The 115,343-nt window shown below is 49.9% G+C and carries 112 protein-coding genes, 2 tRNA genes, 1 other RNA gene, 1 pseudogene and 1 other annotated feature (2 of these 117 running past the window's edge); of the genes and pseudogenes, 52 read left to right on the top strand and 64 right to left on the bottom strand.

Annotated elements, in window-relative coordinates; all coding sequences use genetic code 11:
• Positions 1-1,218 carry the 3' end of an ATP-dependent helicase gene (locus D9741_RS05790; RefSeq protein ID WP_130218973.1) on the top strand. It extends 3,399 nt beyond the left edge of the window, so the window shows 1,218 of its 4,617 coding nt (coding positions 3,400-4,617); its start codon lies off the left edge, out of view; it ends in the stop codon at positions 1,216-1,218.
• A gap of 48 nt (positions 1,219-1,266) precedes the next feature.
• Here D9741_RS05790 and grxD read toward each other — a convergent pair whose 3' ends face one another.
• Positions 1,267-1,614 carry a monothiol glutaredoxin 4 gene (gene grxD / locus D9741_RS05785; protein ID WP_028119959.1) on the bottom strand — a complete coding sequence of 116 codons (348 nt, stop codon included), beginning with the start codon at positions 1,612-1,614 and terminating at the stop codon, positions 1,267-1,269.
• A gap of 334 nt (positions 1,615-1,948) precedes the next feature.
• Here grxD and mepH point away from each other — a divergent pair, with 334 nt between their 5' ends.
• Both mepH and sodB read left to right on the top strand, forming a co-directional pair.
• Positions 1,949-2,779 (top strand): peptidoglycan DD-endopeptidase MepH, encoded by an 831-nt coding sequence (gene mepH, locus D9741_RS05780; protein WP_130218971.1) that lies wholly within the window; start codon positions 1,949-1,951, stop codon positions 2,777-2,779.
• A gap of 127 nt (positions 2,780-2,906) precedes the next feature.
• Positions 2,907-3,488 carry a superoxide dismutase [Fe] gene (sodB, locus tag D9741_RS05775; RefSeq protein WP_130208196.1) on the top strand — a complete coding sequence of 194 codons (582 nt, stop codon included), beginning with the start codon at positions 2,907-2,909 and terminating at the stop codon, positions 3,486-3,488.
• 155 nt (positions 3,489-3,643) lie between these two features.
• Here sodB and D9741_RS05770 read toward each other — a convergent pair whose 3' ends face one another.
• Both D9741_RS05770 and cydH read right to left on the bottom strand, forming a co-directional pair.
• Positions 3,644-4,813, bottom strand: a complete 1,170-nt coding sequence (locus D9741_RS05770; RefSeq protein ID WP_130218969.1) for an MFS transporter — start codon at positions 4,811-4,813, stop codon at positions 3,644-3,646.
• 171 nt (positions 4,814-4,984) lie between these two features.
• Positions 4,985-5,074 carry a cytochrome bd-I accessory subunit CydH gene (cydH, locus tag D9741_RS05765; protein WP_000102278.1) on the bottom strand — a complete coding sequence of 30 codons (90 nt, stop codon included), beginning with the start codon at positions 5,072-5,074 and terminating at the stop codon, positions 4,985-4,987.
• Positions 5,075-5,372: 298 nt separating this feature from the next.
• Between cydH and purR the strand changes: the two genes are divergently transcribed.
• On the top strand, positions 5,373-6,398 hold the full coding sequence (gene purR, locus D9741_RS05760; RefSeq protein ID WP_000190978.1) for an HTH-type transcriptional repressor PurR: 1,026 nt from the start codon (positions 5,373-5,375) through the stop codon (positions 6,396-6,398).
• On the opposite strand, the gene punR is transcribed toward purR, so the two are convergent.
• Positions 6,395-7,327: a DNA-binding transcriptional activator PunR gene (gene punR / locus D9741_RS05755; protein WP_130218967.1), complete on the bottom strand. Its 933-nt coding sequence runs from the start codon at positions 7,325-7,327 to the stop codon at positions 6,395-6,397. The genes purR and punR overlap by 4 nt on opposite strands.
• Before the next feature lie 112 nt (positions 7,328-7,439).
• Between punR and punC the strand changes: the two genes are divergently transcribed.
• A complete protein-coding gene (gene punC, locus D9741_RS05750) occupies positions 7,440-8,651 on the top strand; it encodes a purine nucleoside transporter PunC (RefSeq protein WP_130218965.1) in 1,212 nt (403 codons plus the stop codon).
• A gap of 288 nt (positions 8,652-8,939) precedes the next feature.
• Positions 8,940-10,088: a cyclopropane fatty acyl phospholipid synthase gene (cfa, locus tag D9741_RS05745; protein ID WP_130208204.1), complete on the top strand. Its 1,149-nt coding sequence runs from the start codon at positions 8,940-8,942 to the stop codon at positions 10,086-10,088.
• Between the two features lie 51 nt (positions 10,089-10,139).
• Here cfa and D9741_RS05740 read toward each other — a convergent pair whose 3' ends face one another.
• On the bottom strand, positions 10,140-10,757 hold the full coding sequence (locus tag D9741_RS05740; RefSeq protein ID WP_064530047.1) for a riboflavin synthase: 618 nt from the start codon (positions 10,755-10,757) through the stop codon (positions 10,140-10,142).
• Between the two features lie 215 nt (positions 10,758-10,972).
• Between D9741_RS05740 and mdtK the strand changes: the two genes are divergently transcribed.
• A complete protein-coding gene (mdtK, locus tag D9741_RS05735; RefSeq protein ID WP_130218963.1) occupies positions 10,973-12,346 on the top strand; it encodes a multidrug efflux MATE transporter MdtK in 1,374 nt (457 codons plus the stop codon).
• Between the two features lie 37 nt (positions 12,347-12,383).
• Here the strand turns inward: mdtK and D9741_RS05730 are convergent, their stop codons facing one another.
• Positions 12,384-13,640, bottom strand: a complete 1,257-nt coding sequence (locus D9741_RS05730) for an AIDA repeat-containing protein (protein ID WP_130218961.1) — start codon at positions 13,638-13,640, stop codon at positions 12,384-12,386.
• Between the two features lie 308 nt (positions 13,641-13,948).
• On the opposite strand from D9741_RS05730, the gene D9741_RS05725 reads away from it, so the two are divergent.
• The 4 genes from D9741_RS05725 to D9741_RS05710 all read left to right on the top strand — a co-directional run bounded on the left by D9741_RS05725 (position 13,949) and on the right by D9741_RS05710 (position 16,255).
• A tRNA-Val gene (locus D9741_RS05725) sits at positions 13,949-14,025 on the top strand.
• 4 nt (positions 14,026-14,029) lie between these two features.
• Positions 14,030-14,106 (top strand) — tRNA-Val (locus tag D9741_RS05720).
• 113 nt (positions 14,107-14,219) lie between these two features.
• Entirely contained in the window at positions 14,220-14,525 is a 306-nt protein-coding gene (locus tag D9741_RS05715; RefSeq protein WP_130218959.1) for a monooxygenase, read from the top strand.
• Positions 14,526-14,650: 125 nt separating this feature from the next.
• Positions 14,651-16,255, top strand: coding sequence for an FAD-NAD(P)-binding protein (locus D9741_RS05710; protein WP_130218957.1), 1,605 nt, complete (start codon positions 14,651-14,653; stop codon positions 16,253-16,255).
• A 10-nt stretch (positions 16,256-16,265) separates the two neighbouring features.
• Here the strand turns inward: D9741_RS05710 and ydhT are convergent, their stop codons facing one another.
• The 7 genes from ydhT to fumD all read right to left on the bottom strand — a co-directional run bounded on the left by ydhT (position 16,266) and on the right by fumD (position 22,677).
• Positions 16,266-17,078: a protein YdhT gene (gene ydhT, locus D9741_RS05705; RefSeq protein WP_130218955.1), complete on the bottom strand. Its 813-nt coding sequence runs from the start codon at positions 17,076-17,078 to the stop codon at positions 16,266-16,268.
• 3 nt (positions 17,079-17,081) lie between these two features.
• A complete protein-coding gene (gene phsC / locus D9741_RS05700) occupies positions 17,082-17,867 on the bottom strand; it encodes a thiosulfate reductase cytochrome B subunit (protein WP_130218953.1) in 786 nt (261 codons plus the stop codon).
• Entirely contained in the window at positions 17,864-18,532 is a 669-nt protein-coding gene (locus D9741_RS05695) for a 4Fe-4S dicluster domain-containing protein (RefSeq protein ID WP_130208218.1), read from the bottom strand. Before D9741_RS05695 ends, phsC begins: the two co-directional genes overlap by 4 nt.
• A gap of 63 nt (positions 18,533-18,595) precedes the next feature.
• Positions 18,596-19,246: a YdhW family putative oxidoreductase system protein gene (locus D9741_RS05690; RefSeq protein WP_130218951.1), complete on the bottom strand. Its 651-nt coding sequence runs from the start codon at positions 19,244-19,246 to the stop codon at positions 18,596-18,598.
• Positions 19,247-19,258: 12 nt separating this feature from the next.
• Positions 19,259-21,361 carry an aldehyde ferredoxin oxidoreductase gene (locus tag D9741_RS05685; RefSeq protein WP_130218949.1) on the bottom strand — a complete coding sequence of 701 codons (2,103 nt, stop codon included), beginning with the start codon at positions 21,359-21,361 and terminating at the stop codon, positions 19,259-19,261.
• Positions 21,362-21,381: 20 nt separating this feature from the next.
• Complete coding sequence (locus tag D9741_RS05680) at positions 21,382-22,008, bottom strand: ferredoxin-like protein (protein ID WP_130218947.1); 627 nt, start codon at positions 22,006-22,008, stop codon at positions 21,382-21,384.
• Positions 22,009-22,467: 459 nt separating this feature from the next.
• Entirely contained in the window at positions 22,468-22,677 is a 210-nt protein-coding gene (fumD, locus tag D9741_RS05675; RefSeq protein ID WP_000528337.1) for a fumarate hydratase FumD, read from the bottom strand.
• Positions 22,678-23,027: 350 nt separating this feature from the next.
• On the opposite strand from fumD, the gene D9741_RS23760 reads away from it, so the two are divergent.
• The 3 genes from D9741_RS23760 (at position 23,028) to lpp (ending at position 25,189) form a co-directional block, all read left to right on the top strand.
• A complete protein-coding gene (locus D9741_RS23760; protein ID WP_242664678.1) occupies positions 23,028-23,222 on the top strand; it encodes a hypothetical protein in 195 nt (64 codons plus the stop codon).
• A gap of 7 nt (positions 23,223-23,229) precedes the next feature.
• On the top strand, positions 23,230-24,642 hold the full coding sequence (pykF, locus tag D9741_RS05670; RefSeq protein ID WP_064530058.1) for a pyruvate kinase PykF: 1,413 nt from the start codon (positions 23,230-23,232) through the stop codon (positions 24,640-24,642).
• Between the two features lie 310 nt (positions 24,643-24,952).
• Entirely contained in the window at positions 24,953-25,189 is a 237-nt protein-coding gene (gene lpp / locus D9741_RS05665; RefSeq protein ID WP_000648420.1) for a murein lipoprotein Lpp, read from the top strand.
• 63 nt (positions 25,190-25,252) lie between these two features.
• Here the strand turns inward: lpp and ldtE are convergent, their stop codons facing one another.
• The 10 genes from ldtE to D9741_RS05615 form a co-directional block, all read right to left on the bottom strand.
• Positions 25,253-26,257, bottom strand: coding sequence for a L,D-transpeptidase LdtE (ldtE, locus tag D9741_RS05660; RefSeq protein ID WP_130208226.1), 1,005 nt, complete (start codon positions 26,255-26,257; stop codon positions 25,253-25,255).
• A gap of 148 nt (positions 26,258-26,405) precedes the next feature.
• Positions 26,406-26,822, bottom strand: coding sequence for a cysteine desulfuration protein SufE (sufE, locus tag D9741_RS05655; RefSeq protein WP_130218945.1), 417 nt, complete (start codon positions 26,820-26,822; stop codon positions 26,406-26,408).
• Positions 26,823-26,834: 12 nt separating this feature from the next.
• Positions 26,835-28,055, bottom strand: a complete 1,221-nt coding sequence (sufS, locus tag D9741_RS05650; RefSeq protein WP_130218943.1) for a cysteine desulfurase SufS — start codon at positions 28,053-28,055, stop codon at positions 26,835-26,837.
• Positions 28,052-29,323: a Fe-S cluster assembly protein SufD gene (sufD, locus tag D9741_RS05645; protein ID WP_130218941.1), complete on the bottom strand. Its 1,272-nt coding sequence runs from the start codon at positions 29,321-29,323 to the stop codon at positions 28,052-28,054. Before sufD ends, sufS begins: the two co-directional genes overlap by 4 nt.
• Positions 29,298-30,044 (bottom strand): Fe-S cluster assembly ATPase SufC, encoded by a 747-nt coding sequence (gene sufC / locus D9741_RS05640; protein WP_000948872.1) that lies wholly within the window; start codon positions 30,042-30,044, stop codon positions 29,298-29,300. Before sufC ends, sufD begins: the two co-directional genes overlap by 26 nt.
• 9 nt (positions 30,045-30,053) lie before the next feature.
• Positions 30,054-31,541: a Fe-S cluster assembly protein SufB gene (gene sufB / locus D9741_RS05635; protein WP_001308677.1), complete on the bottom strand. Its 1,488-nt coding sequence runs from the start codon at positions 31,539-31,541 to the stop codon at positions 30,054-30,056.
• An 8-nt stretch (positions 31,542-31,549) separates the two neighbouring features.
• Positions 31,550-31,918 (bottom strand): Fe-S cluster assembly scaffold SufA, encoded by a 369-nt coding sequence (sufA, locus tag D9741_RS05630; RefSeq protein WP_130218939.1) that lies wholly within the window; start codon positions 31,916-31,918, stop codon positions 31,550-31,552.
• A gap of 553 nt (positions 31,919-32,471) precedes the next feature.
• Complete coding sequence (locus tag D9741_RS05625) at positions 32,472-32,660, bottom strand: YdiH family protein (protein WP_088376204.1); 189 nt, start codon at positions 32,658-32,660, stop codon at positions 32,472-32,474.
• A 98-nt stretch (positions 32,661-32,758) separates the two neighbouring features.
• Entirely contained in the window at positions 32,759-33,169 is a 411-nt protein-coding gene (gene menI / locus D9741_RS05620; protein WP_130218937.1) for a 1,4-dihydroxy-2-naphthoyl-CoA hydrolase, read from the bottom strand.
• Positions 33,166-36,222 (bottom strand): FAD-binding and (Fe-S)-binding domain-containing protein, encoded by a 3,057-nt coding sequence (locus tag D9741_RS05615; protein WP_130218935.1) that lies wholly within the window; start codon positions 36,220-36,222, stop codon positions 33,166-33,168. The genes menI and D9741_RS05615 overlap by 4 nt, the downstream gene beginning before the upstream one ends.
• A 388-nt stretch (positions 36,223-36,610) precedes the next feature.
• Here D9741_RS05615 and ydiK point away from each other — a divergent pair, with 388 nt between their 5' ends.
• The 9 genes and pseudogenes from ydiK (at position 36,611) to D9741_RS05570 (ending at position 45,886) form a co-directional block, all read left to right on the top strand.
• A complete protein-coding gene (gene ydiK, locus D9741_RS05610) occupies positions 36,611-37,723 on the top strand; it encodes an AI-2E family transporter YdiK (RefSeq protein WP_000248636.1) in 1,113 nt (370 codons plus the stop codon).
• A 185-nt stretch (positions 37,724-37,908) separates the two neighbouring features.
• Positions 37,909-38,016: antisense sRNA RprA (gene rprA / locus D9741_RS05605), an RNA gene on the top strand.
• A gap of 134 nt (positions 38,017-38,150) precedes the next feature.
• Entirely contained in the window at positions 38,151-38,507 is a 357-nt protein-coding gene (locus D9741_RS05600; RefSeq protein WP_130218933.1) for a YdiL family protein, read from the top strand.
• 97 nt (positions 38,508-38,604) lie between these two features.
• A complete protein-coding gene (locus D9741_RS05595) occupies positions 38,605-39,819 on the top strand; it encodes an MFS transporter (RefSeq protein WP_130218931.1) in 1,215 nt (404 codons plus the stop codon).
• Between the two features lie 226 nt (positions 39,820-40,045).
• Positions 40,046-41,312 (top strand): annotated as a pseudogene (locus D9741_RS05590) (MFS transporter).
• An 11-nt stretch (positions 41,313-41,323) separates the two neighbouring features.
• Entirely contained in the window at positions 41,324-42,190 is an 867-nt protein-coding gene (gene ydiB / locus D9741_RS05585) for a quinate/shikimate dehydrogenase (protein ID WP_130218929.1), read from the top strand.
• Between the two features lie 30 nt (positions 42,191-42,220).
• Positions 42,221-42,979 (top strand): type I 3-dehydroquinate dehydratase, encoded by a 759-nt coding sequence (aroD, locus tag D9741_RS05580; protein WP_130218927.1) that lies wholly within the window; start codon positions 42,221-42,223, stop codon positions 42,977-42,979.
• Between the two features lie 146 nt (positions 42,980-43,125).
• On the top strand, positions 43,126-44,721 hold the full coding sequence (locus D9741_RS05575) for an acyl CoA:acetate/3-ketoacid CoA transferase (RefSeq protein ID WP_130218925.1): 1,596 nt from the start codon (positions 43,126-43,128) through the stop codon (positions 44,719-44,721).
• A 13-nt stretch (positions 44,722-44,734) separates the two neighbouring features.
• Positions 44,735-45,886 carry an acyl-CoA dehydrogenase gene (locus D9741_RS05570; RefSeq protein WP_000347861.1) on the top strand — a complete coding sequence of 384 codons (1,152 nt, stop codon included), beginning with the start codon at positions 44,735-44,737 and terminating at the stop codon, positions 45,884-45,886.
• 43 nt (positions 45,887-45,929) lie between these two features.
• Here D9741_RS05570 and D9741_RS05565 read toward each other — a convergent pair whose 3' ends face one another.
• Positions 45,930-46,841 (bottom strand): AraC family transcriptional regulator, encoded by a 912-nt coding sequence (locus D9741_RS05565; protein ID WP_130218923.1) that lies wholly within the window; start codon positions 46,839-46,841, stop codon positions 45,930-45,932.
• A 315-nt stretch (positions 46,842-47,156) separates the two neighbouring features.
• Here D9741_RS05565 and D9741_RS05560 point away from each other — a divergent pair, with 315 nt between their 5' ends.
• Genes D9741_RS05560 through fadK form a run of 5 tightly spaced genes read left to right on the top strand, consistent with a single transcriptional unit; the run spans position 47,157 to position 52,210 of the window.
• Complete coding sequence (locus D9741_RS05560) at positions 47,157-47,921, top strand: electron transfer flavoprotein (protein WP_130218921.1); 765 nt, start codon at positions 47,157-47,159, stop codon at positions 47,919-47,921.
• Between the two features lie 19 nt (positions 47,922-47,940).
• The gene (locus tag D9741_RS05555; RefSeq protein ID WP_130218919.1) at positions 47,941-48,879 is read left to right on the top strand and encodes an electron transfer flavoprotein subunit alpha; all 939 of its coding nucleotides are present in this window, start codon (positions 47,941-47,943) and stop codon (positions 48,877-48,879) included.
• 54 nt (positions 48,880-48,933) lie between these two features.
• Positions 48,934-50,223 (top strand): FAD-dependent oxidoreductase, encoded by a 1,290-nt coding sequence (locus D9741_RS05550; RefSeq protein ID WP_130218917.1) that lies wholly within the window; start codon positions 48,934-48,936, stop codon positions 50,221-50,223.
• Entirely contained in the window at positions 50,220-50,513 is a 294-nt protein-coding gene (locus tag D9741_RS05545) for a ferredoxin family protein (protein ID WP_000081086.1), read from the top strand. The genes D9741_RS05550 and D9741_RS05545 overlap by 4 nt, the downstream gene beginning before the upstream one ends.
• A gap of 56 nt (positions 50,514-50,569) precedes the next feature.
• On the top strand, positions 50,570-52,210 hold the full coding sequence (fadK, locus tag D9741_RS05540) for a medium-chain fatty-acid--CoA ligase (protein WP_130218915.1): 1,641 nt from the start codon (positions 50,570-50,572) through the stop codon (positions 52,208-52,210).
• A 50-nt stretch (positions 52,211-52,260) separates the two neighbouring features.
• Here the strand turns inward: fadK and D9741_RS05535 are convergent, their stop codons facing one another.
• The 5 genes from D9741_RS05535 to ppsA form a co-directional block, all read right to left on the bottom strand.
• On the bottom strand, positions 52,261-53,004 hold the full coding sequence (locus tag D9741_RS05535) for an SDR family oxidoreductase (protein WP_130218913.1): 744 nt from the start codon (positions 53,002-53,004) through the stop codon (positions 52,261-52,263).
• Between the two features lie 12 nt (positions 53,005-53,016).
• Positions 53,017-53,496 (bottom strand): YhcH/YjgK/YiaL family protein, encoded by a 480-nt coding sequence (locus D9741_RS05530; protein WP_130218911.1) that lies wholly within the window; start codon positions 53,494-53,496, stop codon positions 53,017-53,019.
• A gap of 10 nt (positions 53,497-53,506) precedes the next feature.
• Complete coding sequence (locus D9741_RS05525; RefSeq protein WP_130218909.1) at positions 53,507-54,466, bottom strand: 2-hydroxyacid dehydrogenase; 960 nt, start codon at positions 54,464-54,466, stop codon at positions 53,507-53,509.
• Positions 54,467-54,501: 35 nt separating this feature from the next.
• Positions 54,502-55,902: an anion permease gene (locus tag D9741_RS05520; protein ID WP_130218907.1), complete on the bottom strand. Its 1,401-nt coding sequence runs from the start codon at positions 55,900-55,902 to the stop codon at positions 54,502-54,504.
• Between the two features lie 489 nt (positions 55,903-56,391).
• Complete coding sequence (ppsA, locus tag D9741_RS05515; protein ID WP_130218905.1) at positions 56,392-58,770, bottom strand: phosphoenolpyruvate synthase; 2,379 nt, start codon at positions 58,768-58,770, stop codon at positions 56,392-56,394.
• A 332-nt stretch (positions 58,771-59,102) separates the two neighbouring features.
• Between ppsA and ppsR the strand changes: the two genes are divergently transcribed.
• From ppsR to hemP, 3 genes are all read left to right on the top strand, one after another.
• Positions 59,103-59,936 (top strand): posphoenolpyruvate synthetase regulatory kinase/phosphorylase PpsR, encoded by an 834-nt coding sequence (ppsR, locus tag D9741_RS05510; RefSeq protein WP_000368046.1) that lies wholly within the window; start codon positions 59,103-59,105, stop codon positions 59,934-59,936.
• Between the two features lie 156 nt (positions 59,937-60,092).
• The gene (gene aroH, locus D9741_RS05505; protein WP_130218903.1) at positions 60,093-61,139 is read left to right on the top strand and encodes a 3-deoxy-7-phosphoheptulonate synthase AroH; all 1,047 of its coding nucleotides are present in this window, start codon (positions 60,093-60,095) and stop codon (positions 61,137-61,139) included.
• A gap of 131 nt (positions 61,140-61,270) precedes the next feature.
• Positions 61,271-61,462 (top strand): hemin uptake protein HemP, encoded by a 192-nt coding sequence (hemP, locus tag D9741_RS05500; protein ID WP_001270810.1) that lies wholly within the window; start codon positions 61,271-61,273, stop codon positions 61,460-61,462.
• Positions 61,463-61,465: 3 nt separating this feature from the next.
• Here hemP and selO read toward each other — a convergent pair whose 3' ends face one another.
• The 14 genes from selO to thrS form a co-directional block, all read right to left on the bottom strand.
• Positions 61,466-62,902 carry a protein adenylyltransferase SelO gene (gene selO / locus D9741_RS05495; protein WP_130218901.1) on the bottom strand — a complete coding sequence of 479 codons (1,437 nt, stop codon included), beginning with the start codon at positions 62,900-62,902 and terminating at the stop codon, positions 61,466-61,468.
• 62 nt (positions 62,903-62,964) lie between these two features.
• Positions 62,965-63,678, bottom strand: a complete 714-nt coding sequence (locus tag D9741_RS05490) for an EAL domain-containing protein (RefSeq protein WP_130218899.1) — start codon at positions 63,676-63,678, stop codon at positions 62,965-62,967.
• A gap of 246 nt (positions 63,679-63,924) precedes the next feature.
• Entirely contained in the window at positions 63,925-64,389 is a 465-nt protein-coding gene (locus D9741_RS05485) for an NlpC/P60 family protein (RefSeq protein ID WP_130208276.1), read from the bottom strand.
• A 77-nt stretch (positions 64,390-64,466) separates the two neighbouring features.
• Positions 64,467-65,216, bottom strand: a complete 750-nt coding sequence (gene btuD / locus D9741_RS05480; RefSeq protein ID WP_130218897.1) for a vitamin B12 ABC transporter ATP-binding protein BtuD — start codon at positions 65,214-65,216, stop codon at positions 64,467-64,469.
• On the bottom strand, positions 65,216-65,767 hold the full coding sequence (btuE, locus tag D9741_RS05475; RefSeq protein ID WP_130208280.1) for a bifunctional thioredoxin/glutathione peroxidase: 552 nt from the start codon (positions 65,765-65,767) through the stop codon (positions 65,216-65,218). Before btuE ends, btuD begins: the two co-directional genes overlap by 1 nt.
• A 62-nt stretch (positions 65,768-65,829) precedes the next feature.
• Entirely contained in the window at positions 65,830-66,810 is a 981-nt protein-coding gene (gene btuC, locus D9741_RS05470) for a vitamin B12 ABC transporter permease BtuC (RefSeq protein ID WP_130218895.1), read from the bottom strand.
• A 100-nt stretch (positions 66,811-66,910) separates the two neighbouring features.
• A complete protein-coding gene (gene ihfA / locus D9741_RS05465; protein ID WP_002440155.1) occupies positions 66,911-67,210 on the bottom strand; it encodes an integration host factor subunit alpha in 300 nt (99 codons plus the stop codon).
• Positions 67,211-67,214: 4 nt separating this feature from the next.
• Complete coding sequence (pheT, locus tag D9741_RS05460) at positions 67,215-69,602, bottom strand: phenylalanine--tRNA ligase subunit beta (RefSeq protein WP_130218893.1); 2,388 nt, start codon at positions 69,600-69,602, stop codon at positions 67,215-67,217.
• A gap of 14 nt (positions 69,603-69,616) precedes the next feature.
• Positions 69,617-70,600: a phenylalanine--tRNA ligase subunit alpha gene (gene pheS, locus D9741_RS05455; protein ID WP_000018588.1), complete on the bottom strand. Its 984-nt coding sequence runs from the start codon at positions 70,598-70,600 to the stop codon at positions 69,617-69,619.
• 209 nt (positions 70,601-70,809) lie between these two features.
• Positions 70,810-70,934, bottom strand: a sequence feature (Phe leader region).
• On the bottom strand, positions 70,884-70,928 hold the full coding sequence (gene pheM / locus D9741_RS23335) for a pheST operon leader peptide PheM (RefSeq protein WP_001386830.1): 45 nt from the start codon (positions 70,926-70,928) through the stop codon (positions 70,884-70,886). It overlaps the preceding feature by 45 nt.
• Positions 70,935-71,050: 116 nt before the next feature.
• Positions 71,051-71,407 carry a 50S ribosomal protein L20 gene (rplT, locus tag D9741_RS05445; RefSeq protein WP_000124850.1) on the bottom strand — a complete coding sequence of 119 codons (357 nt, stop codon included), beginning with the start codon at positions 71,405-71,407 and terminating at the stop codon, positions 71,051-71,053.
• A 53-nt stretch (positions 71,408-71,460) separates the two neighbouring features.
• The gene (rpmI, locus tag D9741_RS05440; RefSeq protein ID WP_001124225.1) at positions 71,461-71,658 is read right to left on the bottom strand and encodes a 50S ribosomal protein L35; all 198 of its coding nucleotides are present in this window, start codon (positions 71,656-71,658) and stop codon (positions 71,461-71,463) included.
• A gap of 92 nt (positions 71,659-71,750) precedes the next feature.
• Complete coding sequence (infC, locus tag D9741_RS05435; RefSeq protein ID WP_001700733.1) at positions 71,751-72,293, bottom strand: translation initiation factor IF-3; 543 nt, start codon at positions 72,291-72,293, stop codon at positions 71,751-71,753.
• A gap of 3 nt (positions 72,294-72,296) precedes the next feature.
• The gene (thrS, locus tag D9741_RS05430) at positions 72,297-74,225 is read right to left on the bottom strand and encodes a threonine--tRNA ligase (protein ID WP_130208286.1); all 1,929 of its coding nucleotides are present in this window, start codon (positions 74,223-74,225) and stop codon (positions 72,297-72,299) included.
• A 301-nt stretch (positions 74,226-74,526) separates the two neighbouring features.
• On the opposite strand from thrS, the gene yniD reads away from it, so the two are divergent.
• Positions 74,527-74,634, top strand: a complete 108-nt coding sequence (gene yniD / locus D9741_RS05425; protein ID WP_064529152.1) for a small membrane protein YniD — start codon at positions 74,527-74,529, stop codon at positions 74,632-74,634.
• A 60-nt stretch (positions 74,635-74,694) separates the two neighbouring features.
• On the opposite strand, the gene D9741_RS05420 is transcribed toward yniD, so the two are convergent.
• On the bottom strand, positions 74,695-75,453 hold the full coding sequence (locus D9741_RS05420; protein ID WP_130218891.1) for a YdiY family protein: 759 nt from the start codon (positions 75,451-75,453) through the stop codon (positions 74,695-74,697).
• A 286-nt stretch (positions 75,454-75,739) separates the two neighbouring features.
• Between D9741_RS05420 and pfkB the strand changes: the two genes are divergently transcribed.
• The 3 genes from pfkB to D9741_RS05405 all read left to right on the top strand — a co-directional run bounded on the left by pfkB (position 75,740) and on the right by D9741_RS05405 (position 78,023).
• Positions 75,740-76,669: a 6-phosphofructokinase II gene (pfkB, locus tag D9741_RS05415; RefSeq protein ID WP_130219020.1), complete on the top strand. Its 930-nt coding sequence runs from the start codon at positions 75,740-75,742 to the stop codon at positions 76,667-76,669.
• A gap of 101 nt (positions 76,670-76,770) precedes the next feature.
• Entirely contained in the window at positions 76,771-77,058 is a 288-nt protein-coding gene (gene ghoS / locus D9741_RS05410) for a type V toxin-antitoxin system endoribonuclease antitoxin GhoS (RefSeq protein ID WP_130218889.1), read from the top strand.
• Between the two features lie 104 nt (positions 77,059-77,162).
• Positions 77,163-78,023 carry a fructosamine kinase family protein gene (locus D9741_RS05405; protein WP_130218887.1) on the top strand — a complete coding sequence of 287 codons (861 nt, stop codon included), beginning with the start codon at positions 77,163-77,165 and terminating at the stop codon, positions 78,021-78,023.
• A gap of 40 nt (positions 78,024-78,063) precedes the next feature.
• On the opposite strand, the gene D9741_RS05400 is transcribed toward D9741_RS05405, so the two are convergent.
• Positions 78,064-78,600 (bottom strand): YniB family protein, encoded by a 537-nt coding sequence (locus tag D9741_RS05400; protein WP_130218885.1) that lies wholly within the window; start codon positions 78,598-78,600, stop codon positions 78,064-78,066.
• A 146-nt stretch (positions 78,601-78,746) separates the two neighbouring features.
• Between D9741_RS05400 and hxpB the strand changes: the two genes are divergently transcribed.
• The 3 genes from hxpB to tcyP all read left to right on the top strand — a co-directional run bounded on the left by hxpB (position 78,747) and on the right by tcyP (position 81,691).
• Positions 78,747-79,415 (top strand): hexitol phosphatase HxpB, encoded by a 669-nt coding sequence (hxpB, locus tag D9741_RS05395; protein WP_130218883.1) that lies wholly within the window; start codon positions 78,747-78,749, stop codon positions 79,413-79,415.
• A gap of 161 nt (positions 79,416-79,576) precedes the next feature.
• Positions 79,577-80,167: a metal-dependent hydrolase gene (locus tag D9741_RS05390; protein ID WP_064529159.1), complete on the top strand. Its 591-nt coding sequence runs from the start codon at positions 79,577-79,579 to the stop codon at positions 80,165-80,167.
• Between the two features lie 132 nt (positions 80,168-80,299).
• Positions 80,300-81,691 carry a cystine/sulfocysteine:cation symporter gene (tcyP, locus tag D9741_RS05385; RefSeq protein ID WP_130218881.1) on the top strand — a complete coding sequence of 464 codons (1,392 nt, stop codon included), beginning with the start codon at positions 80,300-80,302 and terminating at the stop codon, positions 81,689-81,691.
• A 46-nt stretch (positions 81,692-81,737) separates the two neighbouring features.
• Here tcyP and cedA read toward each other — a convergent pair whose 3' ends face one another.
• On the bottom strand, positions 81,738-82,001 hold the full coding sequence (cedA, locus tag D9741_RS05380; protein WP_130218879.1) for a cell division activator CedA: 264 nt from the start codon (positions 81,999-82,001) through the stop codon (positions 81,738-81,740).
• A 182-nt stretch (positions 82,002-82,183) separates the two neighbouring features.
• On the opposite strand from cedA, the gene katE reads away from it, so the two are divergent.
• Positions 82,184-84,445, top strand: coding sequence for a catalase HPII (katE, locus tag D9741_RS05375; RefSeq protein WP_130218877.1), 2,262 nt, complete (start codon positions 82,184-82,186; stop codon positions 84,443-84,445).
• Positions 84,446-84,584: 139 nt separating this feature from the next.
• Here the strand turns inward: katE and chbG are convergent, their stop codons facing one another.
• From chbG to osmE, 7 genes are all read right to left on the bottom strand, one after another.
• The gene (chbG, locus tag D9741_RS05370; protein ID WP_130218875.1) at positions 84,585-85,343 is read right to left on the bottom strand and encodes a chitin disaccharide deacetylase; all 759 of its coding nucleotides are present in this window, start codon (positions 85,341-85,343) and stop codon (positions 84,585-84,587) included.
• Positions 85,344-85,355: 12 nt separating this feature from the next.
• Positions 85,356-86,708 carry a 6-phospho-beta-glucosidase gene (celF, locus tag D9741_RS05365; RefSeq protein ID WP_130218873.1) on the bottom strand — a complete coding sequence of 451 codons (1,353 nt, stop codon included), beginning with the start codon at positions 86,706-86,708 and terminating at the stop codon, positions 85,356-85,358.
• Between the two features lie 119 nt (positions 86,709-86,827).
• Positions 86,828-87,670: a transcriptional regulator ChbR gene (chbR, locus tag D9741_RS05360; RefSeq protein ID WP_171020845.1), complete on the bottom strand. Its 843-nt coding sequence runs from the start codon at positions 87,668-87,670 to the stop codon at positions 86,828-86,830.
• A 7-nt stretch (positions 87,671-87,677) separates the two neighbouring features.
• Entirely contained in the window at positions 87,678-88,028 is a 351-nt protein-coding gene (gene chbA / locus D9741_RS05355) for a PTS N,N'-diacetylchitobiose transporter subunit IIA (protein WP_064529165.1), read from the bottom strand.
• Positions 88,029-88,081: 53 nt separating this feature from the next.
• Complete coding sequence (gene chbC, locus D9741_RS05350; RefSeq protein WP_130208308.1) at positions 88,082-89,440, bottom strand: PTS N,N'-diacetylchitobiose transporter subunit IIC; 1,359 nt, start codon at positions 89,438-89,440, stop codon at positions 88,082-88,084.
• A gap of 81 nt (positions 89,441-89,521) precedes the next feature.
• Positions 89,522-89,842, bottom strand: a complete 321-nt coding sequence (gene chbB / locus D9741_RS05345; RefSeq protein WP_000412160.1) for a PTS N,N'-diacetylchitobiose transporter subunit IIB — start codon at positions 89,840-89,842, stop codon at positions 89,522-89,524.
• 299 nt (positions 89,843-90,141) lie between these two features.
• A complete protein-coding gene (gene osmE, locus D9741_RS05335; RefSeq protein ID WP_064529167.1) occupies positions 90,142-90,480 on the bottom strand; it encodes an osmotically-inducible lipoprotein OsmE in 339 nt (112 codons plus the stop codon).
• Between the two features lie 200 nt (positions 90,481-90,680).
• Here osmE and nadE point away from each other — a divergent pair, with 200 nt between their 5' ends.
• Entirely contained in the window at positions 90,681-91,508 is an 828-nt protein-coding gene (gene nadE / locus D9741_RS05330) for an ammonia-dependent NAD(+) synthetase (RefSeq protein WP_130218871.1), read from the top strand.
• 235 nt (positions 91,509-91,743) lie between these two features.
• Positions 91,744-92,631 (top strand): excinuclease Cho, encoded by an 888-nt coding sequence (gene cho / locus D9741_RS05325; protein ID WP_130218869.1) that lies wholly within the window; start codon positions 91,744-91,746, stop codon positions 92,629-92,631.
• Here the strand turns inward: cho and ves are convergent.
• From ves to astC, 7 genes are all read right to left on the bottom strand, one after another.
• Positions 92,591-93,166, bottom strand: a complete 576-nt coding sequence (gene ves, locus D9741_RS05320) for an environmental stress-induced protein Ves (RefSeq protein WP_130218867.1) — start codon at positions 93,164-93,166, stop codon at positions 92,591-92,593. The two genes, cho and ves, sit on opposite strands and share 41 nt — an antisense overlap.
• A 197-nt stretch (positions 93,167-93,363) precedes the next feature.
• Positions 93,364-93,849, bottom strand: coding sequence for an ATP-independent periplasmic protein-refolding chaperone Spy (spy, locus tag D9741_RS05315; protein WP_130208314.1), 486 nt, complete (start codon positions 93,847-93,849; stop codon positions 93,364-93,366).
• 328 nt (positions 93,850-94,177) lie between these two features.
• Positions 94,178-95,146 (bottom strand): succinylglutamate desuccinylase, encoded by a 969-nt coding sequence (gene astE, locus D9741_RS05310; protein WP_130218865.1) that lies wholly within the window; start codon positions 95,144-95,146, stop codon positions 94,178-94,180.
• Entirely contained in the window at positions 95,139-96,482 is a 1,344-nt protein-coding gene (gene astB, locus D9741_RS05305) for an N-succinylarginine dihydrolase (protein ID WP_130218863.1), read from the bottom strand. Before astB ends, astE begins: the two co-directional genes overlap by 8 nt.
• On the bottom strand, positions 96,479-97,957 hold the full coding sequence (gene astD, locus D9741_RS05300) for a succinylglutamate-semialdehyde dehydrogenase (protein WP_130218861.1): 1,479 nt from the start codon (positions 97,955-97,957) through the stop codon (positions 96,479-96,481). The genes astB and astD overlap by 4 nt, the downstream gene beginning before the upstream one ends.
• Positions 97,954-98,988, bottom strand: coding sequence for an arginine N-succinyltransferase (gene astA / locus D9741_RS05295; RefSeq protein ID WP_130218859.1), 1,035 nt, complete (start codon positions 98,986-98,988; stop codon positions 97,954-97,956). Before astA ends, astD begins: the two co-directional genes overlap by 4 nt.
• A complete protein-coding gene (gene astC, locus D9741_RS05290; protein ID WP_130218857.1) occupies positions 98,985-100,205 on the bottom strand; it encodes a succinylornithine/acetylornithine transaminase in 1,221 nt (406 codons plus the stop codon). Before astC ends, astA begins: the two co-directional genes overlap by 4 nt.
• Positions 100,206-100,650: 445 nt before the next feature.
• Between astC and xthA the strand changes: the two genes are divergently transcribed.
• From xthA to ynjE, 9 genes are all read left to right on the top strand, one after another.
• Positions 100,651-101,457, top strand: coding sequence for an exodeoxyribonuclease III (gene xthA / locus D9741_RS05280; RefSeq protein ID WP_130218853.1), 807 nt, complete (start codon positions 100,651-100,653; stop codon positions 101,455-101,457).
• A gap of 167 nt (positions 101,458-101,624) precedes the next feature.
• Positions 101,625-102,335 (top strand): TVP38/TMEM64 family protein, encoded by a 711-nt coding sequence (locus D9741_RS05275; protein ID WP_130218851.1) that lies wholly within the window; start codon positions 101,625-101,627, stop codon positions 102,333-102,335.
• Between the two features lie 4 nt (positions 102,336-102,339).
• Positions 102,340-103,017 carry a lipoprotein YdjY gene (gene ydjY / locus D9741_RS05270; protein ID WP_130218849.1) on the top strand — a complete coding sequence of 226 codons (678 nt, stop codon included), beginning with the start codon at positions 102,340-102,342 and terminating at the stop codon, positions 103,015-103,017.
• A 14-nt stretch (positions 103,018-103,031) separates the two neighbouring features.
• A complete protein-coding gene (locus D9741_RS05265) occupies positions 103,032-103,739 on the top strand; it encodes a TVP38/TMEM64 family protein (protein WP_000977139.1) in 708 nt (235 codons plus the stop codon).
• The gene (locus tag D9741_RS05260; protein ID WP_130218847.1) at positions 103,739-104,287 is read left to right on the top strand and encodes a carboxymuconolactone decarboxylase family protein; all 549 of its coding nucleotides are present in this window, start codon (positions 103,739-103,741) and stop codon (positions 104,285-104,287) included. Before D9741_RS05265 ends, D9741_RS05260 begins: the two co-directional genes overlap by 1 nt.
• A 9-nt stretch (positions 104,288-104,296) precedes the next feature.
• A complete protein-coding gene (locus tag D9741_RS05255; protein ID WP_130219016.1) occupies positions 104,297-105,463 on the top strand; it encodes an ABC transporter substrate-binding protein in 1,167 nt (388 codons plus the stop codon).
• Complete coding sequence (locus D9741_RS05250) at positions 105,436-106,971, top strand: thiamine ABC transporter permease (RefSeq protein ID WP_130218845.1); 1,536 nt, start codon at positions 105,436-105,438, stop codon at positions 106,969-106,971. Before D9741_RS05255 ends, D9741_RS05250 begins: the two co-directional genes overlap by 28 nt.
• On the top strand, positions 106,971-107,624 hold the full coding sequence (locus D9741_RS05245; RefSeq protein WP_130218843.1) for an ATP-binding cassette domain-containing protein: 654 nt from the start codon (positions 106,971-106,973) through the stop codon (positions 107,622-107,624). The genes D9741_RS05250 and D9741_RS05245 overlap by 1 nt, the downstream gene beginning before the upstream one ends.
• A gap of 66 nt (positions 107,625-107,690) precedes the next feature.
• On the top strand, positions 107,691-108,998 hold the full coding sequence (gene ynjE / locus D9741_RS05240; protein ID WP_130218841.1) for a thiosulfate sulfurtransferase YnjE: 1,308 nt from the start codon (positions 107,691-107,693) through the stop codon (positions 108,996-108,998).
• 8 nt (positions 108,999-109,006) lie between these two features.
• Here the strand turns inward: ynjE and D9741_RS05235 are convergent, their stop codons facing one another.
• On the bottom strand, positions 109,007-109,627 hold the full coding sequence (locus D9741_RS05235; protein ID WP_130218839.1) for a CDP-alcohol phosphatidyltransferase family protein: 621 nt from the start codon (positions 109,625-109,627) through the stop codon (positions 109,007-109,009).
• Positions 109,628-109,714: 87 nt separating this feature from the next.
• On the opposite strand from D9741_RS05235, the gene D9741_RS05230 reads away from it, so the two are divergent.
• Positions 109,715-110,128: a pyrimidine (deoxy)nucleoside triphosphate diphosphatase gene (locus tag D9741_RS05230; RefSeq protein ID WP_130218837.1), complete on the top strand. Its 414-nt coding sequence runs from the start codon at positions 109,715-109,717 to the stop codon at positions 110,126-110,128.
• Here the strand turns inward: D9741_RS05230 and D9741_RS05225 are convergent.
• Positions 110,088-110,360 (bottom strand): YnjH family protein, encoded by a 273-nt coding sequence (locus D9741_RS05225; RefSeq protein ID WP_130218835.1) that lies wholly within the window; start codon positions 110,358-110,360, stop codon positions 110,088-110,090. The genes D9741_RS05230 and D9741_RS05225 overlap by 41 nt on opposite strands.
• A 296-nt stretch (positions 110,361-110,656) precedes the next feature.
• Between D9741_RS05225 and gdhA the strand changes: the two genes are divergently transcribed.
• Positions 110,657-112,000 carry an NADP-specific glutamate dehydrogenase gene (gene gdhA, locus D9741_RS05220; RefSeq protein ID WP_000373044.1) on the top strand — a complete coding sequence of 448 codons (1,344 nt, stop codon included), beginning with the start codon at positions 110,657-110,659 and terminating at the stop codon, positions 111,998-112,000.
• A 55-nt stretch (positions 112,001-112,055) separates the two neighbouring features.
• Here gdhA and D9741_RS05215 read toward each other — a convergent pair whose 3' ends face one another.
• Both D9741_RS05215 and D9741_RS05210 read right to left on the bottom strand, forming a co-directional pair.
• Positions 112,056-114,014 (bottom strand): SEL1-like repeat protein, encoded by a 1,959-nt coding sequence (locus D9741_RS05215; RefSeq protein WP_130218833.1) that lies wholly within the window; start codon positions 114,012-114,014, stop codon positions 112,056-112,058.
• On the bottom strand, positions 114,011-115,343 hold the 3' portion of the coding sequence (locus D9741_RS05210) for a molecular chaperone HscC (RefSeq protein WP_130218831.1). 368 nt of this gene lie beyond the right edge of the window; 1,333 of the gene's 1,701 nt are visible here — the last part of the coding sequence; its start codon lies off the right edge, out of view; it ends in the stop codon at positions 114,011-114,013. Before D9741_RS05210 ends, D9741_RS05215 begins: the two co-directional genes overlap by 4 nt.

The following is a 115,343-nucleotide window of genomic DNA, read 5'->3' as shown; positions in this document are numbered from 1 at the left end:
GAAGGCGTGGATGGCGTCATGCGGGTTATCGAACAGCTTGCTGGTGTCGGTTTACCCGCCTCACTCTGGGAAAGCCAGATCCTGCCCGCCCGTGTACGCGATTACTCGCCAGAAATGCTCGATGAACTGCTGGCAACCGGTACGGTTATCTGGTCGGGGCAAAAAAAGCTCGGCGAGGATGACGGTCTGGTGGCACTGCATTTACAGGAATATGCCGCCGAATCGTATATTCCTGCAGAAAATGATCACGCGAAACGTTCAGCGCTTCAGCAAGCAATTATCGCGGTTCTGACTGACGGGGGCGCCTGGTTTGCGCAACAAATCAGCCAACGAACAGGCGAGAAAATCGGCGAGCCAGTAGATCCTTCAGCCCTGCAAGAGGCGCTTTGGGAACTGGTCTGGCAAGGCGTCATCACCTGTGATATTTGGGCACCGTTGCGCGCCCTTACCCGCAGTAGTACCAGCGCACGCCCTTCAACTCGCCGCAGTAGTCGGGCTCGTCGTGGACGTCCGGTTTATGCACCGTCAGCTATGCCGTTGGTATCTTACAACACACCAAAGCTGGCTGGACGCTGGTCGTTATTGCAGGTGGAGCCACTAAACGATACCGAAAGGATGCTGGCGCTGGCGGAAAATATGCTCGACCGCTACGGAATCATCAGCCGTCAGGCGGTGATTGCTGAAAATATTCCTGGCGGATTTCCGTCGATGCAAACGCTTTGCCGCAGTATGGAAGATTCCGGGCGAATTATGCGGGGTCGATTTGTTGAAGGTTTGGGTGGTGCACAATTTGCTGATCACCAGACCATTGACCGTCTGCGCGACCTGGCGCCCCATGCCACGCAGACGCGACAATATATGCCCGTGGCCCTTAGTGCCAACGATCCAGCCAATTTGTGGGGGAATCTGCTACCCTGGCCTGCACATCCGGCGACGCTGGTTCCGACTCGTCGGGCAGGCGCGCTGGTGGTCATTTCTGGCGGCAAATTATTGATTTATCTGGCGCAAGGTGGCAAAAAAATTCTGGTCTGGCAGGAAAAAGATGAATTATTACCACCGGAGGTTTTCCTGGCGCTAACCACCGCGTTACGGCGAGAACCACGGCTACGGTTTACGTTGACAGAAGTGAATGACCAACCGGTCCGGCAAACGCCGATGTTTACGCTGCTGCGTGAGGCGGGATTTTCAAGTTCGCCACAAGGGCTGGATTGGGGATAAAAAGCACTGACGGATGCCGGTTAGCATCCGTCAGTATTGCGAAACGGATTATTCAGCATCCGGCTCTTCAGACTTGTATTTAGCAGCAGTTTCTTTGAGCAGCTGCTGCAGTTCGCCACGCTGATACATTTCAATCACGATATCACAACCGCCTACCAGCTCGCCGTCAACCCACAGTTGCGGGAAAGTCGGCCAGTTCGCATATTTCGGCAGTTCCGCACGAATGTCCGGGTTCTGCAGGATATCAACGTAGGCAAAACGTTCGCCACAAGCGGCAAGCGCCTGGACTGCCTGGGCAGAGAAACCGCAGCTCGGCAGTTTCGGTGAACCTTTCATGTACAGCAGGATCGGGTTTTCAGCAATCTGGCGTTGGATTTTTTCGATAGTGGTGCTCATTGTCTTGCTTCCTCAAACTTCTTTACGGCAGTAATCTGACATTGTAGCGGGTCAGTGCGGCATCGGAAAATAACATTTTCATCATGCTTTTGCTATTTTATCCCTTTGCTCTATTTGTTGCATTTCAAATATTCGTTTCTTCTCTGCCACGCTGCAAGCTGGCGTATTTGTGACCATTTTTAGCTTTCACTGCTGCTTTTTTTTGCGCTCGCCAACGAAACGTATTTTTTAACAATAAAAGCTATTAACTTTCTCTTCTTCTATGCATTAGAATCATCAAGTTTTGTAAATCAGACGCAGGCATGATAGACCTGCCTTAACAGAGGGACGCTCAGTGGCGCGGATAAACCGTATTTCGATCACGCTCTGTGCTTTACTTTTTACCACCCTGCCTTTAACGCCTATGGCCCATGCTTCAAAGCAAGCCAGGGAGAGTTCTGCTACCACTCATATCACCAAAAAAGCAGATAAAAAGAAAAGCACGGCAACCACCAAAAAGACCAATAATAAAGCCAGTCAGAAAACCGCCAAAAAAGTCGCCAGTAAAAGTACGACCAAAAGCAAAACAGCTTCTTCCGTTAAAAAATCCTCCATTACCGCTTCTAAAAACGCGAAAACTCGCAGCAAAAATGTTGTCACTAAAACGGCGTCTGCCAGCTTTACGGAAAAGTGCACCAAACGTAAGGGCAATAAGTCACATTGCGTGAAAGTCAAAAATGCCGCCCCTGGCACTATTGCCGACGCGCACAAAGCCAAAGTTCAGAAAGCCACTAAAGTGGCGATGAATAAACTGATGCAGCAAATTGGCAAGCCATATCGTTGGGGCGGGAGTTCACCGCGTACCGGTTTTGATTGCAGTGGACTGGTTTATTACGCTTATAAAGACCTGGTTAAGATCCGTATTCCGCGCACGGCAAACGAAATGTATCACCTGCGCGATGCGGCACCTATCGATCGCAGTGAACTGAAAAACGGCGACCTGGTCTTTTTCCGCACGCAAGGGCGTGGGACTGCCGATCACGTAGGCGTGTACGTTGGCAATGGTAAATTTATTCAGTCACCGCGCAGTGGCCAGGAAATTCAAATCACGTCATTAAGTGAAGATTACTGGCAACGTCACTATGTTGGCGCTCGTCGGGTAATGACCCCAAAAACACTTCGCTAAAACTTTACCCTGTTGTTACGGCAACAGGGTAAGTTCATCTTTTGTATCACCTTTTAATTTGCTACCCTATCCGTACTCACAATAAGGCTATTGTGCGTATACCAATGAATAATAAAGGAGAGTAGCAATGTCATTCGAATTACCTGCACTACCATATGCTAAAGACGCTCTGGTCCCGCACATTTCTGCGGAAACTATCGAGTATCACTACGGCAAACATCATCAGACTTATGTCACTAACCTGAACAACCTGATTAAAGGCACCGAGTTTGAAGGTAAATCACTGGAAGAGATTATTCGCAGCTCTGAAGGTGGCGTATTCAACAACGCAGCTCAGGTCTGGAACCACACTTTCTACTGGAACTGCCTGGCACCAAACGCTGGTGGCGAACCGACTGGCAAAGTCGCTGAAGCTATCGCCGCATCTTTCGGTAGCTTTGCCGATTTCAAAGCACAGTTTACTGACGCTGCGATCAAAAACTTTGGTTCTGGCTGGACCTGGCTGGTGAAAAACAGCGATGGCAAACTGGCTATCGTTTCTACCTCTAATGCAGGTACTCCGCTGACCACCGATGCGACCCCGCTGCTGACCGTTGATGTCTGGGAACACGCTTATTACATCGACTATCGCAATGCGCGTCCTGGTTACCTGGAGCATTTCTGGGCGCTGGTGAACTGGGAATTCGTAGCGAAAAATCTCGCTGCATAATAACTGATGGCAAATGCAACATTGCCTGATGCGCTACGCTTATCTGGCCTACGCGGATCATCAATGTAGGTCGGTTAAGGCGCTTGCGGCAAGATAAAACGTAATTTGCTTGCAAACTGTAACGCAGAAGGTATCCCTTCTGCGTTTTTGTTTTATTAGCTGTTGGCAACGCAAACTGCTTCAGGTTGTTTTCTGGCTGACATAAACACCAGCAACAATGCCAGTCCTGCGACAATTGCCCCCATCACCGGCACAAAACTGTACCCCAGACCACCCGAAATCACTGCGCCACCTGCCGCGGCACCCAGAGCATTACCCAGGTTAAAGGCACCGATATTCACTGAGGAAGACAGCCCCGGCGCTTCGCTGGCAACTCGCATCACACGCATCTGTAATGGTGGTACCACTGCAAAGGTTGCTGCGCCCCACACCACCATGCTGATAGCCGCACCAAACTCATTACGCGCCAGGAACGGGATCGCCAGCATAATCACCATCAGCAGCAGCAAAAAGCCTTTCAGCGTGCCGTTGACCGAACGATCTGCCAGTTTACCGCCTAAATAGTTACCGATAGAAAACCCGACGCCAATCAGCACCAGCATGGCTGTTACGAACACCGGCGTTGCATGGGTGATACTTTGCAGTACTGGTGAAATATAGGTGTAGAGGGTAAACATTGCGCCAGCCCCCAGTACCGTCGTCAGCAAGGCTGATAACACCTGCGGACGCATCAATACCGCCAGCTCTTTTTTCACTTCCGGTCGCGCTCCTGCGCCGCCTTTCGGTAACGAGAAGAACAGGCTAACCATTGAAATCACGCCCAGCCCCGCCGTTGCCAGAAACGACATCCGCCAGCCAATAGTTTCGCCAAGCCAGGTCGCCGCAGGAACACCGCCAATATTTGCCAGAGTTAAGCCCATAAACATAGTGGCGACGGCGCTGGCCTGTTTGTGTTTAGGCACAACGCTTGCGGCCACGACTGAACCCAAACCAAAGAATGCCCCGTGATTCAGACTGGTCAGAATGCGTGAAAGCATCAACGTCATATAATCCGGCGCGATGGCGGAAAGCACGTTGCCAAGAGTGAAAATGGCCATCAGGAAAATAAGCGCACTGCGCCTGGCGCGATGAGACAGCAGTAATGTCATCAGCGGCGCGCCAACCATCACGCCAACCGCATAGGCGCTGATTAACATGCCCGCAACAGGAATCGAGACATCCACACCGCGCGCAATGACGGGTAACAGGCCCATTGGCGAGAACTCCGTTGTCCCGATACCAAACGCGCCAACGGCCAGCGCCAACAACGGATAGTTAATTTTCATGCCTAATCTCCACTTCTTCGCGTCATTACACGATCACGATATTCATCAAAGTGGCGAAAGCATGACAGCAATCACAAAAAATTGAAAATAACAAAAAGAGAAAACACTTTTGCCATTTTGCTAACAAAAGGGAAGAGAGTGCGAGGGAGGATGCGCTCCCTCGAAGGGAAATCAGTGCAGCGCGGCAGTCAAACCTACGGCCACGATCAAACCGAGGACAATAATGGTTGTTACCAGTGAAAATTTAAGGTCGGTACTCATCAAGTTTTCTCCTTTTTTATTACCCTACAAAAAGTGATATTACGCATTTTTACACACTGTGAAGAAAAAATCTCCCGCCATTTATAATGATAAGTGTTTTTACCACTTCCCCTTTTCATCAAGATCGGCCAAAATTCCACGCTTACACTATTTGCGTACTGGCCATTGACCCCTTCCTGACGCTCTGTGTCGTTTTTCCGGCGTACCGCAACACTTTTGTTGCGCGTAAGGTGTGTAAAGGCAAACGTTTACCTTGCGATTTTGCAGGAGCTGAAGTTAGGGTCTGGAGTGAAATGGAATGGCAACAATAAAAGATGTAGCGAAGCGAGCAAACGTTTCCACTACAACTGTGTCACACGTTATAAACAAAACTCGTTTCGTCGCTGAAGAAACGCGCAACGCCGTGTGGGCAGCGATTAAAGAATTACACTACTCCCCTAGCGCGGTAGCGCGTAGCCTGAAGGTTAACCATACCAAGTCTATCGGCTTGCTGGCGACCAGCAGCGAAGCAGCCTATTTCGCGGAGATCATCGAAGCGGTTGAAAAAAATTGCTTCCAGAAAGGTTACACGCTGATCCTCGGCAACGCGTGGAACAATCTGGAGAAACAGAGAGCCTATCTGTCGATGATGGCGCAAAAACGCGTCGATGGCCTGTTGGTCATGTGTTCTGAGTATCCGGAACCGTTGCTGGCGATGCTGGAAGAGTATCGCCATATCCCGATGGTGGTAATGGACTGGGGCGAAGCAAAAGCCGACTTTACCGATGCGGTCATCGATAACGCGTTTGAAGGCGGCTACATGGCCGGACGCTATCTGATTGAACGCGGTCATCGCGAAATCGGCGTTATCCCAGGCCCTCTGGAACGTAATACCGGCGCGGGTCGTCTGGCAGGGTTTATGAAGGCGATGGAAGAAGCGATGATCAAGGTGCCGGAAAACTGGATTGTGCAGGGTGACTTTGAACCTGAATCGGGTTATCGCGCCATGCAACAAATCCTGTCGCAGCCACACCGCCCTACTGCGGTCTTCTGTGGTGGCGATATCATGGCAATGGGCGCACTTTGCGCTGCCGATGAAATGGGTCTGCGCGTACCGCAGGATGTTTCGCTGATCGGTTATGATAATGTGCGCAACGCCCGCTACTTTACCCCGGCGCTGACCACTATCCATCAGCCAAAAGATTCGCTGGGCGAAACGGCGTTCAACATGTTGTTGGACCGTATCGTCAACAAACGCGAAGAACCGCAGTCTATCGAAGTTCATCCGCGGCTTATTGAACGCCGCTCCGTGGCTGACGGTCCGTTCCGCGACTATCGTCGTTAATCATCCGTTGCGGGAGTCTCTTCCGGCTCCCGCAGCCACTCCTTATTCAGCGTCTCACTATCACCGAGATACTCCAGCAACCAGGTTAACGCTGGCGACATATCATTCTGCTGCCAGGTCAGACAACATGCCGAATCAGGGAATGGATTTTCCAGTTCTAACGCCACCCATTTTCCCTCATTAAGCCACGGTTTGGCGAAATGCGTAGGCACCATGCCAATGCATAAACCGGCCGAGATACAGGTTGCCGATGATTCCCAGTCAGGTACGACAAGCCTTTTTTGGTTATCCAGCAGCCAGGTAATTCGTTTGGGTAACGTCCGCGACGTGTCTTCGCGCACCAGCGACGGCCAGTTGCGCAACGTGTCATCGCTGAGCGGACCATTCATCGACGCAAGCGGATGGTGGCGGGCAACAACACAACTCCAGCTCAACATCCCCATATCACGGAAGGCGTAACGGCCACCGACCGGAATCGCTCGTGTCGCGCCAATCGCCAGTTCCACGCGCCCATCGGAAAGCGCATCCCAGACGCCGTTGAACACTTCCTGAAAAACCAGAAGTTCGACATCATCAAAATGGCGATAGAAATCAACAATCATCTGACGCGTGCGTTCTGGCCTGACAATATTATCTACCGCGATAGCTAATTGACCGCGCCAGCCGTTCGCTATCTGCTGACATTGTTGGCGAGTGATCTGCATTTTTTTGACAACAGATCGTCCTTCTTTGAGAAACCACGCCCCGGCAGCGGTCAGTTCCACGTCACGATGACGCCGTTCAAAAAGCGGCACCGCCAGCCACTCTTCCAGCTGACGCACGGTATAGCTGACCGCAGAAGGAACTCGATGCAACTCCTGGGCTGCAGCGCTAAAGCTGCCATTTCGCGCCACTGCATCAACCACTTCGAGAGAATACTCAGACCACATAGTTTGCCTGCAAAATTTTTGAAACCAGTCATCAAATATTACCGTTTCACAACAGGAATTTCACTCCCTACACTTTGCGACGGTGTTTAATTGAGGAATTTAGAGAATATACATGCAACCTGGGAAAAGATTTTTAGTCTGGCTGGCGGGTTTGAGCGTACTCGGTTTTCTGGCAACCGATATGTATCTGCCCGCTTTCGCCGCCATTCAGGCCGACCTGCAAACGCCTGCGTCTGCTGTCAGTGCCAGCCTTAGTCTGTTCCTTGCCGGTTTTGCCGCTGCCCAGCTCCTGTGGGGGCCGCTCTCCGATCGTTATGGTCGTAAACCTGTGTTATTGATCGGCCTGACAATTTTTGCGCTGGGTAGTCTGGGGATGTTATGGGTGGAAAACGCTGCCACGCTGCTGGTATTGCGTTTTGTGCAAGCTGTTGGTGTCTGTGCCGCGGCCGTTATCTGGCAGGCATTGGTGACGGATTACTATCCTTCACAAAAAGTTAACCGTATTTTCGCGACCATTATGCCTTTAGTGGGGCTTTCTCCGGCGCTTGCTCCGCTGTTAGGTAGCTGGCTGCTGGTCCATTTTTCCTGGCAGGCGATTTTCGCCACTCTGTTTGCCATTGCCGTAGTGCTGATTCTGCCCATTTTCTGGCTTAAACCCACCACGAAAGCACGCAATGATAGTCAGGATGGACTGTCCTTTACCGATCTGCTGCGTTCAAAAACCTATCGCGGGAATGTGCTGATTTATGCGGCCTGTTCAGCCAGTTTCTTTGCCTGGCTAACCGGTTCACCGTTTATCCTCAGCGAAATGGGCTACAGTCCGGCAGTAATCGGATTAAGTTATGTTCCGCAAACCATCGCATTTCTTATTGGTGGTTACGGCTGTCGCGCTGCATTGCAGAAATGGCAGGGTAAGCAGTTGTTACCGTGGCTGCTGGCGCTGTTTGCCGTCAGCGTGGTAGCAACCTGGGCTGCGGGCTTCATTAGCCATGTGTCGCTGGCCGAAATTCTGATCCCATTCTGTGTGATGGCCATTGCCAACGGGGCAATCTACCCGATTGTGGTCGCCCAGGCGCTACGCCCCTTCCCGCATGCGACTGGCCGCGCTGCTGCATTGCAGAATACCCTGCAATTGGGTCTGTGCTTCCTCGCAAGCCTGGGGGTTTCCTGGCTCATCAGCGTCAGTACGCCGCTGTTCACCACCACCAGCGTGATGTTATCGACCGTGGTGCTGGTTGCCATCGGCTATAAGATGCAACATCAACCTGAATCTCACTGCCAGAATCATGGCGAGACGGAAGTCGCACATAGTGAATCACATTGATCTATAGCGATATCGTTATACTTAGGCTGCTAACAAAATTTTGTTGTATGATTGAGATTAGCAGCCTATACTGAGTTCCAGTTGTTAATATTACGATAAATATTATGTTTTTACGGGGACAGGAGCGTTCCCGGGTCACTATGGATGGTCATTTCGGCAAGGGTTCCTCCTTTCCTCTGTTCTACGTCGGATTATAGACTCGCGGTTTTCCTGCGAGATTTCTCACAAAGCCCAAAAAGCGTCTACGCTGTTTTAAGGTTCTGATCACCGACCAGTGATGGAGAAACTATGAGTTCATCGTGTATAGAAGAAGTCAGCGTACCGGATGACAACTGGTACCGTATCGCCAATGAATTACTTAGCCGTGCAGGCATCGCCATTAATGGCTCTGCCCCGGCAGATATTCGAGTTAAAAACCCCGATTTTTTTAAACGCGTTCTACAGGAAGGATCGTTGGGGTTAGGCGAAAGTTATATGGATGGCTGGTGGGAATGTGACCGACTGGATATGTTTTTTAGCAAAGTCTTACGCGCTGGGCTTGAAAACCAACTCCCCCATCATTTCAAAGACACACTACGCATTGCTGGAGCACGGCTCTTCAATCTGCAAAGTAAAAAGCGTGCCTGGATAGTAGGTAAAGAGCATTACGACCTTGGTAATGACCTGTTCAGCCGTATGCTGGATCCCTTCATGCAGTATTCCTGCGCTTACTGGAAAGATGCCTATAATCTGGAATCTGCCCAACAAGCGAAGCTCAAAATGATTTGTGAAAAATTGCAGTTAAAACCAGGCATGCGGGTTCTGGATATCGGCTGCGGTTGGGGCGGACTGGCGCATTACATGGCGTCTAATTATGACGTAAGTGTGGTTGGTGTCACGATTTCTGCAGAACAACAGAAAATGGCCCAGGAACGCTGCGCAGGTCTGGATGTCACCATTTTGCTACAGGATTACCGTGACCTGAACGACCAGTTTGACCGTATTGTTTCGGTTGGTATGTTCGAGCACGTCGGACCGAAAAATTACGATACCTATTTTGAGGTGGTGGATCGTAATCTGAAGCCAGAAGGGATTTTCCTGCTACATACTATCGGCTCGAAAAAAACCGATCTGAATGTTGACCCGTGGATTAACAAATATATTTTCCCGAATGGTTGCCTGCCTTCTGTACGCCAGATTGCGCAGTCCAGCGAACCACACTTTGTGATGGAAGACTGGCATAACTTTGGCGCTGACTATGACACGACGTTGATGGCCTGGTATGAGCGATTCCTCGCCGCCTGGCCGGAAATTGCCGATAACTACAGTGAACGCTTTAAACGGATGTTTACGTATTATCTGAATGCTTGCGCTGGTGCCTTCCGCGCCCGTGATATCCAGCTCTGGCAAGTGGTGTTCTCACGTGGGGTCGAAAGCGGCCTTCGCGTGGCGCGTTAAGTGTTATTTCATCGCCCCCATTTTGGGGGCGATGTCATTTCAAATGCAGCTTTATTTCTTTTCCCGTGCCGCCAACACACGTTCAACAGTATCTACCACGGCCTGAGTTTGCGGATCGATTTCGATATTGACGCGTGCACCGAGTTTTTTCTTACCGAGAGTGGTACGTTCCAGCGTTTCCGGAATTAAATGCACACAAAAGCGGGTCGCTGTCACTTCACCAACCGTCAGACTGATGCCATCAATACCAATAAACCCTTTATACAGGATATATTTCATTAACTGCTCATCCTGTACTTTGAACCAGATCTGGTGGTTATTTTCTGATGTTATTATTTTCGATACTTCTGCGGTGGTCATAATATGACCTGACATTAAATGTCCGCCGATTTCATCGCTGAATTTAGCAGCTCGTTCTACGTTTACCCAATCCCCAACGTTTAAATCGCCAAGGTTTGTTATTCGTAACGTTTCTTTCATCAGATCAAAGCTGATACGGTTGCCGTTAATTTCCGTTACAGTCAGGCAGCAACCGTTATGCGCGACAGAAGCGCCTGTCTCCAGACCATCCAACATGTAATCAGGTAATTCCACTACATGGGTTCGAAAATTTGCTTTCTCGTCAATCGACACCAACTTCGCGGTGCCCTGCACTATCCCCGTAAACATACTTACAACTCCTGAAATCAGTTAGGACATTCTGTTCAGCACAATAGCAGGTGGGAAACGTCCTTACCAGTAAAGGGGGTTGAGTGGTTATTTTTTCACTGGAGAATTAATAAATCCTCGCTACAATAGACTGAATTTCCCCTGCTTCTTCTTTTTGCTGCCCATTCAGGCGGTTTTTTAGTCTCTCATATAACAACAATATAAAAGGTGTTCACGTGCAGAAATACATTAGTGAAGCGCGTCTGTTATTAGCATTAGCAATCCCGGTGATTCTCGCGCAAATCGCCCAAACAGCGATGGGTTTTGTCGATACCGTCATGGCGGGCGGCTATAGCGCCACCGACATGGCGGCAGTCGCCATTGGTACTTCTATCTGGCTCCCGGCGATTCTTTTCGGTCACGGACTGCTGCTGGCAATGACGCCAGTCATCGCGCAATTGAATGGTTCCGGTCGCCGTGAACGTATTGCGCATCAGGTGCGACAAGGTTTCTGGCTGGCCGGTTTCGTCTCCGTGCTTATTATGCTGGTGCTGTGGAATGCGGGTTATATCATCCGCTCCATGCAAAATATCGATCCGGCCCTCGCCGATAAAGCAGTGGGTTATCTGCGTGCACTATTGTGGGGGGCTCCGGGCTATCTGTTCTTCCAGGTCGCTCGTAACCAGTGCGAAGGTTTGGCAAAAACCAAGCCCGGCATGGTAATGGGCTTTATTGGCCTGCTGGTGAACATTCCGGTTAACTATATCTTTATTTATGGTCACTTCGGTATGCCTGAACTCGGTGGCGTCGGCTGTGGTGTGGCGACTGCGGCGGTGTACTGGGTAATGTTCTTTGCTATGGTTTCTTATATTAAACATGCCCGTTCTATGCGCGATATCCGCAACGAAAAAGGCACCGCGAAACCAGACCCGGCAGTAATGAAAAGACTTGTGCAACTGGGGTTACCTATCGCGCTGGCACTGTTCTTTGAAGTAACACTGTTTGCGGTGGTTGCGCTGTTGGTATCTCCGCTCGGTATTGTCGATGTGGCAGGCCACCAGATTGCCCTGAACTTTAGTTCGCTAATGTTCGTTCTTCCGATGTCACTGGCAGCGGCTGTGACTATCCGTGTGGGTTATCGTCTGGGTCAGGGGTCCACGCTGGATGCGCAAACTGCCGCACGAACCGGGCTTATGGTTGGCGTCTGTATGGCCACGATGACGGCAATTTTTACAATCTCACTGCGGGAACAGATCGCTCTTCTGTATAACGATAATCCAGAAGTTGTGACACTGGCTGCACACCTGATGTTGCTGGCGGCGGTGTATCAGATTTCTGACTCGATACAGGTAATCGGTAGCGGGATTTTGCGTGGTTATAAAGATACGCGATCTATTTTTTATATTACCTTTATCGCGTATTGGGTGTTGGGTTTACCAAGTGGTTATATCCTGGCATTGACCAATCTGGTGGTTGAGCCGATGGGGCCGGCAGGTTTCTGGATAGGCTTTATTATCGGTCTGACTTCTGCTGCCATTATGATGATGCTACGTATGCGTTTCTTGCAACGTCTACCATCGGCTATCATTTTGCAACGAGCATCTCGATAAAAAATGAGGCGCAATCCGCAAAGATTGCGCCTTAATTTTAGGCTGACTGGAGCGTTGCGCCAATGCCATCTTCGTCCGGCTGCAATTTAAGTGTGCTGCAAATAGGCTGCCGACTGGCATCCGTTATCTCAACGTGAATATCACCGCTGACTTCCCCTTTCACACTGATGAATTCTGGAGAAATTTCTTTCGCACTGGTTTGCAGGCAAATCGTTCCTTCTCCTCGCAGACGTTTCACCTTCAACTGCACAGACGTTGCTGTTGAGGTTATCAGCCACACTTTTCCACCATCGAGATTCAGGTTGCCAACATAGAAAGTGACATTGTCACCTTTAACCGTGCTGCCATCGAGGATCAACACGCCTTCCTGCTGGACCGTAATCGTTGATTGTTTCAGATCAGCGCCATAGCCAACAATCATAGAAGCGCCGTCCTGTAAGGCAACGCTCCCCGTAAGTTCAACCGGTGCGCAGTCTTCTTCTACGACAAATTTTTCGTCCGCACTGGTGGGAGACATCACAATCACTGTCCCACTTTGTACCACTGCGTTTTCCAGCGTACCGGCATGCACTTCAGCCCGCCCACCGGTTTTAACTGTCAGGTTTTTAGTCTTACCAGAACTGTAGAGTTGCAGACCGTCTGTCCCCAAGCGATAAACGGCGCCATTCTCAACGATGGTATGAATGTCTTCGCCGCCGAGATTATTCATGGTGCCACCCGCAATCAGCGTATCACTGGCTTTACCTGCCAGCATAAAAACGCCGCCGTGGTTTATCTCACCATTGATGGCTTCTCCACCAGGGTAAACCAACAGTTCACCACCTTGATCTACAACAACTGCTGATGCTGTTCCGTTGACCAACAAACCACCATCCTGATCCAGAATGATTTTTTCCGCGCGATGGCCCTCCAGTACCCGCAGATTACCGCCATTCTCCAGCAATAAACCGCAGGCATAGCCCTGATCAACGCTAAATTCACCTTCGGGATGGCGGCCATTAACAGTCGCGAGCGTTGAGAGGCTAATCGCTCCACCGTCTGACTGAACAATGTCAGTGGCTATTGCGCCGTCACCGACTGATAACGTGCCATTGTTGCTGTAGTGTGTACATTTGGCGATTCCACCAGTTTCAACTTTCAGCCAGCCAGCGTCTGTGACCACGGTATTTTCTGCTCTTCCGCCTGCCTCAACAATCAACTCGCCATCAGTAAGTTGAGTCGCGCCGATAACGTCTCCAGCATGAACAATTTGCACTTTCCCGTCGCTAATCAAGTTTTTTGCATCAGATCCCATGACTTATTCCTTTGCTGCATCTGTGTGCCTTTATCGCTACCTAAGTGTAAAGGCTACGAAGGATTTATCCACGATAGAATTGATATGGTGGCAAAGTCTCTGTTTTACATTGTGAGTCGAAGGATAATCGGCTGTATCAGATCTGAATATGATCTCTGGCCAAAAATCGCCCTTGCAAATCAACAAAATATCGCCAATTTGCTTAAAAGCTCTGCAAACGATAGAAATACCGCAGAAAATTACGATTTGCCTCTTGCCACCTTCACGCTCTGCCGCTAATATTCGTCCCCGTTGTCACCTACAACGTTGCGTTCATAGCTCAGTTGGTTAGAGCACCACCTTGACATGGTGGGGGTCGTTGGTTCGAGTCCAATTGAACGCACCATCCTGCGTCCGTAGCTCAGTTGGTTAGAGCACCACCTTGACATGGTGGGGGTCGGTGGTTCGAGTCCACTCGGACGCACCAGATTTTCTTAATCTGGTCTTCTCTTCCCTTTTGTTTCTCCTGCTTATTCTCTGTATCCAATACGTTAAAAGATTTACACTATCCTCGTATGCGTTATCAGAAGGAGAATAGCTATGGCAACTTTATTACAACTTCATTTTGCTTTTAATGGCCCCTTTGGCGACGAAATGGCTGAGCAACTTAAACCGCTTGCCGAGTCGATTAATCAGGAACCCGGTTTTCTGTGGAAGGTGTGGACAGAAAGTGAAAAGAACCATGAAGCCGGTGGGATCTACCTTTTTACCGATGAAAAAAGCGCCCTGGCTTATCTGGACAAACATACGGCCCGCCTGAAAAATCTTGGTGTCGCAGAAGTTATTGCCAAAGTTTTCGATGTCAATGAGCCACTGAGTCAAATCAATCAGGCAAAACTCGCCTGACAGAATTTAATCAAGGGCGGTTAGCGCCCTTTTCATCCCTGTCTGAAATTTCTCAAATTCTAAATATTTCAACCAAACTTATCTGATAACACCAAATTCAAAAAAATGCATACAGGTAAGTAACAATGAAAAAAATTGCCATTGTGGGTGCCGGACCAACAGGGATCTACACTTTCCTCTCGCTTTTGCAGCAACAAACGCCACTCTCCATTTCTCTCTTCGAGCAAGCCGACGAAGCGGGTGTCGGTATGCCGTACAATGATGAAGAAAACTCTAAAATGATGCTGGCAAATATTGCCAGCATTGAAATACCGCCGATTTATTGTACTTATCTGGAATGGTTGCAAGAGCAAGAGGCCAGCCATCTGCAACGTTATGGCGTTAAAAAGGAAAGCTTGCACGATCGCCAGTTTTTGCCGAGGATTTTGTTAGGAGAATATTTCCGTGATCGCTTTTTACGGTTGGTAGAGCAAGCACGGCTGCAGCAATTTGAAATCAACGTTTATGAATCTTGTCAGGTGACTGATCTGCAAGTCACAGACTCTGGCGTGCTTATCTTCACAGATCGGGATTTGCCAGTTGAGACGTTTGATTTAGCCGTAATAGCCACCGGTCACGTCTGGCCTGACGAAGAACAGGCAAGCCGAACATATTTCCCCAGCCCGTGGTCAGGGTTAATGGAAGCGAAAATTGAAGCCTGTAGCGTGGGCATTATGGGAACATCCTTGAGCGGACTGGATGCCGCAATGGCGGTTGCTATCCAGCATGGTTCCTTTATTGAAAAAGATAATCAACGCATTCTGTTTCAGCGCGATAGCAACAGTGAAAAACTCAGTATTACATTGATGTCACGCACAGGTATTTTGCCAGAAGCCGATTTCTATTGCCTAATTCCCTACGAACCTCTATGCATTGTCACTGAACAGGCCCTGAATGCGGAAATTGAAAAAGGTGCACAGGGACTTCTGGAACGGGTATTTAAACTTATAGTGCGAGAGATTACTTCGGCTGATCCTGACTGGAGCCGACATATTGCGATAGAGAACCTGAATGTCGATACCTTCGCGCAAGCCTGGTTTGCCGACCGTAAACAGCATGATCCATTTGCCTGGGCAGAAAAAAACCTGGCAGAAGTCGAGCGAAATAAACGTGAAAAACATACCGTTCCCTGGCGTTATGTCATTCTTCGCCTGCATGAAGCCGTACAGGAGATTGTTCCGCATCTGAATGAGCACGACCATAAACGGTTCAGTAAAGGCCTTGCCAGAGTATTTATCGACAATTATGCAGCTATTCCTTCTGAATCTATAAAGCGATTACTGGCTTTGCGCGAGGCGGGAATTATCCATATTCTCGCTCTCGGTGAGGAATACGATATGGAAATCGACAAAACGCACACAATGCTGAAAACAGCGGACAACAGCTACTCGTTTGACGTTTTTATTGATGCTCGTGGGCAACGCCCGCTCAAAGTGAAAGACATTCCTTTCCCTGGACTACGTGCACAACTACAGAAAACAGGCGATGAAATCCCTGATGTCGGTGAAGATTATACGCTACAGCAACCGGAAGACGTTCGTGGTCGCGTGGCGTTCGGCGCGTTGCCCTGGCTAATGCACGATCGGCCTTTCGTTCAGGGGCTTACGGCTTGTGCTGAAATTGGTGAGGCTATGGCGCAGGCCGTCGTGAAGCCAGCATCCCGCGCACGCCGACGTCTGTCGTTTGATTAAGGTAAAAGAGTCAGCATTCCACAAATTGATGTTGCTCATTCAGACGATAGCGAACTCCGGCGCGAATATTATTTTCACCTTCAACGGCTACGGCAAAGCGCACTCTTTCGCCGTCATGATACGCCAGCGCGGCGCTGCCTCCTGGCCCGAGAATAATTGAATCCACCATGCCCGTACTCACTACCGTTGAATTTTCACCGCTGGCGATGATATGAACGTTATCGCCGCTGTTGGCAATCCTGGCGTTTGCGCCAAAGCTGACGATTTGCACCAGATCGCCATTACTGGCGACATGACACCGTTCACCCAATGTACAAACGCGTACTCGCATTCCGGTATTCGCAATACGACTGCTGTCTCCGGCGCTGCTTATCCGCGAGGAATTACCGGTTACAGCAACACGAGCACGTTCACCAGAGCTACCGATATGGCTGTTAAAGCCGACACTGCCAATCCGCACGCTATAACCCATGCTGGCAATTTGCGCAGCATACCCCACGGTGGCGATTCTGGCGTTATCCTTACAACAGCCGACGCGTGCGTGATCGTCGGCCCGGGCGAACTGACTGCAAACGGGTATCTCTACGGGGTCCCTGGCCAGTTTTTGCATTGAGGAAACTTCCTGACGGGCGAAATTTTCGTCTGCCAGCCATTTTTTCCAGGCGTACTCAACCAGACTTTCCGCCCAGTCAGTAAATCCTTCGCCAATCAGGGCGTGGTGAATATCGGCATAAATTCCACCTTGCGGAAAACGGCGCAGAAACCAGCGGTACATAACCGCACCTACACGCCACTCTCGCAGGTCAGTTCGTGTAATGATCATTCGTTAATGCCGGTGATAGCCATCGACCATACATTTAAAGGTTTCGTGCGGAGTACGCCCCGTGGTGCAAAGATAGAGATGGCCGAAGATAAAAAAGAGGCTTATAGCTGCCAGAGCAAAATGCGCCTGCAATAACCAGTATCTTACACCAGGGAACACGTCCCCCACGGTTTGCGGGTAAAGGCATAGCAGCCCCGTCAACAATAACAGCGGCAGCAATCCATACATCACACCAACATAAGCTGCCTGCTGCAATGGATTGAATTTAGACTGTGTTGTTGCAGGAAATGGATGATCTTCCCCTTGCATAATTCCAAGCAGATAAAACCGCGTTTGTTTAGCCGCTCGCCCCAGCCAGCCCTGACGACGGATAATGTAGTGATGACCATTACCCCCAACGGCATTAATGAGAATAAAGCCAAGCCAGCATGCCAGTAGCAGGAATCCACAAACTTCATGTACGGCAACCAGACTTTTGACTGCAGCAACGCCCACCAGCGCAAAGTGATTGATTAGCCCACTTGCCAGCAACAAGACAAAGAGTAACGCATTCGACCAGTGCCATAATCTCACCGCCCTGCTGTAGAGATAAACCTTCTCGCCATGACCAGTGGAGGATTTCTTTTTACCACGAGCGCGAAGTAAGGCGTGAAGCCCCAACACTAACCACATCCCGACCAGCAGCAGCCCGGCAATGACCAACCACACAGGCCAAAATTCGGGAGAAAACTGCGGTACATAGTTTGCCAACTGGTTATGAAATTGTTCAGCATTTTGCGACGGGTTCATACATTTTCCTTTTTAATCAAATGTTGACCGAACCGGCGATACAGATGCGGTTTCCCGGCACCAGGCAGCTGATATTGATAGTATTTATTTTCCTGTAACCACGCCTGAATTTCTGGGCTATCTTCGCGACCAAAGATCAACGCATGTTCCGGACAGGCGCTAACGCAGATGGGCGGAAAACCTTTTGCCAGCCGAGACTCGGCACAGAAATCACATTTATCCGCCACTTTGGTCAGTGGATTAAGGTAACGAACCTGATACGGGCATGCGCCGATGCAGTAGCTACAGCCAATGCATTGTGATTTTTCTACCCGCACGATCCCCTGTTCATCACGCCACGATGCCCCTGTGGGGCAAACGTCGATGCAAGGAGCATCTTCACAGTGCTGGCATGACTGGCGAAAAAAGTGATACAGCGTTTCGTTATTGTTATCGGTGACCGGGATATGCGCGATAGACAAACGACTTCCCTGTGCCGGTACATGGTTAGTTTTACGGCATGCTCTGGCGCAAATATTACAGCCATTGCACCGTGATTCATCGTGAATCATGGCATATCGAACTTCCTTTCCTTGTCTGGTGTTCGCTAACAAAGAAGGTGCTGAACCGGTAAAAAAGATTACCGTTCCCATCCCCAGAACAAATTTGCGTCGAGTGAAGGACATCTTATTATCCTCTAATGCTGTGGCTGCGACTGTCCACCCTATCCATGATATCTCCCTGAAACTTCAGGGATTCTGAAACTGCTCAACCTCGAACCATTCACATAAGCCATAAGCTTTGCCATAGCTCATAAAACGCTCGCTAAACAGGTACAACACAGCCGTCGATGACGTCACCTGGCGTATATCGGCATACTCAGGAGCGATATCCATCGCGGCGAGCGCGGCTTCAATCTGCGCTTCCTGGTAGTAATATGGCGCTTGCGTCAGCATGGCGACCTTATAAGGCCGGGGATACGTCTGGCATTCGAAGCGAACGGCGTGTGCAATGGCCCGACAGATGTCCTGCTCAACAACCTGCAAAGACATAGCGGCATAGTTTTCGCTCATGGTTTGCGTTGAGTAGTAATAATCATCTTTACTGCCCGTCATACAGGCGATATCTGCGAAATCTGAACTCTGCCGTATGCTTTCCAGCAATGCAGAAAGATCCTCTTCAGCAACCGAATATGGCGGCGACAGGAACACGGCGCGTGCAACCAGTTGACCCGCCGTCGAATGCTGGCGGATAAACTCCGCCAGAATTTCAGCCGGTTCAGGCCCTGTAACCGCATCGTTCGCAGTGTCATCGGGCTGACGCATACTGTGCAACCATTGACGCTTAGTCACGTCAATATCAGGTGCTTCCAGTTGTGTCATTTCCTCCTGCTGGCTCATTACGCCGGTTCCTTATACTGGTAGCAGGTTATGTGTCGCCAGATCGGCGGCAATATCTTCCAGCCCGAGTCGATGAAGCGTTTCTCGCGTTGGACAACCAAGCTGTGGGTCCCAGCCTATTTCCTTGTAGAAAAGCGTGAGTGACTGGTGCATATCATCGCGGTCCATTTTGTCAGTACCTTCACTGAAGACCGGAATCTGCGGATCTTTATCAAATACCCAGGAACAGATCAGGTCATGCTCATTACGCATATCTTTGGTTTGCATCAGTTTTACCGTGTAGGCACGATGTAACGTAAAGATACGCTCAGCAGCTAAATCTAATTTTTCCTGCGTCATATCTTCGCCAGTGATTGCTTTAAAGAATTTGGCTTCTAGCGCAAGGTCGCCACGATAATTGCGGTTTTTCAGTGGCGAAACGGTCATTGGCCAGACCCAGTTGCACAGGGTGACGGCGTTATGCAAACAAACCCGCAACAGCGACCATTTGGCATATTTAATTTTTGCGTCATTGATCGGCGTGTAGTTTTTGGTTTCATCGTAAGCATCTTCAGAGCCAAAAAGTTCTTTTGCCACTTCACGCTGCAGTTTCAACGGCAAACCGGAGCCGATAAAGTTGATATGCGTATGCGTCATACAGTCACGGTTGAACATGCAGTTAACGATAGAGCCGACCTGTGCCGACGCTTCATTGGCATGGTGAACCGGATAACCAAACGGCGACCAGAGTTTATTTTTTGCGTAGCCCCAGTACTCTTCACCCAAATTCCAGCGTTCAGCAATGGCATACGAGCCATCAGCCAGATGACTCAACTCACCCACGCGGTGCGCCAGACGGTAGTAAAAATCTTTAATGAAATTAACGTCACCAGCTTCCAGTTGATCCCAACGAATTTCCGCATACTCTTCAGCAGGCAGAACGCGCTTAAACACACCTTTGCTGTAACAATAGGTAAAGTCGCGATGCAACTGCCCGTAGTTACACCACAGCCCGTAGTCATCGAACAGATTCAGACCAACCAGATTACCAATCACCCGGCCATCATCTTTATCTTCAAAATCTTTCGGCCCGTTCGGGAAGATGGTGGTATGGACAAAGTTAGCGACACAGGTGTTACCACCTGTACTGGGTACACCAAACTCTTTAACCCGAGGAATGTTCATCTGGGTCATACAACGAATTGGGCATGAGTGGCAGCCACTCATTTTGACGGTGTATTTTTCTGCTGCCGGACCTAAGTCAAAGACGGATTTATAGGTGCGGAAACCGACCGTGTTCTGATTGCCCGGCGGGATTTCTCCTGTTTCAATCGGGCCGCCTTCCGCTGCGCCCCAAAACAGCCCTTTACGAGCTGTCCAGCGCGACTTGGGATCAGAGTACTCTGCCCACGATTGCGGCGTACTTGGCACGACATGATTGTTATTAGCGCCAATAAGTTCGGTCATCATATAGTCATTGAGCCGTTTCATCTCCTGGCGATCGGCAATGTTGACTCCTTTTGTCCCTTCAACCGCAATCGCTTTCAGGTTTTTGGAGCCCATTATTGCGCCAGTTCCCGCGCCGCCACTGTGGTTACGACTATTCAGCATGCCAGAGAGAGGCACAAGATTTTCACCCGCCTGACCAATAGCCGCTACACAGGTTTCAGGGCTGGTTAAACGGCAAATTTCTTCCGTGGTTGCACGCGTCCCTTTTCCCCACAAGAAATCGGCTTTCTCCAGGCTAACTTTGTCATCTTTTATATTTAGCCAGACCGGTGATTTCGCTTTACCCTCGATAATAATGACGTCGTATCCGGCGAATTTCATTTGTGCAGCAAAAAAGCCGCCCATATGGGCGTCGACGACTAAATTTCCTTTGGTAAATGTGGAAAGTGATGTGATATTTACGCGAGAACTACAGGGTGCACCAGACCCTGTCAACGGCCCCGTAGCAAAAACTAATTTATTTGCTTCATCGAAAGGTTTGGTGCCTGGAGGTACTTCGTCATACATAATTTTGTAGCCAAAGCCCATACCACCGACAAAATCTTTAAACTTACTGGAATCTTCGAGGGTAATATTTCCTGTCGTAAGATTGACTCTTAATATATTACCAGTCCAACCGTTAGCCATGATTTTTTCCTTTGCAAGATTCACACAGTAATATCTTTCCACTCGATAATTTTTAACGCCCCTGTCGGGCAGGCGTTTGCGCATTCACCGCACAACACACATTTCGAGGATTTTTTAGTTTCAGTATTTACGGTGGCCATCATCCACGGGCATGCCGTAGTACAGGCGCTACAACCAATGCAACGTTTATGATCGACGGTTATACATCCCTCTTCCTGCTGCCAGGTAATCGCGCCAATCGGGCAGACGTTCATGCATTGAGGATCTTTACACTGGCGGCAGGTGTCGGCGGTATAATTCAGATCGCCGTATAAGCCGCCACCGGAACCTACGCCCTTGTCGCCAAAGAAATAATTACGATGGATTTTGATGCGGGAAAAAAAAGTACCAACGGCGCCATCGTTATAGTTGGTACAGGAGATTTCACAGCGGTGGCAGCCGGTGCAACGCGCACGCTGGGTAACTAACACGCCTTTGGGCGTGTTTATCAGCCCCACCGTGCCGCTATCGACATCTTCCTGTTTACAGCCCAAAAGTGACAATAACGCAGGGGCTATTGTTAAACCAGCAAGACCTTTTCCTGATATACGCAAGAACTCTAATCGCGTTAAGCCAATATCTAATAGTGGACGTTCAACCGGGTTCATTTATTTCGCATCCTCTTCGCAAACACAGTGCTGACAATTCAGTAGCCTTCTATTAAGCATTCAACTAATACGCTGCTGACTATGCCTCCAACACCAGATATTTTTGTCCTAACCCGATAGCGTATGAGACATGATTTAACGCAAGCAAACTAATCCTTTATGGTTAGGAGAAAAAATAATGTGATTATTCTTAGCCCTTAACATTGATCGTTATCAATTAAAAATGGAAAGCAGAAGATTAAAAGTGGAGTGATATTTGTTATCATTTGAAATGAATTTCATTTACTCCACAATAATTTGTGATATACATTCCAGAATATAGAAATAGTTAATTCGCTATAAAGTTAAATACATATCGCAATTAATATAGTTGCCTTACATCCATTTATAAAAATAAACTTACATGTGACGATATAATAAAACAGAGGGGATAAGGCATTACGCGCTATCCCCGAACAATTATTTCACCAGTGCATTAATGACTGTTTCCATCGCCTGCTTTTCTAATTCACTGCGTTGGATACGTTTATTTGCTAATGCTGTACGCAGCACACCAGCGATGACGATGTGTTTTGGCTCCTGGCCCAGGTCACGCATCTCCAACACCACTTTCCCTACCACTCTGCACATTTCGCGGTACAGCTCATCATCTTTTGTCCGGTTGCCCATTATTCACACCCATTTATCATGCCAGTTATCAGCATATATCAATCTCATTACTTAAACAAAAAACAAACAAAATCAAACAAATAACTCGATAAATTATTATAATTGCATCTGTTGTGTCACGAGGGTATGCACTCTGTCTATACTCCAGTCATCCTCTATCTTCCAACCATCGCCTTCCCTTTGCGCAAACAGCGATGATTTTGCGTAATCTGCTATCGAGGACGTTAAATCTTTGATAACAGTTTATTGTGTATATGCATGAATGTTTTTGAAACGCTGTTTTTGTTTTCCTTTTTGATTAAATTCAGCGTATAATCCGCGCCAATTGACTCTTGAATGGTTTCAGCACTTTGGACTGTAGAACTCAACGACTCAAAAACAGGCACTCACGTTGGGCTGAGACACAAGCACACATTCCTCTGCACGCTTTTTCGATGTCACCTATCCTTAGAGCGAGGCACCATCACTTTCGTAATACCGGATTCGCTTTCCGGCAGTGCGCCCAGAAAGCAAGTTTCTCCTATCCTTCTCAACTTAAAGACTAAGACTGTCATGAAAAAGACCAAAATTGTTTGCACCATCGGCCCAAAAACCGAATCTGAAGAGATGTTAGCTAAAATGCTGGACGCGGGCATGAACGTCATGCGTCTGAACTTCTCTCATGGTGACTATGCAGAACACGGTCAGCGCATTCAGAACCTGCGCAACGTGATGAGCAAAACCGGTAAAACTGCCGCTATCCTGCTCGATACCAAAGGTCCGGAAATCCGCACCATGAAACTGGAAGGCGGTAACGACGTTTCTCTGAAAGCAGGCCAGACCTTTACTTTCACCACTGACAAATCTGTTATCGGCAACAGCGAAATGGTTGCGGTAACTTATGAAGGTTTCACCACCGACCTGTCCGTCGGCAACACCGTACTGGTTGACGATGGTCTGATCGGTATGGAAGTTACCGCTATCGAAGGTAACAAAGTTATCTGTAAAGTACTGAACAACGGTGACCTGGGCGAGAACAAAGGTGTGAACCTGCCTGGCGTTTCCATCGCCCTGCCGGCACTGGCAGAAAAAGACAAACAGGACCTGATCTTCGGTTGCGAACAAGGCGTAGACTTTGTTGCTGCTTCCTTTATCCGTAAACGTTCTGACGTTGTCGAAATCCGTGAGCACCTGAAAGCGCACGGCGGCGAAAACATCCAAATCATCTCCAAAATCGAAAACCAGGAAGGCCTCAATAACTTCGACGAAATCCTCGAAGCATCTGACGGCATCATGGTTGCACGTGGCGACCTGGGTGTAGAAATTCCGGTTGAAGAAGTTATCTTCGCCCAGAAGATGATGATCGAAAAATGTATCCGTGCACGTAAAGTCGTTATCACTGCGACCCAGATGCTGGATTCCATGATCAAAAACCCACGTCCGACTCGCGCAGAAGCCGGTGACGTAGCCAACGCCATCCTCGACGGCACCGACGCAGTAATGCTGTCTGGTGAATCCGCAAAAGGTAAATATCCGCTGGAAGCTGTTTCTATCATGGCGACCATCTGTGAACGTACCGACCGCGTGATGAACAGCCGTCTCGAGTTCAACAACGACAACCGTAAACTGCGTATCACCGAAGCGGTTTGCCGTGGCGCAGTTGAAACTGCTGAAAAACTGGATGCTCCGCTGATCGTCGTAGCGACCCAGGGCGGTAAATCTGCTCGTGCAGTACGTAAATACTTCCCGGATGCAACCATTCTGGCGCTGACCACCAACGAAAAAACGGCTCATCAGCTGGTACTGAGCAAAGGCGTTGTACCGCAGCTGGTTAAAGAAATTACCTCTACTGATGATTTCTACCGTCTGGGTAAAGAACTGGCGCTGCAGAGCGGTCTGGCGCACAAAGGCGACGTTGTAGTTATGGTTTCTGGCGCGCTGGTACCGAGCGGTACTACCAACACCGCATCTGTTCACGTCCTGTAATATTGCTTTTGTGAATTAATTTGTATATCGAAGCGCCCTGATGGGCGCTTTTTTTATTTAATCGATAACCAGAAGCAATAAAAAATCAAATCGGATTTCACTATATAATCTCACTTTATCTAAGATGAATCCGATGGAACCATCCTGTTTTCTCTCATTTTTTTTATCTAAAACCAAGCGTTCGATGTTTCTTTGAGCGAACGATCAAAAATAAGTGCCTTCCCATCAAAAAAATATTCTCAACATAAAAAACTTTGTGTAATACTTGTAACGCTACATGGAGATTAACTCAATCTAGAGGGTATTAATAATGAAAGCTACTAAACTGGTACTGGGCGCGGTAATCCTGGGTTCTACTCTGCTGGCAGGTTGCTCCAGCAACGCTAAAATCGATCAGCTGTCTTCTGACGTTCAGACTCTGAACGCTAAAGTTGACCAGCTGAGCAACGACGTGAACGCAATGCGTTCCGACGTTCAGGCTGCTAAAGATGACGCAGCTCGTGCTAACCAGCGTCTGGACAACATGGCTACTAAATACCGCAAGTAATAGTACCTGTGAAGTGAAAAATGGCGCACATTGTGCGCCATTTTTTTTGCCTGCTCATTACGCCTATTGCGTCGCGCGTAACATATTTCCTTGCTCTGGTTCACCATTCTGCGCTGACTCTACTGCAGACGCATTGCTGGCTACTGGAGTTGCTCCACTGCTTACCGCAACCGGATACCCTGCCCGACGATACAATGCTTTATCGACTAACTTCTGATCTACAGCCTTATTGTCTTTAAATTGCGTGAAGCCTGCAGGCAGTGCGTACGGCATTGTCTGAACGTTCTGCTGTTCTTCTGCCGATAGCGGTCGATGCACTTCAACATAACGCATCCCGTTCGGTTCTACAGAGTATTTTACCGGTTCGTTGATCACTCTTACCGGCGTTCCCGTTCTCACACTGGAGAACAGTGCTTTAATGTCCGGCGCGTTCATACGCATACAGCCTGAACTGACGCGCAAACCGACGCTGTCCGGCGCACTGGTGCCATGAATGAGGTATTCGCCGTTGCCGTGCGCCAGGCGCAGTGCGTAGCGTCCCAGAGGGTTATTCGGCCCGGCTGGAACAACTGGCGGTAATTTGATGCCTCGCTCCAGTGAACGCTGACGAATACCCGCCGTGGGCGTCCAGGTAGGATTGGGGATTTTCTGCCCTACCCGTGTTTCCATCACTGGCGTTTCCAGCCCCTGCAAGCCAATGCCTATCGGGTAGACCTGTACGATATTTTCTCCCGGCGGATAATAATAAAGACGCAGTTCCGCAAGGTTCACAATGATCCCCTGGCGCGGTGCATCAGGTAATAACAGTTGCGAAGGAATGGTTATTGTCGTGCCTGGTTTTGGCACCGGAGCAATTGTGTTATTGGCTTCAAGGATCAACATTGCCGCAGTATCAAAACGACGGGCAATAGCCTGAAGGTTTTTATCCCCCTCTTGCACCGTATAGGTTTGATTTTGCCCAACCAGTCGGCTTCCGGTTGGTGGGAGCGGGTAATCTACCGCCCAGGCTGCCTGAATGGCGCTGAAAGCGCCGATAAGAGTCAGTGTTAGTAAAGACGCGCGTTTCATTGTAAACCTCCTGTATTTGCCGGTGGCTCACGCTGAAACGACGGATGGCGCTTATGTTTACCTGAAACCGAAACACTCCTGTGCAGGCCAGTGTAAACATCGACCACCCGGCAAAGTGAGCCTACCGGATGAAAGCTGTTCCTTTAGTTTAGCTAAGTGCAGCGGCTTTGGCGCGAATTGCGCGAATCATCGCTTCCAGACCTTGTGAGCGTGATGGAGTGAGATGTTGGGTGAGCGCCATTTTTTCAAACCACGGACGCACATCGAAATTGACAATATCCTGCGGCGTCATTTGATCGTAGAGAATAAAAACGACCGCAATAAGCCCTTTCACAATGGCCGCATCGCTGTCGCCCTGCAATTCAATAATTCCCTGCGCATTCTGGCGCATTACAATCCATACCTGACTCTGGCATCCCTGAATACTATTTTGCGGGCTTCTGTCTTGGTCGCGTAATTCTGGCAGACGCTGTCCCAGTTCAATAATGTAGAGATATTTCTCTTCCCAGTTGGTGCAGCGTAAAAAGTTACGCAGCAATTTTTCTTTATCCGGCAATACAGCCATAGAGCCTCCCTTTTACCCCAGTAGACGATGAATACGTTGCAATCCAGTTACCAGACGATCCACTTCTTCATGGGTGTTGTACATTGCCAGCGACGCCCGACACATCGCGGGGACGTTGTAATAGGCCATTAATGGCATTGCGCAGTGATGTCCGGTACGCACAGCAATACCGTAGTTATCAAGAAAACTGCCGACGTCATAGGCGTGGTGTTTACCGAGATTAAAGGCAATAACGCCAAGTCTGTCCGGCGGACCATAGAGCGTAAGATCCGGCACCGCTGCCAACTGCGACAATGCGTAATGCATCAGATTTTGTTCATACTCGGCAATGTTGTTAAGCCCCAGCGCCGAAACATACTCCAGCGCCGCGCCAAGGCCAATAATACCTCCGGTATTGGGCGTACCGGCTTCAAACCGCCACGGCGCTTTGGTCCAGGTAGTGCCTTCACTCAGGCTGACGGTGGCGATCATTGAACCGCCGCCTTCCCACGGCGGCATCTCCTGCAACAAGGCTTCTTTCACATAAAGAATGCCAATTCCGGTGGGGCCATACAGTTTATGCCCGGAGAACACGTAAAAGTCGCAATCCAGCGCCTGAACATCCACCGGATGATGCATCACCGCCTGAGCGCCATCCACCAGCACTTTTGCGCCATGCTGGTGCGCAAGCGTGATCATTTCCGCCAGTGGATTTTCTGTGCCAAGCACGTTGGAGACATGAGTAATTGCCAGCAGGCGAGTTTTCTCATCAAACAGCGTAGGCAGCGTCTCCAGTTGCAACGTACCGTCGGGATTGAGCGGGATCACACGCAGCTCTGCGCCAACACGGGCGCAAAGCATTTGCCAGGGAACAATGTTAGCGTGGTGCTCCATCTGACTGATGATTATGTTATCGCCCGTCCGCACATTGCTGTTGCCCCAGCTATTGGCGACCAGATTGATTCCTTCCGTCGTGCCGCGGACAAACACCAGCTCTTCCGCCGAACGGGCATTAATAAACAGCGATGCCCGCTTGCGCACGTTCTCCATTTTCTCGGTCGCCTGGGCGCTTAACGTATGAATACCGCGATGCACCGCCGCGTAGCCGTGACGATAAAACTCGGCCTCGGCGTCAATCACCTGGCCAGGTTTCTGCGCACTGGCGGCGCTGTCGAGATAAGCCAGTGGCAGACCGTTCACTTCACGCGAAAGCACCGGAAAATCGGCCCGCACTTTGTCGACGGAAAAAGTCATCTTGCACCTCCCGGCAGCCGTTGACCGATTCGGGCCAGCACCTGCTGTTTGAGCCCATCATCACGCAATGCTTCCGTCAGTTCGGCGGCAAAGGCGTAGATAATCATCTGCTGGGCATCCTGTTGATTGATCCCGCGCGAACGAAGATAGAACATCTGTTCGTTATCAATACGCCCCACCGTCGCACCGTGGCTGCATTTCACATCATCAGCATAGATTTCCAGCTGTGGTTTGGTATCCACTTCCGCCAGTTTACCCATCAGCAGATTATTGTTGGTCATCTGGCCGTCAGTCTTGATGGCGTGCTGCGCGACGTTGATCAAACCGTTAAACACCGCGCGACCTTTGTCGCTGACGATAGTTTTGTGCAGCTGGCGGCTATTGCAAAAACCTTTATTGTGTTCCAGCCAGGTGCGGGTATCACACACTTCGTTTTTCACCGGCATCGCCAGGCTATTGATGCGCAGCGTGCTGTTTTCGCCATTGAGTTGCGTACTGGTATTGTGCCGTAACACGGCGCCGCCAAGCAGGAAACTGTGGCTAAATGCGGTGGCATCGTCTGCCAGTAGCAAATCGTTATGGGCAAAGTGATGGCTGACCGGGTTTTCAAACGCCAGCTTGATATGCTGCAAGTGGGCGTTCGCTGCGACGTTGATAGTGAACCGTGCGCCAGTGAAATGACGAGCATCATTAAGACTGACAAAATGTTCAATCACCGTTGCTTCGGCACCTTCCGCCAGATCCAGATGATGCCGGTAATGGGCAGTGTTTACCTCTTCACCTGCCACGCCCTGGGTAATATGCATTAACAGCAATGGCTTTGCAGGCCGTTGACCGCGCTTCACGGCGATATGCGTCACGCTTTGGGCCAGGCTTTCCGTCAAATGCAGAAACACTTCCGCCTGAATAGCGTCGGGTAACCCCTGACGGTTGTCGTTAACGCTTACATCATACCCGCTGCCTTCAGTTGCATCGCTCAGCGCGGGCACGTAACGTCCATCGACAAACACCAACCGCACGGCGTCTAACGTTAACGCTAAGGCATCGCGTTGTTGCGGGGATATCTCACCCGCAATGCTGACAAACTGGCTATTGGTCAGCCCTTCCAGCGGCGTATATTTCCAGTTTTCATGTTTACGTGTCGGCAGTCCGGTACGCAGCAATTGTTGTAAATGCTGTTGTGCTTGCGGGGAACGTTTCGCCCCTTCAGCTTCAAACAAATGATGCCACTGTTGCAGTGCGTTACTGCTGTTCGGTAAGCCAGCCATAACCCTGCTCCTCCAGTTGTTTGACCAACGTGAAATCACCGGATTTCACAATTCGCCCCTGATACAGAACATGGACGTAATCAGGCTTGATGTAGTCAAGAATGCGTTGGTAGTGCGTAACAATGATGAATGAACGCTTGCCGTCACGCAGCGAGTTCACGCCATCGGCGACCACCTTTAATGCGTCGATATCGAGCCCGGAGTCCGACTCATCAAGAATGCACAGTTCCGGTTCCAGCACCGCCATTTGCAAAATATCGTTGCGCTTTTTCTCACCACCAGAAAAACCAACGTTGACCGAACGGGTTAGTAAATCTTCCGGCATCTTCAGAAGAGCAATTTTTTCTTCCATCAAATCCTGAAAATCAAAGCGGTCGAGCGTTTCCTGGCCGCGATAGCTGCGCACCGCATTAAGTGCCGTTTGCAGGAAAAACTGGTTACTGACGCCGGGAATTTCCACCGGATACTGGAAGGCCATAAAAATGCCTTCGCCTGCACGATCTTCCGGCGACAGCGCAAGTAAATCTTTGCCTTTAAACTCAACCGTGCCGCCCGTCACTTCATAATCTTCGCGCCCGGCAAGCGTTGCCGATAAGGTACTTTTGCCAGAACCGTTTGGCCCCATAATGGCGTGAACTTCGCCGGGACGAACGTCGAGGCTTAATCCACGCAGGATAGCTTTATCTTCCACGCTGACGTGTAAATCTTTAATACTTAACATGTTTATTCCTTATCCGACGCTGTGTTCAAGGCTGATGGCGAGGAGTTTTTGTGCTTCAACGGCAAATTCCAGCGGCAGTTCTGAGAACACGTCTTTGCAGAAACCGTTAACAATCATCGAGATGGCGTCTTCTTCGCTGATCCCGCGTTGCAGGCAGTAAAACAGTTGATCTTCACCAATACGTGATGTCGTTGCCTCGTGCTCCAGTTGTGCGCTGTTATTGCGACATTCGACATACGGGAAGGTATGCGCCCCACAATTAGCGCCAATCAGCATTGAATCGCACTGAGTGAAATTGCGCGCATTGGTTGCCGTCGGCATGATTTTCACTAAGCCGCGATAACTGTTCTGACTATGTCCGGCAGAGATCCCTTTCGAGATAATGGTTGATTTGGTGTTTTTACCGATGTGGATCATCTTCGTGCCGGTATCCGCTTGCTGATGACCGCTGGTCAGTGCCACTGAGTAAAACTCACCAATGGAGTTATCGCCGCGCAGAATGCAGCTGGGATATTTCCACGTAATGGCTGAACCGGTTTCTGATTGCGTCCATGACATTTTGCTGTTTTCGCCTTCGCACAAAGCACGCTTGGTGACGAAATTGAGAATACCGCCGGTGTTGTTATCGCCAGGGAACCAGTTTTGTACCGTGGAATATTTCACCTCGGCGTTTTTATGGATGATGACTTCCACCACCGCAGCGTGTAGCTGATAGCTGTCACGCACCGGAGCGGAACAGCCTTCAATGTAGCTGACGTAGCTGTCTTCATCGGCCACCAGAATGGTGCGCTCAAACTGCCCGGTTTTTTCCGCGTTAATGCGGAAATAGGTGGAGAGTTCCATCGGGCAGCGCACGCCTTTAGGCACATAAATAAACGTACCGTCAGAGGCCACTGCCGCATTAAGCGCGGCAAAGAAGTTGTCATTCCCCGGCACCACGGTGCCGAGATATTTACGCACCAGTTCCGGGTGATCGTGAATCGCCTCGCCAAAGGAACAGAAGATAATTCCCTGCTCCGCCAGTTTTTCGCGATAAGTGGTGGCAACCGAAACAGAGTCGAAAATGGCATCCACCGCCACCTCTTTGCCTTCCCGCACGGGAACGCCCAACTGCTCAAACGCCGCCTCCACCTCTTTACTTAAAAAGGCGTTCGCGCCAGTTTGCTGCACCGCGCCGGGTTCAGACGCGCAGTTGTCGTCACAATTACCGCACGATGGTGCCGAGTAGTAGCTGTAATCCTGATAATTCAGCTTGTCGTAGTGCGCTTTCAGCCAGTGCGGCTCTTCCATCTCCAGCCATGCGCGATAGGCGTTAAGACGAAACTCCAGCATCCACTCCGGCTCATTACGCTTCGCCGAAATTGCGCGCACCACCTCTTCGTTTATCCCCTTTGCCAGCTCATCGGTGGCTAACTGGGTGAAGAATCCTTCTTTATAATTCAGCGGGCCGCCGGTCCAGGTTTTGACATCGTCAGTTGCTTCAGTATTACGAGACATAGTACCGCCTATACCCCAAAGCTTTCGCCACAGCCACATTCATTCTGGGCTTTCGGGTTGTGAAATTTGAATATCTGGTTGAGTCCTTCGCGAACGAAATCGACTTCCGTGCCATCAATAAACGGCATCGCTTGCAGCGGGACGAACAGCTTCGCGCCGTCACGTTCAAACAGCAGATCATCTTTCTCTGGCTCGCTGACGCTGTCGAGCACATAGCCAAAGCCCGCGCAGCCTGTTTGTTTGACGCCTAAACGCACGCCAACCATGCCCGACTGCTTCGCGACTAAATCACGTATATGCGCCGCGGCTGCGGGTGTTAACGTTAAGCCTTGCCAGGCGAAATCCTGTGGATTAAACGTTCCTGAATGCATGTCCATCGATTTACCTCACTTCATCGCTTTCAGCGGATAACAGCATGTTAGTGATAATGATTATCAGTTCAACCCAGCAAACGCAGGGGCTTTAGCGTAAAACATGCTTTTTGCCTGTATTTAATAAGCATAGACCCTGATGAGAGGGTTAACAGGCATGCTAAGAATTAGGTATCTCATTGTTAGATAATGATTATTATCGAGTGGGTGTTAAGGCTGTGATGGAAAAGAAAAAGTTGTATCGAAAATGACTATTTAAGAGATAGGTAAAAAAGTGGCGAGTTCAGAAATAAGAAAACCCTTAAGTCTGTGCATCACAGACTTAAGGGCTTCTACCCCATCCGGCGCTTATCTCCGGCACTCATAGTGGCTTAGCTCTTGAAGGGGCGATAAGAATAATCTCATAAGACTACGTCGCCGTTTTAACACAAACTGCGATTTGTATTCTTTTTGAGCAATATCAGGCAGGTAACAACGGGAGGACGGTCAGAAAACAATCGTCAGACCTGGACAGATGTTAATCCAGGTCGATGGGCGTTCAGACTATGTTCAGTAGGGATTAATGCACGCCCAGACGCCAGGCGAAGTAGATTTCTTCTTTCAGTTCCGTAGACGAAAGAGTAAGCAGATCAGCAAATTCAAGTTCTAGTTGTTTCAGACGCTTGAGATATTGAGCGGGTGAAAGATTGCTTTGGTCACGGCGTAAAAATTCGATAGCCAGCTGGGTGGGATTAAGTTGAGTAGACATAGCATCCTCGCTTTAGACAAGACCTGCACAGTATACCACCGTTTACTGCGCAGATAATAACCAAAAGCAATATGCATCACACTTTTCTGGTGACAACGTCACAAAATGGCGGTCGTCAATCGTGATGAACAACACAAACGCCCGTTTTCATCGAATATTTCGATCTGCCAGACCTGATGCCGTGAACCGAGATGCAGCGGTTTACAAACGCCGCGTACCCGCCCTTCTCGTGCTGAGCGAACATGGTTAGCATTGATTTCCAGGCCAACCACTTTTTGCTCGCCTTCGGTACATAAATACCCGGCAACTGAACCAATACTTTCAGCCAGCACCACGGACGCCCCGCCATGTAGCAGCCCGAAAGGCTGCTTTGTCCGCGAGTCTACTGGCATTGTCGCTTCCAGCGTTTCATCACCAATATGTTCAAAGCGAATATCCAGCAACCCCACCATGTTTCCTTCACCCATAGCATTCAGTGCTTCCAGGGTGATTTTACGTTTCCATATCATTTAATAATCTCCAGTAATGCCTGCACGGGATGGCGTACCCCCGTCCCTTCAACCCGTTTAACCTGGCTGCGGCAAGAATACCCGGTCGCCAGACAGCGATTACGCGGCAGACGCTGCATTGCCTGATGCCAGGATAACTCATAGATCCCGAGCGAGTTTTTATGGTTTTTCGCCTCATGTCCGTAAGTCCCTGCCATGCCGCAGCAACCCACGCTGACATTTTCCAGTTTCGCGCCAAAACGGGCAAATATCGCGGCCCATTGTGCTGGCGCCCCCGGCAAGGCGGTAACTTCAGTACAGTGACCAAAGAAATACCATGATTCACCGCTGACTGCTGTCACTGGCTGTGACTGAAGCGCGCTTGCCAGCCATTCATTCGCCAGTAAGACGTTAAACTCGCCACGCGCCTCGCCCAGAGCCAGTTTATATTCATCGCGATAACAAAGTACCAGCGCCGGATCGACACCCACCATTGGCATCCCCAGTTTCGCCATGCGGTTAAGGAAATCCGCCGTTTTTTTCGCCGTCTTCGCAAAACGATTAAGAAAGCCTTTGATATGCTGCGCTTTACCATTCGGTGAGAATGGCAACAGCACTGGCTGGAAACCTAATTTTTCGACCAGACGAACAAAATCCGCCACCACCTGCGCATCGTAATAACTGGTAAAAGGATCCTGCACTACCAGCACCGTGCGTGCTTTCTGCTCTGAACTCAGCGCTTCAAGCTGTTCCAGCGTCATGTTTGCCGAGCGATGCCCCACCATTTGTTGTTGCAGCGACGGCACTGAAAGCAGCGGCAAATCGACCATACCGATGTGTTTTTCCGAGAGTTTGCGCACCAGCGGCTGGTTAATGAAGAAGTTAAAAGTCTTTGGCGCACGCGCCATCAGCGGTGCGTAACTTTCTACCGTTGCCACCAGATGATCGCGCAATGGGCGTAGATAGCGCGTGTGATAGAGTTGCAAGAAACGAGAGCGAAACTCCGGTACGTCAATTTTGATCGGACACTGAGTCGAACACGCTTTACAGGCCAGGCAGCCCGACATCGCCTCTTTGACTTCGTGCGAGAAGTCATATTCGCCCTTATTTGCATGCCAGCTATTGCGCATACGGGCAATTAACGTGCGCAAGCTGACGCCAGACTCTGGTAGCTCTTGCTCCAGTTTTAGAGGGTCAACGGCGCGATCCGCCAGCAAACGTAACCATTCACGCACCAGTGTTGCACGCCCTTTCGGTGAATGAATGCGGTTCTGAGTTATCTTCATTGACGGACACATCGGGCTGCGGGCATCAAAGTTGAAGCACAAACCGTTGCCATTACATTCCATAGCGCCGCGCCACTGCTGGCGTACCGCGATGGGGATTTGTCGGTCATACGTGCCACGCTTTACCGCGTCCACTTTCATCATTGGCGCGTCAATACCTTCTGGTGGGCAGATTTTCCCTGGATTTAGTCGGTTATGCGGATCAAACGCCGCTTTAACCTTACGCAGTTCTGCGAAAAGCTCCTCACCGAAAAACGCTGGACTGTATTCGGCACGAAAACCTTTTCCGTGCTCGCCCCACAACAAGCCACCGTATTTTGCAGTCAGCGCCACCACGTCATCAGAGATTTGCTTCATCAACATCTCTTGTTGCGGATCGCACATATCCAGTGCCGGACGGACGTGCAAAACACCAGCGTCGACGTGGCCAAACATGCCATAACTTAAACCGTGGCTGTCGAGCAGTGCGCGAAATTCAGCAATATAATCTGCCAGATGTTCCGGCGGCACGCAGGTATCTTCGGCAAATGGAATCGGTTTGGCTGCACCTTTGGCATTGCCGAGCAGGCCGACGGCTTTTTTTCGCATTGCATAAATACGCTCAACACCTGCCAGCTCACTGCACACCTGCCAGCCGATCACCCCTGCCTGCTGGCTGGCAATCAGTTCATCCAGCCGCGCACAGAGTGAATTTACCCGCTCGTCAATCAGCGCCTCATCATCTCCGGCAAATTCAACAATGTTCAGCCCGAGCATCTCTTTGTCTGGCACATTGGTAATCAGTTCGCTGACGGAATGCCAGACAATATCTTCCCGCGCCAGATTCAGCACTTTTGAGTCCACCGTCTCTACCGAAAGCGCACGCGCCTCAACCATAAACGGCGCATTACGTAGCGCGGAGTCAAAAGAGTCATATTTGACGTTCACCAGACGGCGCACTTTAGGCAAGCGCGTAATATCCAGCCGCGCTTCGGTAATAAAGGCCAGCGTCCCTTCTGATCCGGTCAGAATGCGCGTCAGGTCGAACTCGGTCATTTCATCGTTAAAGACATGGCGCAGATCGTAACCGGTAAGAAAACGGTTAAGTTTGGGGAATTTGTCGATGATTAACTGGCGTTGCTGGCGGCAACGTTGATAGACAGTGTTGTAGATCCGCCCGATAGCGGTATTGGTTTTACCCAACGTTTCAGCAAGTTCGACGGGTAAAGGTTGGGTATCGAGAATATCACCCCCCAACAACACCGCCCGCACGCCCAACACGTGATCTGACGTTTTCCCATAGACCAGCGATCCCTGGCCGGAAGCATCAGTATTAATCATCCCGCCGAGCGTTGCCCGGTTACTGGTCGAAAGTTCTGGCGCAAAAAAGTAGCCAAATGGTTTCAGGTACTGATTCAGTTGATCTTTAATCACCCCAGCTTCAACGCGCACCCAGCCCTCTTCAGGGTTAATTTCGATGATGCGGTTCATATGGCGGGACATATCAACAATAATCCCCTGGTTGAGCGCCTGACCGTTAGTGCCGGTGCCGCCGCCGCGGGGGGTAAAGATCAGCGATGTATAGCGTTCCTGGGCGGCAAGACGGGCGATCAGCGCCACATCTGCGGTTGAACGCGGAAATACCACCGCATCGGGGAGAAGTTGGTAAATACTGTTGTCGGTCGACATTGTCAGACGATCGGCATAACTTGTCGCCGTATCGCCGGTAAAACCTTGTTGCTCCAGCTCTTGCAAAAAATTAAGCACCAGTTGAACGACTCCGGGTGCCTGGGAAATCTGTGGAATCATTATATTGACCCTTTCCTGCGGTCTGTGATGTAGGTCGATACACTGTTCTTTCAGGCTGCTGCAATAGCGCACTGAAAGGTGATGTTTGTTTACTCTATGGATTTCGAGTTGCAGGAAGGCGGCAAGCGAGTGAACTCCAGGAGCTTACAAAAGTAAGTGACTGGGGTGAACGAACGTAGCCGCAGCACATGCCACTTGAAATACGACGAGTAAATCGTTTGCGTGTTACCTGAGTTGTTGTACCACATTTTTTTCTAACACGCCCATCAGAATTAAGGGCAGAATCGGCCTGTTAAAAACCGCTGAAATTGCTCATCATTATGCAGGTGAGTTTCGCGTGTTCACGTCGCGTCGACGATTTGACGCACAAAAAAGGTGAAAAGTAGTTATGGTAAATGTTCGTCAGCCCAGGGATGTCGCACAAATTCTGCTTTCGGTGCTGTTTTTAGCCATCATGATTGTGGCATGTCTGTGGATCGTTCAACCCTTTATTCTCGGCTTCGCATGGGCCGGTACGGTGGTTATCGCCACCTGGCCGGTATTGTTACGTTTGCAAAAGATCATGTTTGGCCGCCGCTCTCTCGCCGTTCTGGTAATGACGTTGCTCCTGGTGATGGTGTTTATCATCCCTATTGCTTTGCTGGTTAACAGTATCGTCGACGGCAGTGGCCCGTTAATTAAGGCCATCTCCAGTGGCGATATGACATTACCGGATTTAGCGTGGCTTAATACCATTCCGGTGATTGGCGCGAAGCTGTACGCAGGCTGGCATAACTTGCTTGATATGGGCGGCACGGCAATTATGGCGAAAGTCCGTCCTTATATTGGCACCACTACCACCTGGTTCGTCGGGCAAGCCGCGCATATCGGGCGCTTTATGGTGCATTGTGCCTTAATGCTGCTCTTCAGCGCCCTGTTGTACTGGCGCGGTGAACAGGTGGCGCAAGGCATCCGACATTTTGCGACCCGTCTGGCGGGCGTTCGTGGTGATGCGGCAGTTCTGCTGGCGGCACAAGCTATCCGCGCAGTGGCGCTGGGCGTTGTGGTCACTGCTTTAGTACAGGCTGTACTTGGCGGTATCGGTCTGGCCGTTTCTGGTGTGCCTTACGCCACGCTGCTAACGGTATTAATGATCCTCTCCTGCCTTGTTCAGCTAGGCCCGCTGCCAGTGTTGATTCCGGCGATTATCTGGCTCTACTGGACCGGCGATACCACCTGGGGAACGGTATTGTTAGTGTGGAGCGGTGTGGTTGGCACTCTGGATAACGTCATCCGCCCAATGCTAATTCGCATGGGCGCAGATTTACCGCTGATTCTAATCCTCTCCGGGGTTATTGGTGGTTTGATTGCTTTCGGTATGATCGGTCTGTTTATTGGTCCGGTACTACTGGCTGTTTCCTGGCGTCTGTTCGCCGCGTGGGTTGAAGAAGTCCCGCCGCCGACTGACCAACCAGAAGAAATTCTCGAAGAGCTGGGCGAAATCGAGAAACCGAATAAGTAATTTCTCATCAGGCGGCTCTGCCGCCTGATTGTTAATCACTGCTAATTGATATTTCATTCCTCCAGTCCGTATTTTCCTGCTTACCGCCATTCAGCTGGTAGTACCTGTCGCAAATCCTTTACAGTTTTTAAACTAATGAGACGAATCTGATCGACGCAAAAAGTCCGTATGCCTACTATTAGCTCACGGTTATAAATCAACATATTGATTTATAAGCATGGAAATCCCCTGAGTGAAACAACGAATTGCTGTGTGTAGTCTTTGCCCATCTCCCACGATGGGCTTTTTTTTAACATTTTTTGCTTCATTACCCCGCCTCTCGTTCTTTCCAATAATGTTGCACAAGATACTGTGACTCTCTTCAAGCCGTAAGCAGGCTGATAATGTTATTTATATTTTATTCTTTTTTTCATGCAGCCATTACACGATGAACGCTTATGAACTCCAGGCACTACGCCATATTTTTGCCATGACCATTGATGAATGCGCGACCTGGATTGCCCTGACGGGCGACAGTGAAAGCTGGCAACAATGGGAGAAAGGAAAAACGGATATTCCTGACGAGATAGTTGAAAAACTGCTGGCAATGCGCCAGCAAAGAAAAAGGCATCTTCACGCCATCATAGAAAAAATAAACAACCGCATCGGCAACAATACCATGCGTTTTTTCCCCAATTTAACCGCATTTCAACGTATCTACCCAGAAGGTAATTTTATTGACTGGAAGATTTACCAGTCGGTCGCAGCTGAATTATATGCGCACGATCTTGAACGCCTGTGTTGATATTTTAACGGGATACAACGGACGTCATGACAAAAATAATAAACGGATGCTGACATAACAACAGCAACTTTTTAAGCAATATTGCTAAGTAGATCTTATGAAAAATCCCTACCTCCCTACCGCGCTTGGGTTGTATCTCAATTACCTGGTGCATGGTATGGGTGTCATTTTGATGACTTTAAATATGGCCTCGCTGGAGACGCTCTGGCAGACCAATGCCGCAGGCGTTTCGATTGTTATTTCATCATTAGGTATAGGACGATTGAGTGTCTTGCTTTTTGCAGGATTATTATCCGATCGTTTTGGTCGCCGCCCTTTTATTATTCTGGGTATGTGCTGCTATATGACCTTCTTTTTTGGCATCCTGCACACCAATAACATCATTATTGCTTATGCTTTTGGTTTCCTGGCGGGCATGGCGAACAGTTTTCTCGATGCTGGTACCTATCCCAGTTTGATGGAAGCCTTTCCTCATTCACCGGGTACAGCCAATATTTTAATTAAAGCCTTTGTCTCCAGCGGGCAATTTTTATTGCCGCTAATTATCAGCCTGTTAGTGTGGGCTGAACTGTGGTTCGGTTGGTCTTTTATGATTGCCGCGGCGATTATGATCGTTAACGGTCTGTTTTTATATCGCTGTACCTTTCCACCACATCCGGGCCGTCGCTTGCCTGTGGTAAAGAAAGCGACCACTTCCGCGGGGCATCGCTGCTCAATTATTGATTTAGCCAGTTACACCCTCTATGGCTATATTTCAATGGCAACCTTTTATCTGGTTAGCCAGTGGCTGGCACAATACGGGCAATTTGTCGCTGGCATGTCATACACCATGTCGATCAAATTACTCAGTATCTATACCGTGGGTTCGCTGCTGTGTGTATTTATTACTGCTCCACTCATTCGTAAAACCGTTCACTCAACAACATTGTTGATGCTGTACACTTTTATCTCATTTATCGCCCTGCTCACCGTCTGCCTGCATCCCACATTTTATGTGGTGATAATATTTGCTTTCGTCATCGGTTTTACCTCCGCAGGTGGTGTTGTACAAATTGGCCTGACGTTAATGGCGGAACGTTTTCCCCATGCCAAAGGAAAAGCAACGGGGATCTATTACAGTGCGGGCAGCATTGCAACATTTACCATTCCGTTGATTACGGCTCATCTTTCGCAAAGAAGTATTGCCGATATTATGTGGTTCGATACCGCCATCGCTGCTATCGGCTTTTTACTGGCGCTGTTTATTGGCGTACGCAGTCGAAAAGAAGCACAACATCCATCATTAAAGGAGAATGTTGCTACGGGCGGGTAATGCAATATTCTTTTCAGGTCATGCAAGAACTTACGGATAAATTACTCTTTCTGCGCTAATTAAGGAAAATCGCGATCAAAAACAAACTATCACATGCAATATTCCTGGAAACATAAACTTTATGCCATGTACCCAGAGAAAATCATCTTCAGTATAGTGATTATGAAAACCGTCGAAATACAACACGGACGGTAACAAAATTATCTTTCAGCAAGGAGCTGTGAAAATGTCTCAAAATAAGGCTTTCAGCACGCCATTTATCCTGGCTGTCCTTTGTGTATACTTCAGCTATTTCCTACATGGCATTAGTGTTATTACGCTTGCACAAAACATGTCATCTCTGGCAGAAAAGTTTTCTACCGATAACGCCGGTATCGCCTATTTAATTTCTGGTATCGGTCTGGGCCGTCTGATAAGTATTTTATTCTTCGGTGTAATCTCCGATAAATTTGGTCGACGAGCAGTAATATTCATGGCCGTTGCCATGTATATGCTGTTTTTCTTTGGTATTCCGGCCTGCCCAAGTTTAGCTCTCGCTTACGGTCTGGCTGTGTGCGTTGGTATCGCCAACTCAGCCCTGGATACCGGTGGATATCCGGCGTTGATGGAATGCTTCCCGAAAGCCTCGGGTTCAGCCGTAATATTGGTTAAGGCGATGATATCGTTCGGGCAAATGCTCTATCCGATGCTGGTGAGTTATATGCTGTTGAATAACATCTGGTACGGTTATGGGCTGATTATCCCAGGCATCGTATTTGTGCTGATCACGCTGATGCTATTGAAAAGTAAATTCCCAGGCCAGTTGGTGGATGCCAGCGTAGCTGGTGAACTACCGCAAATGAACAGTAAGCCGTTAGTCTGGCTGGAAGGTGTTTCATCGGTGTTGTTCGGTGTTGCCGCATTCTCGACCTTTTATGTCATTGTCGTGTGGATGCCCAAATATGCGATGGCGTTTGCCGGTATGTCGGAAGCTGAGGCATTAAAAACCATCTCTTATTACAGTATGGGTTCGCTGGTCTGTGTCTTTATTTTTGCCGCACTATTGAAAAAAATGGTACGTCCCATCTGGGCTAACGTGTTTAACTCAGCACTAGCAACGGTAACCGCTGCTATCATTTATCTGTACCCCTCTCCACTGGTCTGTAATGCAGGGGCTTTTGTTATCGGTTTTTCTGCTGCTGGCGGTATTTTACAGCTTGGCGTTTCAGTCATGTCCGAGTTTTTTCCAAAAAGCAAAGCCAAAGTCACCAGTATTTATATGATGATGGGTGGTCTGGCCAATTTTGTTATTCCGCTGATTACCGGTTATCTGTCGAATATCGGCCTGCAATACATCATCGTTCTCGATTTTACTTTCGCGCTGCTGGCCCTGATTACCGCAATTATTGTTTTCATCCGCTATTACCGCGTTTTCATTATTCCTGAAAATGATGTCCGGTTTGGCGAACGCAATCTTAGCACCCCGGTTAAACACAATTAAGCAAAGAAATTAGAGGAGTTAATTATGGATGTTACCGCTAAATACGAATTGATTGGCCTGATGGCCTATCCTATCCGCCACAGTTTATCGCCTGAAATGCAAAACAAAGCCTTAGAAAAAGCGGGATTGCCATTTACCTATATGGCCTTTGAAGTGGATAACGATAGCTTTGCCGGCGCAATTGAAGGCTTAAAAGCCTTAAAAATGCGCGGAACCGGTGTGTCGATGCCTAACAAACAACTGGCGTGTGAATATGTTGATGAATTAACACCAGCGGCCAAACTGGTTGGCGCTATCAATACCATCGTCAATGATGACGGCTACCTGCGCGGCTATAACACCGACGGCACGGGCCATATTCGCGCCATTAAAGAGAGCGGTTTTGATATCAAAGGCAAAACGATGGTGCTGCTAGGTGCCGGTGGTGCCTCAACGGCGATTGGCGCGCAAGGCGCGATTGAAGGTTTAAAAGAGATTAAAATCTTCAACCGTCGGGATGAATTCTTCGATAAAGCCCTCGCCTTCGCACAACGGGTCAACGAAAACACCGATTGTGTCGTCACCGTGACCGATCTCGCCGATCAGCAAGCCTTTGCTGAAGCCCTGGCTTCCGCCGACATTTTAACCAACGGCACAAAAGTGGGTATGAAGCCTCTTGAAAATGAATCATTAGTTAACGATGTCAGTATGTTACACCCAGGACTGCTGGTCACTGAATGCGTGTATAACCCGCATATGACGAAGTTATTGCAGCAGGCGCAACAAGCAGGTTGCAAAACGATTGATGGATACGGCATGTTGTTGTGGCAAGGGGCTGAACAGTTCACGTTATGGACTGGCAAAGATTTCCCTCTGGAATACGTTAAACAGGTCATGGGGTTCGGCGCCTGACAGGCTGACCGCGTGCAGAAAGGGTAAAAAATGAAAACCGTAACAGTAAAAGATCTCGTCATTGGCACGGGCGCACCAAAAATCATCGTCTCGCTGATGGCAAAGGATATCGCCAGCGTGAAATCTGAAGCTCTCGCCTATCGTGAAGCGGACTTTGATATTCTGGAATGGCGTGTGGACCACTTTGCCGACCTCTCCAGCGTGGAGTCTGTCATGGCCGCGGCAAAAATCCTCCGTGAGGTAATGCCAGAAAAACCGCTGCTGTTTACCTTCCGTAGCGCTAAAGAAGGCGGCGAGCAGGCGATTTCCACTGAGGCTTATATTGCACTCAATCGCGCAGCCATCGACAGCGGTCTGGTCGATATGATCGATCTGGAGTTATTTACCGGCGATGATCAGGTTAAAGAAACCGTCGCCTATGCACATGCGCATGATGTGAAGGTTGTCATGTCCAACCATGACTTCCATAAAACGCCGGAAGCCGAAGAGATTATTGCCCGTTTGCGTAAAATGCAGTCCTTCGACGCCGATATTCCTAAAATTGCGTTGATGCCGCAAAGCACCAGCGATGTCCTGACGTTGCTTGCCGCTACCCTGGAGATGCAGGAGCAGTATGCCGATCGTCCAATCATCACGATGTCGATGGCAAAAACTGGCGTAATTTCCCGTTTGGCTGGTGAAGTATTTGGTTCGGCCGCAACCTTTGGCGCAGTAAAAAAAGCCTCTGCGCCTGGGCAAATATCGGTGAATGATTTGCGCACAGTATTAACTATTTTGCACCAGGCGTAATAAATAACGTACCGGCGGGAGTAACCTTCCCCGCCGTATTAAAAAAATATTTTTAAAGAGTATTTTAATAAAAATATTCTGTGGGTATCTGTGCGCTATTTTTAATGCTTGCGCAGAGAAACCCACACCTGAATCAGGAAAAAATAATGAAACCTGTAAAACCACCTCGTATTAATGGACGCGTGCCGGTCCTGTCGGCACAGGAAGCGGTAAGTTATATTCCCGACGAAGCAACGCTTTGTGTATTAGGTGCAGGTGGCGGTATTCTGGAAGCCACCACATTAATTACCGCTCTTGCTGACAAATATAAACAAACCCAGACACCGCGTAATTTATCGATTATTAGCCCTACAGGGCTTGGCGATCGCGCCGATCGGGGTATTAGTCCGCTGGCGCAAGAAGGTCTGGTGAAATGGGCATTATGCGGCCATTGGGGACAATCACCACGTATTTCTGAACTCGCAGTACAAAATAAAATTGTTGCCTATAACTATCCACAAGGTGTGCTCACTCAAACATTGCGCGCTGCTGCTGCCCACCAGCCAGGAATTATTAGCGATATTGGTATCGGAACGTTTGTCGACCCTCGCCAGCAAGGCGGCAAACTGAATGAAGTGACTAAAGAAGATCTGATTAAACTGGTCGAGTTTGATAATAAAGAATATCTCTATTACAAAGCGATCGCGCCAGATATTGCCTTTATTCGTGCCACCACCTGCGACAGCGAAGGCTACGCCACCTTTGAAGATGAAGTGATGTATCTCGACGCATTGGTTATTGCCCAGGCGGTGCACAATAACGGTGGTATCGTGATGATGCAGGTGCAGAAGATGGTTAAGAAAGCCACGCTGCATCCTAAAGCTGTCCGTATTCCAGGTTATCTTATCGATATTGTGGTGGTCGATCCGGACCAAACCCAACTGTATGGCGGTGCGCCAGTTAATCGTTTTATTTCTGGTGACTTCACCCTGGATGACAGCACCCAACTTAGCTTGCCTCTTAATCAGCGTAAATTAGTCGCGCGGCGCGCATTGTTTGAAATGCGCAAAGGTGCTGTGGGGAATGTTGGTGTCGGTATTGCCGACGGTATTGGCCTGGTCGCCCGGGAAGAAGGTTGTGCTGATGACTTTATTCTGACGGTGGAAACAGGCCCAATTGGCGGTATTACTTCGCAAGGTATCGCCTTTGGCGCGAACGTGAATACCCGCGCCATTCTGGATATGACTTCCCAGTTCGATTTTTACCACGGCGGTGGTCTGGATGTCTGTTATTTGAGTTTTGCCGAAGTCGACCAGCACGGTAACGTCGGTGTGCATAAATTCAATGGCAAAATCATGGGTACAGGTGGATTTATTGATATCAGTGCCACCTCGAAGAAAATCATTTTCTGCGGCACGTTAACTGCGGGCAGTTTAAAAACAGAAATTGCCGATGGTAAATTAAATATCGTCCAGGAAGGACGGGTAAATAAATTTATCCGTGAACTACCGGAAATTACTTTTAGCGGAAAAATCGCGCTCGAACGGGGACTGGATGTTCGTTACATCACCGAACGTGCTGTATTCACCCTGAAAGAAGACGGCCTGCATTTAATCGAAATCGCGCCTGGCGTCGATTTACAAAAAGATATTCTCGACAAAATGGATTTCACCCCAGTTATTTCGCCAGAACTGAAAATGATGGACGAAAGATTATTTATCGATGCGGCGATGGGTTTTGTCCTGCCTGAAGCGGCTCATTAACAGGAGTATCACGATGGATTTTTCTTTAACTGAAGAACAAGAACTGCTGCTGGCCAGTATTCGCGAACTGATTACAACTAACTTTCCGGAAGAGTATTTCCGCACCTGCGATCAAAACGGTACATATCCGCGTGAGTTTATGCGGGCGCTGGCGGATAACGGCATTTCTATGCTTGGCGTGCCGGAAGAGTTCGGCGGCATCCCTGCGGATTACGTCACCCAGATGCTGGCGCTGATGGAAGTGTCAAAATGCGGTGCTCCGGCGTTTTTGATTACCAACGGTCAGTGTATTCACAGCATGCGCCGTTTCGGTTCTGAGGAGCAGCTACGTAAAACGGCAGAAAGCACCCTGGAAACCGGCGACCCCGCCTATGCCCTGGCGTTGACGGAACCCGGTGCTGGCTCAGATAACAACAGCGCCACCACCACTTACACGCGTAAAAATGGCAAGGTTTACATCAACGGACAGAAAACCTTTATTACCGGTGCGAAAGAGTACCCGTATATGCTGGTGTTGGCGCGCGATCCAGAACCGAAAGATCCGAAAAAAGCCTTCACCCTGTGGTGGGTTGAGTCCAGTAAGCCCGGCATTAAGATCAATCCGCTGCATAAAATCGGCTGGCATATGCTTAGCACCTGCGAAGTTTATCTCGACAACGTGGAAGTTGAAGAGAGCGACATGGTAGGCGAAGAAGGAATGGGTTTCCTCAATGTGATGTACAACTTTGAGATGGAGCGCCTGATCAACGCCGCGCGCAGCACTGGCTTTGCCGAATGCGCATTCGAAGATGCCGCCCGCTATGCCAACCAGCGTATCGCTTTTGGTAAGCCAATTGGTCATAACCAGATGATCCAGGAAAAGCTGGCACTGATGGCGATTAAGATCGACAACATGCGCAATATGGTTCTGAAAGTGGCATGGCAAGCCGATCAGCATCAGTCACTGCGCACCAGCGCGGCGCTGGCAAAACTGTACTGCGCACGCACTGCAATGGAAGTCATTGACGATGCGATTCAAATCATGGGCGGTCTGGGCTACACCGATGAGGCGCGCGTCTCCCGCTTCTGGCGTGATGTGCGCTGTGAACGGATTGGCGGTGGTACTGACGAGATTATGATTTACGTTGCAGGTCGGCAGATCCTGAAAGATTACCAGAATAAATAATCTTCAGGCGGCGCAGCTTCTGACAAAAACTGCGCCGTCAGATTTATCCGGCAAGACTTACAGGTTCAGAAAATTCAGATAAGATTTCTTGTTCAGCAAAACAATTTTTAAATTGTTTGCGGTAATCACTGGGAGAACAGCCAACATGGCGCAAAAACAGTTTGGCAAAATGATCGACATTTTCATAACCCACGCGCCAGGAGATTTCTGCCTGCGACAAATCGGTATTGGTCAGCAACCATTTCGCTTCCGTCATACGCCGTTGAATGACGTAGTTAATGGGAGAAATTCGATACTCTTTAGTAAATTCATGGCAAATATAACTGACGCTGGCACGAAATTTTTTCGATAACTGTTCTAAAGTGATTTTTTCGCGGTAATTATTATTAAGATAAAAGAGAATATCTTTTATCAGGACATCTTTTTTAATATACCCCTGCTCCGAACGATAGGCATTTTTAAAGTTTTCGTAATAGAGAATCGCTAACGTATAGGAAAATGCATCCCACACTGAAGATGTGTTGCCATTTTTACTTTGCGGTAAAATCACACTTAATTCATTAAAAAGCGTTTTGATGACCTCTTTTCCCTGCCCTGCGGCAATTACCGGGCAAGAATGCGGTTGCAGTAACTGATTTTCTTCTGCGCCCTGAAACTGAAAACCGTATAGCGCACAGGTACAGGTCGTTGCCGGGTCGTTAGCATCTGAGGCCACCGCGTGCAGTCTGCCACGCTCTATCACCACAATGTCATCGGCATGTGCCACATAGAGCGAAGAATCAATGGTAAATCTTGCCACTCCTTTCTTAACATAAATCAGCTCGGTTTCATTATCATGAACGTGATGTCCCGACTCCCATTTAGGATCGTCACTAAACGCAAAGCGCGAAAGTCGTGGCGTTTTACCGGCGACAAACAGCACTTCGCTGGCATTATCAAAACAGCGTTGATACATGACAACCTCCCTATTCCATGAGCAAGCAAAAACAATATATGCCGGATAAAATACGGCGTGTATTGCGGTTATACAACCGCATTTAGCGAGAGCTAAACAAGATTATTTACATTGAATGCAAGATAGTACGCCCAGCACTGAAGAATATTTCTGTACATTTCGCTTTTGTTTTAGCGATCGCATTTTTTTTGCAAGATTGTTGGCAAGGAAAACAGATTGCTCCGTCGAAAACCCCGCCCTGCTATCGCACACTATTTTCAGGCCATTTTTACCTTCCATCGGAGATGGTTCCGTATGCGATCCACAGGAGAAATCATGAAAATAATAACCTGCTTTAAGCTGGTGCCTGAAGAACAGGACATTGTTGTCACTCCCGAGTACACCCTCAATTTCGACAATGCCGACGCCAAAATCAGCCAGTTCGATCTCAATGCCATTGAAGCTGCAAGCCAGCTTGCAACAGATGACGATGAGATAGCCGCGCTGACTGTTGGCGGCTCATTGTTGCAGAACTCAAAAGTGCGTAAAGACGTGTTATCCCGCGGACCGCACTGTCTGTATATGGTGCAGGATGCCCAGCTTGAGCATGCACTCCCCCTTGATACGGCTAAGGCCCTGGCCGCGGCGGCAGAAAAGATCGGCTTCGATTTACTGATCTTCGGTGAAGGTTCTGGCGATCTCTATGCCCAACAGGTTGGCCTGCTGGTGGGAGAAATGTTGCAACTTCCGGTGATCAACGCGGTGAGTGCCATTCAGCGTCAGGGGAATACGCTGATAGTTGAACGCACGCTTGAAGATGAAGTTGAAGTGATCGAACTCTCTGTTCCAGCCGTGCTGTGCGTCACGTCCGATATTAACGTGCCACGCATTCCATCGATGAAAGCCATTCTCGGCGCGGGCAAAAAAACGGTACATCAGTGGCAGGCGAGTGATATCGGCTGGAGCCAGGCCACGCCGCTTGCTGAACTGATCGGCGTTCGCGTACCGCCGCAAACAGAACGCAAACACATCATTCTCGATAACGATTCGCCGGAAGCCATTGCCGAGCTGGCGGAACATCTGAAGAAAGCCCTGAACTAAAGCCAACGGAGAAGAAACGATGAGTCAATTAAACAACGTCTGGGTCTTTAGCGATAATCCTGAACGTTATGCCGAACTGTTTGGCGGTGCGCAGCAATGGGGCCAACAGGTGTATGCCATTGTACAAAATACCGACCAGGCACAGGCTGTTATGCCTTATGGTCCAAAATGTATTTATGTTCTTGAGCAAAACGATGCACTGCAACGCACTGAAAATTACGCTGAAAGCATTGCTGCCCTGCTGAAAGATAAACACACCTCTATGTTGCTGCTGGCCGCGACAAAACGCGGTAAAGCGCTGGCTGCACGGTTAAGTGTGCAACTGAATGCGGCGCTGGTGAACGATGCCACTGCGGTTGATGTGGTCGATGGTCACGTTTACGCCGAGCACCGTATGTATGGCGGGCTGGCGTTCGCCCAGGAAAAGATCAATAGCCCGCTGGCGATCATTACCCTTGCGCCCGGTGTTCAGGAACCTTGCACCAGTGACGCCTCGCATCAGTGTCCGATTGAAACTGTGCCTTACGTTGCTCCGCGTCATGAAATTCTTAGTCGCGAACGCCGTGCGAAAGCGGCAAGCAGCGTGGACCTGAGCAAAGCAAAACGCGTGGTTGGCGTCGGTCGTGGTCTGGCAGCGCAGGATGACCTGAAAATGATTCACGAACTGGCAGCGGCACTCAATGCTGAAGTCGGTTGTTCACGCCCGATTGCCGAAGGCGAGAACTGGATGGAGCGTGAACGTTATATCGGTGTCTCCGGCGTGTTGCTGAAATCCGACCTCTACCTGACGCTGGGGATCTCCGGGCAGATCCAACATATGGTTGGCGGCAATGGCGCAAAAGTGATTGTCGCCATCAATAAAGATAAAAACGCGCCAATCTTCAACTATGCCGACTACGGTCTGGTGGGCGATATCTACAAAGTCGTCCCTGCCCTGATTAGCCAGTTGAGTCGCTAATTCCCTTTCAACCACATCTCCCGCTGTAAACGCAGCGGGAAGGGAGCATAACGCATGTCGGATGACAAATTTGATGCCATTGTGGTCGGTGCGGGCGTTGCCGGTAGCGTTGCCGCATTGGTCATGGCGCGAGCCGGACTGGATGTCCTGGTGATCGAACGCGGCGACAGTGCCGGATGTAAAAATATGACCGGCGGGCGTCTTTATGCCCACACGCTTGAAGCGATCATTCCCGGCTTTGCTGCATCAGCGCCGGTAGAACGCAAAGTCACACGCGAGAAAATCTCCTTCTTAACCGAAGAGAGCGCCGTTACCCTCGATTTTCACCGCGAGCAGCCAGATGTTCCGCAACACGCTTCTTATACCGTATTGCGCAATCGTCTCGACCCGTGGTTGATGGAACAAGCCGAACAGGCGGGTGCGCAGTTTATCCCGGGCGTTCGCGTCGATGCGTTGGTTCGTGAAGAAAACAAGGTCACAGGCGTCCAGGCCGGGGATGATATTCTCGAAGCCAATGTGGTGATTCTGGCTGATGGCGTTAATTCAATGCTTGGCCGTTCGCTGGGAATGGTTCCCGCCTCCGAACCGCATCATTACGCTGTTGGCGTTAAAGAAGTCATTGGCCTCACGCCGGAGCAAATCAACGATCGCTTTAACGTCACTGACGACGAAGGTGCCGCCTGGCTGTTTGCCGGTTCCCCTTCTGACGGCCTGATGGGCGGCGGATTCATCTACACCAATCACGATTCCGTATCGTTGGGTCTGGTTTGTGGATTGGGTGATATCGCCCATGCGCAAAAAAGCGTGCCGCAAATGCTGGAGGATTTTAAACAGCACCCCGCCATTCGCCCACTGATTAGCGGTGGCAAACTGCTTGAATATTCCGCGCATATGGTGCCGGAAGGCGGTCTGGCAATGGTGCCGCAACTGGTTAACGATGGTGTGATGATCGTCGGTGATGCCGCAGGTTTCTGCCTCAATCTGGGCTTTACGGTTCGCGGAATGGATTTAGCCATCGCATCGGCCCAGGCGGCTGCCACAACGGTGATTGCCGCCAAAGAACGCGCGGATTTCTCCACCAGCAGCCTGGCGCAATACAAGCACGAGCTGGAACAAAGCTGTGTTATGCGTGATATGCAGCATTTTCGCAAGATCCCAGCGCTGATGGAAAACCCGCGCCTGTTTAGTCAGTATCCGCGCATGGTCGCCGATATCATGAACGATATGTTCACTATTGACGGCAAACCAAACCAGCCGGTACGAAAAATGATTCTCGGACATGCGAAGAAAATCGGGCTGATTAATCTGCTGAAAGATGGTATTAAGGGAGCAACCGCGCTATGAGCCAGAACGCTACGGTCAACGTTGACGTCAAATTAGGCGTCAACAAATTCCATGTTGATGAGGGCCACCCACATATCATTCTGGCGGCAAATCCCGACATCAATGAATTTCAAAAATTAATGAAAGCCTGCCCTGCCGGACTGTATAAGCAGGATGACGCGGGAAACATTCATTTTGATTCCGCCGGTTGTCTGGAGTGCGGCACCTGTCGGGTGCTGTGTGGCAACACTATTCTCGAACAATGGCAATACCCCGCAGGCACCTTCGGTATTGATTTCCGTTACGGCTAATTACGCTTCCCACAGGCCCGCACCTCGGGCCTGACGTTCTGTTTCGAGAGTTCAAAATGAAAGTGACATTAACGTTTAACGCGCAGCGTCGTGCAGCCTATCGACAACAAGGGTTATGGGGCGATGCTTCGCTGGCCGACTACTGGCGGCAGACTGCATGCGCGATGCCAGACAAAATAGCCGTTGTCGATAATCATGGCGAATCGTACACCTATAGCGCACTCGATCACGCTGCGAACTGTCTGGCAAGCTGGTTACTGGCTAACGGTATTGAATCGGGCGATCGTATCGCTTTTCAATTGCCTGGCTGGTGTGAATTTACCGTTATCTATCTTGCCTGCCTGAAAATCGGTGCGGTTTCCGTACCACTGTTGCCTTCCTGGCGGGAAGCTGAACTGGTATGGGTGCTCAATAAGTGTCAGGCAAAAATGTTTTTTGCACCGACATTGTTTAAACAAACGCGTCCGGTAGATTTAATCCTGCCACTGCAAAATCAGCTTCCACAACTACAACAGATCGTCGGCGTGGATAAGCTGGCCCCCGCCACCTCGTCTCTCTCGTTAAGTCAGATTATTGCCGACAATCCCCCGCTGGCCGTCGCAACATCGGTCCACGGCGATGAATTAGCGGCGGTGCTATTTACCTCCGGAACTGAGGGTATGCCAAAGGGCGTGATGCTAACGCATAACAATATTCTCGCCAGTGAGCGGGCTTATTGCGCGCGGCTGAATCTGACCTGGCAGGATGTCTTTATGATGCCTGCGCCACTCGGCCACGCAACGGGCTTTCTGCATGGCGTAACAGCACCATTTTTGATTGGTGCTCGCAGCGTGTTGTTAGATATTTTCACTCCTGATGCGTGTCTCGCGCTGCTTGAGCAGCAGCGTTGCACCTGTATGCTCGGCGCAACGCCGTTTGTCTATGATCTTTTGAATTTACTAGAGAAACAGCCCGCAGACCTTTCAGCGCTGCGTTTCTTTCTTTGCGGCGGTACCACAATCCCCAAAAAAGTGGCGCGTGAATGCCAGCAGCGCGGCATTAAATTATTAAGCGTTTATGGTTCCACAGAAAGCTCGCCACATGCAGTGGTGAATCTCGACGATCCTTTGTTGCGCTTTATGCACACCGATGGTTACGCTGCCGCAGGAGTGGAAATTAAAGTGGTCGATGACGCACGCAAGACCTTACCGCCTGGTTGCGAAGGTGAAGAGGCCTCGCGTGGCCCTAATGTGTTTATGGGTTATTTTGATGAACCTGAATTAACCGCTCGCGCGCTGGATGAAGAGGGCTGGTATTACAGTGGCGATCTCTGCCGCATGGATGAAGCTGGCTATATAAAAATAACCGGACGCAAGAAAGATATTATTGTCCGCGGCGGCGAAAATATTAGCAGCCGTGAAGTGGAAGATATTCTATTGCAGCATCCTAAAATTCACGATGCTTGTGTGGTTGCAATGCCCGATGAACGCTTAGGTGAACGTTCATGCGCCTATGTCGTGCTGAAAGCACCGCATCATTCATTATCGCTGGAAGATGTAGTGGCATTTTTTAGCCGTAAACGGGTCGCGAAATATAAATACCCTGAACATATCGTGGTGATCGAAAAACTGCCGCGCACGGCCTCCGGTAAAATACAAAAATTTTTGTTACGCAAAGATATTCTTCAACGGCTGGAACAAACATGCGTTGAGGCATAATTCATAAATAATAAAGCACCTTATACGCAAGGTGCTTTATTCAATCCCGATTAACCACGTCCGACATATGGCATATTATTTGCCATAATCGTTATTTCCAGCACATTCGTGGTTACTGGCAACTGGGCCATCATCTGAATGGCTGCTGCAACATCAGCAACATTCATCATATCTTCCGCTTTAATAGCGCCATCTGCCTGATAAACGCCCTTACGCATCCGATTCGATAATGTCGTTTCCGCATTGCCGATATTAATTTGCCCGCAAGCGATATTAAATTTGCGACAATCAAGGGAAATGGCCTTGGTCAACCCGGTAACAGCATGTTTCGACGCCGTGTATGCCGCAGTATAAAGGCGCGGTGTCAGTGCGGAAATCGACGCATTGTTAATAATGCGTCCTCCCATTGGCTGCTGCGCTTTCATGATTTTAATCGCTTCTTTCGAACACAAAAATGTCGAGTGAATATTGGCGTTAAACACGCGTGTCCACTCAGTAAACTCAACCTCTTCAATACTTTTTGCCGGACTATTATTGCCCGCATTATTGAACAAGAGATCCAGTCGACCAAAACGAACCTTAATCTCGGCAAATAGTGCAACGACAGCGGACTCATCCGTGACATCAGCAACCAGAGGAATAAAGCGTTCCTTGGCTAAACCTTGTGCACATTGCTGTAAGGTTTCTTCGTTACGCGCGGCAACAATAACAGTATATCCAATGTCATAGAGTGCCTTTGCTGCCGCGTAGCCGATACCTTTACTTCCCCCTGTCACCAGGGCAATTTTTGTCATAGCCAGCTCCGCCTATAATAAACTCATGTCGATTTTCACGACTGTTTTTTTGATTTTCTCCACGTTATCGACTTTATAACATGCCCGATGTACCTCTTCCGGGAAGACCACCACAAACTGTCCTGGTGTCAACGTGATTATCCGATCATTAATACGTTCATCAGCATAAAAAATAACGTCACGGTCGCCCAGGTGGCTTTCTACAACCGAGTTTTCTCCATCATCAAAATCCACACAAATCCGCTCTTCTCCGGCAATTAAGAAATGGACATCAAGATATTTACGATGAACTTCTGGTCGGCATTCATGTAGTGGTTTAGTCATCGGTTCAACCACGGTATAAAATATTGAGTCATCCTGAATAAAAACCTTTTCCCCCACAGGAACACTATTCAGCTCATGCTGTGAAAGATACTCAATGACACGAGCAATGACAGGATGAAATGTCCGCTTTTGTTGTTCACTAAGATACGCGATATCACCATAAATCATATTTCCCGCCTTATTGAGTAACAGGGGTAATAACTGGCTGTCCGCTAAAGAAAGCCTGTAAGTTATCAAAAACCAAATCTGCCATTGCATTAAACGTTTCGCTCGTACCACTGGCGATATGTGGCGTCAGGACAACGTTATCCAGCGACATTAATTGTTCTGGCACATGTGGTTCGTTGGCATAAACGTCCAGTGCCGCACCAGCAATGATGTTATTTTGCAGAGCATCAATCAGATCGGTTTCGTTCACCACTGATCCCCGGGAAATACTGATCAAATGTCCGGTTTTCCCCAGAGCCTGCAGCACAGTTTTGTCGATAACGCCGCGTGTACTTACCCCGCCTGGCAGCGTCAGAACGAGGAAGTCCACCGCTTGCGCCAGAGAAACCAGCGAATCATGCGCCGTCCATTCAGGTTTGTTATGCGGTTTTGGGTCGAAATAGTGAATTTCCATTTCAAATGCTGCTGCACGGCGGGCTACAGCATTACCAATGTTCCCCAGACCAACAATTCCGCAACGTTTACCACTCACTTTCGTCGCCATCGGGAAACGCCCTTCGTTTGGCCAACGACCGCCACGAACATAACGATCGGCAATGTTAATACGTCGGGCAACATTGAGTAACAACGCCATGCCAATGTCTGCAACACAGTCATTAAGCACGCCAGGGGTGTTGGTGACGATAACGCCATGCTCCCTGGCTGCCACGATATCAATGGGGTCATAGCCCACACCATTACTGGCAATAATCTTCAGATTCGGAAATTTTTCAATTAGCGCCCGAGAAGCTCCCATTACCGGATTACCACTGGTCACCAGCGCCTTAATATCCGGCGCGATCTGCGTGTAAAAAGCGTCTGCGTCGGTCAGTTCCCACAGGCGATATGCGGTGAAGGTAGATTCAACTTTAGCCATTAAGCGGTCGCTTAATTTGCCGACGATCGCCACCTGAATATCTTTTAAGTTCATACACTATTCCTTGATTGATGTTTGCCGTAGGCCACTTACCATAGGCCAAGAATTTTCCACCACACCGCCCCCAGTCCGAACCAGATGACAATGTTCAACAACATGACGATAAAGCCCAGCCGCCACCATTCTCGTTGCGAGACATAGCCAGCGCCGTAATAGATGACTGCGGGTCCGTTGCCATAATGCGAAATGCCGCTCATCAGGTTAGTGACGAACGCCAGTGACAGAGCAGCCATCATCGGCGGCGCGCCTGCAGCAACCGAGACGCTGCCAAAAGCGGCATACATCGCCACTACATGCGGCGTACTTCCGGCAAAGAAATAGTGGGAATAGCAGTAAACTATCAGCAACACCGTCAACGTTATCTCCCACGGAATGCCGGTGAACAGAGCCGAGGTTGTGACAGCAAACCATTTGAACAGGCCAAGCTGATTGAGCTTATCAGCCATACAGATCATGACACCCAGCCAGACCAGAATGTCCCAGGCCCCCTTCTCTGACTGCACATCCTGCCAGGTGATAATCCGGGTCATCAACATTAAACAGACGCCGGAAAGCGCGACAGCGGTCGCATCCAGACCAGTCCATTTCGATGTACTCCAGGCCAATAATGAAAGCAGGAAAATGCCAATCGTCACGCGCTCATCTCGGGTTACCGGCCCCATTTTGATAAGTTCTTCCTGTGCCAACGCTTTGGCTTCTGGCGTCTTTTTGATCTCTGGCGGGTAGAGTTTGTAAATGACCAACGGCATAGTGATAAAAGCGATAATGCCCGGCACCAGTGCGCTTAGCGTCCACATCCCCCATGAGATATCGACAAATAAGGTGCTGGCCGCCAGAGATACAATGAGTGCATTTGGCGCGCTGGCCGTCATAAACATCGAGGATGAGAGACAGTTGGAATGGAACACCGTCTGCATCAGATAAGCGCCAATTTTACGCGGCCCTTGATCCGGTTCAGATCCAAAGCTGTTAGAGACACTGCGAACAATCGGGAACAAAATTCCCCCTGCTCGCGCTGTGTTTGATGGCGTTGCGGGCGCGATAATCATATCGCTTAGCGCCAATGTATAACCCAGACGTAACGAGCTGCCGCCAAATCCGCGAATCAGCAAAAAGGCGATACGCCGCCCCAACCCCGTTTTGATGAATCCTTTCGCGTACAGGAATGCGGCGACAATAAGCCATACCGTGGTGCTGCTGAAACCTTTTAAGGCTTCGCTGGTTTTCATCATACCGGTCAGCATAATAAAACTGATGGCTATTAACGCGATAGCGCCTACCGGCAACGGTTGCAGAATAAACGCCACCACAGTGGTGATGAATATGGCCAGAATGTGCCAGGTTAAGGGTGTTAATCCGTCAGGGACGGGGGAAAACCATATAGCGAGTGCGACAATCGCACAAATCAGGACTTTCAAATAGCAACTCATATGCAATCCCTGTAGCTGTTTCCCTCCGCTCGCGGAGGGAATTTATCCTGTTTTCTGTACAGCCAGACAAATCAGAAAATCGGTTTTAGTTCGAATAAATTCTCTGAATTACATAATCTGCGCTTATGTCTGAATAACGGTGCGGTAATTTTTCATATCCATATCCCTTTTTATGCTGTGGTTGAAGACAGTATAAAAACGGGACTCGCCAGTGACTTCGTGCAATCCAACGAACTCTGGACGAAAAAATTACGCATATGCTTAAGGAAATTGACGAGTGGTCACATTCGGCTTTGAGAAAAAACAGTATCGAGAATTATTCTGTGGAGAGGATCGCAAACGAATTAAAATCAGAAAGAACACCAGCCAATTATTCAGATGATGCCCGGAAGCTTTTTATATTGCACGAGCGCGTTTGCCCGAAGTAGGTTGATAAAAGGTGGGGATATAGAAATGGACCCGGCGACTGAACGCCGCCGGGTATTTATTTTATTTCTTCAGTTCCGCCAGGCTTAACCATGTTTGCACCACGGTGTCCGGGTTCAGAGACAGGCTATCGATCCCCTCTTCCATCAGCCATGCAGCAAAGTCTTCGTGGTCGGACGGACCCTGACCGCAAATGCCGACATATTTGCCCTGTTTCTTCGCAGCACGGATCGCCATCGACAGCAGTGCTTTCACGGCGTCGTTGCGCTCATCGAACAGTTCAGACACCACACCGGAGTCGCGGTCCAGACCGAGTGCCAGCTGTGTCATGTCGTTTGAGCCGATAGAGAAACCGTCGAAATATTCGAGGAACTGTTCCGCCAGCAAGGCGTTGGACGGAATTTCGCACATCATGATGATTTTCAGCCCGTTCTCGCCACGTTTCAGCCCCTGACGCGCCAGTTCTTCAACCACTGCTTTCGCCTGATCCACGGTACGCACGAACGGGATCATGATCTCTACGTTGATCAGTCCCATGTCGTTGCGCACACGTTTCACCGCTTCACACTCCAGCGCGAAGCAGTCGCGGAAGCTGTCAGAAACGTAGCGGCCCGCGCCACGGAAGCCCAGCATCGGGTTCTCTTCATGCGGCTCGTAACGCTCACCACCCACCAGATTGGCATATTCGTTGGATTTAAAGTCAGAGAGACGGACAATCACGCGTTTCGGATAAAACGCAGCGCCCAGCGTCGCGATCCCTTCGGTCAGACGGCCAACGTAGAACTCACGCGGAGAATCGAAGCCTTTCATCATCTCGCGAATTTCATTTTGTAACTGTGGTTCCTGGTCATCAAACTCAAGCAGTGCGCGGGGGTGAACGCCAATCATGCGGTTGATGATAAACTCCAGACGCGCAAGGCCCACGCCTTCGTTCGGCAGGCAGGCAAAGTCAAACGCCCGATCCGGGTTACCGACGTTCATCATCACTTTCAGTGGCAGGTCCGGCATGGTTTCCACGCTGGAGCTTTTCACACTGAATTCAAGCAACTCCGCATAGACGTAACCGGTATCGCCTTCGGCACAAGAAACGGTGACGTTCTCACCGTCTTTCATACGTTCGGTCGCATCACCGCAGCCCACTACCGCCGGAATACCCAGTTCACGAGCGATAATTGCCGCGTGGCAGGTACGACCGCCACGGTTGGTGACGATGGCGGACGCTTTCTTCATGATCGGTTCCCAGTCCGGGTCGGTCATGTCAGTAACCAGCACGTCGCCAGGTTCGATGCGGTTCATTTCGCTGATGTCATGAATGACTTTCACCGGACCCGCGCCGATACGATGACCGATAGCGCGGCCTTCGGCGATAATCTTGCCCTGTGAATGCAACGTATAACGTTCCATCACCTGACCGCGAGAACGTACAGTTTCTGGACGCGCCTGCACGATAAACAATTTACCGGTGTGGCCATCTTTCGCCCACTCAATATCCATCGGGCGACCGTAGTGTTTCTCAATTTGTACGGCCTGTTTTGCCAGTTCCTGCACTTCTTCGTTGGTCAGCGAGAAGATGTCACGCTGTTCCTGCGGTACATCTTCAATTTTAACCTGCTTGCCGTGTTCCTGGGTCGGCGCGTAGACCATGCGGATTTTTTTCGACCCCATGGTGCGGCGCACGATAGCCGGGCGATTCGCCGCCAGCGTCGGTTTATGCACGTAAAACTCATCCGGGTTGACCGCCCCCTGTACCACCATTTCACCCAGGCCCCATGCGGAAGTGATAAACACCACCTGGTCAAAGCCGGATTCGGTATCAATGGAGAACATCACCCCAGAAGATGCGAGGTCGGAGCGCACCATCCGCTGAACACCGGCGGAGAGTGCCACGCCACGGTGATCGTAACCCTGATGCACACGATAAGAGATGGCGCGATCGTTAAACAGAGAAGCAAATACATGCTTCACTGCCACGAGAACGGCGTCAAAACCCTGAACGTTGAGGAAGGTTTCCTGCTGACCGGCAAAGGAAGCGTCCGGCATATCTTCTGCGGTGGCGGAGGAGCGTACCGCAAAAGAGGCGTTTTCGTCATCGGCGGAAAGCTGTGCATAGGCTTCGCGGATGGCGTTTTCCAGCTCAGGCTGGAAGGGAGTGTCGATAATCCACTGGCGGATTTGCGCGCCCGCTTTCGCAAGCTGGGTAACATCGTCAATATCCGTTTTATCCAGCAGTTCATAGATGCGCTGGTTTACGCCGCTTTGGTCCAGAAACTGGTTAAACGCGTCGGCGGTTGTGGCGAAACCATTCGGAACGGAAACGCCCATTCCGGAAAGGTTAGTAATCATTTCACCCAGGGAGGCATTTTTGCCCCCAACCCTGTCTACATCATTCATGCCGAGTTGGTTATACCAAAGCACCAGCGGTGACGAGCCATTGTTGGACATCGAACAATCCTTTTGTGATAAATGAACGGTTTGAGAAACACATTTCTGCGTATTTATCTTTGCATATTTAACCGGATGAAAAAAACGGTGAATCGTTCAAGCAAATATATTTTTTTACTTTTTAAGACAGATCCCTGCGTTGCGCAAATTCGCTATCTTCAGTAATTTCCACATAAACCATCGGTATAAACGAAAGCGTAAAAATGAAATGCTGTTTTCATAAAATATAAAATTGAAGGTTCATTTTATAAACCAGGCATAACCTTCTACGCTTCTGTACGTTTTTAATTTATGCTTTCATAGAATTATGTCTGCATCACGGGAAGAACAAAATGGATAATGCTGTTGATCGCCACGTTTTTTATATTTCTGATGGTACGGCTATAACTGCGGAGGTATTAGGACACGCAGTGATGTCACAATTTCCCGTTACTATCAGCAGCATTACGCTGCCGTTTGTCGAAAATGAAAGCCGTGCACGGGCGGTGAAGGATCAGATTGACGCAATTTATCACCAGACAGGTGTGCGCCCGCTGGTTTTTTACTCCATTGTGCTACCGGAAATCCGCGCCATCATTTTGCAAAGCGAAGGTTTTTGCCAGGATATTGTGCAGGCGCTGGTTGCCCCTCTCCAGCAAGAGATGAAACTGGACCCGACGCCGATTGCTCACCGTACCCACGGCCTGAACCCTAATAATCTCAATAAATATGATGCGCGTATTGCGGCAATTGATTACACCCTCGCCCATGACGACGGCATTTCGTTACGCAATCTGGATCAGGCTCAGGTGATCCTGCTCGGTGTCTCTCGTTGTGGTAAAACCCCCACCAGCCTGTATCTGGCGATGCAGTTTGGTATCCGCGCGGCAAACTACCCCTTTATTGCCGATGACATGGATAATCTGGTGCTACCCGCGTCGCTCAAGCCGCTTCAGCATAAATTGTTCGGACTGACTATCGACCCGGAGCGTCTGGCGGCGATTCGCGAAGAGCGTCGGGAGAACAGTCGCTATGCCTCGCTTCGTCAGTGCAGGATGGAAGTCGCGGAAGTGGAAGCGTTGTACCGTAAAAATCAGATCCCGTGGATTAACAGTACCAATTATTCGGTAGAAGAGATTGCCACCAAGATCCTCGATATCATGGGCCTTAGCCGCCGAATGTACTAGAGAACTAGTGCATTAGCTTGTTTTTTTGTTATCATGCTAACCACCCGGCGAGGTGTGACACACCTCGCACTTGAAATCAGCTGCGATTGGTTTATCGTGATGCGCATCACTTCCCGGTAGTCCTGCCGTTGAAGCAACAAATTTCTGAGACTTGTAATGAACAGAACTGACGAACTCCGTACTGCGCGTATCGAGAGCCTGGTAACGCCCGCCGAACTCGCGCTACGGTATCCCGTAACGCCTGGCGTCGCCAACCATGTCATTGATTCCCGCCGCAGAATTGAAAAAATACTGAATGGTGAAGATAAGCGACTGTTGGTCATTATTGGCCCCTGCTCGATCCACGATCTGACCGCCGCCATGGAGTATGCCACCCGTCTGCAGGCGTTGCGCAACCAGTACCAGTCACGACTGGAAATTGTAATGCGCACCTATTTTGAAAAACCGCGTACCGTTGTCGGCTGGAAAGGACTCATCTCCGATCCGGATTTAAACGGCAGCTATCGCGTTAATCACGGCCTTGAAATGGCGCGTAAATTGCTGTTGCAGGTAAATGAACTGGGCGTTCCCACCGCGACCGAGTTTCTCGATATGGTGACCGGTCAGTTTATTGCTGACTTAATTAGTTGGGGCGCGATTGGCGCACGGACTACCGAGAGCCAGATCCACCGTGAAATGGCTTCGGCACTCTCTTGTCCGGTAGGTTTTAAAAACGGTACCGATGGCAACACGCGGATTGCCGTGGATGCTATCCGCGCAGCCCGTGCCAGCCATATGTTCCTCTCGCCAGACAAAAACGGTCAGATGACCATCTATCAGACCAGCGGCAACCCGTATGGCCACATTATTATGCGTGGCGGCAAAAAACCGAACTACCATGCCGATGATATCGCCGCAGCCTGCGATACGCTGCACGAGTTTGATTTACCTGAACATCTGGTGGTGGATTTCAGCCACGGTAACTGCCAGAAGCAGCACCGTCGCCAGTTAGAAGTTTGTGAGGATATTTGTCAGCAAATCCGCAATGGCTCCACGGCGATTGCCGGAATTATGGCAGAAAGTTTCCTGCGCGAAGGTACACAAAAAATCGCCAGCAGTCAGCCGCTCACCTACGGTCAGTCGATTACCGATCCTTGTTTAGGTTGGGAAGATACTGAACGCCTGGTCGAAAAACTCGCCTCTGCGGTAGATTCCCGCTTCTGAATGCGTGCCCATTCCTGACGGAATGGGCATTTCTGCGCAACTTGTTGTCTTCTCAACACATTACTGCTTGCTCTGGCTCGCCATAATATTGATAATAAGAATCATTGTTATATAAATTATTATTAATTTCTATGCGTTATACGGATAGCAGAAAACTCACGCCTGAAACGGATGCCAATCACAAGACCGCTTCCCCGCAGCCCATTCGGCGAATTACCAGCCAGACACTGTTAGGTCCGGATGGCAAACTGATTATCGATCATGACGGGCAAGAATACCTGCTCCGTAAAACTCAGGCTGGCAAGCTGCTGTTGACCAAGTAGCCTTTAACTCGAGCAGCTGACTTCAAGCCGTTTACCCCAGTCAGGTGGACGACTGACATAGTCATCATCCCTGTCGCTGAAAGGATTTCGCAACGCTTCATGCAGACGTTGTAATTCTGTCATATCGCCCTTTTCTGCCGCCTCAATAGCGCGTTGTGCCAGCCAGTTTCGCAATACCAGCGCAGGATTGACGCTCTGCATCAGTTGCTGACGTTCACTATCGGCAACTCCGTCTTGTTGCAAGCGCGCCCGATAACGCGTAAACCAGTCATCAAACGCCGCGCGGTCAATAAACTCATCGCGCAGCGGTGAAGCCGCACTGTGCTGCTCGGTCAGACTTAACATGCGGAATGTGCGAGTATAATCACTGCGCTCTTGCGCCATCAGACTGAACAATTCATTCAGTAGCGCATTATCCTCTTTTTGCTCCGTCATAAAGCCCAGCTTCTGCCGCATACGTTTTCCATAATGCGTCAACAAAACCTGTTGATAGCTTTCCAGTGCCTCGTTTAACGCGTCGACAGTGATAAACGGCGACAATGTCTGCGCCAGACGCTGTAAATTCCACAACGCAACGGCAGGTTGATTATCAAAGCTGTAACGTCCCTGATGATCAGAGTGATTACAAATAAAGCCCGGTTCATAATCATCGAGGAAAGCAAATGGACCATAATCCAGCGTCAGCCCGAGAATCGACATGTTATCCGTGTTCATCACCCCGTGAGCAAAACCGACTGTCTGCCAGCTGGCGATTAACGAAGCCGTTCGTGCGACAATATCGGTAAACCAGAGGCGGTATTTATCCTCTTCATCCTGAAGATGCGGCCAGTAATAGCGAATGGCGAAGTCAGCCAGCTGGCGAATTTTTTCCGGTTTCCGACGATAGTAAAAGTGTTCAAAGTGGCCAAATCGCAAATGACTCTGCGCTACGCGCATCAGCATCGCTCCTGATTCGACCGTCTCCCGGTAAACCGGCGTATCGCTGGTAACAATGCTTAAGGCGCGTGTCGTCGGAATGCCAAGGTGATGCATTGCCTCACTGGCAAGACTTTCGCGAATTGTTGAACGTAAAACCGCACGTCCGTCGCCCATCCGCGAATAAGGCGTCAGCCCCGCACCTTTCAGATGCCAGTCCATGGTGGTGCCGTCGGCAAACTGTTGCTCGCCGAGTAAAATACCGCGCCCGTCGCCAAGCTGCCCCGCCCAGACACCAAACTGGTGGCCACTGTAGACCTGGGCCAGTGGCGACATACCTGGCAGTAAAGTTTCGCCGCCCCAGACACCCGCGCCACTTTCAAACAACGACGATGGAACACCCAGCGTATTAGCCAGTTCGGCGTTATACCAAATCAACCGGGCATTATTTAAAGGCGTAGGGGAAAGCGATGTATATGTTGCCGGCAATTCATCACGCCAGCGGGTAATAAAAGACAGGGTCATAGATCCTCCTGTTTGATAGTGTAGACGGTTACTCTCGTCTTAAACACCAGCAAACAAGAGGGTTATCGCTGGACCAGCGTTGTTATCTGGCTTACGGGAACTGCGGGCCACAAGCATCCCTGAAAAGCATGGAAACCAAACGGCGCCATCTGTGCCAGCATCTCTGGTGTATTAATACCAGCAGCAATAATACAATTGCAACAAGGTGAAATTTGCGCATGGAGCGCACGAATAAAAGGCGCGAAAGATTTATGGACTATTTGTTGCTGAATAAAACCTTTATCCAGCATGACGCGAGTGAAAAGCCCATCAAAAACAGCCTTCATTGTACTGTTGCCCGCCCCCAAATTTCCCAAAACCAATGGGAAAATTTGCGATAAGTGCAAAAGTTCATAATTATCTTTTCCCTCATTAAGATGAGGATAATTTTCATTAATCATCAATTCAGCAAAAGGAATTTTTAATAGTTTGCTTGCGTAATTATCCCTATCTAATAATAACTTTGCTACTTGTGGTGTTAAATTAATCCAGGCAAAGAGTTTGTGTTGAATAAAAAAATGTTGGCATGATTTTAGTAATTCCAACTTTTCGGCAAATAATTGCCAATGCTGCTCCTCTGAAAGTTGTGCAATAACCCGTGTCGTCGGGATGCGAACCGTACCGTCGTCACTGGAGAAATGGGTTATTAACTCAACCCCAACAAGATTTTGTTGGCTGTCTCTTATCGGTAGAAAATAGTAATCAGAATGATAAAGATTCTCCAGTAAGACCTTCATGGTAACAGCCCCTCTCTACGGATTTTTTTCAACATCCAGATAAAAAGTTTGAGGCCATAAGGCATAACAAATACAGAGGGAATAACTTTCATTTGTTCCATGTTAACCACTTTTTCAGGGGTCCTTTTTTTAGATTATCCTGAGTATAAACGAATATTCCATTTGCGGTATTTTTGTCTGCAAAATACTACTGTATTCAGGAGCTAACAGACGGTGCGGTATCAGCACCGTCCATTTATTGAGATACTAGATTCGTCTCGCCTGCCAGAAATTTTTCTGCCAGTAGACATTATCGAGGGAAGAACGCATCACCCCCTTGCTGGTAGAGGCGTGAATGAATTGATTGTTGGTATCGTAAATACCCACGTGTAAACCATTTTGCCCGGAACCTGTTTTGAAAAAGACCAGATCGCCTGGCAGCAATTCTTCTTTATCAATTTGGGTACCGATAGCGGCCTGTTGTTTTGTTTCGCGTGGCAACTGTAAGTCGAAACGGTCACGCATCGTCACAACCACGAAACCAGAACAGTCCACTCCACGTCGAGTCATGCCGCCATAACGATACGGCGTACCATGCCAGCTCTGTAGTTGATCGTTCAAACCGGCAATGACAGTAATGGAGTCAGAAAGCCTGGCGTTTGGCGGCGGCGCTTTATGATGGCTACACCCGGCCAGAAACAGTGCTGTAATTAAAATTAGGCAGAAACGCATTCCGTACGAATCCTCTGTTTTTTATTCTTGCATTAATTTAGCGTCGAAATTACCCGTTTTTCAAGATGCTAATGAAATCAGGTGGTCGAAATCAGCATTCGGTGACCTTCAATGTCCAGACGACGGAAGCTCATCCCATAAGCCTGGGCCAGATTCGGCGGCGTTAGTACTTCATCTCTCCGCCCACTGGCAAGCAGTTTTCCTTGTTTAAGCAACCACGCCCGATGCGCGTGACGCAATGTGTGGTTAAGATCGTGACTGCTCATCACAATCGCCACGCCTTGCTGACATAGCGCGCTCAAAATTTTATCTAACGCACTTTGCTGGGCAACATCAAGGCTGTTCATGGGTTCATCAAGGAGAAGCAATTGACCTGCCGGATTCGCTTGTGGCGTAATTTGTAGCACCACCGCGGCAAGACGGACACGTTGCCATTCACCACCGGATAGTTGATTGGTGCTTCGACCAAGTTTGTCATCAAGGGCCAACGCCCCTGCGACATCATTTAGCAGATCGGTTCGCGTTTTATTGTGCTGGTGCATGGTCAGGTAATGCCAGACCGGCATAGCAAACGGCGGCGTCTGCTGCTGTGCAAGATAAGCGCGATGCAGGGCGAGTTTTGTTGCGGGCCAGGTATCCAGTGGTTGACCTGCAAACTGAATGCTTCCCTGACCACTGGTCATCCCCGCCATTCGCGCCAGCAAGGTGCTCTTGCCCGCGCCGTTCGGCCCCACCAGATGCAGGATCTCCCCTGCCCGGACCTCGCCAGAAAGTGGCCCCAGGCGGGTTGATTCCGCTACATCCTGTAACTGCATCACAATAGACATTATTTTGCCAACGCCAGTTTAATGCTTTCCATTACAATAGGATCTTCCGGCGTCATATCCGGGGAAAAACGCTGGATGACCTTTCCGTCTCTACCCACCAGAAATTTTTCAAAATTCCACAAAATATCATCAGGGTACAGCGGTGCGCGACCTTTACTGGCCATTCGCGCGTAGAAACCGCTCTCTTCCGGTGCCACCGCCGTGGGCGCTGCGGCAATCAATTTTTGATATAGCGGATGACGCCCTTCGCCATTGACCTCAATCTTACTGAACATTGGGAACGTCACGCCCCAGGTGGTGGTGCAATAAGTTTTAATTTCTTCATCACTACCTGGTTCTTGTTCAAGGAACTGGTTGCACGGAAATCCCAGCACGACAAAACCACGATCGGCCCAGGCTTTCTGGATGTTCTCCAACTGTTCATATTGCGGCGTTAAGCCACACTTTGAAGCGACATTGACAATCAGCAGCACATTACCGGCATATTTCTCCAGCGTGGTCACTTCCCCGTCAATCGTCTTCACTACGGTGGTCAGAATGGGATCTTGCATCGTGTCTCCTGGATAAGGTCAGTAAAAATCTTAGCTTTTAATCATAGACCGTCTTTATGCGGCTAACGTCCTGCTTTTAACAATAACCAGATAAACACCGGCGCACCCAGGGTGGCGGTGACCACACCAATCGGTAACTCTGCGGAAGCCAGCACCAGTCGAGCAACAATATCGGCAAGCAGCAACGCAGTAGCACCTGCCAGCGCGCAGCCGGGAAGTAATACCCGGTGATCGGTTAATCCGCACAGCCGCAGAATATGTGGGATAACCAGGCCAATAAACCCAATAGCGCCAGCCAACGCCACACTGACACCGACCATCCAACCGGTAGCCGCGACCAGCACATTGCGCCAGAGCCACAGTGGTAACCCCAGTTGTCGCGCCGAAATTTCACCCAGCGCTAACATATTCATTGGGCGGGACTGACAGCAAATCCACAACAACACCGGAATCAAGGCCACCATCAGCCAACTTTGCCGCCAGTCTACACCACCAAAGCCGCCCATCATCCAGTACATCAGTTGCCGTAAATCAACAGACGTGGAAAAGTAGATGGCCCACGTCATTAACGCGCTACAGATGATACCCAGCGCAACACCAGCCAGCAGTAATCGGCTGGTTGAAAGATGACGGCGGGCAAAACGCAAGAGAATTAAGGTGATAATAAGCGCGCCAGCAATCGCACACAGCCCCAGCGCCCAGTTCGGTAACTGCCCTTGTCCGAGCAATACAGCGGCGATAAGCCCCACTCCAGCGCCGTTAGAGACGCCAAGCAGCCCCGGCTCCGCAAGAGGGTTTTCAAACAGCGCCTGCATGACCGCGCCTGATAACGCCAGCGCCGCGCCAACCAGCAATACAGCCAGGGTACGTGGCAGGCGAATTTGCCAGACGAACAGTTCGCCACGAGGAGTGAACCAGTCGGCAGGTGAAATCCATTGTTCACCAGCGCAAAGGCTTAAGAGAAGCGCCAGCAGCATCAAAACTGACAGGCATAATAACCAGCGAATATTTTGTCGCTGTTGTTGGCGGGCAAGTGTCAGCATGGTATCCGTTCTGCTGAAGTGTCATTCCGTTGATTTTACGGTGACTCTTCGACAGTGAAAAGAAAAAAGGCCGCAGAGCGGCCTTTTTAGTTAGATCAGATTACTCGTCTTTGGGTGTGGCGTTTTCGACCCGGCTTTTTAACTTCTGCCCGGGTCTGAAGGTCACCACGCGCCGTGCTGTAATGGGAATATCCTCGCCCGTTTTCGGGTTACGTCCCGGGCGTTGATTCTTATCACGCAGATCGAAGTTACCAAAACCAGAGAGTTTCACCTGCTCGCCGTTTTCCAGAGCGCGACGGATCTCTTCGAAAAACAGTTCAACCAGTTCTTTGGCATCCCGCTTGCTAAGCCCAAGCTTATCAAACAGATATTCTGACATTTCAGCTTTTGTAAGCGCCATAGGTTCAATCCCTCAATGATGCCTGGAATCGCTCTTTTAATGCCTCTACACATTTGGCGACGGTAGCGGCAATCTCCTCTTCTTCGAGTGTACGGCTGGTATCTTGCAGGATCAGGCTTATGGCGAGGCTCTTATACCCCTCCGCAACACCCTTACCGCGGTACACGTCAAATAAGTTTACGCCAACTACCTGATTTACGCCAACTTTCTTACATTCGGATAAAATATCCGCTGCGGGAACGTTTTCTGCAACCACAACCGCGATGTCACGACGGTTCGCCGGGAAGCGCGAAATCTCGCGCGCTTGAGGCACCACGCGGTCTGCGAGCTTGTTCCACTCCAGTTCAAACACCAGAGTGCGACCGTTAAGATCCAGTTTACGTTCCAGTTCAGGATGAACAACCCCAACAAAACCAATACGTTCACCTTTCAGATAAATCGCTGCGGATTGCCCCGGATGCAGTGCCGGATTCGCTTCTGCACGGAACTCAACCTCATTCAGTTTACCGGTCAGGTCGAGAACGGATTCAAGATCGCCTTTCAAATCATAGAAATCAACGGTCTCTTTTGCCAGGTTCCAGTGCTCTTCGTAACGGTTACCGCAAATCACACCGGCTAACATCAGATCCTGACGAATGCCCAATGGCGCCTGGGTATCTGGCACGAAGCGCAGACCGCTTTCAAAAATGCGCACACGGTTTTGCTGACGGTTCTGGTTGTACACTACAGTTGCCAGCAGACCTGTCCACAGAGAAAGACGCATTGCCGACATTTCAACGGAAATCGGGCTTGGCAGCAGTAAGGCTTCAACACCCGGGTGGATCATCTGCTGCACTTTCGGATCAACGAAGCTATAGGTGATCACTTCCTGATAGCCTTTGTCGTTGAGCAGCGTTTTCACGCGCTTGAGCGACAGGTCAGCTTCACGGTGAGTCCCCATAATCAGGCTCGCCTGTACCGGTTCATCCGGGATGTTGTTGTAGCCGTAAACACGCGCCACTTCTTCGACCAGATCTTCTTCAATCTCCATGTCGAAACGCCAGCTCGGTGCAACAGCCTGCCACTCGTCTTTGCCTTCGGTCACTTCGCAGCCGAGACGACGCAGAATGTCAGTCACCTGTGCATCGGCAATATGATGGCCGATCAGACGATCCAGTTTGCTACGACGTAAAGTGATGGTTGCACGCTTCGGCAGCGTTGCTTCGTTGGTGATATCAATTACCGGACCAGCCTCACCACCGCAGATGTCGATCAGCAGACGGGTCGCACGTTCCATCGCTTTGTGCTGCAGTGCCGGATCAACACCACGCTCGTAGCGGTGAGACGCATCGGTATGCAGGCCATGACGACGAGCACGACCGGTGATAGACAGCGGGCTGAAGAAAGCGCATTCCAGCAGGACGTTTTGTGTTTCGTCATTCACGCCAGAGTGTTCGCCACCGAAGATACCGCCCATCGCCAGCGCCTTGTTGTGGTCGGCGATGACCAGGGTGTCAGCGTTCAGCTTCGCTTCGGTACCGTCGAGCAGTACCAGCGTTTCGCCCTCTTTCGCCATCCGCACCACAATGCCGCCTTCAATGCGATCTTTGTCGAAAGCGTGCATCGGCTGACCCAGTTCGAGCAGCACGTAGTTGGTGACGTCAACCACTGCATCGATAGAACGAATCCCGCAACGACGCAGTTTTTCTTTCATCCACAGCGGAGTTGGCGCTTTAACGTTAATGCCTTTTACTACGCGGCCAAGATAACGCGGGCAGGCTTCCGGCGCTTCTACCGCAATCGGCAGCGTGTCATCGATGGTTGCACCAACCGGGACAATTTCCGGTTCAACCAGCGGAAGCTGGTTCAGCACGGCAACATCACGCGCTACGCCGATAATGCCTAAGCAGTCTGCACGGTTTGGCGTCACACTGATTTCGATGGTGTTGTCATCAAGTTTCAGGTATTCACGGATATCGGTGCCAATTGGCGCATCCGCAGGCAGTTCGATAATACCGTTATGATCGTCAGAAATCCCCAGCTCAGAGAAGGAGCACAGCATCCCTTCAGACGGTTCACCGCGCAGTTTCGCGGCTTTAATTTTGAAATCGCCCGGCAATACAGCACCAATAGTTGCTACCGCCACACGCAGGCCCTGACGACAGTTTGGCGCGCCGCAAACGATGTCCAGCAGGCGATCGCCACCGACGTTGACTTTGGTCACTCGCAGTTTGTCAGCATTCGGATGCTGCGCACATTCAACCACTTCACCAACGACCACGCCGTGGAAGCTACCGGCAACCGGTTCTACACCGTCAACCTCCAGGCCCGCCATCGTGATTTGATTCGCCAGCGCATCGCTATCAATCGCCGGGTTCACCCATTCGCGTAACCACAGTTCACTGAATTTCATAATCTATTCCTGCCTTATTTAAACTGTTTGAGGAAACGCAGATCGTTTTCGAAGAATGAACGCAGGTCGGTGACGCCGTAACGCAACATGGTCAGACGCTCCATCCCCATCCCGAAGGCGAAACCGGAGTAAACTTCCGGATCGATGCCAACATTACGCAGCACGTTCGGATGCACCATCCCGCAGCCCAGTACTTCCAGCCATTTACCGTTTTTACCCATGACGTCCACTTCTGCAGAAGGTTCGGTAAACGGGAAGTAGGAAGGACGGAAGCGAATCTGCAAATCTTCCTCAAAGAAGTTACGCAGGAAGTCGTGCAGCGTGCCTTTCAGGTTGGTAAAGCTGATGTTGGTATCAACAATCAGACCTTCCATCTGATGGAACATCGGCGTGTGAGTCTGGTCGTAGTCGTTACGATAAACACGGCCAGGCGCGATGATACGAATCGGCGGCTGCTGGGCTTTCATGGTGCGGATCTGTACGCCAGAGGTCTGGGTACGCAGCAGGCGGGTAGCGTCAAACCAGAAAGTGTCGTGGTCAGCGCGCGCCGGGTGGTGGCCAGGAATGTTCAGAGCATCGAAGTTATGATAATCGTCTTCGATTTCCGGCCCGGTTGCCACGGTAAAGCCAAGCTCACCGAAGAAACTTTCGATACGATCGATGGTGCGGGTAACCGGATGCAGACCACCATTTTCGATACGACGACCTGGCAGGGAAACATCGATAGTTTCTGCAGCCAGACGCGCATTCAGCGCTGCGCTTTCCAGTTCGGCTTTACGCGCATTCAGAGCCTGCTGAACTTGCTCTTTCGCTTCGTTGATAACCGCACCAGCTGCCGGACGCTCTTCTGGCGGCAGCTCACGCAGGGTCGTCATCTGAAGGGTTAAGTGCCCTTTTTTACCCAAATATTCGACGCGCACATTGTCTAACGCGGCAACATCTGACGCCTGGCTAATGGCCGCCTTCGCACTGGCAACCAGTTCTGCGAGATGTGACATGGTTTTCCTCATTGTGTCAGTGGTGACACTGGTTCGTTGGACTTAGAGCCTATCCCATCAGGCTATTTTACTTGCCATTTTGGTCCCGGGCTGTGCTCGAAATCCTCACGTACTTAAGTACGCTCCGGTTTCTCCGCGCTGGCCGTGTCCAGACTGGCTGCGACAATTACGCCTGATGAGACAGGCTTTTTATTTTTCAAAACGCGCATACAAAAAAAGCCTCCACTGGGAGGCTTTCAGGCGCTGTTTTCCGTTTCTCTTCTCACGCGCTAGCCTCCTGGAGTCAGGTGCTAAAGTAAAAAAAGAAGCGGAAAATAGCAGCATTCATTGCTTGCGTTACCTTTTGGTACTTTTCAAAAGACCTTTATTGAAAAGGCTACGGCGATAAAAGTCAATGTTTTGATGGTGTTGAAACGAAAAGAGGGAGACTAGCTCCCTCTTTCAACTGGCTTATGCCAGAGCTGCTTTCGCTTTTTCAACCAGAGCGGTGAACGCTACTTTGTCGAATACTGCGATATCAGCCAGGATCTTACGGTCGATTTCAACAGAGGCTTTTTTCAGGCCATTGATGAATTTGCTGTAAGAAATACCGTTCTGACGTGCTGCTGCGTTGATACGCGCAATCCACAGTTGACGGAACTGACGCTTACGTTGACGACGGTCACGGTAAGCATACTGACCAGCTTTGATAACAGCCTGGAAGGCAACGCGGTATACGCGAGAACGCGCACCGTAGTAGCCTTTAGCTTGTTTCAAAATTTTCTTGTGACGTGCGCGTGCAATAACACCACGTTTTACGCGAGCCATATGTGCTCTCCTGTATCTATATTCTAATTAAAAAGTTAAAAAACGTTAACGGCTTATGCGTACGGCAGGCACGCGATTACCAGGCCCAGATCGCCTTTGGAAACCATGGCTTTCGGACGCAGGTGACGTTTACGTTTGGTCGCTTTTTTGGTCAGAATGTGACGCAGGTTAGCGTGCTTGTGCTTAAAACCACCTTTACCGGTTTTTTTGAAGCGCTTAGCAGCACCGCGTACGGTCTTAATTTTTGGCATTTTAATAACTTCCACTTCGCATTGTTGATAAACAGAAACAAAGGCGAATCACCCTGTGAGCCGAGGCCCACAGGAATGATTACTTGATGGCCTTACTGTTTCTTCTTAGGAGCGAGCACCATGATCATCTGGCGGCCTTCGATCTTCGTTGGGAAGGATTCGACCACTGCCAGTTCTTGCAAATCGTCTTTCACGCGATTAAGCACTTCCATACCGATTTGCTGGTGCGCCATCTCACGACCGCGGAAACGCAGCGTGATTTTGGCTTTATCACCCTCTTCGAGAAAGCGAATCAGGCTGCGGAGTTTTACCTGATAGTCGCCTTCATCTGTACCAGGACGGAATTTAATTTCCTTAACCTGGATAACTTTTTGCTTTTTCTTCTGTTCCTTAGAAGACTTGCTCTTTTCATAGAGGAATTTGCCGTAATCCATTATACGACAAACCGGCGGCTCGGCGTTAGGGCTGATCTCGACTAAGTCTACTCCGGCTTCTTCAGCTTTCTCCAGAGCTTCTCTCAGACTCACAATACCAAGCTGCTCGCCTTCCAAACCTGTTAAGCGAACTTCCTGGGCGCGAATTTCGCCATTGATACGGTTAGGACGCGCCGTTTGAACTCGTTTTCCGCCTTTAATACCTTATTCCTCCAATTGTTTAAGACTGCGGCTGCGAATCTCTTGTTGCAGCTTCTCGATCACTTCATTTACGTCCATGCTTCCCAGGTCTTTACCACGGCGGGTGCGAACGGCAACTTTGCCAGATTCCACCTCTTTATCACCACAGACCAGCATATATGGGACGCGACGCAAAGTGTGCTCGCGGATTTTAAAGCCAATCTTCTCATTTCTCAAGTCTGCTTTAACACGAATGCCCGCATTTGATAGTTTTTGCGTCAATTCGTTAACGTATTCAGACTGTGAATCCGTAATATTCATGATAACAACCTGAACCGGCGCAAGCCAGGTCGGGAAGAAACCAGCGAACTCTTCGGTCAGGATACCGATGAAACGTTCCATCGACCCAAGAATTGCACGGTGAATCATTACCGGAACCTTACGCTCGTTGTCTTCGCCTACATAGGAAGCGCTCAGACGAGACGGTAAGGAGAAGTCCAGCTGTACTGTACCGCACTGCCATGCACGATCGAGGCAGTCATACAGGGTAAATTCAATTTTCGGACCGTAGAACGCGCCTTCACCCAGTTGATACTCAAACGGGATGTTGTTTTCTTCCAGCGCAACTGCCAGGTCCGCCTCAGCACGATCCCACATTTCGTCACTGCCAATACGTTTTTCAGGACGAGTGGAAAGCTTGACCACGATCTTCTCGAAGCCAAAAGTGCTGTACATATCATAGACTAAACGGATACATCCGTTAACTTCATCGCGAATTTGTTCTTCAGTACAGAAGATATGCGCGTCATCCTGAGTAAAACCACGCACGCGCATCAGGCCGTGAAGGGATCCTGACGGCTCGTTACGGTGGCAGCTACCGAACTCGGCCATACGCAGCGGCAGATCGCGATACGACTTCAGCCCCTGGTTAAAGATTTGTACGTGACCCGGACAGTTCATCGGCTTAATGCAGTATTCACGGTTCTCAGAAGAGGTGGTGAACATTGCATCTTTATAGTTTTCCCAGTGACCGGTTTTTTCCCACAGGACGCGGTCCATCATAAACGGACCTTTAACTTCCTGATACTGGTACTCTTTCAGTTTAGAGCGAACGAACACTTCCAGTTCACGGAAGATGGTCCAGCCGTCATTGTGCCAGAACACCATACCCGGCGCTTCTTCCTGCATATGGTACAGGTCGAGCTGTTTACCGATTTTACGGTGGTCGCGTTTAGCGGCTTCTTCCAGACGCTGCAGGTACGCGTTGAGGGCTTTTTTATCTGCCCACGCAGTACCATAAATACGTTGCAACATTTTATTGTTGCTGTCGCCGCGCCAGTAGGCCCCTGCCGTTTTCATCAGTTTGAAATGGTGGCAGAAACGCATATTCGGTACGTGCGGACCGCGGCACATATCGACATATTCTTCGTGGAAATAGAGGCCAGGCTGGTCATCATGGGCGATGTTTTCGTCCAGGATGGAGACTTTATAGCTCTCGCCGCGTTTAACGAAAGTTTCACGCGCTTCGTGCCAGCTGACTTTCTTCTTAATGACGTCGTAGTTTTTCTCAGCAAGCTCATGCATCCGCTTCTCGAGTGCTTCGACATCTTCCTGGGTTAACGTGCGGTCAAGATCAACGTCGTAATAGAAACCGTTGTCAATAACCGGGCCGATTGCCATTTTGGTATGCGGCCAAAGTTGTTTAATTGCGTGCCCTAACAGGTGCGCACAGGAGTGACGAATGATCTCCAGACCTTCTTCGTCTTTAGCGGTAATGATCGCCAGTTTAGCGTCGTTTTCAATCAAATCGCACGCATCTACCAGTTCGCCATTAACGCGCCCTGCGATACAGGCTTTCGCCAGACCTGGACCAATGTCCAGCGCAACATCCATGGGGCTTACAGCGTGGTCGTAATGGCGTTGGCTGCCATCAGGAAGAGTAATAACAGGCATGTTATATCCTTATTTGCAGTGGTGACCCACACGAAAGATCACATACAAAGATTCATATGAAATTTATCAAAAAGGTTTGGGCTGATTCCCGCTTCACTCTGCGAAATATGTCACAGCATGCTGATTGGCGATGCCAGACCTACACCCACTTTCTGATAATACCGCTTGGCAGTTTACACGGTAATTGTTATCGGGCAAAGCGACAATCATCATCTTCGATATGATATAAATCAATACAGGCAACACCTGACCCTTTTGTTACACTCGATCATTGAAGACTGGAAATCCCCTGGAAAAACGCATGCCGACAAAACGTTTCAACAAAAAACACTGGAAGATGGTGGTAGTCCTGCTGTCTATTTGCGGCGCGATGCTGTTGCTACGCTGGGCAGCGATGATTTGGGGCTGAATGGTGATGCGCTATCAACAAACAATGCAGCCAGACCGCATAACACGGTCCGGCACATTATTACATCCTGTAGCCCAGCGATAACGTGGTGCGGCGATCGGTATGTTCCGGCGCAGACTCAGGCGGTTCAGAGTTCCATGTAACGTTGTAGGCCACCTTCAGACCAAAATGTTCATTGATGGCAACATTTAATGCGCTTTCCGAGTTCAGCGTAGTGTCTTCAGCACCAAAAACCGATACACCCTGGGTAAATTTAGCGTTGTCGGTCAACTGCCATGCATAAGCTCCGGAGGCATACCCCAGCGGCTGCGTTTTACTGGCATTATCGGTATATTTGTCGTAACGCACGCCAGGGCCGAATTCAAAACGGAAGCTGTGTACCGGACCATTTAAAAACTGGCGACCATAACCCGCAGTCAATACATCTCGTTCCCGATAACCGTTATAACGGTCTGTCAGCCAACTTGCCTGACCAAACAGATAATCATAATCAGTTAAATTAAAGCGGCTACGACCACCTACTGCATATTTTTCCGAAGAACGCTCATCATTAGAAGAAGTATTGCTGGCATTTCCCCACAGCGACCAGGCAGTCGTCTGCCCATACCAGGTCATGGTGGTATCAGCCGTCAGTGAGGAACTTTTCGTGTTGCCTGATTGTGCAAGGTAACCTGCATTCAGATTACCTTCGAAAGGTTTTTTTGCGCTGGCAGGATCGTCCATGACAGTAAAAACGGAATCATCGGCAGTTGCAGTCAGAGACGCAAACATACCCCCCGCCAACATAACGATGGCAGGAACTGTCTTCAAAAGCTTCATTTATTAAAAGTCCGTACAACAAAAAAAGAGACCATCGCGGTCCCGGAAACTTTCTTAAGGATCAAAGAGTAGCGTCCCTGGAAAGGTGACAAATTATAAAAAGGAGTGAAAAACTTAGCAATGACTTCTTATTTCATTTTTTGAATAAGCGCGTTGCGAAAACAGATATTTATTTATATATCTTTACCTTATTAATTTTATATAAATATCTAATAAATCATATTGTTAATTCCTTCACTTTCCACTGATTCAGTGCCAGACTGAAATCAGCCTATAGGAGGAAATGATGGTACGTATCTATACGTTGACACTTGCGCCCTCTCTCGATAGCGCAACAATAACCCCGCAAATTTACCCCGAAGGAAAACTGCGCTGTACTGCCCCCGTGTTTGAACCTGGTGGCGGTGGTATTAATGTCGCTCGCGCTATTGCTCATCTGGGCGGGAGCGCGACGGCTATATTCCCGGCCGGCGGCGCGACCGGTGAACATCTCGTCGCTCTGCTGGCCGATGAAAATGTCCCTGTTGCCACTGTCGAAGCGAAGGACTGGACCCGCCAGAATCTGCATGTACATGTGGAATCCAGCGGTGAGCAGTATCGCTTTGTCATGCCCGGCGCAGCTTTAAGCGAAGATGAATTTCGTCAACTTGAAGAACAAGTTCTGGAAATCGAGTCAGGGGCTATTCTGGTTATTAGTGGAAGCCTGCCACCAGGCGTGAAACTGGAAAAGTTAACGCAGCTTATTTCTGCTGCGCAAAAACAAGGAATACGCTGCATCGTCGACAGTTCCGGCGAAGCCTTAAGCGCAGCACTGGCGATTGGCAATATCGAGTTAGTTAAACCTAACCAAAAAGAACTCAGCGCACTGGTAGGTCGCGAACTCACTCAACCCGATGATGTGCGTAAAGCCGCGCAGGAAATTGTTAATAGTGGTAAGGCCAAACGGGTCGTCGTTTCCCTTGGTCCACAAGGAGCGTTGGGGGTAGATAGCGAAAACTGCATTCAGGTTGTGCCACCGCCGCTAAAAAGCCAAAGTACCGTCGGTGCTGGCGACAGTATGGTTGGGGCTATGACGCTGAAGCTGGCAGAAAATGCCTCGCTTGATGAAATGGTTCGTTTTGGCGTGGCTGCCGGTAGTGCCGCAACACTCAATCAAGGAACACGCCTGTGCTCCCATGACGATACACAAAAAATTTACGCTTACCTTTCCCACTAATCGAGACATTCCCCCATCGGTTGGGGGAATCACCACAAACCTGTCAGCAATGCGTTTCTGCGACTATGCTAAAAAATCACGTGATAACAAAGAGGTGAATTATGGCTGGTGGCGATCTTGTCCGTTATGTCATTACCGTCATGTTGCATGAAGATACATTAACTGAAATTAATGAGTTAAATAACTTTCTGACACGCGATGGCTTTTCACTGACCATGACAGACGATGATGGGAACATCCATGAACTAGGGACGAATACCTTTGGACTTATCAGTACGCAAAACGAAGATGAGATAAGAGAACTCGTTGCCGGGCTCGCCCAGAGCGCTACAGGCAAAGACCCCGAGATAAGGATCACCACCTGGGAGGAATGGAATAGCAACAAATAAAGATTTTTGGGCAATAATCAGTCTGTGGTGTGCGTTAGCTCGTGTTTTTACACCTTATTCTTGCGCTAACCTTATGATCTGGCAGACAGCATGGGAGAGACATCATGTGGCAGGTAATCAGTCGTCTTTTGAGCGAGCAGTTAGGTGAAGGCGAAATCGAACTGCGTAATGAACTGCCTGGCGGGGAAGTCCATGCCGCATGGCATTTGCGCTATGCAGGACGCGACTTTTTCGTCAAATGTGATGAAAGAGAATTGCTTCCCGGTTTTACCGCCGAAGCCGACCAACTGGAGTTATTGTCTCGTAGTAAAACCGTCACCGTACCCCGGGTGTGGGCAGTTGGCGCTGACCGTGACTACAGTTTTCTGGTGATGGATTATCTCCCTCCTCGGCCGTTGGATGCACATAACGCCTTTATTTTAGGGCAGCAAATTGCGCATCTACATCAATGGAGCGACCAGCCACAATTTGGCCTCGATTTCGATAACGCCCTTTCTACTACCCCTCAACCCAATACCTGGCAACGCCGCTGGTCAACGTTTTTTGCTGAACAACGGATTGGCTGGCAACTGGAGCTGGCAGCAGAAAAAGGGATCGCCTTCGGCAATATCGACGCCATCGTCGAGCATATCCAGCAGCGCCTGGCTTCACATCAGCCGCAACCATCACTGTTACACGGCGATCTATGGTCAGGGAATTGTGCGCTAGGTCCGAATGGTCCGTATATTTTCGACCCTGCTTGTTACTGGGGCGACAGAGAGTGCGATCTGGCCATGTTGCCGCTACATACCGAACAGCCTCCGCAAATCTATGATGGTTATCAATCAGTTTCACCGCTCCCGATCGATTTCCTCGAACGCCAACCGATTTACCAGCTTTACACTTTGCTAAACCGTGCAAGGTTGTTTGGTGGTCAACATCTGGTTATTGCTCAACAATCATTGGATAGAGTGTTAGCCGCGTGACGGGAGTCGATGATAATGGCCGCACCGCGCGGCCTTTGTATTAAATGAAACCGAGCAGAGAAAAGAACACGTATCCCGCAGCAATACAAATGACCGGCAGGATATAGAGTGAAAAAAACTGCGTGAAGATAGTATGGCGTGGAACGACAATGCGCGACTCGATCTGTTCACGCGTTAACCCCTCTTCCCCTTTAGCCTTCTCCAGAATGAGTTGATCTTCAACGCCTTCGCGCAAGAAGCGCGTCTGACGACTCATGCGTGCTCCAGAGTCTTGCAACGCCAGCCCGACAAAAATCAGGATAAAGATCACCCAGAACATAACGTTCACACCACCATTAAAATTGGGCGTCGGCGAGTTATACCAGAACAGATTCAAAAAAGGCGTATTCGCCTGCATCATATCGATCATGACATGGGCAAAGTCGAGCATTACCGCATTAATGCCTTCCTGGGTTTCTTGCCGGGTATTCATAAACTTCAGCAAGGAAATCAACGTGGAAACAAGTGTTGGTATAAAAATCACCCAACCGAAAATCCTTTTCAAAATAGCAATGCGTCCAGCTTGTTGATACGTCATGAGTTCTCCTTGATTAAGACGCGTCGATTCACTTAGTTTACCTGTAGATATCTGTTTTCGCCCATTCTTTAAAGGCGATATGATAGGCGCTTAATCATAAGCACTGCTTAATACCTTACACATAATGCTCTAAAGGAGAGGTTGTAATGTCAACCCCACGACAGATTCTTGCTGCAATTTTTGATATGGATGGATTACTTATCGATTCCGAACCATTGTGGGATCGGGCCGAACTGGATGTGATGGCAAGCCTGGGGGTGGACATCTCCCGTCGTAATGAGCTACCGGACACCTTAGGTTTACGCATCGATATGGTGGTTGATCTGTGGTATGCCCGGCAACCGTGGAATGGACCGAGTCGTCAGGAAGTGGTCGATCGGGTAATTGCCCGTGCCATTTCGCTGGTTGAAGAGACGCGTCCATTACTGCCTGGCGTGCGTGAAGCCGTTGCTTTATGTAAAGCGCAGGGCTTATTGGTTGGCCTGGCTTCAGCGTCACCGCTGCATATGCTTGAAAAAGTGCTGGCCATGTTTGACCTACGTGACAGTTTCGATGCCCTCGCCTCCGCTGAAAAATTGCCTTATAGCAAGCCACATCCGCAGGTTTATCTCGACTGCGCGGCAAAACTGGGCGTTGACCCAATCGCCTGCGTGGCGCTGGAAGATTCTGTTAATGGCATGATCGCCTCGAAGGCAGCACGAATGCGCTCCATCGTCGTTCCAGCACCAGAAGCGCAAAATGATCCCCGTTTTGTGTTGGCGAATGTAAAACTTTCATCCTTGACCGAACTCACCGCGAAAGACCTCCTCGGTTAATAAAAAGGGGCGTGGTAACACGGCCCCTGGTTGCTTATCTGAAATCACGTTCAACTGACGATTTTATCATCATATTATGATGAAGAGTTACACCGTCACCACTTCCGCGCACTGTATAAAAACCCTATACTGTACGTATCGACAGTTTAGTGAGTTTTATCATGACGGCGGAAGGTCACCTCCTCTTTTCTATTGCTTGTGCGGTGTTTGCTAAAAATGCCGAGCTTACACCCGTGCTGGCACAGGGTGACTGGTGGCATATTGTCCCTTCCGCAATATTAACTTGTCTGTTACCGGATATTGACCATCCAAAGTCGTTTCTTGGGCAGCGATTAAAGTGGATATCAAAACCCATTGCCCGCGCTTTTGGTCACCGTGGCTTTACCCACAGTCTGCTGGCGGTGTTTGCTCTACTGGCGACCTTTTATCTGAAAGTTCCGGAAAGCTGGTTTATTCCGGCTGATGCTCTGCAAGGTATGGTTCTCGGTTATTTGAGTCATATTCTTGCTGATATGCTGACCCCCGCTGGCGTTCCCCTACTCTGGCCGTGCCGATGGCGTTTCCGTCTGCCAATTCTGGTTCCACAAAAAGGCAACCAGTTAGAACGTTTTCTCTGCATGGCGTTGTTTGTCTGGTCAGTGTGGATGCCCCATTCACTGCCCGAAAACAGTGCCGTACGTTGGTCATCGCAAATGATTAATACCTTGCAGATCGAGTTTCATCGCCTTATTAAGCATCAGGTTGAATACTAAAAAAACAAAAATCGCTTTTCTGGAATAAGCCATTCCATTTGAATATAAGAGCCAGCTCACAGTTCTGTTAATCTTGCTTCAACACTATGGCTACTGCGTAGCGATAGAAATAATAAGATCAGGAGAACGGGGATGAACTTTCCATTAATTGCGAACATCATAGTGTTCGTTGTGCTGCTGTTTGCGCTGGCCCAAACCCGCCACAAACAGTGGAGTCTGGCCAAAAAAGTGCTGGTAGGTCTGGTGATGGGTGTGGTTTTTGGCCTTGCCCTGCATACCATTTATGGTTCTGACAGCCAGATACTCAAAGATTCTGTGCAGTGGTTTAACATTGTCGGTAACGGCTATGTTCAGCTACTGCAAATGATCGTCATGCCGCTGGTATTTGCCTCCATTTTAAGTGCGGTTGCCCGTCTGCATAACGCGTCTCAACTAGGCAAAATCAGTTTTCTGACTATTGGTACGCTACTGTTTACCACGCTGATTGCGGCGCTGGTCGGTGTACTGGTCACTAATCTGTTTGGTCTGACAGCTGAAGGGCTGGTTCAGGGTGGCGCAGAAACTGCTCGTCTGAACGCTATCGAAAGCAACTATGTCGGTAAAGTCTCTGACCTGAGCGTTCCGCAGCTTGTCTTGTCCTTTATCCCGAAAAACCCGTTTGCCGATCTGACCGGTGCCAATCCGACGTCAATTATCAGCGTGGTAATTTTTGCGGCTTTCCTGGGCGTTGCAGCACTGAAACTGCTGAAAGATGATGCGCCGAAAGGTGAACGAGTCTTAACCGCTATCGATACGCTGCAAAGCTGGGTGATGAAACTGGTTCGCCTGGTCATGCAACTGACGCCATACGGCGTTCTGGCACTGATGACCAAAGTCGTTGCTGGCTCCAACCTGCAAGACATCATTAAACTGGGTAGCTTCGTTGTCGCGTCCTACCTCGGTCTTATCATTATGTTTGCAGTGCATGGCATTCTGCTGGGCATTAATGGCGTAAGCCCGCTGAAATACTTCCGTAAAGTATGGCCAGTGTTGACGTTTGCCTTCACCAGTCGCTCCAGTGCTGCGTCTATTCCGCTGAATGTAGAAGCACAAACGCGTCGTCTGGGTGTTCCTGAATCCATCGCCAGTTTCGCCGCCTCTTTCGGCGCGACCATTGGTCAAAACGGCTGTGCCGGGCTGTATCCGGCAATGCTGGCAGTGATGGTTGCGCCTACGGTTGGCATTAATCCGCTGGACCCAATGTGGATTGCGACACTCGTTGGTATCGTCACTGTGAGTTCAGCAGGTGTTGCAGGCGTTGGTGGCGGTGCAACATTCGCCGCACTGATTGTACTCCCTGCGATGGGCTTGCCGGTAACGCTGGTGGCATTGTTAATTTCCGTTGAACCACTTATCGATATGGGCCGTACGGCACTGAACGTCAGCGGTTCTATGACCGCAGGTACACTGACCAGCCAGTGGCTGAAGCAGACCGATAAATCCATTCTGGATAGCGAAGATGACGCCGAACTGGCTCACCGTTAACCCTGGCTTATAACGCAAAACGCCTGTCATCCCGACAGGCGTTTTTTTACTCTTTGACCTCATTCTCTTGTCGAATCTGATTCGCCCAGCGCTGGGCCGCCTCCGGCACACTAAACGCCGGTGAGCGCAAGAATGATTCCCCCACCAGAACAAACGCCACATATTTGCTACGTAGTATCCAGACATCACGAAACGAATCCATTTTAATCGCATGCTCCGGCGGCGCAGGTTCCGTGCGCGGGACATAGCTAATAATCGGGCGGTTTTGCTGACGTAGCGGTTTCTTCATTACTGGCTTCACTAAACGCATATTAAAAATCAGAAAAAATGTAGTTTAGCCGATTTAGCCCACGTCCGTCCTGCTTTGCGTACATCCTCAAATACTTTCGCCGACACCACTTCCAGAGCGAGATACCCCTGATGGTCTATAGTTAGAGGGTTTTTTGACCAAAAAAGCGGCCCTTTCAGCAATGAAATAAGGAGACGAGTTCAATGTCGCAACATAACGAAAAGAACCCACATCAGCACCAGTCCCCCCTTCACGACTCGAACGAAGCGAAACCAGGAATGGACTCACTGGCACCTGAGGACGGCTCTCATCGTCCAGCGGCTGAACCGACCCCGCCAGGCGCGCAGCCTACCGCGCCAGGCAGTCTGAAAGCCCCTGATACGCGTAACGAAAAACTCAATTCCCTGCAAGATGTACGTAAAGGTAGTGAAAATTATGCGCTGACCACCAATCAGGGCGTGCGCATCGCTGATGATCAAAACTCACTGCGTGCCGGTAGCCGTGGTCCAACGCTGCTGGAAGATTTTATTCTGCGCGAGAAGATCACTCACTTTGACCATGAGCGTATCCCGGAACGTATTGTTCATGCGCGAGGATCTGCGGCTCATGGTTATTTCCAGCCGTATAAAAACTTAAGCGATATTACCAAAGCCGACTTCCTGTCTGACCCGAACAAAATCACCCCAGTATTTGTCCGTTTCTCGACCGTTCAGGGTGGTGCTGGCTCGGCAGATACCGTGCGTGATATTCGCGGTTTTGCCACCAAATTCTATACTGAAGAGGGTATTTTTGACCTTGTCGGCAACAACACGCCGATCTTCTTTATTCAGGATGCGCATAAATTCCCCGATTTTGTTCATGCGGTAAAACCGGAACCGCACTGGGCGATACCACAGGGAGGTAGCGCCCACGACACATTCTGGGATTATGTTTCCCTGCAACCGGAAACGCTGCATAACGTGATATGGGCGATGTCGGATCGCGGGATCCCGCGCAGCTACCGTACGATGGAAGGTTTCGGCATCCACACTTTCCGCCTGATTAACGCAGAAGGGAAAGCGACGTTTGTGCGTTTCCACTGGAAACCACTGGCAGGTAAAGCCTCGCTGGTATGGGATGAAGCGCAGAAACTCACCGGACGTGACCCGGACTTCCACCGCCGTGAGCTGTGGGAAGCCATTGAAGCAGGCGATTTCCCGGAATACGAACTGGGCTTCCAGTTAATCCCGGAAGAAGACGAATTCAAGTTTGATTTCGACCTTCTCGATCCAACCAAACTTATCCCGGAAGAACTGGTGCCGGTACAGCGCGTCGGCAAAATGGTGCTTAACCGCAACCCGGATAACTTCTTTGCCGAAAACGAACAGGTAGCTTTCCATCCAGGGCATATTGTCCCCGGTCTGGATTTCACCAACGACCCGTTATTGCAGGGGCGTTTGTTCTCTTATACCGATACACAAATTAGTCGTCTTGGTGGGCCCAATTTCCATGAAATTCCGATTAACCGCCCGACCTGCCCTTACCATAATTTCCAGCGTGACGGCATGCACCGCATGGGAATCGACACCAATCCGGCAAACTACGAACCAAACTCGATCAACGACAACTGGCCGCGCGAAACACCGCCGGGGCCGAAACGCGGCGGATTTGAATCATACCAGGAACGTGTAGAAGGCAACAAAGTCCGCGAACGCAGCCCATCGTTTGGCGAATATTATTCCCATCCGCGTCTGTTCTGGCTAAGCCAGACGCCGTTTGAACAGCGCCACATTATCGACGCTTTCAGCTTTGAATTGAGCAAAGTTGCTCGTCCGTATATTCGTGAACGCGTCGTTGATCAACTGGCACATATCGATCTCACTCTGGCGCAGGCTGTGGCGGAAAATCTCGGTATCGAACTGACTGATGAACAACTGAATATTACCCCGCCACCAGACATCAACGGTCTGAAAAATGCCCCAACATTAAGCCTGTATGCCATTCCTGACGGTGATGTCAAAGGTCGTGTGGCAGCGATTTTGCTTAATGATGAAGTGAGATCGGCAGACCTGCTGGCCATTCTCAAGGCGCTGAAAGCCAAAGGCGTTCATGCCAAACTGCTTTATTCACGGATGGGCGAAGTGACCGCCGATGACGGCACAGTATTGCCAATTGCTGCTACCTTTGCCGGAGCGCCTTCGCTGACGGTGGATGCGGTCATTGTCCCTTGCGGTAATATTGCGGATATCGCAGACAACGGCGATGCGAACTATTACCTGATGGAAGCCTACAAACACCTTAAACCGATTGCGCTGGCGGGAGACGCCCGCAAGTTCAAAGCGACAATTAAGGTGGATGACAAAGGTGAAGAAGGGGTTGTGGAAGCCGACAGCGCCGACGGTAGTTTTATGGATGAATTGTTAACGCTAATGGCGGCGCACCGCGTCTGGTCACGTATGCCTAAGATTGACAAAATTCCGGCGTAAATATGGGTGGCGCAACTGCGCCACCTTTGCCTGATGCGCTGCGCTTATCAGGCCTACCGGATGTTCATAATGCTTTGAAATTTCAATATATTGTATGCCGAATAAGGCATTTACGCCGCATCCGGCAAAACAGCCTTACCTACACATCCAGATAACTACCCAACCGATAACCACGCTCGGCAATGGCATACTTCAACGACGCCGACGTTAACACATCCAGTTCCGCTAACCGCGGGAAACAGTAAGCACTCTGGCGAATTGTATTATCGACAAACGCAGGATGGCACATCACTTCCAGTGAGCGTTCACCGCGATGACTGGAATCATCCAACACTTGCAGGAACAGTGATTCACTAATCTCTTCACCATAGAATGCACTACTGAAGCCCTGTGAACTGCGCAGATTTGCGGGTAAATCACCGTCGTTAAATACTGGCTGGCGATCAATACGCAACGCAATCCCCTCTTCAGCCGCAAACTTCGCCACAATCGGGAAAATCTGCGGGAACATATGCACATGATGATGACTATCAAGATGTGTTGGTTTGCGGCCAAACAATTCAATGAATCGCAGATACTGGCGGGCGAGTTCCTGGGAAATTTCTTCCAGTGGTAAGGCATCGTCTTCAGCCAGCTGCCAGATCCATTTCCCCAGCACACCTTGCCGGGTCAGCCCAGGCATTTCAGTCAGCGGCTTGCCCAGTGTAAGGACAAAGTGCATCCCAACTGCCAGACTCGGTTCATCACGACTTAACCGCACCGCATGGTCGATAGCTTCCCCATTCACCAGCGCCGTCGTTGAGGTGACAATACCATTACGACAGGCCTCGATAATGCCGTAGTTCTGGCCTTTACTTAAGCCAAAGTCATCAGCATTAACAATCAGTAAGCGTTCCATAATCAGCCTCAGTTAATGTGCTTTTTTGAGTTCTGCAATGCAGTCAGCAAAGTTTGGCAACCACTTCTCATGCGCCAGAATCATCTCTCTTGCCAGCAGTTCCGCGTCACGATCGGAATGCACCAGCGGGCTAAGGTTGAGCGCCAGTAACACATCGTTAAATTCACCGCTAAGGGCTGCGTGGCTGGCGGCAATCTCAAAACCTTTGATGGTATGAATCAAGCCCATCACTTTGTCATCGAAGTGTGTAATACGTGGATGTGGCGTCGCGCCATCGCGCCCCAGTGTACAGGTCATTTCTACCGCCCAGTCTGCCGGAATATTATCAATATGCCCATGATGCGGGATATTAACGTAATGTTCTGCTTGCTTGTCGTTGTAGATAGCATTAATTACTTCACACGCCGCATCTGAGTAATATGCCCCGCCGCGCTGTTCCAGTTCTTTCGGCTTAACTTTCAGGTCCGGATTTTTATACAGGTCAAAGAGTTGTTTCTCGACTTTCTGTACCACCTGTGCACGTGCGCCGCCTTTATAATACTCACCCATTTCAATCGCCAGCATCTCTTTTTGCTTGAAGTAATAAAGCAGATACGAGCACGGCAACAGATTCAGTGAGCGAATTAAGCCTTCGCTAAACGGCAGATCGAAAATATTTTTTACGCCAGACGCTTTTAACTGCCCGGATGCCACACCATCAAGCAATTCGGCAAAGCGAGACTTGCCATTTACCAGCACATCTTTAATAAACACCATGTGGTTCAGCCCGAACAGATCGATAGATAAATCATCGTGCTCATTCAACGCTAAAACATCGCTGATAAACATCTTCATGCCAATCGGAATATTACACACGCCGATAAAGCGTTTAAATCCGGTATGACGATAGACTGCTTCGGTGACCATTCCCGCTGGGTTCGTAAAGTTAATCACCCAGGCATTGGGGCAGAGTTCTTCAACATCTTTGACTATGTCAAAAATCACCGGAATAGTACGCAGACCTTTAAACAGGCCACCTGCACCGTTGGTTTCCTGGCCGAGATAACCATGACTTAACGGAATACGTTCATCGAGTTCGCGTGCTGGTAATTGACCTACGCGCAACTGGGTAGTGACGAAATCGGCATCTTTCAATGCTTCGCGGCGATCGAGCGTTTTATAAAGCTTCATTGGTACACCAGCGTTATCAATCATCCGCTGGCAGAGATCGAAAATAATATCCAGCTTCGCTTTACCCTCTTCGATGTCCACCAGCCATAATTCACTCACCGGCAATTCGTGATAACGTTTAATAAACCCTTCCAGTAATTCCGGGGTATAGCTGCTCCCGCCACCAATAGTGACGACTTTTAATTTCTGGCTCATAATTTCTCCCTTCATTAGGAAATACTGATATTCGTCGTGCCTGCTGCTAAGTCAGGAATAACCCGAAAACACCAGGTTATACAGAGCAAGCATGTAAATTTAGTGTTCTGAGACAATGGCTACTGATTAAATTCAGTCAATTTTTTACGATAGCTATTGGGTGTAAACGAGGTCAGTTTCTTAAACGTTTTAATAAACAGACTGGGGCTACTATAACCGGCTTCAAATGCAATATCCGTTACCGAATAGTTGGTCATTTCCAGTTGTTTTTTGGCAAAATTAATGCGAATTTCATTAATAATCTGCATTGGCGTTTTGCCATAATATCGCTGGGTTGCACGCGTCAAATATTCCTGCGATTTCGCCGACAGTATCACCATATTTTCCAGCGCATTTTCACTAAACTGCTCTTTATCATGCATCTTTTCAACCGTGCCTTTCAGCCACTGCGGCACATCATCAATTACCTGTTCTTCACGGTAATGACGTAAGCGGTTGATAACATAAAAAGTCACTGTCTCAACAAACTCTTCCAGCCCGGTTTCACGGAAATTCAGTGAAGAGATGACCGTTTCCACATAGGTGAGAAAAGCGTTATTGGTCCGGTATACCTGTGATGCGACGAAGCAATAAGGCAACAACGGCAGATAATGCTGCTCAAAAAAACGTTTGCTGATCCCAACATTTAATATACGCGTGGCGCCAAACTCATAAAAACTTTGATGGTGCGAGCCCAACGGAATAAAGACAAAATCGCCCCGCTCCAGCAACACGCGTTTACCGTTTATCTCCTGGTAATAACGACCCGTTAACACCAGGGTGAATTCATAATAGTCGTGTTGATGCAGCCCACTGATACTCTCAGTTTTGTTGTAGATAAACACATGGAAGTTTTTGCCATTAAACAGTTGTTGTTCACGGGCTGTGGCAATTTCCGGCGCGTTAATCACTGGCTGCATCATCAACTCCTTATGCCTTCAATTTTTCATGAAGCTCAATTAATTCACTAATCAGTTCACGTGCAAGCATTGAGGTCATTAAATGATCCTGGGCGTGGACCAGCACCAGACTCACTTTCATCTTACCTTCGCCCGCATCGCCTTCAATCAGTTTCGTCTGTACCAGATGCGCTTCATTCAACGCCATTCGTGACTGATCCATCATCGCTTTTGCTGCAGCAAAATCGCCCTGCTTTGCCTGTTTCAGCGCCGCATACGCCAGACTGCGCGCCTGCCCGGAATTGATGATAAGCCCCATCACCACTTCTTCCAGTTCTTCGGCTTCGGTTTGCGTATCCGGGATATTGTCGAGATCCATCATACTCAGTTCCTCACTTTCCTTACCCGGCACAGCGTTACCTGTGCCGATATCGATTAAAATTTCAGCGCGTTAGCAATATCTTCTTCACTCTCTTCTTTATCAATCACGTTTTGTGCTTTGTTTGCCACCACAACAAATGGCAGATAAATCAGCGTGGCGATACCGAGGTTGAAGAGTGCGACCAGTAAGGCGGCGACGCTACCGTTGGTGTTAAAGAAGGCTCCCAGACCGGTTGGCATGGTCCACGGCGCAATGTTGGTCACTGGTGGAATAATGCCCATGTAATATGCCGCCAGGGTGATCGCCGCCAGAATCGGTTGTACCAGCACAAACGGGATAAACATCACCGGGTTCATAATAATCGGCAGACCAAACAGAATCGGTTCGTTAATCTGAAAGATGCCGGACGGCAGCGCCAGTTTTGCCACTTGACGATAATCAGCACGGCGAGAAGCAATAAAGATAGCCAGAATCAGGCCCAGGGTCGCACCACTACCACCGAGGAAAATAAAGGAGTCCAGCATCGGCTTGGCCCAGATATGGAAGGTCTTACCGGCAGCTAATGCCGCTTCGACGGAACCATATTGCTGGTAGGTCGCGATGTTTTCCAACGCCCACGGCGTCATGATGCCGTTGTCCAGTGCAGTCAGCGCCAGCGCGCCGTGAATACCGAAGAACCACAGCAGTGGAACAAAAATCACATACGCCCAGCCGACCACACTGCCCAACGATGCCAGCGGCGTCGAGATAGTATCCATAATGATCTGATGGAAGTTTGTACCCCAGGTCGTCAGCGCCCAGGCAATAATCCCCATCACGGAAAGAATAATAAAGCCGGGAATCAATGCCGAGAAGGAACGCGATACCGACGCAGGTACGCTATCAGGCAGTCTAATTACCCAGTTGCGGCGGACAATAAAGGTAAACATTTCTGCCACCACCAGGCCGATAATAATCCCGGAAATGATATTTGCGCCGCCTAACCAATTAGCGCCGACGGCATAAGCCTCGCCGACGCTATAAGGCGTGACGGTCATAAACGCCGCAACGGATAACAATCCCGCTGCCAGCGCATCGACTTTACGCTCTTCTGCCAGCGCCATGCCGATAAAGAACGGTGCCATTAAAGACATAATCCCCAATGTTCCGTTATAAACATTTCCGCCAATACCTTTCAGACCATTGAGTGTTTCAATGGTCGAGGCGTCGAGGCGAATACCTAAGGAATAAAAAAACGACCCCTCCCCAAAGCTAAGGAAAACGTTATTAATTAATACAAACATAGCCCCTGCGAGGGTTAACGGCATTAAGCGAATAAAACCGTTTTTGATTGCATTAACGTGCGGTTGCTTTCCTATTTTAACTGCAAAAGGGAGGAGTACCTTTTCAAGCGATGCAATAACATTACTCATAGAAAAATACCCTTAAAAACCGCAATTCAAATATTGCGGTATAGATTTATGAAATAACTCTTTGACGGGAAAATTTAAAAATTAATTTGCTGCGGCTTTTTTAATTGCTGCAACTGCAGCCTTAAGCACGCCTAAACCATCGACTTTGCCATATAACAACGAGTCAATTACTTCCACCGGTTTGTTGGGTAACAAACGCTGAATTTCGGGCAACATATAAGCAATCTGCGGCCCTAATAAAACGACATCGGCATTCAGCCCTTTTTCACCAGCCAGCGTTTCTGGAAATGCTTCAATAATGACCGGAACTTCATATTTTTCTGCCTGAGCGCGCATTTTTGATACCAGTAAAGAGGTAGACATGCCCGCAGAACAAAACAGATAAATGTGTTTCTTTTCCATAAAACTGCCCTCATCAACGATTATCTGTCAGCCAGACACTCCGCAAGCCTTCACCTGCTTCCATGCTCTGGGTAACTTGCGAAACCAACATGACTTTTTTTGGTGGCTGAAAAGAGTATACGGTATTGACCTGAGCAATAGTATTTCTTTGACTATACAAATTGTCTCTCCTTGACCTGCTGTTATGACCACCTTCACATTTCGGTTAAATAATTCGCGTCAACAAATAAGAACACGCGCATAAAAAAACCGGCACAGTGGCCGGTTTTCGTTGTGACTCAAGCTTTCAGATGAAGGAATTACTTCGCAGCCTGCGGATCAGTGTCGTATTCGGCACAGGTCTGATAGCCGGTATTGATCACATGCCCGGTATCATCTAACGCGACAAAATAGGTTTCTGCTTTACCATCACGTTGACCCAGAATGTAGGTCTGGCAAGTACCACGAGCATGGATCATGCTCACTTCAGACGAAGGTTTACCCGCAATTTGTGCAACCTGCGCCCGGCTCATGCCTTTTTTGACGTCTTTCACCACAGGCTGTACAAACTGGTCTTTGGTACGATCATACGCCGTACAACCTGCCAGCATGGTTAATACCGCCGCTGCACCCAGAATTCCTGCCATATTCTTGTTCATATTCCGTCCTCTTGTTTATCAGCGTGTTAGATAAGCCTGGAATACATCGGGGGCTTTTTCAAGCCTGAGAGCGAAACGGTTTCGCTTTCAGAGGATTCCTGTATGACGTTTTAACCACCATTCAACCTGCTGTCGCTTGTCGTTTCTGTAGCAACGGGTTAGCTTTAAGGAAGTTTTATTTTTTTGTCTGGAGGGGTTCAATGACATTGCAGCAACAAATAATAAAGGCGCTGGGCGCCAAACCGCAGATTAATGCTGAAGAGGAAATTCGTCGCAGCGTCGATTTTCTGAAAAGCTATCTACAAACCTACCCGTTCATTAAATCACTGGTACTCGGCATTAGCGGTGGTCAGGACTCTACCCTTGCCGGTAAGTTGTGTCAGATGGCAATTAATGAACTGCGCCAGGAAACCGGTAATGAATCACTGCAATTTATCGCCGTGCGCCTTCCCTACGGTGTTCAGACCGACGAACAAGATTGCCAGGACGCCATTGCCTTTATTCAGCCGGATCGCGTATTAACCGTCAATATCAAGGGCGCGGTACTCGCCAGTGAACAGGCATTGCGGGAAGCAGGTATCGAACTGAGCGATTTTGTGCGTGGCAATGAAAAAGCACGTGAGCGGATGAAAGCGCAATACAGCATTGCGGGTATGACTAATGGCGTCGTAGTTGGCACCGATCATGCGGCAGAAGCCATTACTGGTTTCTTCACTAAATATGGTGATGGTGGCACAGACATTAACCCTCTGTATCGTCTGAACAAACGTCAGGGTAAACAGTTACTGGCAGCGTTAGGTTGCCCTGAGCATCTCTATAAGAAGGCACCCACAGCCGACCTGGAAGATGACCGCCCGTCACTGCCAGATGAAGTCGCGCTCGGCGTAACGTATGAAAATATCGATGACTATCTTGAAGGGAAAAATGTCCCGGAACAGGTCGCCAGAACGATTGAGAACTGGTATCTGAAAACCGAGCATAAACGCCGCCCACCCATTACGGTTTTCGATGATTTCTGGAAAAAATAAACAGTGCGGCCTCCCCGCCTGAGATTGTCGACACCAAACACTTTATACATGCCGGATATGGCGTAAGCGTCTTATCCGGCATGTAAAACTTCGCAAATTCAATACATTGCATGAGTCGAGTAGGCCTGATAAGCGTAGAGCATCAGGCAGTGTTAGCTTTGTCATCGGCCTTGCCTCTTTTTTAATCGCCACCCACCCGCTATACTGGATAAATGACCAGCATCCGGAGTAAACAGTGGTACGGCGTTTAACTTCCCCGCGGCTCGAATTTGAAGCGGCGGCAATTTACGAATATCCCGAACATTTACGTTCATTTCTTAATGACTTACCCACCCGACCCGGTGTGTATCTGTTTCATGGCGAAAGTAACACTATGCCGCTCTATATCGGCAAAAGCGTTAACATCCGCAGCCGCGTCCTTTCCCATTTACGTACCCCGGATGAAGCGGCCATGCTGCGACAATCCCGACGCATTAGCTGGATATGTACCGCAGGCGAAATCGGCGCTCTGCTCCTTGAAGCGCGTCTAATCAAAGAGCAACAGCCTTTGTTTAATAAACGGTTGCGCCGCAACCGTCAGCTCTGCGCCCTGCAACTGAATGAAAAACGCGTGGATGTGGTGTACGCCAAAGACGTGGATTTTTCTACTGCGCCAAACCTGTTTGGCCTGTTTGCCAACCGCCGCTCGGCATTACAGGCATTACAGACAATCGCCGATGAACAAAAGCTCTGTTATGGCCTGCTCGGGCTGGAACCGCTGAGCCGCGGTCGTGCTTGCTTTCGTTCAGCGCTAAAACGTTGCGCCGGAGCGTGCTGCGGAAAAGAGAGCCATGAAGATCATGCTCAACGTCTGCTCCAGTCGCTGGAACGTTTGCGGGTGATCTGCTGGCCATGGCAAGGTGCGGTGGCGTTGAAAGAACAGCATCCGGAAATGACCCAATACCATATTATTCATAACTGGCTGTGGCTGGGGGCGGTTAATTCGCTGGATGAGGCGGCAACATTGATCCGTACGCCCGCCGGATTCGATCACGATAGTTATAAAATTCTTTGTAAACCACTACTTTCCGGTCGCTATGAAATTACTGAACTTGATCCGGTGAATGGCCTGCAAGCCAGTTAATTTCACTGAACAGCAGTTTGCCTTGCGGTTGCAAAAGCCGCAGGGTGTGTTTGCCATCGTACCAGCACGCGCCCTGGTCGGTGGTTAACAATTTTTCGCCCAGTTGCCATGCCCCGCTAATCACAAACACCACCCCACCGCGTGAACCAAAAGTGGTGAACGTGCGATCGGCAATTCTGACTTTCGCCTTACAGGCATCCAGGCGCGTCATAATGTTGAAATCCATCGACATCTGCCCTTCCGTCAGTTTCGCTTTTACCACCTGGTCCGCCGCAAAAGCAAAAGGCTGTAACGGCTTTAAGGTATGGCTAAAACGGTCTGCGCTTTCAAGAAGCATCTCGCCGCCTTCCAGCAGAGTCACACTTCTTTCCATCCCAGGAAATAAAGAAAATTCACCATTGGCCGCAATGGACGCAATGCTGGCACGCCAGTAAAAATCACGTTTCGCAGGGGGAAAACTACAGATCTCACGAGTTTCACCGGCAGCGTTTCGCCACAGGTTCACCGACATTTTACGCATATCAAAGTATTCCATACTCGCTCCGGGCATGCTCTTTTCATTGTTATCGCTCAGGCAACCGTGGATTGTTATCGGCAACTCGTATGATTTACCTTAGCGTTTTTGCAAAAATGACAGACACAGGCGCATAAAAGAAAACCGCCGATCCTGTCCACCGCCTTACTGCAAGGTAGTGGACAAGACCGGCGGTCTTAAGTTTTTTGGCTGAAAGATTATTCAGCAGTTGCAGGCATTTTACCTTTTCCCGCTGGGCGTTCTGTCAGACGCTTCTCAAAATTAGCATTAAATTGCTTTTTCTGCTCCGGCGTCAGGATGTTGTAAATCTTGTTCTGGGTTTCCATGTGCGCCAGCATGTTAGCTTTGCGCTGTTCTTCCATTTTAGCAATCTGCGCTTCAGCTTTTGCTTTGTCGAAAGTATCGCTGGCGATGATGTCATGCATTGCGCGGCGTTCTTCCAGCGGCGGACGTTTCATCTGGTCACGCTGGCCTTTCATGATTTCACGAATCTGCTGTTTCTGCGCGTCGGTCAGGTTCAGGTCTTTGAACATCATGTCCTGATGCGGACCGAACTTGCCTTTATGATGCATCATCGGCTTCGCGTCAGCCGGTGCTGCGGTAGTGGTGTCAGCGGCGTGGGCCAGGTTAGCCGCGCCAAGAGCCAGGGTAGAGGCAACAAACAGTGCAGTTAATTTACGCATATTCTATATCCTTCCTTTCAGTTATTTGTTACGGCTTTCTTAAGTAACGTGCCGTGTTGACGAGATTAACTTTACTGAGTTTAGCGTCAATTAATCAGAGCAACGGTAAATCAATGAAAGTATAAAAAACATTTTCTCGCCAATTATGGAGAAAAAAAGAAAAATTGAAGGAAAGTGATGAGCAAATATTACAACACAATGATTTTGCAGAAATTATGGAGGACTATACCTGATAAATGGCGATAAATAAAGCAAACACCCAGGATTAATCCGTATTATTCCGAAAGCCGTTATTAAATACCCGCAGAAACCTTTCTGCGGGCAAGTGCTAGGTTATTTTTTCCAGCATTAATCCCGCGCGTAATCCCAACGCCACCAGTGGATTGGGGAATAGCACATATTCAATATCATGAGTCACGGTAAAACGTTCCTCACCATCCTGCGCCAATAACGCTCCTTTCTTAAACGGCGTGAAATTCAGCGTCTCGCTCGCCATATGCAACTCGAAGGCAGCAGTGTGACGGGTAATCTGCGAAACCACCCGGTAACGCTGGGGCAGTTTTCTCTCTATACCGACACTTGCCCCTGCTAACAGCGTAGCAATTGCATTGGTGGTTGGCGCAAACTGACGAAGATCGTTTTGCCCAAACGGCAGTGCTTTGCCTAGCTCCAGCGTACACGCCAGTGCGCCAAAATGTTGGCAGCTGAAATGGGTAAACGTGCCGCCGGGCGCCTGATGAAATACCAACGCCTCTAGCCCTGCCGCGCCCAGCCATGTCAGAAAACTTTCGTCCCAGGGAAGTTCTCGTTGCGGTAAAACGCCAAACCGCTGGTGGTACGAACCGCGGATGGCAGTATGCAGATCAAGATGCCAGCGCACAGACTCATTCCCCCGCTGATAAAAATCTTCCAGGCACTGTTCCAGCTCGCGGGCGCGGCAGGTTTCGCCGCTTTCGGCAAATAGCTGCCAGCGTCCGCCAAACATCCGGTTCATATCGCTATGGCAATAGCGCTTTCCTTGCTTGAGCGCAGGGGGATTTCCGAGGATTGCCAACAAGCGCCAGCGCAACTTAATTTCACCGTGATAAATTGCGCCAAGTAAGGCGTCCAGCATTTCTACAGGCGCCGTTTCATTACCGTGGATCCCCGCCGAAATTACCAACGCGCCTTGCGGTGGGGTTAATGGCGTCAGTTCCAGCACGCCATCCCCCAGCCAGCGCCAGCGAATGCCGTTGATTTCTCTCTCGGTGATGACAGGTTTTTTACCCTCTAATGTCAGAGTGAGAAAATTATCCATTCTCCCCTCCCTCGCGCTGGAACGGATAAACCGAACCGAGATTCAGTAATTGAGTCAACGCATCCAGCGCTTCCCGCCCTTCACGCAGCAATTGCGGGTCGGCCAGTTCGGCAGCAGTAAGACGATCGCGGTAGTAACGATCCACCCAGTCATTGAGCGCATTAAACAACGTATCGTTCATCATCACCGCCGGATTCACCGCCTGACGTTCTTCATCCGTCAACACCACGCGCAACCGCAGGCACGCAGGGCCTCCGCCGTTCGCCATACTTTCGCGCAAATCAAAAACTTTTAGTGAGCTTATCGGGTTGTCAGCAGTAAGGAGTTCATTGAGATAACGCCATACTCCTGCATGTTCCCGACACTCCTGTGGCAGCACCAGCATCATCGAACCATCATCGCGACTCAGCAGTTGGCTGTTAAACAGATACGTAGACACCGCATCAGACACAGAAACCTGCGACGCCGGAACTTCTATCGCCATAAAACCCTTGACCCGCGCACGCAGGTTTGCCAGTAATTGCGCCTGGCGAGCAAATGCCTGCTGATGGCAAAACAGTACCTGGCGGTTGCTCACGGCAATCACATCATTATGAAAGACGCCCTGGTCGATAACGTCCGGGTTTTGCTGGGCGAAAATCACCTGTTGGGGATTCACCTGATTCAGCCTGGCTACCGCCTCGCTGGCTTCGCGGGTCTGCCGCGCCGGATAGCGGGAAGGCCGCGTACCGTTACCCTCTTCTCGCCCGTAAACAAAAATCTGCACACCGGGTTCGCCGTAATGACCGCCGAGGCGATTGTGGTTTGCCGCCCCTTCATCACCGAGTAATGCCACCTGCGGCAACGCCGAATGGAGGGTGAATTTCTCTTTATCGTTAAAAATGGCGTTTAACAGCGATTCGGTGACGGGGGCTTCCAGCGAACGGTGAAATTTATTGTTCAGGTTAGCGACCGTGAAATGCACTTTGCCATCCAGCGTATCAGCGGATGGCGCGACCGTGGCCGCATTAGCTACCCACATTGGCGATGCTGAACTGACGCTGGAAAGCCAGTGTGGTGCCTGGCGGGCAACCTTTTCCAGTATCTGCTCATCGCTGCCGCTGAATCCCAACTGACGCAGCACCGGAATAAACGGACGCTCGTGCGGCGGGATCACCGCCTGGGGAAATCCTGCATCGGCAAGGGCTTTCATTTTCAGTAAGCCCTGCTTCGCCGCCAGTCGTGGATTCGATACCTGAAAACGGTGACTGGTGGAGGCTTCATTACCAAACGACAGGCCAGCGTAATGGTGCGTCAGCCCCACCAATCCATCGAAATTGACTTCCCAGGCATTCATCGCGCCACCTCATCGGAAAAATCCAGCCCGGGGTTAAGCGTTGCGGGCAACGTTAACGAGTCCGACTCCAGGCTCGCCATCGGCCAGGCACAATAATCTGCGGCATACCAGGCGCTGGGGCGATGGTTGCCGGAAGCGCCAATGCCGCCGAATGGTGCGGTACTGGCGGCTCCGGTAAGCGGTTTGTTCCAGTTAACAATCCCTGCCCGCGCTTCCAGTAACAGTTGCTCGAACTTTTCCCGTTTTGGGGAAACCAGCCCACAAGAGAGGCCAAAGCGGGTGTTATTCGCCATCTTTATCGCCCCATCAAAAGTGTCATAACGCCAAACGCGAAGTAGCGGCCCAAACACTTCTTCATCCTGCACGCCTGAAACGCCCGTCATTTCAACGATCCCTGGCGTCAGCAGCGATGTTCCCGCTTGTAGCAAACGTGGCGCAAGCAGCGTTTGCCCGCCCAATGCTTCCAGTTCCTGCCAGGCAGTAACCACCTGCTGTGCGGCCTGTTCAGAAATCAGCCCGCCAATAAACGGCTGCGGTTCGTCATCCCATTTCCCCGGCGTTAACCGCTGGCTGACGGCAACAAGGCGAGCAAGAAACGCATCGCCCTGCGCCCCGCTTTTCACCAATAAACGGCGGGCGCAGGTGCAGCGTTGCCCGGCAGTGACAAATGCCGACTGGATAGTCAGATGGACAGCGGCGTCGATATCCACCACGTCATCAATAATCAGCGGGTTATTGCCGCCCATTTCGAGGGCGAGAATTTTTTCCGGCTGACCGGAAAGCTGGCGATGTAACTGGTAGCCGGTATTGGCGCTGCCGGTAAACAGCAAGCCGTCGAGATCCTCCAGCGCACTGAGTGCCTGACCGGTTTCGCGCCCACCCTGCACCAGGTTCAGCACGCCCGACGGCAAGCCTGCCTGCTGCCATAAACGCATGACTGCCTCGCCGCTCCAGGGGGTTAGTTCGCTGGGTTTAAAGATTATCGTGTTACCTGCCAGCAGCGCCGGAACGATATGCCCGTTAGGCAGATGTCCGGGGAAATTGTACGGTCCAAACACTGCCAGCACGCCGTGTGGACGATGGCGCAAGCTCGCTGCTCCATCGGGCATTTCACTGCGCAGCTCTCCCGTACGAGCGTGATACGCCTTGATTGATATCGCGATCTTATTGATCATCGCCGTCACTTCGGTTGCCGCTTCCCAACGCGGTTTGCCGGTTTCTCTGGCAATAATCGCGGTTAATTCGGCTTTGTTGCTTTCCAGCAGTGCGGCAAATCGTTCAACTCTTACCTGACGATCGCCAAAGGAGAGCCGCGCCCAACGCGGAAACGCTGCACGAGCAGCCCGACAAGCCTGCTCAACCTGAGCAGCATCGGCATCATTGCCCTGCCATAACACCTCGCCCGATACCGGATTACGCTTCACGCGCTGTGCGCCCTGGCCCGTCACCCAGTCACCGTTGATCCATAAAGTCATGCTGTTTTCTCCTCTGCGCACAGGCGCACCAGACGAACGCGATCCCCGGCGTGGCATTTGAGGGCATCCAGTTGTGCGGCGGTTAAAATCAAACGTTCGGTCGCCGGATCGGCTCGCACCAGCAACACGCGGAAATGGTGATAATTTTCATTGGCGACCAGGCAAGCCGGAAAATCGCCCTGTGCAGGTTGTCCTTCCGCTACTTCCACCAGCCGACTTTTGCGGATAGCGCGAACGCGGTCAATGTCACACTCCAGCGTCGGCCCGCCGTCGAAAATGTCGATATAGTTGCGGTAGCGAAAGCCCTCTTTTTCCAGCACCGCCCGCGCGGGCGCGGTTTGCGAATGTACCTGACCGATGACGTCCTGTGCTTCCTGGGATAAAAAGTCCGTATAGATCGGATGTTTCGGCATCAGTTCTGCAATAAATGCCTTTTGCCCGGTGCCGCAGAGAAAATCGGCGCGGCTAAAATCCATCGAAAAGAAACGTTTACCGAGGCTTTGCCAGAACGGTGAATAGCCGTGTTCGTCAATCACCCCGCGCATTTCAGCAACCACTTTGTCATTAAACTTGTCGCGAAAAGCCGCCATAAACATAAAGCGCGATTTCGACAGCAAATAGCCGTTGCCCTCTTTGCGCCAGTCCGGGTCGAGAAACAGCGTACACAGCTCGCTGCTGCCGGTGTGATCGTTACTGAGAAACAGCGTCGGCAACGCGTTATAGACATTCAGCTCTTTCGAAGCGTGAACCAGCGTGCCGACGCGATAGTTGTACCAGGGATCGTTCAGCCCAACCGCTACCTCTATGGCGCAAATCCCCGCCACAGTGCCTGTCTCGCTCTCTTCCAGCACAAACACATAGCCCTGCTCGCTTTTGGGCAGTTCGCCCTGCCAGGTTTTGATTGCCCTTTCGATACGCGCCGAAAGCGTGGCTTCATTGGCGGGAAGCGACGTCAGGCCGCCGCCCGTTTTGCTGGCAAGCTGCATCAGCGCCGAGACATCTGATCGCTCAACGGGACGGATGACCATCATGATGAACCTCGGCTAACAAAGTGTTCGCAGGCCGCAGCAAAACGATCTAGGCCGGTCGTCACCTCTTCTTCGCTGACATTGAGCGCAGGCGCAAAACGCACCACGTTGCCACCCGCAATCAGTACCATCACGCCCGCTTTCGCCGCTTCCTGAGAAATTTGTTTCGCTTGCCCGGCGTAATCCGCATTCAGCACACAGCCAATCAGCAGACCTAAGCCGCGAATTTCACTGAACAAACCGCAGCGGTGATTAATGGTATTAAGACGTTCAACAAACCAGTCGTGACGCTGCTTAACACCGTTAAGCATTTCTGGCGTGTTGATAAGTTCGAGCACTTTACCCGCCACCGCCGAGGCCAGCGGATTACCGCCATAGGTGGTGCCATGAGTGCCAACGGTCATCACCCGGCCGCATTCTTCGGTTGCCAAAAGAGCGCCAACGGGGAAACCGCCGCCCAGCGCTTTGGCGGTAGTTAACAGATCTGGCGTCACGCCGTAGTGCATATAGGCATACAGTTCCCCGGTGCGCCCGACGCCGGTTTGTACTTCATCAAAAATCAGCAAAGCATTGTGGCGGTCACACAATTCACGCAGACCTTGTAAAAACGCGTTGCTGGCTGGTACCACACCGCCTTCCCCCTGGATGGGCTCGACAATCACCGCACAGGTGGAGTCATCAATCAGCGCGCTGGCAGAGTTAATATCGTTATACGCGGCATGACGGATATCCGGCGGCAGTGGCGCAAAATCCTGTGAATAGGCTGGCTGCCCACCTGCGCTGACGGTAAACAGCGTGCGCCCGTGAAACGCATTTTTGAACGCCACGATACCGCTCTTATGGCTGCCGTAGCGGTCGTGAGCGAATTTACGCGCCAGTTTTAGCGCCGCTTCGTTGGCTTCCGCACCGGAGTTACAAAAGAAAATGCGATCGGCAAACGTTGCGTCGATCAATTTTTTCGCCAGTCGCAGTACCGGCTCGTTGGTGTAACCGTTGCCGGTATGCCAGAACTTACTCGCCTGTTCGTTCAGCGCCTCGCGCAGTTCGGGATGCGCATGACCCAATGCGTTTACCGCAATGCCACCCGCGAAGTCGATATACTCTTTCCCCTGCTGATCCCACAAGCGTGAACCTTCGCCACGTACCGGTATAAACGGTGCCGGAGCGTAAACAGGTATCATCCATTCATCAAAGTTTTCACGCGTAATTGGCTGAGACATAGCGACCCCTACAGTAAATAATTCGTTATTTATATGTTAATAATAAGTAATGTTTGCGCTGTAAATGTAGATTGCAGGGTTCATGCCAGCCAGGGGGAAAAGTGCATAAATGACGGTCACTAACTGGAAATCAATGTGTTACAACCGAACGATATGCACCTTAAGTGCATATAAAGTGAATATGTTTGCCATGTGGATGAATAAATAGAATAAAAAACGCAATGTTATGCAGAAGTAAAATATAATTCTGGAATTGTGATCTTTGACGAAATTTACTGGAAATTACTGCGCCATTCTGACGCAGCGCGCACCAAAAGCGGGCATTTTTTGCGCCATCGTTGACATCATTAACAACCATCGATCAAATCACTTAACAACAGGCAGTAAGTCAGACGAATTTCTGCTAACATCCACGCACTCATTATCAGAATAAATGGCAGCGACTATGAAATTTGTCTCTTTTAATATCAACGGCCTGCGCGCCAGACCACACCAGCTTGAAGCTATCGTCGACAAGCACCAGCCTGATGTGATTGGCCTGCAGGAGACAAAAGTTCATGATGATATGTTTCCGCTCGAAGATGTGGCAAAGCTCGGCTACAACGTGTTTTATCACGGGCAGAAAGGCCATTACGGCGTGGCGCTGTTGACCAAAGAGACGCCGATTGCCGTGCGTCGTGGCTTCCCAGGCGACGGCGAAGAGGCACAACGGCGGATTATTATGGCGGAAATCCCCTCACCGCTGGGCAATGTCACCGTGATCAACGGCTACTTCCCGCAGGGCGAAAGCCGCGACCACCCCATTAAATTCCCGGCTAAAGCACAGTTTTACCAGAACCTGCAAAACTACCTGGAAACCGAACTCAAACGTGATAATCCGGTGCTGATTATGGGCGATATGAATATCAGCCCCACCGACCTGGATATCGGCATTGGCGAAGAGAACCGCAAACGCTGGCTGCGTACTGGTAAATGTTCTTTCCTGCCGGAAGAACGCGAATGGATGGACAGGCTGATAAGTTGGGGGCTGGTCGATACCTTCCGCCATGCGAATCCGCAAACAGCAGATCGTTTCTCATGGTTTGATTACCGCTCAAAAGGTTTTGACGATAACCGGGGTCTGCGTATCGACCTGCTGCTTGCCAGCCAGCCACTGGCCGAATGCTGCGTAGAAACCGGTATTGACTATGAAATCCGCAGTATGGAAAAACCGTCAGATCACGCACCTGTCTGGGCCACCTTCCGCCGCTAATTTCTCCGTTCTCCTGGCTCGCACGGGGTCAGGAGAATTAACCTTGAGAAAAATCAACAAACTGTCAGTAATGATTTGTTGCCCGCCGTCCTTTGTTATACCGTCACTGCGTTTTTTAGTTGTCTGACCACTTCTCTATTATCAAGTTTGATATAGGAAACTCCACGATGAACGCTGAGCGTAAATTTCTTTTTGCCTGTCTGTTTTTTGCGCTGGTCATTTACGCTATCCACGCTTTCGGTTTATTCGATCTGCTCACCGATTTACCCCACTTACAGATACTCATTCGCCAGAGCGGATTGTTCGGTTATAGCCTCTATATTCTGTTATTCATCATCGCCACCCTCTTTCTGCTACCGGGCAGCGTACTGGTGATCGCCGGTGGAATAGTTTTTGGTCCGCTAACTGGAACGCTACTTTCGTTAATTGCCGCCACGCTGGCCTCGTCGTGCTCATTCCTGTTGGCGCGCTTTCTGGGGCGTGATTTACTGTTGAAATACGTCGGTCATTGCCACACTTTTCAGGCTATTGAAAAAGGCATTACGCGTAACGGTATCGATTTTCTTATTCTGACCCGCTTAATCCCGCTATTTCCATACAATATTCAAAATTACGCTTACGGATTAACCGCCATCGCCTTCTGGCCTTATACCCTTATTTCGGCATTAACCACTCTGCCTGGAATAGTGATTTATACCGTGATGGCCAGCGATCTTGCCAGTGAAGGCATTACGCTGCGCTTTATTTTACAACTCTGTCTGGCGGGCCTGGCGCTATTTATTCTCGTCCAGCTCGCCAAACTCTACGCTCGTCACAAACACGTGGATCTGTCTGCTTCGCGCCACAGCCCACTTACTCACCCTAAAAATGAAGGATAGAACGATGTTGCAACATTATTCAGTGTCATGGAAAAAAGGACTGGCTGCACTGTGTTTACTGGCCGTTGCGGGGCTTAGTGGCTGCGATCAAAAAGAGAATACGGCGGCAAAAGTGGAATACGACGGGCTTTCGGACAGCCAGCCGCTGCGTGTCGATGCAAATAACCATACGGTAACCATGCTGGTGCAAATTAATGGGCGTTTCCTCACCGACGATACCCGCCACGGTATTGTGTTTAAAGATGGCTCCAACGGACATAAATCGCTGTTTATGGGTTATGCCACGCCGAAAGCATTTTATGAAGCCCTGAAAGAGGCCGGAGGTACGCCGGGCGAAAACATGACGATGGATAATAAAGAAACGACTCATGTCACAGGCAGCAAACTGGATATTTCAGTTAACTGGCAAGGAGCGGCAAAAGCGTATTCCTTTGATGAAGTGATTGTTGACAGTAATGGCAAGAAACTGGATATGCGCTTTGGCGGTAATTTAACGGCAGCTGAAGAGAAAAAAACGGGCTGCCTGGTATGTCTGGATAGTTGCCCGGTCGGTATCGTCAGCAATGCGACATACACTTATGGTGCGGTGGAAAAACGCAGCGAAGTGAAATTCAAAGGCAATGCCTCGGTTCTCCCGGCAGATAACACGCTGGCAACGGTTACCTTTAAAATCGCCGAATAAAACCAGGATAAAGGATGATGAAAATGCAATCGCGTAAAATCTGGTACTACCGCATAACCCTCATCATCCTGTTGTTCGCTATGCTGCTGGCATGGGCGCTGCTTCCCGGCGTCCATGAGTTTATCAATCGCAGCGTTGCGGCGTTTGCCGCCGTGGACCAACAGGGTATAGAACGCTTTATTCAGTCTTACGGCGCACTGGCGGCAGTTGTTTCGTTCTTGTTGATGATTCTACAGGCCATTGCTGCACCGCTACCTGCGTTTTTGATCACCTTTGCCAATGCGTCGCTGTTTGGCGCGCTCTGGGGCGGCTTGCTGTCGTGGACCAGTTCGATGGCCGGCGCGGCGCTGTGCTTTTTTATCGCCAGAGTGATGGGTCGCGAAGTGGTGGAAAAATTAACCGGTAAAACCGTGCTTGACAGTATGGACGGCTTTTTCACTCGCTACGGCAAACACACCATTCTGGTCTGTCGGTTATTGCCTTTTGTCCCTTTCGATCCAATCAGCTATGCTGCCGGTTTGACTTCAATACGTTTTCGCTCGTTTTTTATCGCCACCGGGCTTGGTCAGTTACCGGCGACTATTGTTTATTCCTGGGCGGGCAGCATGTTAACAGGCGGTACTTTCTGGTTTGTCACCGGACTGTTTATTTTGTTTGCCCTGACCGTGGTGATTTTTATGGCGAAGAAAATATGGCTTGAGCGCCAGAAGAGGAATGCCTGATGGGTTTACCGCCGCTTAGCAAAATTCCTTTAATTTTACGTCCACAGGCGTGGCTGCACCGTCGCCATTACGGCGAGGTGCTAAGCCCCATTCGCTGGTGGGGGCGGATCCCGTTTATCTTTTATCTGGTGTCGATGTTTGTTGGCTGGCTGGAGCGCAAACGCTCACCGCTCGATCCAGTGGTACGATCGCTTGTCAGCGCGCGTATCGCGCAAATGTGTCTGTGTGAGTTTTGCGTGGATATCACCAGTATGAAAGTCGCCGAGCGTACCGGCAGCACCGATAAATTGCTGGCGGTAGCTAACTGGCGACAAAGCCCGCTCTTCAGCGACGAAGAGCGGCTGGCGCTGGAGTACGCCGAAGCCGCAAGCGTAACGCCGCCAACGGTCGATGATGCCCTGCGCACCCGACTGACTACGCATTTTGACGCCCAGGCGCTCACCGAGCTGACGGCATTGATCGGCTTGCAAAATCTGTCAGCCCGTTTTAATTCTGCCATGGACATTCCCGCTCAGGGGCTGTGCCGTATTCCTGACAAACGTTCTTAAGGAGAGATGATGCGCCATTGTGTATGGTTGCTGGGATTGTTATCGCTGTTTTCTTTGGCAACACATGCCAGTGACTGGCAGGAAATTAAAAATGAGGCCAAAGGGCAAACCGTCTGGTTTAACGCCTGGGGCGGCGATACCGCAATTAACCGTTATCTCGACTGGGTTAGCGGCGAGTTGAAAACCCATTACGCCATCAACCTGAAAATCGTCCGTCTGGCGGATGCCGCAGACGCGGTGAAGCGCATTCAGACCGAAGCTGCTGCCGGACGCAAAACGGGCGGCTCGGTGGATCTGCTCTGGGTGAACGGCGAAAACTTTCGTACCTTAAAAGAGGCTAATTTACTGCAAACTGACTGGGCGGAGACTCTGCCCAACTGGCGCTATGTCGACACACAGCAGCCGGTGCGGGAAGATTTTTCAGTGCCGACACAAGGTGCGGAATCGCCCTGGGGCGGCGCACAGCTGACATTTATCGCCCGACGCGATCAGACACCACAGCCACCGAAAACGCCGCAAGCCTTACTGGAATTTGCCAAAGCCACCCCTGGTACGGTTACCTATCCGCGCCCACCGGACTTTACCGGCACCGCGTTTCTTGAACAGCTGCTGATTATGCTGACGCCCGATCCCGCTGCATTAAAAAAAGCGCCGGACGATGCCACTTTCGCCCGCGTCACTGCGCCATTGTGGCAATATCTTGATGCACTGCATCCGTATTTGTGGCGCGAAGGAAAGGATTTCCCGCCTTCGCCCGCGCGGATGGATGCTCTGCTGAAAGCCGGCACATTGCGCCTGTCGCTGACCTTTAACCCCGCACATGCGCAGCAAAAAATATCCAGCGGCGATTTACCCACCAGCAGTTACAGCTTTGGCTTTAGCGAGGGAATGATTGGCAACGTGCATTTCGTCACCATTCCTGCCAACGCGAATGCCAGTGCTGCGGCGAAGGTAGTTGCCAATTTCCTGCTCTCACCCGATGCGCAACTGCGTAAAGCAGATCCCGCTGTCTGGGGCGATCCTTCTGTTCTCGATCCGCAAAAACTGCCTGACGGGCAGCGCGAAACATTGCAATCGAGAATGCCGCAGGATCTGCCGCCGGTACTGGCTGAACCGCACGCAGGTTGGGTAAATGCGCTGGAACAAGAATGGCTACGCCGTTACGGTACGCATTAATTTCTTTGCTGTGGGTGGTGATGGCGGTGATTTACGCACCGCTGGTACCGTCGGCTTTCACGCTGATAACACCTGCCATGTCGCTGACGCACTGGCAGGCGTTATTTGCCGATCCACAGTTACCGCAGGCATTACTGGCGACGCTGGTGTCGACAACCATCGCGGCGGTCGGCGCTTTGTTTATTGCCCTGCTGGTGATAGTAGCGCTATGGCCTGGGCCGAAATGGCAGCATCTGTGCGCCCGTCTGCCGTGGCTACTCGCCATCCCCCACGTGGCTTTTGCCACCAGCGCCCTGCTGCTCTTTGCTGACGGAGGGCTGCTTTATGACTATTTCCCGTATTTCACTCCGCCAATGGACAAATTGGGTATTGGGCTGGGCTTCACTCTGGCGGTGAAAGAAAGCGCATTTCTGCTGTGGATCTTATTGGCAGCACTGAGTGAAAAACGCCTGGTACAGCAAGTTATTGTACTGGATTCGCTGGGCTACAGCCGCTGGCAATGCCTGAACTGGTTGTTGTTGCCCTCCGTCGCGCCTGCGCTGGCAATGGCGATGCTGGCGATTGTGGCATGGTCATTGTCGGTCGTGGATGTGGCAATTATTCTCGGGCCGGGTAATCCACCGACGCTGGCGGTAATTAGCTGGCAGTGGTTAACCCAGGGCGACATTGACCAACAAACAAAAGGCGCGCTTGCCAGCCTGCTGTTGATGCTGTTACTCGCCGCCTACGTTTTGCTTGGTTATCTGTTATGGCGCGCCTGGCGATGCACGATCCCCCGGGAAAATGGCATTCGCATGCCAGCCACGCCTTTATTGCCAGGGAAGATGCTGGCGAAGTTGTTACCCTTAACTGGCGTGCTCTGTGTGGTTCTGCTGGCGATCCTCGCGGATCAGTCGACGATCAATCACGAGGTGCTGCTCAACAGCCTGACAATGGGGCTGGTGGCGACATTCATCGCTTTGGTTCTGTTGCTGCTGTGGCTGGAATGGGGGCCACAGCGTCGCCAATTGTGGCTATGGTTGCCCATATTATTACCCGCCTTGCCACTGGTGGCGGGCCAGTACACGCTGGCGCTATGGCTGAACCTGGATGGAAGCTGGACGGCGGTGGTGTGGGGGCATCTGCTGTGGGTGATGCCGTGGATGCTGTTCATCCTGCAACCGGCCTGGCGGCGCATCGATTCACGATTAATATTGATTGCGCAAACGCTGGGTTGGTCACGGGCCAAAATCTTCTTTTACGTGAAATGTCCGCTAATGCTGCGCCCTGCGCTGATTGCCTTCGCTGTCGGATTTTCAGTCAGTATTGCGCAATATATGCCAACGCTGTGGCTGGGAGCCGGACGTTTCTCGACGCTCACCACTGAAGCGGTAGCGTTAAGTAGCGGCGGTAATAACAGCATCCTCGCCGCCCAGGCCCTATGGCAACTGCTATTGCCACTTATTATTTTTGCCCTGACCGCGTTAGTCGCAAAATGGGTAGGTTTTATCAGACAAGGACTCCGCTAATGCTCTGCGTGAAAGATGTTTCGCTGCGTTTGCCTGAAACCTGTTTACTGGAAGACGTTAACTTTACAGTCAATAAAGGTGACATTGTCACGTTAATGGGCCCCTCAGGCTGTGGTAAGTCTTCTCTGTTTTCATGGATGATTGGTGCGCTTTCCGGGCAATTTTCTTGTACAGGTGAGCTATGGCTCAATGATCAACGTATCGATACCCTGCCCACCGCCCGGCGTCAGATTGGTATTCTTTTCCAGGATGCGCTGTTATTTGACCAGTTCAGCGTCGGACAGAATTTGCTTCTGGCGCTACCGTCGACGCTCAAGGGGACGGCCAGGCGCAATGCCGTGAAAGACGCGCTTGAGCGAGCGGGACTGGCTGAAACTTATCACCAGGACCCTGCGACATTATCAGGCGGTCAGCGAGCGCGGGTGGCCCTGCTGCGCGCCCTTCTCGCACAGCCAAAGGCATTATTGCTTGATGAACCGTTCAGCCGTCTTGACGTAGCTCTGCGCGATAATTTTCGTCAGTGGGTATTCAATGAAGTTCGCAAACTGGCGATCCCCGTCGTTCAGGTAACCCACGATCTTCAGGATGTTCCTGCCGATAGTCCCGTTCTGGATATGGCGCAGTGGTCAGAAAATTACAACAAACTGCGATAACGCAAAGTTTTTCCCGATATGTCAGTTCAGAATGGCGCACTCAAAACTACAATGTCGGGATTTTCGATGAAACGTGTTTCTCAAATGACCGCGCTGGCAATGGCTTTAGGGCTGGCTTGCGCTTCTTCGTGGGCCGCTGAACTGGCGAAGCCTCTTACACTTGACCAGCTTCAACAACAAAATGGCAAAGCGATAGATACTCGCCCCAGTGCGTTTTATAACGGCTGGCCACAAACCTTAAATGGCCCTTCCGGTCATGAACCTGCCGCCTTAAACCTTTCTGCTAGCTGGCTCGACAAAATGAGCGCCGAACAGTTCAACGAGTGGATCAAGCAACATAACCTGAAAACGGATGCGCCAGTGGCGCTGTACGGTAATGACAAAGATGTCGATGCCGTCAAAACGCGACTACAAAAAGCAGGCTTTACACATATCTCTATCTTGAGTGATGCACTGAGCGAACCTTCCCGACTGCAAAAACTGCCTCACTTTGAGCAGCTGGTTTATCCGCAATGGCTGCATGACCTGCAACAAGGTAAAGAAGTTACGGCGAAACCTGCGGGTGACTGGAAAGTCATTGAAGCGGCCTGGGGCGCTCCTAAGCTTTACCTTATCAGCCATATTCCCGGCGCTGACTACATCGATACCAACGAAGTGGAAAGCGAACCACTGTGGAATAAAGTCTCTGACGAACAGCTTAAAGCAATGCTGGCGAAGCACGGCATTCGTCATGACACCACGGTCATTCTCTACGGACGTGATGTTTACGCCGCAGCGCGCGTGGCGCAGATTATGCTCTACGCTGGCGTGAAAGATGTCCGCCTTCTGGATGGCGGCTGGCAAACCTGGTCCGACGCAGGTCTGCCCGTTGAGCGCGGTACGCCACCGAAAGTGAAACCGGAACCGGATTTCGGCGTGAAGATCCCAGCGCAACCGCAACTGATGCTTGATATGGAGCAGGCTCGCGGGCTGCTGCATCGCCAGGATGCATCGCTGGTGAGCATTCGTTCGTGGCCAGAATTTATCGGTACGACCAGCGGTTACAGCTACATTAAACCAAAAGGTGAAATAGCCGGGGCACGTTGGGGACACGCAGGCAGCGACTCGACCCATATGGAAGATTTCCATAACCCGGATGGCACCATGCGCAGCGCCGATGATATTGCCGCTATGTGGAAAGCGTGGAATATCAAACCAGATCAGCAAGTTTCATTCTACTGCGGCACCGGCTGGCGCGCGTCTGAAACCTTTATGTACGCACGCGCCATGGGCTGGAATAACGTCTCCGTTTATGACGGTGGCTGGTACGAATGGAGCAGCGATCCGAAAAACCCGGTAGCAACCGGTGAACGCGGCCCGGACAGTAGCCAATAACATGGCAATTACTGACGCTGAAGCGACTTCAGCGTCAGATACCCACTCCAAATCCGCGTTAATGTCGTCATCCAACAAAGCGCGCCAAAAATCCAGGCAAACCACGGGAAATATTCCGGAAAGAGACAACTTAAAACAAACAGCAAAATCGTCTCGCTGCCTTCTGTTAACCCGCCCAGATAGTAAAACGATTTGTGCGCATAACCGGGATTATCAATCTGATGTTTCGCCGCCAACGCAGCAAATGCGAGAAAACTGCTGCCCGTGCCGATAAACGCAAACAGCAGCCAGCCGCCCGCCAGCGCATTTTGTTCCGGTGCGGCGAGAATAAACCCGAACGGTACCAGCGCGTAAAAAAGAAAATCCAGCGAAATATCGAGAAAGCCCCCCGCGTCGGTTAACCCTCTGCGCCGCGCCAGCGCACCGTCCAGACCATCAAGCAACCTGTTCAGTAAAATGGCAATCAGCGCCGCCAAATACCAGCCCAGTGCCAGAAACGGCAGCGCCAGCACGCCGATGGCAAACCCCACTAACGTTAAACCATCAGGTGTAATGCCCGGTTTATCCAGAACTCGCACGCACTGATGCAACAAAGGCTTAATTCGGGGATGAAGATGGCGGTCTAACACGGGTACTCCTTAAGAAATAAAACCCTTCAGCTCGGGCAACACTGCGGATATTATGGCATTTTTCCTGTATTCGACCGTGTGTAATTTATGGAAATGATTGATGTTGTTGCCGCCATTATCGAACGGGATGGCAAAATTTTAATCGCGCAACGCCCTGCGCATAGCGATCAAGCGGGATTATGGGAATTTGCTGGCGGTAAAGTCGAACCAGGAGAAAGCCAGCAACAGGCGCTGATACGCGAGCTGCGTGAAGAGCTCGGTATCGATGCTATCATCGGGAAATATGTAGCCAGCCACCAGCGGGAAGTTTCAGGGCGGATTATCCATCTTCATGCCTGGCACGTACCCGACTTCCAAGGGACGTTACAGGCACATGAACATCAGGCGTTGGTCTGGTGTGCACCAGAGGAGACAACGCAATATCCGCTGGCCCCTGCTGACATTCCGCTTTTACAGGCGTTTATGGCTTTACGCGCCGCCAGACCAACGGATTGGTGCTAATGGTTTTATCATCCCGCTGGCATTGCAACAGTATTCCCTCTGCTTTAATTACGGCCCCTTCAGAATAGTTTTGATCCTGATAAACGCAGCACTGGCTACAGGGCTGCGCCGACTGTCCGCCAGAATTAAACACTTCCGGCGGCACATTCACTTCCACATCCGGACGATAATGCTGATTAGCCAGCGCAAAAAACGGGAATACCAACGCTACGGCGAACAATGCTCGACTCACTGGAAACTCCTTATATTTCGTTGTCTCTGCTACTGATAACGGTAACCTGGCGGGAAAACTTTAGCGTCTGGTTGCCGGACGCGGCGTGAATGCCTTATCCACCAAATGTCCCCATTTTGGTAGACCGAAGAAGATGTATCCGACATTAGGCGGCGTTTATAAATTCCTCACATTATTAATTTGCTTTCCGGTGTCATTTTTTACTTGCTTACCGTCACATTCTTGATGGTATAGTCGAAAACTGCAAAACAAACAACATACGCACAATCGTCTTAATATATAAGGGTTTTATATCTATGGATCAGACATATTCTCTGGAGTCATTCCTCAACCATGTACAAAAGCGCGACCCGAATCAAACCGAGTTCGCGCAAGCCGTTCGTGAAGTAATGACCACACTCTGGCCTTTTCTTGAACAAAATCCCAAATATCGCCAGATGTCATTACTGGAGCGTCTGGTTGAACCGGAGCGCGTGATCCAGTTTCGCGTGGTATGGGTTGACGATCGCAACCAGGTGCAGGTCAACCGAGCATGGCGCGTGCAGTTCAGCTCCGCCATCGGCCCGTACAAAGGCGGTATGCGATTCCATCCGTCAGTTAACCTCTCCATTCTCAAATTCCTCGGCTTCGAGCAAACCTTCAAAAATGCCCTGACTACCCTGCCGATGGGCGGTGGTAAAGGCGGCAGCGATTTCGACCCGAAAGGGAAAAGCGAAGGCGAAGTGATGCGTTTCTGCCAGGCACTGATGACTGAACTGTATCGCCACCTGGGCGCGGATACCGACGTTCCGGCAGGTGATATCGGCGTTGGTGGTCGTGAAGTCGGCTTTATGGCGGGGATGATGAAAAAGCTCTCCAACAATACCGCCTGCGTCTTCACCGGTAAGGGTCTTTCTTTTGGCGGCAGTCTTATTCGCCCGGAAGCTACCGGCTACGGCCTGGTCTATTTCACAGAAGCGATGCTTAAACGCCACGGTATGGGTTTTGAAGGGATGCGCGTTTCCGTTTCTGGCTCCGGCAACGTCGCCCAGTACGCTATCGAAAAAGCGATGGAATTTGGTGCTCGTGTGATCACTGCGTCAGACTCCAGCGGCACTGTAGTTGATGAAAGCGGATTCACGAAAGAGAAACTGGCACGTCTGATCGAAATCAAAGCCAGCCGCGATGGTCGAGTGGCAGATTACGCCAAAGAATTTGGCCTGGTCTATCTCGAAGGCCAACAGCCGTGGTCCGTACCAGTTGATATCGCCCTGCCTTGCGCCACCCAGAACGAACTGGATGTTGACGCCGCGCATCAGCTTATCGCCAATGGCGTTAAAGCCGTCGCCGAAGGGGCAAATATGCCAACCACCATCGAAGCGACTGAACTGTTCCAGCAGGCAGGCGTACTGTTTGCTCCGGGTAAAGCGGCTAATGCTGGCGGTGTAGCAACATCGGGCCTGGAAATGGCGCAAAACGCTGCGCGTCTGGGCTGGAAAGCCGAGAAAGTTGACGCACGTTTGCATCACATCATGCTGGATATCCACCATGCCTGTGTTGAACATGGTGGTGAAGGTGAGCAAACCAACTACGTGCAGGGCGCGAACATTGCGGGCTTTGTGAAGGTTGCGGATGCGATGTTAAGCCAGGGCGTGATTTAATCGTTATTACAATCGTCTGGTTTTCCTTATAACCAGACGATTTTCCCTGAGTTAATTAAATCCTTAGCAGACGTTTGCAATTTGCAGCCGTTTGTTCTGCATCCTGAATATCCTGTTCAGACATTAAGCATCGCAACGCATCTTTTTCAATCCAGGGATTGTTATTTCCGGCAATTGTTAACCACATCCATGCTTGTTTATTATCAATTTTAGTGCCTGTCCCCTGAGCATACATTGCTGCAGTCTGGTGTTGCGCTTCGGTCGCCCCTAAACGCGCCGCTTTTTCGTACCAGTGCAGCGCATGATTTTCATCTTTTGCGATATCTTTTGTACCGCAGAGATACATTTCGGCTAACAAAAATATCGCCTCTATTCGCCCACGCTGCGCTGCACCAGTAAGCCATTGAATAGCCTCAGCGTTATTTTCAGGATCATCATTGTTGGTTAAATAATATTTCCCCAATTCATACATGGCATCCCCGGAACCATTTTTTGCAGATATGGTAAACCAGTACAGTGCTTTTTCCGGATCCTGAGGAATTTTTTCGCTTTCACTATACAACCTTGCAGTATGATATTGTGCGTCAGGATGGTCCTGTTCCGCCGATTGCAAAAACCAACGATGGGCCTGCACCTCATCACGCGCCACACCAATACCTTGTATATACATTTGTCCCAACTCATATTGGGCCAGTTCATGCCCTTGTGTGGCGGCAGTTAAATACCACCGTAATGCTTCTTCATAATTTCGTAATGGCTCAACAGCAAAGCGGGAGATACAGGCAAGTTCATATTGCGCAGATGATTTGCCATTTTCGGCTGCAAGTAAAAACCATTTTCTTGCCTCACTAATGTTCTTGTCCGTCCCCTTTCCATCGTTATACATAACGCCCAACGCATACTGAGCATCGATAACATTATGCTGCGCGGCGCGGGTAAACCAATTAAAAGCTAATTTTAGATCCTGTGAAACCTCATCACCTTCATAATACATTTTGCCAAGAGAATACCAGGCAAGTGAATAGCCTTGCTCTGCAGCATGTAAGCAGGACTGGAATACAGAAGATGGATAATAATAAAGACTTTTTAATTTTATAGCATTTAACAACTTTTCATATCCACTATGATGTTGCATTGCTAAATTATTGAAGCGTCCTGTTAATTTCCACTTGCGAATCATTTTTTCTTTTCGCCAGGAATATGATAAACGCTCTATTAACAATGCCATATAGTTGTCTGACAGCTCAAATTCAGCAACTTTATTTAATACTGCAATATCAAACCATTTCAGGCTCTCTTCACTATCCTTTAATGATTGATAAATCGTAGCCATTTCCTTCCCGTTTTCCATTTCTTCCAGTGGAGGCAAGTTACTGGCAAAGAAAGGGGTAATTTGTTTTTCGATGCGATAATAAAGAAGACAACTTTCGTTAATTTCTGTCTGGATAGCGGGTTGCCTACTGCCTGCAACTAAATGCCATCTGAACGTTTGTGCTGCAGCGAGAGTTAATAGTGGCCGGAATACCCGATGAAGATGCAGTAATAACGCTTCTTCAAAGCACATTCGTGAGCTGAGATCTTTATGCTCAAGGAAAGATAACGCCTTAGCAAGTTGCATGGGGGCGTGTTCGGGAATAGCTTCATTCTCCTCAAAGAGCATATCCAGAACGGCTTGCCAGGTGAGTTCCCCTTCTGATTTAACAGCGATGTCTGGAAGTGGATGACCAGAAAAGGTGTTGGGTGCGCGAAATGTCATCACAGGACGAGGATGAACAATCCCCCTGGACATATTGATCGGTTGCTCTTCTTCCTCTTCTTGCCACTGTTCTTCTTCATCTTCTTGCCACAGCTCTTCGTCGTCATAACGTAAAGCCTGTTCATAAGCATCGTGCAATTGTTGCCAGGCTTCGGGAGAATCTTCCGGGCGGCAATTTTTTACCAGTTGCGCATAACGACGCTTAATATCTCGTTCATCCACGCCAGGTTGTAAACCTAATATTTCCCAGCAGTTCATTGCAGACGCTCCCATTCCAGAGAGTCTAATGTAGGTTCAACTTTAGCCCGAAAATCAGCAAGTTGATCAGGATCCTGCTTCTCGAGTAGATAACTGAATTGACGAGAGCAATTGCTTATCCAGTCTCGTGTTTCCGCAAGCGTAAGTTGATAGAGGTTATCAAGACGGGCAATAAAGGCCTGGTTTATCTGTTCATCGCGTGGGTGAATTTTTAACAGGCTTAATTTGGACAACGACTGCTGTATTTGTTCTTCCGTTAATGCCCCTGGATTCTGTTCAATAACCAGACTATTTTTAGCCCCTGTCAGTGGCACGCTGATATCAACATCAAGAATACCGTTAATGTCGTACGTAAAACGAACATCAATACGCACAACACCGGCCGGTTTTGGGGGAACATTCACTGACAACTCCGCAAGGAAAATATTATCAGCCACCATCCTGCTTTCACCCTGGTAGATTTTAAAATTAACCTCTGTTTGTTGATCATGTGCCGTGTAAAAGGCACGAACGCGACTACAAGGAATACTTCTGTTACGTTCAATTACTGGTGCAAAATAACCTGATTCGCGGGTATGCCCCAGCGATTTAGAGGTATCAACGCCCAGCGTATAAGGGCAAACATCGGTCACTACTACATCTTGTAATTCGCTGTGGCGCACTTTAAGTGCGGCCTGAATAGCCGCGCCCTGAGCAATGACTTCATCAGGGTTTAAATGCATTCCCGGTATACGACCAAAAAGTCGTGTCACAAGTTTGCGAATCAGCGGCATACGTGTAGTGCCACCCACAAGAACGACCTGGTCTAATTGGCTAATATTAATTTTGGCATCGCGAATTGCCCGTTCCAGTGGCATACGGATTCGCTCGAAAAAGGTCTGTAATAAAAATTCAAATTTTTCTGTGGTCAGATGCCAGTAATATCGCCTTCCTTCAATCTCCATACTGAAAGTAGCTTCGTCGCGCAAACTAAGCACGCGTTTCACACGCTCCGCTTCAATGCGTAAATGGCGCTGGAGTGTCGGTTCACGCCATTCAATATTTTCAGGAAGATCCATACGAGAGCAATACGCATCGATCAGGATATCGACAATATCTTCACCACCTAAAAAGTTATCCCCGGCACTGGCACGTACTTCCATAATATTGTCAAACAACTCCAGTATGGAGACATCAAACGTACCACCACCTAAATCGAATACCAGAAATTGATGTTCATCATCTTTATTATGCAAACCATACGCCAGTGCAGCGGCGGTTGGTTCGTTAATTAAACGTTCGACGTTTAAGCCTGCCATTGTAGCTGCCAATTTTGTTGCTTTGCGTTGC

It is taken from the genome of Escherichia sp. E14V7 (assembly GCF_004212225.1).
GTDB lineage: Bacteria > Pseudomonadota > Gammaproteobacteria > Enterobacterales > Enterobacteriaceae > Escherichia.
Note: the sequence above shows the minus strand (reverse complement) of the source record. Positions and strands in the feature narration are given on the sequence as shown.

Coding starts and splice junctions, on each gene's coding strand:
- D9741_RS05550 (WP_130218917.1), top strand. CDS start 48,934: ATGTCGGATGACAAATTTGATGCCATTGTGGTCGGTGCGGGCGTTGCC.
- chbC (WP_130208308.1), bottom strand. CDS start 89,440: ATGAGTAATGTTATTGCATCGCTTGAAAAGGTACTCCTCCCTTTTGCA.
- astA (WP_130218859.1), bottom strand. CDS start 98,988: ATGATGGTCATCCGTCCCGTTGAGCGATCAGATGTCTCGGCGCTGATG.
- btuE (WP_130208280.1), bottom strand. CDS start 65,767: ATGCAAGATCCCATTCTGACCACCGTAGTGAAGACGATTGACGGGGAA.
- rpmI (WP_001124225.1), bottom strand. CDS start 71,658: ATGCCAAAAATTAAGACCGTACGCGGTGCTGCTAAGCGCTTCAAAAAA.
- D9741_RS05215 (WP_130218833.1), bottom strand. CDS start 114,014: ATGAACTGCTGGGAAATATTAGGTTTACAACCTGGCGTGGATGAACGA.
- sufD (WP_130218941.1), bottom strand. CDS start 29,323: ATGGCTGGCTTACCGAACAGCAGTAACGCACTGCAACAGTGGCATCAT.
- D9741_RS05490 (WP_130218899.1), bottom strand. CDS start 63,678: ATGAAGGTCTTACTGGAGAATCTTTATCATTCTGATTACTATTTTCTA.
- sufE (WP_130218945.1), bottom strand. CDS start 26,822: ATGGCTGTATTGCCGGATAAAGAAAAATTGCTGCGTAACTTTTTACGC.
- D9741_RS05695 (WP_130208218.1), bottom strand. CDS start 18,532: ATGTCCTTCACTCGACGCAAATTTGTTCTGGGGATGGGAACGGTAATC.
- cedA (WP_130218879.1), bottom strand. CDS start 82,001: ATGCGTTTAGTGAAGCCAGTAATGAAGAAACCGCTACGTCAGCAAAAC.
- ves (WP_130218867.1), bottom strand. CDS start 93,166: ATGGAATACTTTGATATGCGTAAAATGTCGGTGAACCTGTGGCGAAAC.
- astC (WP_130218857.1), bottom strand. CDS start 100,205: ATGTCTCAGCCAATTACGCGTGAAAACTTTGATGAATGGATGATACCT.
- ydiB (WP_130218929.1), top strand. CDS start 41,324: ATGGATGTTACCGCTAAATACGAATTGATTGGCCTGATGGCCTATCCT.
- D9741_RS05600 (WP_130218933.1), top strand. CDS start 38,151: ATGAACGCTTATGAACTCCAGGCACTACGCCATATTTTTGCCATGACC.
- D9741_RS05520 (WP_130218907.1), bottom strand. CDS start 55,902: ATGAGTTGCTATTTGAAAGTCCTGATTTGTGCGATTGTCGCACTCGCT.
- hxpB (WP_130218883.1), top strand. CDS start 78,747: ATGTCAACCCCACGACAGATTCTTGCTGCAATTTTTGATATGGATGGA.
- ihfA (WP_002440155.1), bottom strand. CDS start 67,210: ATGGCGCTTACAAAAGCTGAAATGTCAGAATATCTGTTTGATAAGCTT.
- chbR (WP_171020845.1), bottom strand. CDS start 87,670: ATGATGCAGCCAGTGATTAACGCGCCGGAAATTGCCACAGCCCGTGAA.
- D9741_RS05685 (WP_130218949.1), bottom strand. CDS start 21,361: ATGGCTAACGGTTGGACTGGTAATATATTAAGAGTCAATCTTACGACA.
- D9741_RS05275 (WP_130218851.1), top strand. CDS start 101,625: ATGAACGCTGAGCGTAAATTTCTTTTTGCCTGTCTGTTTTTTGCGCTG.
- astD (WP_130218861.1), bottom strand. CDS start 97,957: ATGACTTTATGGATCAACGGTGACTGGGTGACGGGCCAGGGCGCACAG.
- D9741_RS05255 (WP_130219016.1), top strand. CDS start 104,297: ATGCGCCATTGTGTATGGTTGCTGGGATTGTTATCGCTGTTTTCTTTG.
- tcyP (WP_130218881.1), top strand. CDS start 80,300: ATGAACTTTCCATTAATTGCGAACATCATAGTGTTCGTTGTGCTGCTG.
- lpp (WP_000648420.1), top strand. CDS start 24,953: ATGAAAGCTACTAAACTGGTACTGGGCGCGGTAATCCTGGGTTCTACT.
- ldtE (WP_130208226.1), bottom strand. CDS start 26,257: ATGAAACGCGCGTCTTTACTAACACTGACTCTTATCGGCGCTTTCAGC.
- D9741_RS05680 (WP_130218947.1), bottom strand. CDS start 22,008: ATGAACCCGGTTGAACGTCCACTATTAGATATTGGCTTAACGCGATTA.
- btuC (WP_130218895.1), bottom strand. CDS start 66,810: ATGCTGACACTTGCCCGCCAACAACAGCGACAAAATATTCGCTGGTTA.
- selO (WP_130218901.1), bottom strand. CDS start 62,902: ATGACCCTGTCTTTTATTACCCGCTGGCGTGATGAATTGCCGGCAACA.
- D9741_RS05485 (WP_130208276.1), bottom strand. CDS start 64,389: ATGCGTTTCTGCCTAATTTTAATTACAGCACTGTTTCTGGCCGGGTGT.
- nadE (WP_130218871.1), top strand. CDS start 90,681: ATGACATTGCAGCAACAAATAATAAAGGCGCTGGGCGCCAAACCGCAG.
- D9741_RS05740 (WP_064530047.1), bottom strand. CDS start 10,757: ATGTTTACGGGGATAGTGCAGGGCACCGCGAAGTTGGTGTCGATTGAC.
- D9741_RS05265 (WP_000977139.1), top strand. CDS start 103,032: ATGATGAAAATGCAATCGCGTAAAATCTGGTACTACCGCATAACCCTC.
- sodB (WP_130208196.1), top strand. CDS start 2,907: ATGTCATTCGAATTACCTGCACTACCATATGCTAAAGACGCTCTGGTC.
- sufA (WP_130218939.1), bottom strand. CDS start 31,918: ATGGACATGCATTCAGGAACGTTTAATCCACAGGATTTCGCCTGGCAA.
- gdhA (WP_000373044.1), top strand. CDS start 110,657: ATGGATCAGACATATTCTCTGGAGTCATTCCTCAACCATGTACAAAAG.
- aroH (WP_130218903.1), top strand. CDS start 60,093: ATGAACAGAACTGACGAACTCCGTACTGCGCGTATCGAGAGCCTGGTA.
- ghoS (WP_130218889.1), top strand. CDS start 76,771: ATGGCTGGTGGCGATCTTGTCCGTTATGTCATTACCGTCATGTTGCAT.
- ydjY (WP_130218849.1), top strand. CDS start 102,340: ATGTTGCAACATTATTCAGTGTCATGGAAAAAAGGACTGGCTGCACTG.
- purR (WP_000190978.1), top strand. CDS start 5,373: ATGGCAACAATAAAAGATGTAGCGAAGCGAGCAAACGTTTCCACTACA.
- D9741_RS05535 (WP_130218913.1), bottom strand. CDS start 53,004: ATGACAAAAATTGCCCTGGTGACAGGGGGAAGTAAAGGTATCGGCTAC.
- D9741_RS05710 (WP_130218957.1), top strand. CDS start 14,651: ATGAAAAAAATTGCCATTGTGGGTGCCGGACCAACAGGGATCTACACT.
- punC (WP_130218965.1), top strand. CDS start 7,440: ATGCAACCTGGGAAAAGATTTTTAGTCTGGCTGGCGGGTTTGAGCGTA.
- D9741_RS05390 (WP_064529159.1), top strand. CDS start 79,577: ATGACGGCGGAAGGTCACCTCCTCTTTTCTATTGCTTGTGCGGTGTTT.
- sufC (WP_000948872.1), bottom strand. CDS start 30,044: ATGTTAAGTATTAAAGATTTACACGTCAGCGTGGAAGATAAAGCTATC.
- sufS (WP_130218943.1), bottom strand. CDS start 28,055: ATGACTTTTTCCGTCGACAAAGTGCGGGCCGATTTTCCGGTGCTTTCG.
- pheS (WP_000018588.1), bottom strand. CDS start 70,600: ATGTCACATCTCGCAGAACTGGTTGCCAGTGCGAAGGCGGCCATTAGC.
- D9741_RS05570 (WP_000347861.1), top strand. CDS start 44,735: ATGGATTTTTCTTTAACTGAAGAACAAGAACTGCTGCTGGCCAGTATT.
- menI (WP_130218937.1), bottom strand. CDS start 33,169: ATGATATGGAAACGTAAAATCACCCTGGAAGCACTGAATGCTATGGGT.
- chbG (WP_130218875.1), bottom strand. CDS start 85,343: ATGGAACGCTTACTGATTGTTAATGCTGATGACTTTGGCTTAAGTAAA.
- osmE (WP_064529167.1), bottom strand. CDS start 90,480: ATGAACAAGAATATGGCAGGAATTCTGGGTGCAGCGGCGGTATTAACC.
- D9741_RS05420 (WP_130218891.1), bottom strand. CDS start 75,453: ATGAAGCTTTTGAAGACAGTTCCTGCCATCGTTATGTTGGCGGGGGGT.
- chbA (WP_064529165.1), bottom strand. CDS start 88,028: ATGATGGATCTCGACAATATCCCGGATACGCAAACCGAAGCCGAAGAA.
- D9741_RS05575 (WP_130218925.1), top strand. CDS start 43,126: ATGAAACCTGTAAAACCACCTCGTATTAATGGACGCGTGCCGGTCCTG.
- D9741_RS05555 (WP_130218919.1), top strand. CDS start 47,941: ATGAGTCAATTAAACAACGTCTGGGTCTTTAGCGATAATCCTGAACGT.
- D9741_RS05260 (WP_130218847.1), top strand. CDS start 103,739: ATGGGTTTACCGCCGCTTAGCAAAATTCCTTTAATTTTACGTCCACAG.
- phsC (WP_130218953.1), bottom strand. CDS start 17,867: ATGAACCCGTCGCAAAATGCTGAACAATTTCATAACCAGTTGGCAAAC.
- D9741_RS05770 (WP_130218969.1), bottom strand. CDS start 4,813: ATGAAAATTAACTATCCGTTGTTGGCGCTGGCCGTTGGCGCGTTTGGT.
- xthA (WP_130218853.1), top strand. CDS start 100,651: ATGAAATTTGTCTCTTTTAATATCAACGGCCTGCGCGCCAGACCACAC.
- sufB (WP_001308677.1), bottom strand. CDS start 31,541: ATGTCTCGTAATACTGAAGCAACTGACGATGTCAAAACCTGGACCGGC.
- katE (WP_130218877.1), top strand. CDS start 82,184: ATGTCGCAACATAACGAAAAGAACCCACATCAGCACCAGTCCCCCCTT.
- pheT (WP_130218893.1), bottom strand. CDS start 69,602: ATGAAATTCAGTGAACTGTGGTTACGCGAATGGGTGAACCCGGCGATT.
- D9741_RS05565 (WP_130218923.1), bottom strand. CDS start 46,841: ATGTATCAACGCTGTTTTGATAATGCCAGCGAAGTGCTGTTTGTCGCC.
- D9741_RS05625 (WP_088376204.1), bottom strand. CDS start 32,660: ATGTCTACTCAACTTAATCCCACCCAGCTGGCTATCGAATTTTTACGC.
- astE (WP_130218865.1), bottom strand. CDS start 95,146: ATGGATAATTTTCTCACTCTGACATTAGAGGGTAAAAAACCTGTCATC.
- punR (WP_130218967.1), bottom strand. CDS start 7,327: ATGTGGTCTGAGTATTCTCTCGAAGTGGTTGATGCAGTGGCGCGAAAT.
- D9741_RS05230 (WP_130218837.1), top strand. CDS start 109,715: ATGGAAATGATTGATGTTGTTGCCGCCATTATCGAACGGGATGGCAAA.
- btuD (WP_130218897.1), bottom strand. CDS start 65,216: ATGTCTATTGTGATGCAGTTACAGGATGTAGCGGAATCAACCCGCCTG.
- fumD (WP_000528337.1), bottom strand. CDS start 22,677: ATGGGCAACCGGACAAAAGATGATGAGCTGTACCGCGAAATGTGCAGA.
- ydhT (WP_130218955.1), bottom strand. CDS start 17,078: ATGATCATTACACGAACTGACCTGCGAGAGTGGCGTGTAGGTGCGGTT.
- D9741_RS05530 (WP_130218911.1), bottom strand. CDS start 53,496: ATGATTTATGGTGATATCGCGTATCTTAGTGAACAACAAAAGCGGACA.
- ppsA (WP_130218905.1), bottom strand. CDS start 58,770: ATGTCCAACAATGGCTCGTCACCGCTGGTGCTTTGGTATAACCAACTC.
- D9741_RS05545 (WP_000081086.1), top strand. CDS start 50,220: ATGAGCCAGAACGCTACGGTCAACGTTGACGTCAAATTAGGCGTCAAC.
- cfa (WP_130208204.1), top strand. CDS start 8,940: ATGAGTTCATCGTGTATAGAAGAAGTCAGCGTACCGGATGACAACTGG.
- D9741_RS05595 (WP_130218931.1), top strand. CDS start 38,605: ATGAAAAATCCCTACCTCCCTACCGCGCTTGGGTTGTATCTCAATTAC.
- aroD (WP_130218927.1), top strand. CDS start 42,221: ATGAAAACCGTAACAGTAAAAGATCTCGTCATTGGCACGGGCGCACCA.
- pykF (WP_064530058.1), top strand. CDS start 23,230: ATGAAAAAGACCAAAATTGTTTGCACCATCGGCCCAAAAACCGAATCT.
- D9741_RS05245 (WP_130218843.1), top strand. CDS start 106,971: ATGCTCTGCGTGAAAGATGTTTCGCTGCGTTTGCCTGAAACCTGTTTA.
- cydH (WP_000102278.1), bottom strand. CDS start 5,074: ATGAGTACCGACCTTAAATTTTCACTGGTAACAACCATTATTGTCCTC.
- yniD (WP_064529152.1), top strand. CDS start 74,527: ATGCCGACAAAACGTTTCAACAAAAAACACTGGAAGATGGTGGTAGTC.
- D9741_RS05615 (WP_130218935.1), bottom strand. CDS start 36,222: ATGATTCCACAGATTTCCCAGGCACCCGGAGTCGTTCAACTGGTGCTT.
- D9741_RS05525 (WP_130218909.1), bottom strand. CDS start 54,466: ATGAACTTAAAAGATATTCAGGTGGCGATCGTCGGCAAATTAAGCGAC.
- celF (WP_130218873.1), bottom strand. CDS start 86,708: ATGAGCCAGAAATTAAAAGTCGTCACTATTGGTGGCGGGAGCAGCTAT.
- rplT (WP_000124850.1), bottom strand. CDS start 71,407: ATGGCTCGCGTAAAACGTGGTGTTATTGCACGCGCACGTCACAAGAAA.
- D9741_RS05715 (WP_130218959.1), top strand. CDS start 14,220: ATGGCAACTTTATTACAACTTCATTTTGCTTTTAATGGCCCCTTTGGC.
- pfkB (WP_130219020.1), top strand. CDS start 75,740: ATGGTACGTATCTATACGTTGACACTTGCGCCCTCTCTCGATAGCGCA.
- ynjE (WP_130218841.1), top strand. CDS start 107,691: ATGAAACGTGTTTCTCAAATGACCGCGCTGGCAATGGCTTTAGGGCTG.
- thrS (WP_130208286.1), bottom strand. CDS start 74,225: ATGCCTGTTATTACTCTTCCTGATGGCAGCCAACGCCATTACGACCAC.
- astB (WP_130218863.1), bottom strand. CDS start 96,482: ATGAATGCCTGGGAAGTCAATTTCGATGGATTGGTGGGGCTGACGCAC.
- D9741_RS05730 (WP_130218961.1), bottom strand. CDS start 13,640: ATGGGATCTGATGCAAAAAACTTGATTAGCGACGGGAAAGTGCAAATT.
- hemP (WP_001270810.1), top strand. CDS start 61,271: ATGCGTTATACGGATAGCAGAAAACTCACGCCTGAAACGGATGCCAAT.
- grxD (WP_028119959.1), bottom strand. CDS start 1,614: ATGAGCACCACTATCGAAAAAATCCAACGCCAGATTGCTGAAAACCCG.
- spy (WP_130208314.1), bottom strand. CDS start 93,849: ATGCGTAAATTAACTGCACTGTTTGTTGCCTCTACCCTGGCTCTTGGC.
- fadK (WP_130218915.1), top strand. CDS start 50,570: ATGAAAGTGACATTAACGTTTAACGCGCAGCGTCGTGCAGCCTATCGA.
- D9741_RS05400 (WP_130218885.1), bottom strand. CDS start 78,600: ATGACGTATCAACAAGCTGGACGCATTGCTATTTTGAAAAGGATTTTC.
- D9741_RS05250 (WP_130218845.1), top strand. CDS start 105,436: ATGGCTACGCCGTTACGGTACGCATTAATTTCTTTGCTGTGGGTGGTG.
- ydiK (WP_000248636.1), top strand. CDS start 36,611: ATGGTAAATGTTCGTCAGCCCAGGGATGTCGCACAAATTCTGCTTTCG.
- D9741_RS05405 (WP_130218887.1), top strand. CDS start 77,163: ATGTGGCAGGTAATCAGTCGTCTTTTGAGCGAGCAGTTAGGTGAAGGC.
- chbB (WP_000412160.1), bottom strand. CDS start 89,842: ATGGAAAAGAAACACATTTATCTGTTTTGTTCTGCGGGCATGTCTACC.
- ppsR (WP_000368046.1), top strand. CDS start 59,103: ATGGATAATGCTGTTGATCGCCACGTTTTTTATATTTCTGATGGTACG.
- D9741_RS05560 (WP_130218921.1), top strand. CDS start 47,157: ATGAAAATAATAACCTGCTTTAAGCTGGTGCCTGAAGAACAGGACATT.
- D9741_RS05690 (WP_130218951.1), bottom strand. CDS start 19,246: ATGAGCCAGCAGGAGGAAATGACACAACTGGAAGCACCTGATATTGAC.